Origin of the sequence: Paraburkholderia sediminicola (genome assembly GCF_046027355.1) — a bacterium.
Taxonomy (GTDB): Bacteria; Pseudomonadota; Gammaproteobacteria; order Burkholderiales; family Burkholderiaceae; genus Paraburkholderia; species Paraburkholderia sediminicola_B.
This window is the reverse complement of the sequence record NZ_JAQQEK010000005.1, coordinates 57,672-171,620: the sequence shown is the minus strand read 5'-3', so window position 1 is coordinate 171,620 and position 113,949 is coordinate 57,672. Positions and strand designations below refer to the sequence as shown.

At 63.0% G+C, this 113,949-nt stretch carries 105 protein-coding genes, 3 tRNA genes and 1 pseudogene (2 of these 109 running past the window's edge); 58 read left to right on the top strand and 51 right to left on the bottom strand.

The window, feature by feature from the left end; genetic code table 11:
• The 5 genes from PQR42_RS10985 to PQR42_RS10965 all read right to left on the bottom strand — a co-directional run.
• Positions 1-333: the 5' portion of a phage protein NinX family protein gene (locus PQR42_RS10985; protein WP_408385981.1), read on the bottom strand. It extends 174 nt beyond the left edge of the window; the window shows 333 of its 507 coding nt (coding positions 1-333); it begins with the start codon at positions 331-333; the stop codon falls past the left edge of the window.
• Positions 334-441: 108 nt separating this feature from the next.
• Positions 442-2,799 (bottom strand): RelA/SpoT family protein, encoded by a 2,358-nt coding sequence (locus PQR42_RS10980; RefSeq protein WP_408216238.1) that lies wholly within the window; start codon positions 2,797-2,799, stop codon positions 442-444.
• 145 nt (positions 2,800-2,944) lie between these two features.
• The gene (rpoZ, locus tag PQR42_RS10975; RefSeq protein WP_006025620.1) at positions 2,945-3,148 is read right to left on the bottom strand and encodes a DNA-directed RNA polymerase subunit omega; all 204 of its coding nucleotides are present in this window, start codon (positions 3,146-3,148) and stop codon (positions 2,945-2,947) included.
• Positions 3,149-3,208: 60 nt separating this feature from the next.
• The gene (gene gmk / locus PQR42_RS10970) at positions 3,209-3,889 is read right to left on the bottom strand and encodes a guanylate kinase (RefSeq protein WP_408182429.1); all 681 of its coding nucleotides are present in this window, start codon (positions 3,887-3,889) and stop codon (positions 3,209-3,211) included.
• An 18-nt stretch (positions 3,890-3,907) separates the two neighbouring features.
• Positions 3,908-4,831, bottom strand: coding sequence for a YicC/YloC family endoribonuclease (locus PQR42_RS10965; protein WP_408216242.1), 924 nt, complete (start codon positions 4,829-4,831; stop codon positions 3,908-3,910).
• Positions 4,832-5,041: 210 nt separating this feature from the next.
• Here PQR42_RS10965 and rph point away from each other — a divergent pair, with 210 nt between their 5' ends.
• The 4 genes from rph to PQR42_RS10945 all read left to right on the top strand — a co-directional run bounded on the left by rph (position 5,042) and on the right by PQR42_RS10945 (position 7,793).
• Complete coding sequence (gene rph, locus PQR42_RS10960) at positions 5,042-5,782, top strand: ribonuclease PH (RefSeq protein ID WP_408385664.1); 741 nt, start codon at positions 5,042-5,044, stop codon at positions 5,780-5,782.
• Positions 5,775-6,422 carry an RdgB/HAM1 family non-canonical purine NTP pyrophosphatase gene (rdgB, locus tag PQR42_RS10955; protein ID WP_408385662.1) on the top strand — a complete coding sequence of 216 codons (648 nt, stop codon included), beginning with the start codon at positions 5,775-5,777 and terminating at the stop codon, positions 6,420-6,422. The genes rph and rdgB overlap by 8 nt, the downstream gene beginning before the upstream one ends.
• Positions 6,419-7,648 (top strand): radical SAM family heme chaperone HemW, encoded by a 1,230-nt coding sequence (gene hemW / locus PQR42_RS10950; RefSeq protein WP_408385660.1) that lies wholly within the window; start codon positions 6,419-6,421, stop codon positions 7,646-7,648. Before rdgB ends, hemW begins: the two co-directional genes overlap by 4 nt.
• A 55-nt stretch (positions 7,649-7,703) precedes the next feature.
• Positions 7,704-7,793, top strand: a tRNA-Ser gene (locus PQR42_RS10945).
• A gap of 91 nt (positions 7,794-7,884) precedes the next feature.
• Here PQR42_RS10945 and PQR42_RS10940 read toward each other — a convergent pair.
• A complete protein-coding gene (locus PQR42_RS10940) occupies positions 7,885-8,031 on the bottom strand; it encodes a hypothetical protein (protein ID WP_408214052.1) in 147 nt (48 codons plus the stop codon).
• 334 nt (positions 8,032-8,365) lie between these two features.
• On the opposite strand from PQR42_RS10940, the gene PQR42_RS45840 reads away from it, so the two are divergent.
• Both PQR42_RS45840 and PQR42_RS45835 read left to right on the top strand, forming a co-directional pair.
• Entirely contained in the window at positions 8,366-8,575 is a 210-nt protein-coding gene (locus tag PQR42_RS45840; RefSeq protein ID WP_494478183.1) for a hypothetical protein, read from the top strand.
• 165 nt (positions 8,576-8,740) lie between these two features.
• The gene (locus PQR42_RS45835) at positions 8,741-8,881 is read left to right on the top strand and encodes a FapB/FapC family functional amyloid domain-containing protein (protein WP_494478184.1); all 141 of its coding nucleotides are present in this window, start codon (positions 8,741-8,743) and stop codon (positions 8,879-8,881) included.
• 85 nt (positions 8,882-8,966) lie between these two features.
• Here the strand turns inward: PQR42_RS45835 and PQR42_RS10930 are convergent, their stop codons facing one another.
• The 3 genes from PQR42_RS10930 to PQR42_RS10920 form a co-directional block, all read right to left on the bottom strand.
• Positions 8,967-9,371, bottom strand: a complete 405-nt coding sequence (locus PQR42_RS10930) for a RidA family protein (RefSeq protein ID WP_408385656.1) — start codon at positions 9,369-9,371, stop codon at positions 8,967-8,969.
• Between the two features lie 182 nt (positions 9,372-9,553).
• Complete coding sequence (locus PQR42_RS10925) at positions 9,554-9,784, bottom strand: hypothetical protein (protein ID WP_408214044.1); 231 nt, start codon at positions 9,782-9,784, stop codon at positions 9,554-9,556.
• A gap of 120 nt (positions 9,785-9,904) precedes the next feature.
• Positions 9,905-11,125 carry a Bcr/CflA family multidrug efflux MFS transporter gene (locus tag PQR42_RS10920; RefSeq protein ID WP_408385654.1) on the bottom strand — a complete coding sequence of 407 codons (1,221 nt, stop codon included), beginning with the start codon at positions 11,123-11,125 and terminating at the stop codon, positions 9,905-9,907.
• A gap of 270 nt (positions 11,126-11,395) precedes the next feature.
• Between PQR42_RS10920 and PQR42_RS10915 the strand changes: the two are divergent.
• From PQR42_RS10915 to PQR42_RS10880, 8 genes and pseudogenes are all read left to right on the top strand, one after another.
• A pseudogene (locus tag PQR42_RS10915) lies at positions 11,396-11,905 on the top strand (hypothetical protein); the annotation flags it as partial.
• A 319-nt stretch (positions 11,906-12,224) separates the two neighbouring features.
• Complete coding sequence (gene hemL, locus PQR42_RS10910; protein ID WP_408214036.1) at positions 12,225-13,508, top strand: glutamate-1-semialdehyde 2,1-aminomutase; 1,284 nt, start codon at positions 12,225-12,227, stop codon at positions 13,506-13,508.
• Positions 13,509-13,577: 69 nt separating this feature from the next.
• Entirely contained in the window at positions 13,578-14,747 is a 1,170-nt protein-coding gene (gene ribD / locus PQR42_RS10905; protein ID WP_408214033.1) for a bifunctional diaminohydroxyphosphoribosylaminopyrimidine deaminase/5-amino-6-(5-phosphoribosylamino)uracil reductase RibD, read from the top strand.
• Between the two features lie 15 nt (positions 14,748-14,762).
• Entirely contained in the window at positions 14,763-15,377 is a 615-nt protein-coding gene (locus tag PQR42_RS10900) for a riboflavin synthase (RefSeq protein WP_408385652.1), read from the top strand.
• Between the two features lie 200 nt (positions 15,378-15,577).
• Positions 15,578-16,714, top strand: a complete 1,137-nt coding sequence (ribBA, locus tag PQR42_RS10895) for a bifunctional 3,4-dihydroxy-2-butanone-4-phosphate synthase/GTP cyclohydrolase II (protein ID WP_408214027.1) — start codon at positions 15,578-15,580, stop codon at positions 16,712-16,714.
• 49 nt (positions 16,715-16,763) lie between these two features.
• Positions 16,764-17,270 carry a 6,7-dimethyl-8-ribityllumazine synthase gene (gene ribH / locus PQR42_RS10890; protein WP_006050161.1) on the top strand — a complete coding sequence of 169 codons (507 nt, stop codon included), beginning with the start codon at positions 16,764-16,766 and terminating at the stop codon, positions 17,268-17,270.
• A complete protein-coding gene (nusB, locus tag PQR42_RS10885; RefSeq protein WP_012434069.1) occupies positions 17,267-17,701 on the top strand; it encodes a transcription antitermination factor NusB in 435 nt (144 codons plus the stop codon). The genes ribH and nusB overlap by 4 nt, the downstream gene beginning before the upstream one ends.
• 150 nt (positions 17,702-17,851) lie before the next feature.
• Positions 17,852-19,048, top strand: a complete 1,197-nt coding sequence (locus PQR42_RS10880; RefSeq protein ID WP_408385650.1) for a pyridoxal phosphate-dependent aminotransferase — start codon at positions 17,852-17,854, stop codon at positions 19,046-19,048.
• Positions 19,049-19,160: 112 nt separating this feature from the next.
• On the opposite strand, the gene PQR42_RS10875 is transcribed toward PQR42_RS10880, so the two are convergent.
• Positions 19,161-20,357 (bottom strand): transglycosylase SLT domain-containing protein, encoded by a 1,197-nt coding sequence (locus PQR42_RS10875; RefSeq protein ID WP_408385648.1) that lies wholly within the window; start codon positions 20,355-20,357, stop codon positions 19,161-19,163.
• Positions 20,358-20,963: 606 nt separating this feature from the next.
• Between PQR42_RS10875 and PQR42_RS10870 the strand changes: the two genes are divergently transcribed.
• Both PQR42_RS10870 and PQR42_RS10865 read left to right on the top strand, forming a co-directional pair.
• A complete protein-coding gene (locus PQR42_RS10870) occupies positions 20,964-22,532 on the top strand; it encodes a UbiD family decarboxylase (RefSeq protein ID WP_408385646.1) in 1,569 nt (522 codons plus the stop codon).
• A gap of 52 nt (positions 22,533-22,584) precedes the next feature.
• On the top strand, positions 22,585-23,262 hold the full coding sequence (locus PQR42_RS10865) for a LysE family translocator (RefSeq protein WP_408214012.1): 678 nt from the start codon (positions 22,585-22,587) through the stop codon (positions 23,260-23,262).
• A gap of 79 nt (positions 23,263-23,341) precedes the next feature.
• Here the strand turns inward: PQR42_RS10865 and PQR42_RS10860 are convergent, their stop codons facing one another.
• The 3 genes from PQR42_RS10860 to PQR42_RS10850 all read right to left on the bottom strand — a co-directional run bounded on the left by PQR42_RS10860 (position 23,342) and on the right by PQR42_RS10850 (position 25,388).
• Positions 23,342-24,307, bottom strand: a complete 966-nt coding sequence (locus tag PQR42_RS10860) for a threo-3-hydroxy-L-aspartate ammonia-lyase (protein ID WP_408214009.1) — start codon at positions 24,305-24,307, stop codon at positions 23,342-23,344.
• A 254-nt stretch (positions 24,308-24,561) separates the two neighbouring features.
• A complete protein-coding gene (locus tag PQR42_RS10855; protein WP_106283375.1) occupies positions 24,562-24,855 on the bottom strand; it encodes a hypothetical protein in 294 nt (97 codons plus the stop codon).
• Between the two features lie 371 nt (positions 24,856-25,226).
• Entirely contained in the window at positions 25,227-25,388 is a 162-nt protein-coding gene (locus PQR42_RS10850; RefSeq protein WP_007180743.1) for a hypothetical protein, read from the bottom strand.
• A gap of 237 nt (positions 25,389-25,625) precedes the next feature.
• Here PQR42_RS10850 and PQR42_RS10845 point away from each other — a divergent pair, with 237 nt between their 5' ends.
• From PQR42_RS10845 to PQR42_RS10835, 3 genes are all read left to right on the top strand, one after another.
• Positions 25,626-26,564, top strand: a complete 939-nt coding sequence (locus PQR42_RS10845; protein ID WP_408385644.1) for a Rossmann-like and DUF2520 domain-containing protein — start codon at positions 25,626-25,628, stop codon at positions 26,562-26,564.
• Between the two features lie 77 nt (positions 26,565-26,641).
• Positions 26,642-26,962 (top strand): EthD family reductase, encoded by a 321-nt coding sequence (locus PQR42_RS10840; protein ID WP_408213999.1) that lies wholly within the window; start codon positions 26,642-26,644, stop codon positions 26,960-26,962.
• 227 nt (positions 26,963-27,189) lie between these two features.
• Positions 27,190-27,753 carry a YggT family protein gene (locus PQR42_RS10835; RefSeq protein WP_106313896.1) on the top strand — a complete coding sequence of 188 codons (564 nt, stop codon included), beginning with the start codon at positions 27,190-27,192 and terminating at the stop codon, positions 27,751-27,753.
• Positions 27,754-27,835: 82 nt separating this feature from the next.
• Here the strand turns inward: PQR42_RS10835 and PQR42_RS10830 are convergent, their stop codons facing one another.
• Positions 27,836-28,705, bottom strand: coding sequence for a hypothetical protein (locus tag PQR42_RS10830; protein WP_408385642.1), 870 nt, complete (start codon positions 28,703-28,705; stop codon positions 27,836-27,838).
• 684 nt (positions 28,706-29,389) lie between these two features.
• Here PQR42_RS10830 and PQR42_RS10825 point away from each other — a divergent pair.
• Positions 29,390-29,463 (top strand) — tRNA-Gly (locus PQR42_RS10825).
• A 658-nt stretch (positions 29,464-30,121) separates the two neighbouring features.
• Positions 30,122-30,904, top strand: a complete 783-nt coding sequence (gene trmB / locus PQR42_RS10820; protein WP_408385640.1) for a tRNA (guanosine(46)-N7)-methyltransferase TrmB — start codon at positions 30,122-30,124, stop codon at positions 30,902-30,904.
• A gap of 83 nt (positions 30,905-30,987) precedes the next feature.
• On the opposite strand, the gene PQR42_RS10815 is transcribed toward trmB, so the two are convergent.
• The 3 genes from PQR42_RS10815 to PQR42_RS10805 form a co-directional block, all read right to left on the bottom strand.
• Positions 30,988-31,824: an undecaprenyl-diphosphate phosphatase gene (locus tag PQR42_RS10815; RefSeq protein WP_408213992.1), complete on the bottom strand. Its 837-nt coding sequence runs from the start codon at positions 31,822-31,824 to the stop codon at positions 30,988-30,990.
• 81 nt (positions 31,825-31,905) lie between these two features.
• Positions 31,906-32,499 (bottom strand): DUF1439 domain-containing protein, encoded by a 594-nt coding sequence (locus tag PQR42_RS10810; RefSeq protein ID WP_408213990.1) that lies wholly within the window; start codon positions 32,497-32,499, stop codon positions 31,906-31,908.
• Between the two features lie 100 nt (positions 32,500-32,599).
• Positions 32,600-32,935, bottom strand: a complete 336-nt coding sequence (locus PQR42_RS10805; RefSeq protein WP_408385639.1) for a YkgJ family cysteine cluster protein — start codon at positions 32,933-32,935, stop codon at positions 32,600-32,602.
• A gap of 222 nt (positions 32,936-33,157) precedes the next feature.
• Here PQR42_RS10805 and hemN point away from each other — a divergent pair, with 222 nt between their 5' ends.
• Positions 33,158-34,543 (top strand): oxygen-independent coproporphyrinogen III oxidase, encoded by a 1,386-nt coding sequence (gene hemN, locus PQR42_RS10800; protein ID WP_408385637.1) that lies wholly within the window; start codon positions 33,158-33,160, stop codon positions 34,541-34,543.
• Positions 34,544-34,649: 106 nt separating this feature from the next.
• Positions 34,650-34,734: transfer RNA gene (locus PQR42_RS10795), tRNA-Leu, on the top strand.
• A 151-nt stretch (positions 34,735-34,885) separates the two neighbouring features.
• On the opposite strand, the gene PQR42_RS10790 is transcribed toward PQR42_RS10795, so the two are convergent.
• A complete protein-coding gene (locus PQR42_RS10790) occupies positions 34,886-36,271 on the bottom strand; it encodes an amino acid permease (protein ID WP_408389623.1) in 1,386 nt (461 codons plus the stop codon).
• Positions 36,272-36,485: 214 nt separating this feature from the next.
• Between PQR42_RS10790 and PQR42_RS10785 the strand changes: the two genes are divergently transcribed.
• Positions 36,486-37,415, top strand: coding sequence for an alpha/beta fold hydrolase (locus PQR42_RS10785; protein WP_408389559.1), 930 nt, complete (start codon positions 36,486-36,488; stop codon positions 37,413-37,415).
• Between the two features lie 72 nt (positions 37,416-37,487).
• On the opposite strand, the gene poxB is transcribed toward PQR42_RS10785, so the two are convergent.
• The 10 genes from poxB to PQR42_RS10735 all read right to left on the bottom strand — a co-directional run bounded on the left by poxB (position 37,488) and on the right by PQR42_RS10735 (position 50,193).
• Positions 37,488-39,212 (bottom strand): ubiquinone-dependent pyruvate dehydrogenase, encoded by a 1,725-nt coding sequence (gene poxB, locus PQR42_RS10780; RefSeq protein ID WP_408389561.1) that lies wholly within the window; start codon positions 39,210-39,212, stop codon positions 37,488-37,490.
• 137 nt (positions 39,213-39,349) lie between these two features.
• Positions 39,350-40,183, bottom strand: coding sequence for a M55 family metallopeptidase (locus PQR42_RS10775; RefSeq protein ID WP_408389563.1), 834 nt, complete (start codon positions 40,181-40,183; stop codon positions 39,350-39,352).
• The gene (locus tag PQR42_RS10770) at positions 40,183-41,247 is read right to left on the bottom strand and encodes a DmpA family aminopeptidase (protein ID WP_408389565.1); all 1,065 of its coding nucleotides are present in this window, start codon (positions 41,245-41,247) and stop codon (positions 40,183-40,185) included. Before PQR42_RS10770 ends, PQR42_RS10775 begins: the two co-directional genes overlap by 1 nt.
• Positions 41,244-42,149 (bottom strand): glutathione ABC transporter permease GsiD, encoded by a 906-nt coding sequence (gene gsiD, locus PQR42_RS10765; protein ID WP_408179777.1) that lies wholly within the window; start codon positions 42,147-42,149, stop codon positions 41,244-41,246. Before gsiD ends, PQR42_RS10770 begins: the two co-directional genes overlap by 4 nt.
• A 7-nt stretch (positions 42,150-42,156) precedes the next feature.
• A complete protein-coding gene (gene gsiC / locus PQR42_RS10760; protein WP_132373411.1) occupies positions 42,157-43,077 on the bottom strand; it encodes a glutathione ABC transporter permease GsiC in 921 nt (306 codons plus the stop codon).
• Between the two features lie 111 nt (positions 43,078-43,188).
• Positions 43,189-44,751, bottom strand: coding sequence for a glutathione ABC transporter substrate-binding protein GsiB (gene gsiB / locus PQR42_RS10755; RefSeq protein WP_408389567.1), 1,563 nt, complete (start codon positions 44,749-44,751; stop codon positions 43,189-43,191).
• Between the two features lie 71 nt (positions 44,752-44,822).
• Positions 44,823-46,745 carry a dipeptide ABC transporter ATP-binding protein gene (locus PQR42_RS10750; RefSeq protein ID WP_408213966.1) on the bottom strand — a complete coding sequence of 641 codons (1,923 nt, stop codon included), beginning with the start codon at positions 46,743-46,745 and terminating at the stop codon, positions 44,823-44,825.
• A 61-nt stretch (positions 46,746-46,806) separates the two neighbouring features.
• Positions 46,807-47,799, bottom strand: coding sequence for an isoaspartyl peptidase/L-asparaginase family protein (locus tag PQR42_RS10745; RefSeq protein WP_408213963.1), 993 nt, complete (start codon positions 47,797-47,799; stop codon positions 46,807-46,809).
• Complete coding sequence (locus PQR42_RS10740; RefSeq protein WP_132373407.1) at positions 47,796-48,779, bottom strand: MurR/RpiR family transcriptional regulator; 984 nt, start codon at positions 48,777-48,779, stop codon at positions 47,796-47,798. Before PQR42_RS10740 ends, PQR42_RS10745 begins: the two co-directional genes overlap by 4 nt.
• A gap of 160 nt (positions 48,780-48,939) precedes the next feature.
• The gene (locus PQR42_RS10735) at positions 48,940-50,193 is read right to left on the bottom strand and encodes an MFS transporter (RefSeq protein ID WP_408389569.1); all 1,254 of its coding nucleotides are present in this window, start codon (positions 50,191-50,193) and stop codon (positions 48,940-48,942) included.
• A gap of 96 nt (positions 50,194-50,289) precedes the next feature.
• Between PQR42_RS10735 and PQR42_RS10730 the strand changes: the two genes are divergently transcribed.
• Positions 50,290-51,000, top strand: a complete 711-nt coding sequence (locus tag PQR42_RS10730) for a pseudouridine synthase (RefSeq protein WP_408389571.1) — start codon at positions 50,290-50,292, stop codon at positions 50,998-51,000.
• A 167-nt stretch (positions 51,001-51,167) separates the two neighbouring features.
• Positions 51,168-51,356: a hypothetical protein gene (locus tag PQR42_RS10725; RefSeq protein WP_408213952.1), complete on the top strand. Its 189-nt coding sequence runs from the start codon at positions 51,168-51,170 to the stop codon at positions 51,354-51,356.
• Between the two features lie 161 nt (positions 51,357-51,517).
• On the opposite strand, the gene PQR42_RS10720 is transcribed toward PQR42_RS10725, so the two are convergent.
• A complete protein-coding gene (locus PQR42_RS10720) occupies positions 51,518-52,543 on the bottom strand; it encodes a Rossmann-fold NAD(P)-binding domain-containing protein (protein ID WP_408389573.1) in 1,026 nt (341 codons plus the stop codon).
• Positions 52,544-52,652: 109 nt separating this feature from the next.
• Here PQR42_RS10720 and PQR42_RS10715 point away from each other — a divergent pair, with 109 nt between their 5' ends.
• A complete protein-coding gene (locus tag PQR42_RS10715; protein WP_408389575.1) occupies positions 52,653-53,684 on the top strand; it encodes a CDP-6-deoxy-delta-3,4-glucoseen reductase in 1,032 nt (343 codons plus the stop codon).
• Positions 53,685-53,743: 59 nt separating this feature from the next.
• Here PQR42_RS10715 and PQR42_RS10710 read toward each other — a convergent pair whose 3' ends face one another.
• The gene (locus PQR42_RS10710; protein ID WP_408389577.1) at positions 53,744-54,046 is read right to left on the bottom strand and encodes a hypothetical protein; all 303 of its coding nucleotides are present in this window, start codon (positions 54,044-54,046) and stop codon (positions 53,744-53,746) included.
• A 203-nt stretch (positions 54,047-54,249) separates the two neighbouring features.
• Positions 54,250-54,537, bottom strand: coding sequence for a hypothetical protein (locus tag PQR42_RS10705; RefSeq protein WP_408213943.1), 288 nt, complete (start codon positions 54,535-54,537; stop codon positions 54,250-54,252).
• Between the two features lie 43 nt (positions 54,538-54,580).
• On the opposite strand from PQR42_RS10705, the gene PQR42_RS10700 reads away from it, so the two are divergent.
• Positions 54,581-55,765 carry an acetylornithine transaminase gene (locus tag PQR42_RS10700; RefSeq protein WP_408389579.1) on the top strand — a complete coding sequence of 395 codons (1,185 nt, stop codon included), beginning with the start codon at positions 54,581-54,583 and terminating at the stop codon, positions 55,763-55,765.
• An 18-nt stretch (positions 55,766-55,783) separates the two neighbouring features.
• Positions 55,784-56,254 (top strand): GNAT family acetyltransferase, encoded by a 471-nt coding sequence (locus tag PQR42_RS10695; RefSeq protein WP_408389581.1) that lies wholly within the window; start codon positions 55,784-55,786, stop codon positions 56,252-56,254.
• A gap of 79 nt (positions 56,255-56,333) precedes the next feature.
• Here PQR42_RS10695 and PQR42_RS10690 read toward each other — a convergent pair whose 3' ends face one another.
• The 7 genes from PQR42_RS10690 to PQR42_RS10660 all read right to left on the bottom strand — a co-directional run bounded on the left by PQR42_RS10690 (position 56,334) and on the right by PQR42_RS10660 (position 63,368).
• On the bottom strand, positions 56,334-57,050 hold the full coding sequence (locus PQR42_RS10690; RefSeq protein ID WP_408227842.1) for an ABC transporter ATP-binding protein: 717 nt from the start codon (positions 57,048-57,050) through the stop codon (positions 56,334-56,336).
• Positions 57,050-57,823: an ABC transporter ATP-binding protein gene (locus PQR42_RS10685; RefSeq protein ID WP_408213932.1), complete on the bottom strand. Its 774-nt coding sequence runs from the start codon at positions 57,821-57,823 to the stop codon at positions 57,050-57,052. The genes PQR42_RS10690 and PQR42_RS10685 overlap by 1 nt, the downstream gene beginning before the upstream one ends.
• Positions 57,824-57,841: 18 nt before the next feature.
• A complete protein-coding gene (locus tag PQR42_RS10680) occupies positions 57,842-59,011 on the bottom strand; it encodes a branched-chain amino acid ABC transporter permease (RefSeq protein ID WP_408213929.1) in 1,170 nt (389 codons plus the stop codon).
• A gap of 18 nt (positions 59,012-59,029) precedes the next feature.
• A complete protein-coding gene (locus tag PQR42_RS10675; RefSeq protein WP_408213927.1) occupies positions 59,030-59,980 on the bottom strand; it encodes a branched-chain amino acid ABC transporter permease in 951 nt (316 codons plus the stop codon).
• 230 nt (positions 59,981-60,210) lie between these two features.
• Positions 60,211-61,410 (bottom strand): branched-chain amino acid ABC transporter substrate-binding protein, encoded by a 1,200-nt coding sequence (locus tag PQR42_RS10670; protein ID WP_408213924.1) that lies wholly within the window; start codon positions 61,408-61,410, stop codon positions 60,211-60,213.
• Between the two features lie 540 nt (positions 61,411-61,950).
• Complete coding sequence (gene ispH / locus PQR42_RS10665) at positions 61,951-62,910, bottom strand: 4-hydroxy-3-methylbut-2-enyl diphosphate reductase (protein ID WP_408213921.1); 960 nt, start codon at positions 62,908-62,910, stop codon at positions 61,951-61,953.
• Between the two features lie 2 nt (positions 62,911-62,912).
• Complete coding sequence (locus tag PQR42_RS10660; protein WP_075302429.1) at positions 62,913-63,368, bottom strand: FKBP-type peptidyl-prolyl cis-trans isomerase; 456 nt, start codon at positions 63,366-63,368, stop codon at positions 62,913-62,915.
• A gap of 167 nt (positions 63,369-63,535) precedes the next feature.
• Here PQR42_RS10660 and radC point away from each other — a divergent pair, with 167 nt between their 5' ends.
• From radC to nadB, 4 genes are all read left to right on the top strand, one after another.
• Positions 63,536-64,315, top strand: a complete 780-nt coding sequence (gene radC, locus PQR42_RS10655; RefSeq protein WP_408213917.1) for a RadC family protein — start codon at positions 63,536-63,538, stop codon at positions 64,313-64,315.
• Between the two features lie 241 nt (positions 64,316-64,556).
• Complete coding sequence (gene rpmB, locus PQR42_RS10650) at positions 64,557-64,790, top strand: 50S ribosomal protein L28 (protein WP_007180631.1); 234 nt, start codon at positions 64,557-64,559, stop codon at positions 64,788-64,790.
• Positions 64,791-64,800: 10 nt separating this feature from the next.
• Positions 64,801-64,968: a 50S ribosomal protein L33 gene (rpmG, locus tag PQR42_RS10645; protein WP_007180630.1), complete on the top strand. Its 168-nt coding sequence runs from the start codon at positions 64,801-64,803 to the stop codon at positions 64,966-64,968.
• A gap of 248 nt (positions 64,969-65,216) precedes the next feature.
• Positions 65,217-66,815, top strand: coding sequence for an L-aspartate oxidase (nadB, locus tag PQR42_RS10640; RefSeq protein ID WP_408213914.1), 1,599 nt, complete (start codon positions 65,217-65,219; stop codon positions 66,813-66,815).
• Between the two features lie 90 nt (positions 66,816-66,905).
• Here nadB and nadC read toward each other — a convergent pair whose 3' ends face one another.
• From nadC to purN, 6 genes are all read right to left on the bottom strand, one after another.
• Positions 66,906-67,805: a carboxylating nicotinate-nucleotide diphosphorylase gene (nadC, locus tag PQR42_RS10635; protein ID WP_408389583.1), complete on the bottom strand. Its 900-nt coding sequence runs from the start codon at positions 67,803-67,805 to the stop codon at positions 66,906-66,908.
• A complete protein-coding gene (nadA, locus tag PQR42_RS10630) occupies positions 67,805-68,944 on the bottom strand; it encodes a quinolinate synthase NadA (protein ID WP_408389585.1) in 1,140 nt (379 codons plus the stop codon). The genes nadC and nadA overlap by 1 nt, the downstream gene beginning before the upstream one ends.
• A 130-nt stretch (positions 68,945-69,074) precedes the next feature.
• Complete coding sequence (locus PQR42_RS10625) at positions 69,075-70,271, bottom strand: DesA family fatty acid desaturase (protein ID WP_408213906.1); 1,197 nt, start codon at positions 70,269-70,271, stop codon at positions 69,075-69,077.
• 202 nt (positions 70,272-70,473) lie between these two features.
• Complete coding sequence (locus tag PQR42_RS10620; RefSeq protein ID WP_408389587.1) at positions 70,474-71,829, bottom strand: mechanosensitive ion channel family protein; 1,356 nt, start codon at positions 71,827-71,829, stop codon at positions 70,474-70,476.
• A gap of 74 nt (positions 71,830-71,903) precedes the next feature.
• Positions 71,904-73,163, bottom strand: coding sequence for an RsmB/NOP family class I SAM-dependent RNA methyltransferase (locus tag PQR42_RS10615; protein WP_408213901.1), 1,260 nt, complete (start codon positions 73,161-73,163; stop codon positions 71,904-71,906).
• Entirely contained in the window at positions 73,160-73,813 is a 654-nt protein-coding gene (gene purN / locus PQR42_RS10610; protein WP_408389589.1) for a phosphoribosylglycinamide formyltransferase, read from the bottom strand. The genes PQR42_RS10615 and purN overlap by 4 nt, the downstream gene beginning before the upstream one ends.
• Positions 73,814-73,930: 117 nt before the next feature.
• On the opposite strand from purN, the gene PQR42_RS10605 reads away from it, so the two are divergent.
• The 7 genes from PQR42_RS10605 (at position 73,931) to PQR42_RS10575 (ending at position 84,252) form a co-directional block, all read left to right on the top strand.
• Positions 73,931-74,926 carry a bifunctional riboflavin kinase/FAD synthetase gene (locus PQR42_RS10605; protein WP_408213895.1) on the top strand — a complete coding sequence of 332 codons (996 nt, stop codon included), beginning with the start codon at positions 73,931-73,933 and terminating at the stop codon, positions 74,924-74,926.
• 171 nt (positions 74,927-75,097) lie between these two features.
• On the top strand, positions 75,098-77,935 hold the full coding sequence (gene ileS / locus PQR42_RS10600) for an isoleucine--tRNA ligase (RefSeq protein ID WP_408389591.1): 2,838 nt from the start codon (positions 75,098-75,100) through the stop codon (positions 77,933-77,935).
• An 11-nt stretch (positions 77,936-77,946) separates the two neighbouring features.
• Complete coding sequence (gene lspA / locus PQR42_RS10595) at positions 77,947-78,456, top strand: signal peptidase II (protein WP_408389593.1); 510 nt, start codon at positions 77,947-77,949, stop codon at positions 78,454-78,456.
• Between the two features lie 113 nt (positions 78,457-78,569).
• Positions 78,570-79,784, top strand: a complete 1,215-nt coding sequence (gene coaBC / locus PQR42_RS10590) for a bifunctional phosphopantothenoylcysteine decarboxylase/phosphopantothenate--cysteine ligase CoaBC (protein ID WP_408389595.1) — start codon at positions 78,570-78,572, stop codon at positions 79,782-79,784.
• A gap of 75 nt (positions 79,785-79,859) precedes the next feature.
• Positions 79,860-80,879, top strand: a complete 1,020-nt coding sequence (locus tag PQR42_RS10585; RefSeq protein WP_408389597.1) for an LLM class flavin-dependent oxidoreductase — start codon at positions 79,860-79,862, stop codon at positions 80,877-80,879.
• A 13-nt stretch (positions 80,880-80,892) separates the two neighbouring features.
• Positions 80,893-81,339: a dUTP diphosphatase gene (dut, locus tag PQR42_RS10580; RefSeq protein ID WP_408213881.1), complete on the top strand. Its 447-nt coding sequence runs from the start codon at positions 80,893-80,895 to the stop codon at positions 81,337-81,339.
• A 402-nt stretch (positions 81,340-81,741) separates the two neighbouring features.
• Positions 81,742-84,252: a hypothetical protein gene (locus tag PQR42_RS10575; RefSeq protein WP_408493630.1), complete on the top strand. Its 2,511-nt coding sequence runs from the start codon at positions 81,742-81,744 to the stop codon at positions 84,250-84,252.
• Between the two features lie 66 nt (positions 84,253-84,318).
• Here the strand turns inward: PQR42_RS10575 and clpA are convergent, their stop codons facing one another.
• Positions 84,319-86,616: an ATP-dependent Clp protease ATP-binding subunit ClpA gene (gene clpA / locus PQR42_RS10570; RefSeq protein WP_012434129.1), complete on the bottom strand. Its 2,298-nt coding sequence runs from the start codon at positions 86,614-86,616 to the stop codon at positions 84,319-84,321.
• On the bottom strand, positions 86,613-86,927 hold the full coding sequence (gene clpS / locus PQR42_RS10565) for an ATP-dependent Clp protease adapter ClpS (RefSeq protein WP_006050100.1): 315 nt from the start codon (positions 86,925-86,927) through the stop codon (positions 86,613-86,615). Before clpS ends, clpA begins: the two co-directional genes overlap by 4 nt.
• A gap of 551 nt (positions 86,928-87,478) precedes the next feature.
• On the opposite strand from clpS, the gene PQR42_RS10560 reads away from it, so the two are divergent.
• Positions 87,479-87,685: a cold-shock protein gene (locus PQR42_RS10560; RefSeq protein ID WP_007180614.1), complete on the top strand. Its 207-nt coding sequence runs from the start codon at positions 87,479-87,481 to the stop codon at positions 87,683-87,685.
• 350 nt (positions 87,686-88,035) lie between these two features.
• On the opposite strand, the gene icd is transcribed toward PQR42_RS10560, so the two are convergent.
• The gene (gene icd / locus PQR42_RS10555; protein ID WP_408389599.1) at positions 88,036-89,292 is read right to left on the bottom strand and encodes an NADP-dependent isocitrate dehydrogenase; all 1,257 of its coding nucleotides are present in this window, start codon (positions 89,290-89,292) and stop codon (positions 88,036-88,038) included.
• Positions 89,293-89,624: 332 nt separating this feature from the next.
• Here icd and PQR42_RS10550 point away from each other — a divergent pair, with 332 nt between their 5' ends.
• The 12 genes from PQR42_RS10550 to PQR42_RS10495 all read left to right on the top strand — a co-directional run bounded on the left by PQR42_RS10550 (position 89,625) and on the right by PQR42_RS10495 (position 103,739).
• Positions 89,625-90,194, top strand: coding sequence for a pseudouridine synthase (locus PQR42_RS10550; RefSeq protein WP_408389601.1), 570 nt, complete (start codon positions 89,625-89,627; stop codon positions 90,192-90,194).
• 457 nt (positions 90,195-90,651) lie between these two features.
• Entirely contained in the window at positions 90,652-90,846 is a 195-nt protein-coding gene (locus PQR42_RS10545; protein WP_011489640.1) for a hypothetical protein, read from the top strand.
• Positions 90,847-90,991: 145 nt separating this feature from the next.
• A complete protein-coding gene (locus PQR42_RS10540; RefSeq protein WP_408389603.1) occupies positions 90,992-91,498 on the top strand; it encodes a DUF192 domain-containing protein in 507 nt (168 codons plus the stop codon).
• Between the two features lie 326 nt (positions 91,499-91,824).
• Complete coding sequence (gene fusA, locus PQR42_RS10535; protein WP_408213867.1) at positions 91,825-93,930, top strand: elongation factor G; 2,106 nt, start codon at positions 91,825-91,827, stop codon at positions 93,928-93,930.
• Between the two features lie 188 nt (positions 93,931-94,118).
• Complete coding sequence (locus PQR42_RS10530; protein WP_408213865.1) at positions 94,119-94,634, top strand: cupin domain-containing protein; 516 nt, start codon at positions 94,119-94,121, stop codon at positions 94,632-94,634.
• Between the two features lie 18 nt (positions 94,635-94,652).
• Entirely contained in the window at positions 94,653-95,672 is a 1,020-nt protein-coding gene (locus PQR42_RS10525) for a HoxN/HupN/NixA family nickel/cobalt transporter (RefSeq protein WP_408389605.1), read from the top strand.
• Positions 95,673-95,988: 316 nt separating this feature from the next.
• Positions 95,989-97,656, top strand: coding sequence for an ABC transporter substrate-binding protein (locus PQR42_RS10520; protein ID WP_408389607.1), 1,668 nt, complete (start codon positions 95,989-95,991; stop codon positions 97,654-97,656).
• A gap of 46 nt (positions 97,657-97,702) precedes the next feature.
• Positions 97,703-98,713: an ABC transporter permease gene (locus PQR42_RS10515; protein WP_408389609.1), complete on the top strand. Its 1,011-nt coding sequence runs from the start codon at positions 97,703-97,705 to the stop codon at positions 98,711-98,713.
• Positions 98,710-99,576 carry an ABC transporter permease gene (locus PQR42_RS10510; protein WP_408389611.1) on the top strand — a complete coding sequence of 289 codons (867 nt, stop codon included), beginning with the start codon at positions 98,710-98,712 and terminating at the stop codon, positions 99,574-99,576. Before PQR42_RS10515 ends, PQR42_RS10510 begins: the two co-directional genes overlap by 4 nt.
• Positions 99,573-101,756, top strand: coding sequence for an ABC transporter ATP-binding protein (locus PQR42_RS10505; RefSeq protein WP_408389613.1), 2,184 nt, complete (start codon positions 99,573-99,575; stop codon positions 101,754-101,756). The genes PQR42_RS10510 and PQR42_RS10505 overlap by 4 nt, the downstream gene beginning before the upstream one ends.
• Positions 101,757-102,139: 383 nt before the next feature.
• A complete protein-coding gene (locus PQR42_RS10500; RefSeq protein WP_408493629.1) occupies positions 102,140-102,925 on the top strand; it encodes a hypothetical protein in 786 nt (261 codons plus the stop codon).
• A gap of 334 nt (positions 102,926-103,259) precedes the next feature.
• Positions 103,260-103,739, top strand: coding sequence for a hypothetical protein (locus tag PQR42_RS10495; protein WP_408213846.1), 480 nt, complete (start codon positions 103,260-103,262; stop codon positions 103,737-103,739).
• 27 nt (positions 103,740-103,766) lie between these two features.
• Here the strand turns inward: PQR42_RS10495 and PQR42_RS10490 are convergent, their stop codons facing one another.
• Positions 103,767-104,612, bottom strand: a complete 846-nt coding sequence (locus tag PQR42_RS10490; RefSeq protein WP_408391452.1) for an aldo/keto reductase — start codon at positions 104,610-104,612, stop codon at positions 103,767-103,769.
• Positions 104,613-104,802: 190 nt separating this feature from the next.
• Here PQR42_RS10490 and PQR42_RS10485 point away from each other — a divergent pair, with 190 nt between their 5' ends.
• Complete coding sequence (locus PQR42_RS10485) at positions 104,803-105,549, top strand: GntR family transcriptional regulator (protein ID WP_012434145.1); 747 nt, start codon at positions 104,803-104,805, stop codon at positions 105,547-105,549.
• 86 nt (positions 105,550-105,635) lie between these two features.
• On the opposite strand, the gene PQR42_RS10480 is transcribed toward PQR42_RS10485, so the two are convergent.
• The gene (locus tag PQR42_RS10480) at positions 105,636-107,027 is read right to left on the bottom strand and encodes a CoA transferase (protein ID WP_408391450.1); all 1,392 of its coding nucleotides are present in this window, start codon (positions 107,025-107,027) and stop codon (positions 105,636-105,638) included.
• Positions 107,028-107,142: 115 nt separating this feature from the next.
• Here PQR42_RS10480 and PQR42_RS10475 point away from each other — a divergent pair, with 115 nt between their 5' ends.
• Positions 107,143-108,384, top strand: a complete 1,242-nt coding sequence (locus PQR42_RS10475) for a citrate/2-methylcitrate synthase (protein ID WP_408391448.1) — start codon at positions 107,143-107,145, stop codon at positions 108,382-108,384.
• Between the two features lie 36 nt (positions 108,385-108,420).
• On the opposite strand, the gene PQR42_RS10470 is transcribed toward PQR42_RS10475, so the two are convergent.
• The gene (locus PQR42_RS10470) at positions 108,421-108,726 is read right to left on the bottom strand and encodes a DUF2917 domain-containing protein (RefSeq protein WP_408213835.1); all 306 of its coding nucleotides are present in this window, start codon (positions 108,724-108,726) and stop codon (positions 108,421-108,423) included.
• A 190-nt stretch (positions 108,727-108,916) separates the two neighbouring features.
• Between PQR42_RS10470 and PQR42_RS10465 the strand changes: the two genes are divergently transcribed.
• From PQR42_RS10465 to PQR42_RS10455, 3 genes are all read left to right on the top strand, one after another.
• Positions 108,917-110,335, top strand: a complete 1,419-nt coding sequence (locus PQR42_RS10465) for an aminotransferase-like domain-containing protein (RefSeq protein WP_408391446.1) — start codon at positions 108,917-108,919, stop codon at positions 110,333-110,335.
• A 154-nt stretch (positions 110,336-110,489) separates the two neighbouring features.
• Positions 110,490-111,947, top strand: coding sequence for a multidrug transporter subunit MdtD (mdtD, locus tag PQR42_RS10460; protein WP_408213830.1), 1,458 nt, complete (start codon positions 110,490-110,492; stop codon positions 111,945-111,947).
• Positions 111,948-112,198: 251 nt separating this feature from the next.
• Positions 112,199-113,473, top strand: coding sequence for an EAL domain-containing protein (locus PQR42_RS10455; protein WP_132373366.1), 1,275 nt, complete (start codon positions 112,199-112,201; stop codon positions 113,471-113,473).
• Here the strand turns inward: PQR42_RS10455 and PQR42_RS10450 are convergent.
• A protein-coding gene (locus tag PQR42_RS10450; protein ID WP_408391443.1) for a sigma-70 family RNA polymerase sigma factor crosses the window boundary here: on the bottom strand, positions 113,429-113,949 show its 3' portion. Its footprint extends 466 nt past the window's final position; only the last 521 of its 987 coding nucleotides appear in the window; its start codon lies off the right edge, out of view; its stop codon occupies positions 113,429-113,431. The two genes, PQR42_RS10455 and PQR42_RS10450, sit on opposite strands and share 45 nt — an antisense overlap.

Below are 113,949 nucleotides of genomic sequence, written 5' to 3'. Positions count from 1 at the left end.
GCTCTCGACGAACGCCCGCAACAGCGCGATCCGCAACGAGTCGCCCCGCCCTTCCACGGTTCGGTGGCCGCCTTCGAATTCCGCGATGCAGTGAGCCGCGCCCTGGTGGCTCCGCTCACGCACTTCGAGCCGCTGCGCGCGCTCCAGCACCGCCGCCGCAGCCTCCCATGACGTAGAAGGCGTAAAACGGCCATCCCAGGGACGTCCGCGGTCGTTGCCGCGAACCGCAACGGTTTCGCCGCTATCGGTAAAGTAGATTTCGCGCACGAAGTCGTGCAGGCCGCGGGCGACCCAGTAATCGAGTGCCAGGCCGCTGAGGTCGGATACGTTCACGAGCATTCTCCCTGAGTTTCAGATGAGACTCGCCCGTAGCCGCTGCGTTCAGATTTGAAGAGGGAAATGAAGCGCCCTAAGCCCAGCCCAAGGCGTCAAAGGAAAAAGTCAGTAATCCGCTCGCTCGCGATCGATTCGCATCCCGCCGTCGTGACGGTGATGGCCTTCCTCGCTTGGCCGTTCGCGCGCAATGCGCATGACGTCCGGGTTCGTGCGCACCCGGCGCATGACGTTGGCCAGATGGACACGGTCGCTCACCTGGATCACGAAGCGCAGCACCGTGGATTCCTGCGACAGGTCTTCGTCCATGGCGATGTGGACGATGTTGGCATCCGCCGAGGTGATATCGGCCGCCACGCGGGCAAACACGCCCTTGGTGTTCTTGACCAGCACCTTCACGGCGACGTCGAACAGACGCCCCGGTTGCGGCGCCCAGGCGACGTCGATCCAGCGACCCGGATCGCGCCGATGGATTCGTTGCGCGACGCGGCAATCCGTGGTGTGGATCGCCATGCCGAGGCCGATGCCGATATAGCCCATGATGTCGTCGCCCGGAATCGGACGGCAACACGCTGACAATTGCACCGACATACCCTCGGTCCCGGTGATGACCACCGGCGGCGCATGCGGCAAATCGGAGTGGGAGCGCGAGCCGTCGTCGTCGGCGTCGCGGCCGCTCATCAGCACTTCGATGCGCTTGGCCATGACCGCCGCGACACGCCGGCCGAGACCGATGTCCGCGAAAATTTCCTGACGGTTCTTGTTGCCCGTCCACTGCACGAGCTTTTCCCACGCTTCGGGCGTCACGTCCGAGAGCGCCAGCCCATAGCCCTTCAGCGCCTGGTCGACCAGACGCTCGCCGAGCTGAACGGACTCGTTCAGACGCATGGTCTTCAGATAATGGCGGATCGCCGAGCGCGCCTTGCCGGTACGCACGAAACCGAGCCATGCCGGGTTCGGCTTCGAATAAGGCGCGGTGATGACTTCGACGATATCGCCGCTCTTCAACTCGGTGCGCAACGGCAGCAGTTCATTGTTGATCTTCACCGCGACGCACTGGTTGCCCAGGTCGCTGTGGATCGAATACGCGAAGTCGAGCGCCGTGGCGCCGCGCGGCAGCGCCATGATCTTCGACTTCGGCGTAAACACGTAGACCGCGTCCGGGAACAGGTCGATCTTGACGTGTTCGAGGAATTCGCTCGAGTCGCCCGCTTCGCTCTGAATATCGAGCAGCGACTTGAGCCATTGGTGCGCGCGCTTCTGCACGTCGTTCAGATCCGCACCGCCGTTCTTGTACAGCCAGTGCGCGGCCACGCCCGCTTCGGCGATCTCGTGCATCTTGCGCGTGCGCACCTGAAACTCGATCGGCGCGCCGAACGGGCCGACCAGCGTGGTGTGCAGCGACTGATAGCCGTTCACCTTGGGGATCGCGATGTAGTCCTTGAACTTGCCCGGCACGGGCTTGTACAGCGCATGCAGCGCGCCGATGCAGGTGTAGCACTCCAGCGCGCTTTCCACCACGACGCGGAAGCCGTACACATCGAGCACTTGCGAGAACGACAACTGCTTGTCGCGCATCTTCTTGTAGATGCTGAAGATGGTTTTCTCGCGGCCGGTGACTTCGGCGTCGAGCTTCGCGTCGGCAATTGCGCGCTGCACCGATTCGAGAATCTTGCCGACCACTTCGCGCCGGTTACCGCGCGCCGCCTTGACGGCTTTTTCGAGCGTGGCGTACCGGTGCGGGTTGAAATTCGCGAAGCTCAGGTCCTGCAGCTCGCGATAAGTATTGTTCAAGCCGAGCCGGTGAGCGATCGGCGCATAGATATCCAGCGTCTCGCGCGCCACGCGGCGGCGCTTTTCGGGCGGCACCGCGCCCAGCGTGCGCATGTTGTGCAGCCGGTCGGCGAGCTTGACCAGAATCACGCGGACGTCGCGCGCCATCGCGAGCAGCATCTTGCGGAAGTTTTCCGCCTGCGCTTCCTCGCGATTGCGAAACTCCATCTTGTCCAACTTCGACAAGCCGTCGACCAGTTCAGCAACCTTCGCGCCGAAACGCTCGGCGAGTTCGGCCTTGGTCACGCCTTGGTCTTCCATCACGTCATGCAGCAGCGCCGCCATGAGCGCCTGGGCGTCGAGGTTCCAGCCGGCGCAGATTTCCGCGACGGCGACCGGATGCGTGATGTACGGCTCGCCGCTCTGGCGGTATTGGCCGAGGTGGGCTTCGTCGCTGAAATGGAAGGCCGACTTGATGTCCTTGATCTCTTCCGGCTGCAAATAGCCGGACAAGGCGGACGTCAGTTTGGCGATGGAGACGACGTCATGCCGGCGCGGTTGCTCCGGCGTGGCGGTCGGCCCGAACAGATGGCGAAACGACTGTTCGAGGACGGCGTCGATGTACTTCCGTGCAGACGAGGGCGAGTCAGCGTCGTGTTCCACTTCCGTGGCGGTGGGCGGGGTAGCACTCATGTTCGCCTCCGTAGCGGTTAGGGTTGGACGCCGGTCTGCACGTTGATGCACTTACGTGCGGCAAAAGGTGTTGCAAACGCGGTATTGCAAACGCGTGCGGCAAACAGGTTTGGCAAACGCGTAATCGAAAACGGAACAGTGCGCCTTAAACAGGCACCTTCTTCAGCATTTCGACGCCAACCTGGCCGGCTGCGATTTCGCGCAGTGCGACGACGGTGGGCTTGTCGCGGCTTTCGATCTTCGGCGTGTGGCCTTGAGCGAGCTGACGCGCGCGATAGGTTGCGGCAAGCGCGAGTTCGAAACGGTTCGGGATCTGTTTGAGGCAGTCTTCGACGGTAATGCGGGCCATGTTGGGTTCCTTCTCAGTATGTTGCTTATTCTACCTTATGTGCTCGGTACACCGCCGCGCTTACGCGTGTGGCAGGTGAATGCCGAGCTGCACGAAAAGCTGCGTGTGGCGCGCGTATTGCGAGGCGAAGCGCGAACGCGTCGCGGCCACGAGGCACTGCAGTTCGCTGAGCGCGCGCTCGAACTTCTCGTTGATCACCACATACTCCGCTTCCGCCGCGTGAGCCATCTCGCTGCCGGCTGCCAGCAAACGGCGCGTGATCACGTTCGGCTCGTCCTGGCCGCGTTTCTTCAGACGCTCTTCGAGCGCCTCGAGCGACGGCGGCAAGATGAAGATTTCGACCGCGTTGTGAAACTGCTTTTTCACCTGCTGCGCACCCTGCCAGTCGATTTCGAGCAGCACGTCATGGCCGCTTTTCATCTGGTCCTCGATCCACACACGCGAGGTGCCGTAGTAGTTGCCGTGCACTTCCGCGCTTTCCAGAAACTCGCCGGCATCGTGACGCTTCATGAAATCGTCGACGGTCGTGAAGTGATAGTGCTCGCCGTCCTGCTCCTTCGGACGCGGCGGGCGCGTCGTGTACGAGATCGACAGACGGATCGCGTCGTCGCCGGCGAGCAGCGCGTTCACGAGCGTCGACTTGCCCGCGCCCGACGGCGCGACAACCATGAACAGGTTGCCGGGGTAAGCACCGGCGTACGGATTGCGCGGCGTTTCGCGTGTGTGGTGATGGTCGGTCATGTCGGTGGTGCTCCAGCCTTATTCCAGATTCTGTACTTGCTCGCGCATCTGTTCGATGAGCAGCTTCAGGGTCATCGACGAATCCGCCAGCTCCTTCGCCGCCGCCTTCGAACCGAGCGTATTCGCTTCGCGGTTGAGTTCCTGCATCATGAAGTCGAGGCGCTTGCCGACCTTGCCGCCCTTCTGGATCACGTGACGCGTTTCGTTCAGGTGAGCCGTGAGGCGCGACAGTTCTTCGGCGATGTCGATACGGATGCCGTACATCGTCACTTCCTGGCGAATCCGCTCGTTGATCTCTTCACGCGAGACGATCGTCGCGGCCGTATCCGGCGCGGCGATGCCGAGCGCTTCCTGCAAGCGTTCGACAATCTTCTGCTGATGCTTGGCGATCAGTTCCGGCACGAGCGGCGTGATCTTCGTGACGATCGCTTCCATTTCGGTGACGTTGGCGATCAGCATCGTCGCCAGTTGCGCGCCTTCGCGGGCACGCACGTCGATCAGGTCCGTGATGGCCTGCTTGCCGCAGGCGAGCACGGCGTCGCGCAGCACTTCGGGTGCCACGCCGCTTTCAGCGAGAATGCCAGGCCAGCGCAGAATTTCGCCGGTGCGCAGGCGTTCCGCTTCCGGAAACGTCGAGAGCACTGTGCGTTCGAGCAGCGCGAGTTGCGTGAGCGCGTCGTGGTTGATCGAACCTGCGTTGGCGGACTGTTCGCTGCGTTGCAGGTTGATGCGGATATCGACCTTGCCGCGCGACAACTTGTTCATCAGCATTTCGCGCAGCGTGGGTTCGCACACGCGCACGTCTTCCGGCATGCGGAAGTTCAGATCGAGAAAGCGCGAGTTCACGGTGCGCAATTCGACCGATACGCTCACGCCACCTGTGCCCGAGGCCGCGACGAGTTCGCGCGTGGCGCTCGCATAGCCAGTCATGCTGTAGATCATCGTATTTCTCGCGATTGTGGCCATGCGTTCGACGATGGCCGGAGAGTCGAATCGCCCGGCGTGTACGAGACGCGGGGCGGGGAAACGGCATTATCCCATCTTTGGCGATGAGACCCCTTGGAGAGGCAAGGTGGATGCGGACAGCCGCCTCGCCCGATCGGCTGTAAAATCGCGCTTTCCTTCCTGCTTTTCTTCCTGACCGATCCCAACATGACCAACAACACCCAACGCCCCAGCGGCCGCCAGGCCAATCAGCTGCGCGACGTGCGCATCACGCGCCACTACACGAAGCACGCGGAGGGCTCGGTGCTGGTCGAATTCGGCGATACGAAAGTGATCTGCACCGCGAGCATCGCCGAAAGCGTGCCGTCGTTTCTGCGTGATCGCGGCCAAGGCTGGCTCACCGCCGAATACGGCATGCTACCGCGCGCCACGCATACGCGCAGCGACCGCGAGGCCGCACGCGGCAAACAGACCGGCCGCACCCAGGAAATCCAGCGACTGATCGGCCGCGCGCTGCGCTCGGTGTTCGATCTGGAGAAGCTCGGCGCACGCACGCTGCATATCGATTGCGACGTGATTCAAGCCGACGGCGGCACGCGCACGGCCAGCATCACCGGCGCGTTCGTGGCGGCGCACGACGCGGTGGCGAAGCTGCTGGCCACGGGTCGCATCGAAAGCTCGCCGATCACGGATTATGTTGCCGCGATTTCGGTGGGCGTGTACGACGGTCTGCCAGTGCTGGATCTCGACTACGACGAAGACTCGCAATGTGACACCGACATGAACGTCGTGATGACGGGCGCGGGCGGCTTCGTGGAAATTCAGGGCACTGCTGAAGGCGTGCCTTTCTCGCGCGACGAAATGAACGCGCTGCTGGATCTGGCCAGCGACGGCATCAATACGCTGGTCGCGAAGCAGAAGGCGGCGTTGGAGCAAAAGAGTGAATGAAGTAAGTCAAAACAATGGCGCGGCCGCACCCGGTTCGCCGTTGAAAAAAGTCGTGCTGGCGTCGAACAACGCGGGCAAGCTGCGCGAGTTCGCGGCGTTGCTCGGCGCGGCCGGCATCGAACTGATTCCGCAAGGCGAGCTGAATGTGCCGGAAGCCGAGGAACCGCATCCGACCTTCGTCGAAAACGCGCTGACCAAGGCACGCCACGCGTCGAAGCTGACCGGCCTGCCCGCGCTCGCCGACGACTCGGGTCTTTGTGTGCGCGCGCTGCGCGGCGCGCCGGGCGTCTATTCGGCGCGCTACGCCCAACTTGCAGGCGGCGAAAAGAGCGACGCGGCGAATAACGCGCGCCTCGTCTCAGCGTTGCAAGGCGAGACCGATCGCCGCGCATACTACTTCTGCGTGCTGGCTTTGGTCCGTCACGCGGACGATCCGGAGCCGCTGATCGCCGAAGGCCGCTGGCATGGCGAAATGCTGGACGCGCCGCGCGGCGCGCATGGATTCGGCTACGACCCGTACTTCTTCTTGCCGTCGCTGAATGCGAGCGCCGCCGAACTCGAACCGGCGGTGAAGAACGCCAGCAGCCATCGCGCGATTGCATTGCGGCAACTGCTCGCGCGTCTGACGGAGGAAGCGTGATTCCGATCAAACCGGCGCCCGCCGATATCGGCAACGGCGTCATCAAGGCCTTCACGTCGCCGGGCAGCATCCGGCTGACGTCGCTGCCGCCGCTGGCGTTGTACGTGCATTTTCCGTGGTGCGTGCGCAAGTGCCCGTATTGCGATTTCAACTCGCACGAATGGAAAGGCGACACGTTCCCGGAGAACGAGTATCTCGACGCCTTGCGCGCCGATCTCGAGATGGCGCTGCCGCTGGTCTGGGGGCGGCAAGTGCACACGGTGTTCATTGGCGGTGGCACGCCGAGCCTGCTTTCGGCGGCCGGGCTCGATCGCATGCTGTCCGACGTGCGCGCGCTTCTGCCGCTCGACGCCGACGCGGAAATCACGCTCGAAGCCAACCCCGGCACCTTCGAAGCCGCCAAATTCGCGCAGTTTCGCGCGAGCGGCGTGAACCGGCTCTCGGTGGGCATCCAGAGTTTCAACGAAGCGCATCTGAAGGCGCTCGGCCGCATTCACGACTCGGCGCAAGCGCACCATGCCGTCGATGTGGCTGCGACCACGTTTGACAACTTCAATCTCGACCTGATGTTCGCGCTGCCGGGGCAGACGCTCGCCGAATGCCAGGCCGATGTCGATACGGCGTTGTCGTTCGCGCCGCCGCATTTGTCGCTGTATCACCTGACGCTCGAACCGAACACGTTGTTTGCGAAGTTTCCGCCCGCCCTGCCCGACGACGATGCATCCGCCGACATGCAGGACTGGATTCATGAGCGCACCTCCGCTGCCGGTTACGAGCGCTACGAGGTGTCGGCGTATGCGCAGCCGCATCGGCAGAGCAAACACAATCTGAACTATTGGCGCTTCGGTGACTATCTTGGCATCGGTGCAGGCGCGCATACGAAGCTGTCGTTTCCGAATCGCGTGCTGCGGCAGGCGCGCTACAAGCATCCGACTACCTTCATCGAGCAGGCGAAGGCCGGCACGGCGGTGCAGGAAGAGCACGAAGTCGGGCCGCGCGATCTGCCGTTCGAGTTCATGCTGAACGCGCTGCGGCTGGTGGAAGGGTTTCCGGTGCATCGGTTCATCGAGCGCACGGGGATGTCGATGACGTCGATTGAGCCGGCTTTGCAGGAAGCCGAACGACGCAAGCTGATCACGCGCGATCACGAAAAGATCGCGCCGACGCCGCTCGGCCAGGCGTTTCTCAACGATCTGCAAGAGCTGTTTCTGAAAGATCCGCAGTGATTGCAGATCGACTGCGCGCCGCAGCGAGGTTTTTTCAGGTTACAATTTAGGGCTTGGAGGTGTGGCCGAGTGGTTTAAGGCACCGGTCTTGAAAACCGGCGAAGGAGCAATCTTTCCGTGAGTTCGAATCTCACCGCCTCCGCCAGAACATCAATGAATACGGGCCTCTCGGCCCGTTTTTCGTTTCTACCCGCCAAATAACCCGCCAACCGTGCAAATGTCCTTGGATGGGTACATTAGGACTTGTGGCGCACCAAATCCCGCAGATGATGTTCCCGGAACCAGCGGGATAGTCGCTCCTCGTTCTCGGAAACGGCCCAGATCCCTACGCCAAACACAACCACGATCGTCCCTATCAAAATCGCCAACATTGAGTCGCTCATGGCAGCCTCCATCAAAGTCATGGCCACGCTTAAATTTTAGGCGACAGCTTGCACCAATGCCCACCTTGGGTGTTGCCTTTGGTGTAATCATCCGTGTGCACTTGCCAAGCACGTGCCAAGCACTTCTAGATGCATCCTTGCCGGATGCTCCAAGCATTCCTTCAAGCATCCTCGTTGCATCGCGTTGGGCTGCGTTGCATGCCCTGCAAGACAGTCCCGGATTTGGGACAGCTCCGTTTTTGGTACCGTTGGCGTCCTATCGTGGGCCTAGTCTCGATTCGGGACGCCCTGAGGACCGGATATTGCTGTCCAATTCATGAAGGGGGAAAAGATCATGATCAGACTATTCGGCATATTGGCTTTAGCGGCCGGTCTCGCGGGCTGTGTGGTGGCCGCGCCATACCAAGATGGCTACGGTTATGGGCCAGTGCCTGCGTACGACTATGGCCCCGGCTATTACGCGCCGCGCACTAATATTGGCGTCGGCGTTGGTGGTGGCAGCGGTGGCGGCGGCGTTGGTGTTGGAGTAGGCGTCGGTTTCTGAGCCAGCGCGAAACTCGGCGCATCGGCTGCGTCGATCGGTGCGGACGCGCTGCGCGGCGCAAGCGGCAACATCGGCGTCAACCTCGCCGCTGGTGCGCTGAACGCGTAGGCCAATCAGATCGCGTTGATCACCACGCCGCGAGCGGACATCACCTCGCAACAGAATGTGCATGCAGTCGCGCAATTGACCGGCAGCGCTACTGCCGAACTCGGCGCGGGCGCGATGACGAACATGAGCGGCAATGTCGGCGTGAATATCGCGGCCGGTGTGAGCAATGCCCAGTTCAATGGACTCGTGGTTCATTGAGCCAAGGCATTCACGCGGTTCGTTGAACGCCTTTAGTCCACTGCGCCGAACGCGTGCCAAAAACTCAAGACGTCAACGCCACCAGCTAAACCAGCGCGGTCGCCTCGACCTCGATCTTGAAACCATAATGCAATTGCGGAACCGGCACGACGGCTCGCGCCGGCCGTGCTTCACCGGCCCAACGCGCGTAGATCTGATTGAAGCTCATCCAGTTCTCGACATCGACGATGTAGACGCGCACCTGCACCAGTTGCGCGACGCTGCTGCCGGCGCTTTCCAGCGCGGCCTGCACATTGGCCAACACCTGTTCGGCCTGAACCTCGAACGAGGCCTCGGATAGCTTGTCGCCTTGCGCGGTGATCGGCAATTGTCCCGAGACGAACACGAAACCATTTGCTACCGCGACGTGACTGTAATGACCGCCCGGCTGCGAAAGCGTAGCGGGATTGTCTGTATGCGGCAGATGCGGGTCGTGCTGGCTACCAGCCATGAATATCACTCCAAATGTGCCGACGGCACATGACACTGCGTGCGGCTCATCCGCGGGACGGCATCCCGTTTCGCAAAAGCGATGAAGCGATCACGCGAGGAATCATGCAACGCACTAGCGTTGCCCACTCCGGGCAACGCGCCTCACATGGTCAACACGTTTCTACAAATAAGCCGCACGCATCACACGCTAATCAACTCCAGCTTCTCGCGCGCATCCGCACAGCGGCGGTTCAGGTCGCGATGCATCAACTGACTGTCGAGCAGCGCCGATACGTCAGACAAACCGTAATCAAAGCGCAAGACGTATTCGATGTCTGTGTAATCGTGATAGGCGCCGCTGTCTGCCAGCTTCTGCGCTTCAGCGAAAGCAGCATGTTGCCGTTCGCCGTTCATCAAATCTCTGATCGCCATGATTGCCGCTCCGAGGAACAGTGGCTCCCATCATAGCAATGCAAATTCAAACGCACGGTCGCGCGCACGCAACACCTGGTGTTTTCCGTAGACGCCGCGCGCCTTGCGCCTCGTCAGTTTTCAAACGGCAGCGACAGGCGCTTTGATCCCGTGCCACCTGACAACCAGAATCCGGCCGACATAGCAAAGCAAGCCCGCCACGCCTACCGTCACGCCCATGCCCTTGGGCGAGCCGTCCTGCCAGAGTCCGACCGCGAGGCTCGACAACGCGCCGAGCGCCAACTGCACGGCGCCGAACACAGCGGCCGCGGCGCCGGCATTCAGCGGATAGCGATGCATCAGATCGGTCGTGCAGTTGGCGGACAGAAGTCCGACGACGCCGACCACGAAGAACAACCCGAACACGATCGACCACAGACCGCCCCACCCGGTCAACGACACGACACAAACAAACAGCGAGGCAATGCAGCTCACGGTTGCAGCAAAGGAAATGATCGGCAGCGAGCCGAGCCGGCCGACGAGCCGAGTATTCATGAAATTGCCAAACATGATGCCGACGATGTTCAGCGCGAACAGGAAGCCGTAATGCTGCGCCGACACATGGAAATACTCGATGTAGACGAACGGCGTCGCGGTGATGTACGCAAACATCGACGCGAAGGCCATGCCGCCGCACAGCATGTGCCCCCACGCAACCGGATCGCGCAGCAACTTGCCGTACGCGCCGAACGATTTCAGCAACGCCGAATGCGCACGCTTCTCGCGCGGCCACGTTTCCGGCACCTTGAGAAACGCGGTCACCGCGCACACCGTGCCGAACAGCGTCAGCACGATAAAGACGACACGCCAGCCGCCGAGCAGCAGCAACTGTCCGCCGAGCAGCGGCGCGAGCAACGGCCCGATCGATGTGACGATGGCGAGCATCGACAGCACGCGAGCGGCATCGGTCGGGCCGTGGGCGTCGCGTGCAATGGCGCGCGCCAGCACCGAAGCCGCGCCCGCGCCCAGCGCCTGCACGAAACGGAACGTCACCAGCGAGCCGATCGAGAACGACATCGCACAGGCGACGCTGGCGAGCGCATACATGACGATACCGCCGAGCAACACCGGCCGCCGACCATAGGTATCGGACAGCGGACCATACAGCAGCATGCCGATCGAAAAGCCGAACATGAAGCTGGTGAGCGTCGTCTGCGCGGCGCCCGTGCTGATGGCGAATGCCTGCGCGATGGTCGGCAGGCTTGGCAGATACATGTCGATGGAAATCGGCCCGCATGCGGCAAGCGCACCGAGCAACAGAATCAGCCGGCCATCGGGCCGGCTTCTGGTGACGTGAGACATGGGAATCCAGATGAAGCGCCGCGCCGTCATCGGCAGCGGAACAGGTGAAACGGGGGAAAGCAGCAACTTGACGGCCTCAATTGTACGCGACGGTTAACACGACAGCCGGGCTTCGGACATGATGGCGGCGATGATCGCGAAGACGCCAGTGAGGCATCGATGACTGGCGGCAAGCACGCCGCCAATCGGTTAAGCTGCCGCCTGAACACTTCGGGCGACGCGCGAAGCTGTGCCCAGCGCCCTTCCCCACCATCCTGTACCGACCATGCGATGACCGCATTCCTGTTGATCTGGAGCCCCAAGAAATGGCCGTGGCCCGAATTGCCCGACGTGGCCAAACGCGTGGCCGCGGGTGTCGCGGTGGCCGACGTATGGGGCTGCGGATTCGCGCGCAGCATCCTGCCGGGTGACCGCGTTTTCCTGCATCGGGTCGCGCAGGAACCCAAGGGCATCTTCGGCTCCGGTTATGTGACGCGCGCGCCGTACGGAGTCCCTGATCCGGCGACGAAGCGAGGCTACCGCTTATGCATCGACTTCGTGTACGACTGGGTCGTCGATGCACACGAAGGCGTGGTGATTCCGCGCGAGACGTTGCGCACGCATCCTTTCTCCGTGCAGACGTGGGACGCGCAAAGTTCGGGCACCGTGATCAAGCCGATGGCCGAAGGCGCATTGGAAAAGCGATGGGCGGAACTGACCGGCAAGCGTAAGCCACCGAAGTTCGATATGCCGGCGGGCCCCACGCGCTCGAGCAGGGTCACGGCTCACGCGGCGGCGCAAAAGCGCGTGGCGGACGGTCGCACCATCACGAAGGCGAAGGTGGCGGCTAAACCGGTCACTACGCAGGTGGCGAACCCGCCACCCCAATCAGTTGCCACGCAGGACAGCAAGCCGATCGCGAAACCGGCGACCCGGCCGGTAACAAAGACGACAGCGGCGAAGCGCGCGCCCAAAAACTGAGCGAGCGGCCCGTTGCGTAGGCGCATCCGCAAAACCTGTTCACGCTGACTCCGGTACAATTTCCCCACCTATCCCAGCGCCGCGCGACTCGCCGACAGGCAAGCTGCGCCGCTGCGCAACCCCAATTCCAGCCATCGCCATGTCCAAAAACGAAACCCTTTTCGAACGCGCGCAACGCACCATTCCCGGCGGCGTGAACTCGCCTGTGCGCGCCTTCCGCTCGGTCGGCGGCACGCCGCGCTTCATCGAACGCGCGCAAGGGCCCTACTTCTGGGATGCGGACGGTCAGCGTTATATCGACTACATCGGTTCATGGGGCCCGATGATCCTCGGCCATGTTCATCCGGAAGTCCTCGAAGCCGTGCAGCGCGTGCTGGGCAACGGCTTCTCGTTCGGTGCGCCGACCGAATCGGAAGTGGAAATCGCTGAAGAAATCTGCAAGCTGGTGCCCTCCATCGAGCAGGTCCGCATGGTGTCGAGCGGCACCGAGGCGACCATGAGCGCGCTGCGTCTCGCGCGCGGCTTCACGAACCGCAGCCGCATCGTCAAGTTTGAAGGCTGCTATCACGGCCACGCGGACAGCCTGCTGGTCAAGGCCGGCTCGGGCCTGCTGACGTTCGGCAATCCGACCTCGGCGGGCGTGCCGGTGGATATCGCCAAGCACACCACCGTGCTCGAGTACAACAACGTCGCTGAACTCGAAGAAGCGTTCAAGGCATTCGGCAACGAGATCGCCTCGGTGATCGTCGAGCCGGTGGCCGGCAACATGAACCTCGTGCGCGCCACGCCCGAATTCCTGCAAGCGTTGCGGCGCCTGTGCACGGAGTACGGCTCGGTGCTGATTTTCGACGAAGTGATGTGTGGCTTCCGCGTCGCCCTGGGTGGCGCGCAAGAGGTCTACGGCATCACGCCGGATCTGACGTGCCTCGGCAAGGTGATCGGCGGCGGCATGCCGGCGGCGGCTTTCGGCGGCCGGCGCGACATCATGGCTCACCTCGCACCGCTCGGCGGCGTCTACCAGGCGGGCACGCTGTCGGGTAATCCGATCGCGGTCGCGGCCGGCCTGAAAACGCTGCAACTGATCCAGGCGCCCGGCTTTTACGACACACTCACGGCGCGCACCACACGCCTCGTGCAAGGTCTCGCGAATGTCGCGCGTGAAGCCAAAGTGCCGTTCGCGGCCGATTCGCTCGGTGGCATGTTCGGCCTCTACTTCACCGACTCGATCCCGACCAGCTTCGCCGAAGTCACGAAGAGCGACGTGCCGCGTTTCAACGCTTTCTTTCACAAGATGCTCGACGCCGGCGTGTACTTTGCGCCGTCGGCGTATGAAGCGGGCTTCGTTTCGATCGTTCACGACGACGCAATTGTCGACGCCACGATCGACGCCGCGCGCGGCGCGTTCGCCTCGCTCGCGGCCTGAAGCCGGCGAGACAACATCGTTAAAACCGAAACCCATTACAGCCTAGCCACCGTACCCGACCGGACACCGATGTTTTCGCAAACCGATTTCGTCCATATGGAACGCGCGCTCGCGTTGGCCAAGCGCGGCATGTACACCACCGACCCGAATCCTCGGGTCGGCTGCGTGCTCGTCAAGAACGGCGAGGTGATCGGCGAAGGTTTCACGCAACCGGCCGGTCAGGATCATGCCGAGATCCGCGCGTTGAAAGACGCGCGCTCGCGCGGCCATGACCTGCGCGGCGCCACGGCCTACGTGACGCTGGAGCCGTGCAGCCACTTCGGCCGCACGCCGCCGTGCGCGAACGCGCTCATCGAAGCCCAGGTCGCGCGCGTGGTCGCGGCAATGGAAGACCCCAATCCGCAGGTATCCGGACGCGGTCTCGCCATGCTGCGCGACGCCGGCATCGAAGTACGCTGCGGACTGCTCGCCCTCGAAGCGCACGAACTCAATATCGGCTTCGTCTCGCGCATGACGCGCGGCCGCCCGTGGGTACGCATGAAAGTGGCGGCCTCGCTGGATGGCCGCACCGGCTTGCCTTCAGGCGACAGCCAATGGATCACCGGCGAAGCGGCACGCGCGGACGGCCACGCCTGGCGCGCTCGTGCGTCGGCAATCCTGACCGGCATCGGCACGGTCAGGGAAGACGATCCGCGCATGACGGTGCGCGCGGTCGACACGCCGCGCCAGCCGCAACGCGTGCTGATCGACAGCCAGCTCGACGTGCCGCCGGAAGCACAGATTCTGGCCGGCGCGCCCACGCTGATCTTCTGCGGCAATCTCGATCAGCGCCATACCGATCGCGCCAATGCCCTGCGCGATCGCGGCGCCGAGATCGTCCAGCTGGCGAACCCGGCCGGCAAGGTCGATCTGCCTGGGGTGCTGAAAGTGCTCGGCGAGCGCAACGTGAACGAACTGCATGTCGAGGCGGGCTACAAACTGAACGGCTCGCTGCTGCGCGAAGGCTGTGTCGACGAATTGCTCGTGTATCTCGCGCCGAGCCTGCTCGGCATGGATTCGATGAGCATGTTCAATCTGAGCGCGCCCGAAACGCTCGAAGGCCGCGTCAAACTGAACTTCCACGCGATCGACCGGATCGGCGAGGATCTGCGGATTCTCGCGCGCTTCGTACCCCAACACGCGCCCGAGGCCACGCCCGGACCCGGCGGCGATCCCGCGTCCCAACCCGTTTCGAAATGATCAAGGATTAGTACGATGTTCACAGGAATCGTCGCGGCCGTCGGCCGCATTGAATCAGTCAAGCCGCTCGGCACGGACGGCGACGCGGGCGTACGCCTGAACGTCGAAGCCGGTGGCCTCGATCTCGGCGACGTCCAGCTCGGCGACAGCATTACGATCCAGGGCGCCTGCATGACCGTGGTCGCGAAGACCGCCCACTCGTTCGAAGTCGACGTCTCGCGCGAAAGCCTGAACTGCACGGCGGGCCTCGGTGAGACCGGCGAAGTCAATCTCGAGAAAGCGCTGCGCGCGCACGACCGGCTTGGCGGCCATATCGTCTCCGGCCATGTGGACGGCCTCGGCACGGTCACGCACTTCGCGCCGGTCGGCGAATCGCACGAACTGCGCGTGCTGGCGCCGCGCGAGATCGGCCGCTATCTGGCGTACAAAGGCTCTATCACTGTCAACGGCGTGAGCTTGACCGTCAACTCGGTTAAAGATCGCGACGATGGCTGCGAATTCTCGATCAACCTGATTCCGCACACCGTCGACGTGACGGCGCTCAAGCGTCTGCGTGAAGGCACACAGGTGAATCTGGAGATCGATCTGATCGCGCGCTACGTCGAGCGCATGCTGAACGCGCCGAAATAAACTGCCGCAAGCCCGGCCACGCATGGCCCGGCGGCGGCGCTCCGCCGCTTTCAGCCGGTTCATGCGTCCATCGTTTCGACGAGCATAGCAACGGCGGACGGCTCATCGCCAGTCGGCCAAACGGCCTATGCCGTTCGGCGGAGGCGACTTGGGCCCGCGCGTGGCGTAAAATACGCGCTTTCTTCGAAACTCTCGCCAACATGACGCTCGCCTCCACTCTAGAGATCATTGCCGAACTGAAAGCAGGCCGGATGGTGATCCTCGTCGACGAAGAAGACCGCGAAAACGAGGGCGACCTCGTGATCGCCGCCGAATTCGTCACGCCGGAAGCGATCAACTTCATGGCCCGTTACGGCCGTGGCCTGATCTGCCTGACGCTCACGCAGGAACGCTGCAAGCTGCTGAACCTGCCGCTCATGACCTACCGCAACGGCACGCAGTACGGAACGGCGTTCACGGTCAGTATCGAAGCGGCCGAAGGCGTCACCACCGGCATTTCGGCGGCCGACCGCGCCCGCACGATTGCCACCGCGGTCGCGCCGGACGCCAAGGCCGAGCACATCGTGCAGCCGGGCCACGTGTTCCCCATCATGGCCCAGCCCGGCGGCGTGCTGGTGCGCGCCGGCCACACCGAGGCGGGCTGCGACTTCACCGCGCTGGCAGGCCTCACGCCGGCTGCGGTGATCTGCGAAGTCATCAAGGACGACGGCACGATGGCGCGCCTGCCGGACCTGATGGAATTCGCCAAAGAACACGGCCTGAAAATCGGCACGATCGCCGACCTGATCCACTATCGCAGCCGCACTGAGTCGATCGTCGAGCGAATCTGCGAACGCACCATGCAAACGGCGCACGGCGCGTTCCGCGCGGTCATGTATCTCGACCAGCCGAGCGGCCAGCCGCATATCGCGCTGGTGCGCGGCACGCCGTGCACGGATCAGGACACGCTGGTGCGCGTGCATGAACCGCTGTCGGTGCTGGATCTGCTCGAAGTCGGCGAATCCACCCACTCATGGACGCTGGACGCGGCCATGAAAGAGATCGCCGCACGCGACTGCGGCGTGATCGTGCTGCTGAATTGCGGCGACTCGAAGGACCATCTGATCGACGTTTTCAAGGCGTTCGACTCGAAGGAAAAAGCCGACGCGCTCAAACGCCGCCCGGTCGACTTCAAGACGTACGGCATCGGCGCGCAGATTCTGCGTGAGCTCGGTGTCGGCAAGATGCAGGTGCTGTCGAACCCGCGCAAGCTGGGCAGCATGTCGGGCTACGGTCTTGAAGTCACGGGCTTCGTACCGATGCCGGGCGGCAAGGCACAAGCTCCGCAACAAGGCTGATCCGACCATTCACGCGCTTAGCGCCCACTCAAAACACTACGGAATTCACATGGAAATCGGACAATACCAACCGAATCTCGACGGCGACGGACTGCGTATCGGCATCGTCCAGGCGCGCTTTAACGAACCCGTCTGCAATGGCCTCGCGGACTCCTGCATCGAAGAACTCGAACGCCTCGGCGTGACCGGCGAAGACGTGCTGCTCGTCACCGTGCCGGGCGCGCTGGAAATTCCGCTGGCGCTGCAAAAACTCGCCGAAAGCGCGCAATTCGACGCCTTGATCGCGCTCGGCGCGGTGATTCGTGGCGAAACGTACCACTTCGAACTGGTTTCGAACGAAAGCGGCGCGGGCATCACGCGTATCGGCCTCGACTTCGGCATTCCGGTCGCGAACGCGGTGCTGACCACCGAAAACGACGAACAGGCCGTCGCGCGCATGACCGAAAAGGGTCGTGACGCAGCGCGCGTGGCCGTCGAAATGGCGAATCTCGCCGTCGCGCTCGAACAACTCGGCGGCGACGACGAGGAAGAAGATGAAGAAGAGGAAGAGGCATGAAGAGCGCACGCCGACGCTCCCGCGAACTGGCCACGCAGGGGCTTTACCAGTGGCTGCTGTCGGGTTCGCCCGGCGGTGAAATCGACGCGCAACTGCGCGGCGCGCAAGGCTTCGACAAGGCCGACCACGAACATCTGGACGCCATTCTGCACGGCGTGATCCGCGATTCGGAAGCACTGTCCGCGGCAATCGCTCCGTGTCTCGACCGTCCGATCGAGCAGCTCTCGCCGGTCGAACGCGCCGTGTTGCTGGTGGCCGCGTTTGAACTGAAGAATCACGTCGATATTCCGTATCGCGTGGTCATCAACGAAGCGGTCGAACTCGCCAAGACGTTCGGCGGCGCGGACGGCTACAAGTACGTGAATGGCGTGCTGGACAAGCTGTCGGCACAACTGCGCGTGGATGAAACGCAGGCGGCTCGCAAGCGTTGAGTGCAAGGCGCATGAGCGGCGGCATGATCGTCGTCATGCGCCTCGCTGAACGCGACGGCGCAACCGAACCGTTTGCAAGGGCGCCGTTTCGCGCGTGAACACATGCGCCAAACGCCGTCCCGCTTTTGCTTTTGAACTGGATTTGATCGTATGAACTCCGTGACCGAACCCTTGGTGCGGCTTGCTGCACGTGTGGACGCCATCCAGCCTTTCTATGTGATGGAGCTGGCCAAGGAGGCCGCGCTTCTCGAGCGCGACGGACGCGACATCATTCACATGGGAATCGGCGAACCCGATTTCACCGCACCCGAGCCGGTCATCGAGGCGGCCGCGAGCGCGCTGCGCCGTGGCGTCACGCAATACACCAGCGCGCTCGGCCTGCACGCGCTGCGCGAGGCGATTTCGGCGCATTACGCCGACTTCTACGGAGTCAGCGTGGATCCGGCGCGGATCGTCGTCACCGCAGGCGCATCGGCCGCATTGCTGCTGGCGTGCGCGGCGCTGGTCGATCGCGACGACGAAGTGCTGATGCCCGACCCGTGCTACCCGTGCAACCGTCATTTCGTGATCGCCGCCGAAGGCAAGCCGGTGATGGTGCCCAGCGGCCCAGCCGAACGTTTCCAACTCACCGCCGCCGACGCCGAGCGGCTCTGGAACGAGCGCACCCGTGGCGTGCTGCTGGCCTCGCCGTCGAATCCGACCGGCACGTCGATCGAACCGGCTGAACTGGAGCGCATCGTCAAGGCTGTGCGGGCGCGTGGCGGCTTTACGATCGTCGACGAGATCTACCAGGGCCTGAGCTACGACGCAAAGCCCGTGTCGGCGCTCTCGTTCGGCGACGACGTGATCACCGTCAACAGCTTCTCGAAGTACTTCAACATGACGGGCTGGCGTCTGGGCTGGCTGGTGGTGCCGCCCGGCATGGTCAGCGCGTTCGAAAAACTCGCGCAAAACCTGTTCATCTGCGCCTCCGCGCTCGCCCAGCACGCGGCGCTCGCCTGCTTCGAGCCGGAAACGATCGCAATCTATGAAGCGCGGCGCCTGGAATTCAAGCGTCGCCGCGACTTCATCGCGCCGGCGCTGGAATCGCTCGGTTTCTCGGTGCCGGTGATGCCCGACGGCGCGTTCTACGTGTACGCCGATTGCCGCACGGTCGCGCATGCCGCGGCCGGCGACAGCGCGGCGCTCACCAAGGCCATGCTGCACGATGCCGGAGTGGTGCTGGTGCCGGGCATGGATTTCGGCACGCACGCGCCGCGGGAGTACATCCGGCTGTCGTACGCCACGGCCTATCCGAAGCTGCAAGAAGCGGTCGATCGGCTGGCGAAGTTCTTCGGCAAGGGTTGAGCGAAGCAGCGCGCTCTCAATCGCCAGACGAAAAAAAGGACACTCCTGATGGGTGTCCTTTTTTTGTTGCAGCTTGCTTCAACATCGAGCCGTCAGCTTTACGCTTTCGACCTCAAGCGCCCAACTCCGAAGCCGATGCCACGTGCTTGGTTGCGTTGGCGCTCGCGTCGTCCTGCTCGGAGGAAACCGGCGTCTTCACCGATGTCGCCGCGCTCAACTGATGACTACCTTCGAGCGTCACCTGCACGCGCTTGCCGTTGCTGGCAGGCGCAGCCGTAGCCGTATTGGTCGACGCAGTCAGAACCGGTGCCTGCGGAGCGTTGATCGGCACCTTGCGGCCACGCGCCACGTCGCGCAGACGGCCGCGCTCGGCCATCACCTTGGCGCCGTAGCCGCCGTCGTCCGGCGAGGTCGAGCCGACGTACAGACGCAAGCCGCCCGGCAGCGAGCCGCCGCGTGCGATGCAATCCTTCAGCACCAGCGCGCCCACCTTGATGTTCGCGACCGGTTCGAGCGCCGCGCTCTGGCCGCCGAAATACTGGAATTTGTCCGAGTGCACCTTGGACATCACCTGCATCAGGCCTTGCGCGCCCACGCCGCTCTCGGCGTATGGGTTGAAGCCCGATTCGATCGCCATCACGGACAGCAGCAGCAGCGGATCGAGACCGACTTCGCGGCCAGTGTCGAACGCGGCCTTCACGAGCTCGCTGACGGGCTCCTGAGCGACGCGATAGCGCCGTGCCAGATAGGATGCAACCAGATCCTGCTCGCGGGTCGAGATCAGCACGCGGTCGTCGCGCGCGTCGGCGGAGACACGTTGCGACGGGATCAGCCGCGCCAGCGCGGTGACACTTTGCATGGTGCGCGGGTCGAGGCCGTTCAGCGCCGCGACGCCCATGCCGGTTGAGCCCGTGGCGTCAAACGCGCCGTCAAAGCTGGTGTTGCTCGAGATGACGCCAGTGTTGCCGTTGCTACCGTTGTTCGTGCCGCTCACGGCGTCGGAGCCGTTCGAGTTGGCGGACAGCGAGTCGTCAGAGGACGCGCGTGCGGGCGGTCCGAAAGCCGGCAGCGGGTTGCCCTGCAGCAGACGGGCGGGACCGGCTTGCACGGCGGCGGAGATGACCGGCATCAACTTGGCGGCTAGCGTGCCGCGCAGGGCCGGCATCAGCCACAGTGCGACTGTCAGCACAACGGCGATACCGCCGACGATGCTGAACAGGTGATGACTCATTCGCGTCCCGCGACGCAGCACACCACGCACAACTTGCGCGATACGCTCATCGGGACGCCACGATAACCAGGCGTTCATTCAGATCTCCCATGTTGCATGATCCGCGAACCCCGCCGGATGAAGAGGCGGTGAGGCACGTTCGCAGAATCAAGACATCGCGTGCTCTGTCTGGTTAGGGCAGCAGCGACGTCGGGAAAACGGCAAATACCGTTTGTGGGGAGCCATCCTGAAAGAGGACCGCGGCATGTCAAAAAAGCATGCGGGCGGTGGCTCCCACGCGAAAAACCAGCGACAGTTGGCGCTGGCGAGGACATCAATAAGGCCGTTTGATACCGTGCAGGGGTCGGTAAGCGGTGACGCGTTGCGTCTGATGGGACCGGGGGCAGTGGTAAAAAGGTTCACGCCCTGCAACCAATGTGGACGGATTCTATGCAGGGTTTTATAGATCGTCAACACTATAGATAGGCAAATGTATAACTAATTGTAATAATGAACAGTGTTCAGACCGTCCAAAACCGCGCGGTACGCGCGTTTTGAGCTATCTCGATTCGTCCGTCTCGCTTAGGCCGTTTGGCTGATCTACGTGCGCTTGCCAACACAGGTAAAATCGACAATCGTTCTGGCGCCGTTAAACCCCGCTGCGCCTCCCTTTTCCGCCGCTTGTGCGGCACTGAACAGCACCAGATGAAATACAAAGACCTGCGCGATTTCGTCGGCCGTCTCGAGACGATCGGCGAACTGCGCCGCATCTCACAAAACGTTTCGCCTGTCCTGGAAATGACCGAGCTGTGCGACCGCGTGCTGCGCGCCGGCGGTCCGGCTCTGCTGTTCGAGAGCAAGGCACAGCATGCGTTCCCGGTGCTCGGCAACCTGTTCGGCACGCCTCGGCGGGTCGCGCTCGGCATGGGTGTCGACGCGCAAGCTGGCGAGGGCGACGGCGCCGCGCTCGAATCGCTGCGCGACGTGGGCCGGCTGCTCTCCGCGTTGAAGGAACCGGAGCCGCCGAAGGGGCTCAAGGACGCCGGCAAACTGTTCACGCTCGCGAAGGCGGTGTGGGACATGGCGCCCAAGACGGTGAGCGCGCCGCCCTGCCAGGAAATCGTCTGGGAAGGCAACGACGTGGACCTCGCAAGGCTGCCGATTCAGACCTGCTGGCCCGGCGATGCCGGCCCGCTGATCACATGGGGCCTGACCGTCACAAAAGGCCCAAATAAGAGCCGACAAAATTTAGGCATATATCGCCAGCAATTGATCGGACGTAACAAACTGATCATGCGATGGCTCGCGCATCGCGGCGGCGCGCTGGATTTTCGCGAGTTCGCGCTACAGAACCCGGGCAAACCGTATCCGGTGGCCGTCGTGCTGGGCGCCGATCCGGCCACGATCCTCGGCGCGGTCACGCCGGTGCCCGACACGCTGTCCGAATATCAGTTCGCCGGCCTGCTGCGCGGCGGCCGCACCGAACTGGCGAAGTGCATCACGCCGGGCGTCGACGGCTTGCAGGTCCCCGCACGCGCCGAAATCGTGCTCGAAGGCTTCATCTATCCGCAGGAAGGCGCGCCCTCACCTGCTCCCGCGGGTGCTCCGCCGCGTCCCGTGAAGGGCGCGTCGGCGGCCTATGAACATGCGCTGGAAGGCCCGTATGGCGACCACACCGGCTACTACAACGAGCAGGAGTGGTTCCCCGTCTTTACCGTCGAGCGCATCACCATGCGGCGCGACGCGATCTATCACTCCACCTACACCGGCAAACCGCCCGACGAGCCTGCCGTACTCGGCGTCGCGCTCAACGAAGTGTTCGTGCCTTTGTTGCAAAAGCAGTTCAGCGAGATCACCGACTTCTATCTGCCGCCCGAAGGCTGCAGCTACCGCATGGCCATCGTGCAGATGAAGAAGAGCTACCCCGGCCATGCCAAACGCGTGATGTTCGGCGTGTGGAGCTTCCTGCGGCAGTTCATGTATACGAAGTTCATCGTCGTGGTCGATGAGGACGTGAATATCCGTGACTGGAAGGAAGTGATCTGGGCGATCACCACGCGCATCGATCCGGCGCGCGACACGGTGCTGGTGGATCGCACACCGATCGACTATCTGGATTTCGCCTCGCCCGTGGCCGGCCTCGGATCGAAGATGGGTCTCGATGCGACCAATAAGTGGCCCGGCGAAACCGATCGCGAATGGGGCCGCCCCATCGTGATGGACGACGCGGTCAAACAGCGCATCGACACCTTGTGGAACGAGTTGGGCCTGTGAGGCAAGCCGTACAACAAGACTGAATAACAAAGCGATCGGAGCCGTTGCGCGGATGCATGCTTTCTCAATGATGTCGGATGGATTTTTTCTGTCGCTGTCGCTGTGCCTGGATATCGGTCTCGTGAACGTCGCCATGATTTCCCTGACGCTCACGCATGGCTTCAAACCAGGCTTCTGGCTCGGCCTCGGTTCGTGCATCGGCGATCTGATTTACGCGGCGCTCGCGCTCGCGGGCATGGCCGCCTTGCTGCAGTTCGAGTCGGTGCGCTGGGTGGTATGGATCGGCGGCGCGGCGATCCTGCTTTTCCTGACCTGGAAGATGGCGCGTGAAGCGATGTTCCCTGCGACGGCACCGGCCGTGGCCGGCGAGGCGGACGCGAATGCGCCGCATCTGTCCGCGTGGCGTGGTTTTTTGCGCGGCGTCTTGCTGGCGGTGTCGTCGCCTTCGGCGATTCTGTGGTTCGCCGCGGTGGGCGGCGCGCTGATCGCGAAAGCGGGCGCCACGAGCGTGACGACCGCGCCGGTATTTCTCGGCGGATTTTTTCTCGGCGGTCTGTGCTGGACGATCTTTATCTGCGGACTCGGCAGCCACGGACGCAAACGCGCCGGCACCGGTTTGCTGCGCGCGTGTCACGTGCTGTCCGCGCTGCTGTTTGCGTATTTCTCGTATAGCGTGATCGTCGACGGGTATCGCGATCTGATCGTGCAAACCGCGCACGTGGCAAGCTGACGTGAAAACGGCTCGCGCTGGCGAGCCGTTTTCGATTGAGCACCAAGGCAAGCGCAACAGCGCCTGCTCACGCGATGGATCAGGCGAGATACTGCGCGAGTTTTTCCAGATCGACGTTGCCGCCGCTCACCACCACGCCGACACGCTTGCCCTTCACCGGCACGATGCCGTTGAGGACCGCGGCCGCGGCGAGGCAGCCCGTCGGCTCGACCACGATCTTCATGCGCTGCGCGAAAAAGCGCATCGTCTCGATCAACTGCGCGTCGCTGACCGTTTCGATCTGCGCGACCAGTTTCCGGATGATCGCGAACGTGTAGTCGCCCAGATGCGTGGAGGCGGCACCATCGGCGATCGTGCGCGGTGTGTCGATATGCACGATCTCGCCGCGCGCCAGCGACTGCTGGCCGTCGTTACCCGCTTCCGGCTCGATGCCGATCACCGTGCACGCCGGGCTCAATGCCGCCGCGGACAACGCGCTGCCGCTGATCAGCCCACCACCGCCGAGGCACACGAACAGCATGTCGAGCGGGCCGGTTTCCTCGATCAACTCTTTCACCGCGGTACCCTGCCCGGCGATCACATGCGGATGGTCATACGGTGGAATCAGCGTCATGCCGCGCTCTTCGGCGAGGCGCCGGCCGATCTCTTCGCGATTCTCCGTATAGCGGTCGTAGGTGATCACTTCACCGCCGTAGCCCTTGGTTGCCGCGACTTTGGCCGCGGGTGCGTCCTGCGGCATGACGATCGTCGCGTGGATGCCGGCCAGCCGGGCCGACAAGGCGATCGCCTGAGCATGGTTACCCGACGAATACGTCAGCACGCCGGCTTTGCGCTGCTCCGCGTCGAAATGCGAGATCGCGTTATAGGCGCCGCGAAATTTGAAGGCGCCCATGCGCTGAAAATTTTCGCACTTGAAGAACACCGACGCCCCGGTGCGCTCGTTGAACGTGCTCGAGGTTAGAACGGGGGTGCGATGGGCGACGCCGTCGAGACGGGCAGCGGCGTCGAGTACGTCGTCAAAAGTGGGAGCGGGAAGCGCTTGCATCGGCGAAACTCTCCAGAGCGGTGGCGAAATAGCCATTCTCCCAGCTTCGACCGAGGTTTGGAACTTCAGGCGTGAAGTGAGCGTGTGAACTTCTATGGCCACTTTTCGCCCTGACCCGCGGGCGCGAATTCAAACGTCATTCCGACAATAAGCTCCGAATTGACTGCATGAAAAGCCGCCGACAAATACAAACGGCGTAACCCGGCGATCAAGCCGGCGTTACGCCGTCAATAAACTAGCGCTGCGTGCCGCGATCAACGGCGATAGTAGCCGTGACCGTAATAACCGCGGTAATAGCCGTGGTGATAGTAAGGACGCCCATAGCCACCGTAATAGCCGCCCACCACGACTGGCGGCGGTGCATAAACGACCGGCGGCGCATAAACCGGCTGCGGCGCGTAGTAAACCGGCGGCGGCGCGGCATAAACCGGGTAAGCCGGCGCAATCGGAACCCCAATACCGATACCGACGGAAACATGCGCCTGAGCGGCACCGGCGAGTCCCAAGCCGAGTGCTGCGGCAACGACAAACGGAACGATCTTTTTCACTTTTATTCTCCTAGCGCGGCCCACCAAGGTCGCCGACTTCGCATGCCCTGCATGCTATGAAATCAATGTATCGAAAAAGACCGCGCCTATCTGTTCGCATTTGTTGCAAATTGCAATTGGCGGCAAAACCTCGCAATTCCCGCAGACGCCACAAGCGACCAATGGGCTTCGTAATGCGCTGAAAACTCAGGGATTGCGCCTGCCAAGACGCCAGTAACGCGCCGCAATGCCCGCATCACTGCTTGAACCATTCGTCTCACAGTAATCTTTGATTACAAATTAGCTTCAATCCTGACGGCATCAATTGAGCCCCAAAACGAAAAATGCCCGGCCGACAGACCGGGCATTTCTTACCTGCGAAGGCCGCTAAGTCAGCCGACCTTCACATACGCGAACTCGCGGGACACGCTGGGCGGGACATAGGCGCCGCTGATCCGCACGCGCGGCGTCAGGCGCTTTTTCTGGTCCCACCAGCGACGGCGCTGTGCATGCGTCAGGAACCGCAAGTGCTTTCGGTAAGAAAAAATATTCATCGTGAACCTCCCGAATCTGACTGCGAGACGAAATACCCAGAACAGCAACTGCCAAACCGGCTCTGAAGAATTGTGAGCAGTTTTCAAACCCGCGGGGCGCACGGCACCGGATGATCGGCCGGGCGCGCCATATCGCGCGCGCACTGATCAAGGGTAAGTCGGCGCCAAGCCGCGCCGCAGGCGCGGCGGATGCGCGATACTTCTGCTTTCCCAATGTTCCGTGTGGAGCAGGCAACCATGTCCCAGTCCTCTCTGCCGCGCCTCGGCTTTATCGGTGCGGGCCGGCTCGCGCGTTGTCTCGCGCTGAGCTTTTCACGCGCCGGCTATCCGGTCACGGCGGTAGCAAGCCGTTCGGCGGCCTCCGCCGGCCGGCTTGCCAGTCAAATCGAGCATTGCGCGGCATTCGAGAACCCACAACAGGTGGTCGACGCCGCCGATATCGTCTTTTTAGCTGTTCCCGATGACAGCATCGGTACGTCAGCACACACACTCCGGTTCGGCCCGGACGGCGCCGCCGGCGCGCACGGCAAGGCGCTCGTGCATTGCAGCGGCGCCTCGCCGGTCGAATTGCTCGCCCCGGCACGCGACCAGGGCGCCTCGATCGGCGGTTTTCATCCACTGTACCTCTTTAGCGGCGAACTCGCCGATCTCGAGCGCATCGCCGGCTGCTCAGTGACGATCGAGGCCGACGGCGCACTGAAAGACACGCTGACGGCGCTCGCCGTCGCGCTGCGCTGCCATCCGCTGTCGATTCCGGCGGGCGGCCGCATGCTCTATCACGCCGCCGCGCACTACGCCGCCAGCTTCGCGCTGTGCAGCCTCGCGGAATGCGTCGCACTGTGGCGCACGCTGGGTTTTGCCGAAGACGACGCGCTGCGCGCCCTGCTGCCGATGCTGTCCGGCACCATCGAAACCGCTCGCGACAAGGGTTTGCCCAACGCGCTCGCGGGCCCCGTATCGCGCGGCGACACGGGCGTCGTGCAGAAACAGCTGGCGCTGCTGGAAGGCCTCGGCGGCGACCATGCCGCGCTGTACGGGCTGATGTCGCGGCGCGCGGTCGGGCTGGCCGAACGCCGCGCCACGCCGCCCGCTGCGATCGACGTCATCTCCGAGGTCGTGGAAGAATCGCTCAACCGGTCGCTGAATCAGGCCGCGGCAGGTGCAAGCGTCAAGTAAGGCGTGATAATGTGACGTCCGGCGCCGCGCGCAATCCGCCAGCGCCGCGCATCGGGACCAACAGACGAGAACGCACAATGATCAAGGTCAGCATCCTCTATCCGTATCGGGAAAACGGCCACTTCGACGTGGACTATTACTGCGTCACGCATATGCCGCTCGCGGCGAAGCTGTTCGGGCCGTCGCTGAAGGGCTGGTCGGTCGACGTCGGCATCAATGCCGGGCCGCCTGGAACGCCGCCGCCATATGTCGCCGCAGGCCACTTCCTGTTCGACAGCGCGGACGACTTCTACAAAGTCTTCAAGCCGGCCTCCGAGCAATTGATGGTCGACATCCCCAACTACACGGATGGCGGCAACGGCACGATTCTGATCAGCGAGATCAAGATTTCCGTGTGATGCCCCGCGGAAGCGGGACGAATCGCGGCCTTTAATACAGTGAGCCGTTGAGGGCGACCTGCAAACCGTGGCATCGCAACATCACGCGGCCGCTTCAAACGACGCGTAACGCGCCCCAGTGCGGGAAAGGCGCGGGAAATTCAAATGAAACCGCCGGCGCACCATTCGGAGAGCGCCGGCACCCTGCGGCCGGTCGGCGGCCGTCATCCGAAGGATAAGGACACGAGATGTTTGGCGATATCGCCCGTTTTCTGCTCAATACCGTCTTCACGCTGTTCGGCGCGGCGCTGTTGCTGCGCGCATGGCTGCAGGTCGTGCGCATGCCGCCCTACAACCCCGTCACGAACGCGGTGCTGCAAGTCACCAACTGGATCGTGCTGCCGCTGCGGCATATCCTGCCGAGCACGCGCAAGATCGATTGGGCGAGCCTTGTCGCCGCCCTGCTGGCGGCCATCGTGTATGTGGTGCTGATGGTGGTGCTGACCGGCGCCGATCCGCTCACGCTGTTGCCGACGCTGCTGATCGTCGCGGTACTGACGCTGATCAAGTGGGCGCTGAATCTGATCATCTGGTTGACGATCCTGATGGCGCTGCTGTCGTGGCTCAATCCACGCTCGCCGGCCATGCCGATCCTGTACCAGCTCACGGCGCCGTTTCTGAATCCGCTGCGCCGCGTGGTGCCGCAACTCGGCGGCATCGATCTCTCACCGATCCTGCTGTTCGTGATCGTGCAGGTGCTGCTGATGGTGGTCACCCGCGCGGCCGTTCAACTGACTTACTTCGTGATCTGAAGACACTTGGAGTGAGCATTCAGAAGCCGCCGCCCTTCAAAAAGGCGGCGGCTTTGTTTCACGCGTCGCTTATTGCTTCCGCTTATTGCTTCGTTAACTGACCGTAGGCGACCGTCGTGTTGGTCGCCGTCTTGATCATGAAGAAAATCGTGCGGACGTACAGGTTGCTGCCCGTGATCGGCAGGAACGTAATCGCGGCATTGCCCGAATACGTCGCGCCCGATTTCAACGTGCAGGATGCGGTCGTGCCGGTCACGTTCAGCGTGTAGAAGTTCTTGCTGGATGACGGCGTGGCGAGCAGCAACGTGCCGGAGACCGGGCAGTTGCTCAATGTCCCGCTAAGCGTGCCGTCGCTTGCAATCGTCAGCGACGAGCCGGTTTCCGCCCACGTGCCCGCGACGCTCGACTGCGTGACAGCCAGCGCATTCGCCGCGTCGTAGTTCCACGACAGGTTCACCGTGGTGCCGTTCTCGACATAGCTGCCCGTGAACGTCTGGTTATTGACGAACGAGCCCGAGCCGGAGGTCGTCGGAAAGTAGACGTTGCCGATGAATGCCGCACCCGAGGTGAGCGTCCAGTTCGGCGCGGTGGCCGCGATGACGCCGAAGAATTCCGACAAGCCGATGCCGCTTACCGTATTCAGGTAAGCGATGTTGCCCTGCGGATCGACGAGCGCCGTGGTCTTGTCGGCGCCGAACTGGGTGGTCCAGATCCCTTCTACGCCGTTGCCCGCAGCCGCAGCCGAACCGCTCTGCGGACTGGACAGACTCGGCAGTTGCTCGCCACTGAGGGCGGGCGAAGAAGCCGGAGCCGGCACGCTTGCGGGACCGGGAGCGCTTGCCACTGCCGGCGCCGAATTGCCCCCGTCGCCACCGCCGCCGCCACCACACGCTGCCAGAGCGAGCGAAGCGAGCAGGGATAACGTCAATTTAGCCTTGATTTTCATATCCATTTTTGTTTTTTGGGCGAGTGCGCAGCCAATCAGATTGCGCTGTGTTACGCCGTTAGTAGTTTTGATCTCGATGTTTGCCGCCAGCGCCAATTCGTTGAATCATTCCAAAAATCCACTGGACAGAATCAAATCACCTGAACTCTTGTAACAATTGGAAAGGACGCTAGAGGAGTAAACGGCGCGATTTCGACAAGCTTTAATATTTATTTGAAGTTTTTGATAGCGTCATCAGTTGATGTCGATGAAATCTCATGCATAACGAATTAAAATCGCAGCAGGTTGCGCGTATCTATTTGATTGGTCTTGTATTTATACGGCCTTCCATCTGCATTCAGTTTCCGCGATCTGATTGGCAGTCGAAGCGTTAAATCGGCGCGTTCCGTTGTGCGCGCGGTAGCGGCGGAGCTGGCCTCGATCTACCCAGCCGCGGCGCCTTGACAACAACGAAGTCACTTCAGGATCCCGTCACAGGTAAAGCTTGCAAGAGAGATAGCCGACCGAATGGTCGACAGCGCGCAAGGAATCGTTGAATACGGGGCTGGCTTAGTGCGGTGGATCGGTGCGCCGTGGCGCTGAAAGCCGCACGCGCCCGTCAGCGATCCCGCAGCGAGCACCCCGTTCAGACGAGCCGCTGACGTCCGCGTTTGCCAAATCGCGTCAAACCCGCGTAGAATGGCGTGCTCTGCGGGCGTCGTATAATGGTAATACCCTAGCTTCCCAAGCTAGAGCCGTGGGTTCGATTCCCATCGCCCGCTCCAGATACTTTCCAGTCAGCCCGTGAATAAGCGGGCTGCTTCGCGAAAAGGTCTGTCTCAACCGCTCTCTTCGTCCGTCACCTCCTGAAGCCTTTTCTCGATCGACAAATTCGACAATCGGTTCGCTTGCGCAAACCGGCCGAGAAAAATGTCGAGTAAGCGACGCCGCCTCGATTGGCATTCCATAACGAATTGCGTGCCACGGGTAGCTGGAAACGGCAGAAAGACCGGCGGCGAAGATGCGAACGCTTGCCGATGATCGTTTCTCATCGAGATAATCGCCCCAGGCAAATACCTTACATAACGATTAAATCAATTCGACATGCGTCTTCGTTATTTAAATGTAATATTCCCACTCGTGTCCATACTCCCTGTGGTCCCCAGTCCGTCTGGACGCGCCCTTTTCGGTTGTGCTACCTTACGCGCAGTTGCAACGCCCGCTCCACTTTCCTGCTGATGCCTGCAGCAGAATCCCGCACGAGCCGCCTCCACGAAGGCGGCTTTTTTGTCATAGCGGCAGCCCGGCGCAGCGCCCCGTAACCCTTGCGCTCACAGGCCGTGCCAATCGGTGCTCGTGCCTCATACCGCGCGAGCGCCGACGGGCACCGCGCAGCACGCGAGGCTTGCCGCGAAAGCCCTCACCCTTGTAGCAGCATCGAAGATGATCCACGATCCAAACGACGCCGGCCTGCCGGACGAACTCCCGACGCCCTCCAGCGAAGCCGAACACCAGCCCACCGGCGACGACGCGCCGCAAGAAGAAACCCTGCACCGGCGCCGCATCCGCAGCTTTGTCACGCGCGCGGGCCGCGTTTCGACGGGCCAGCGCCGTGCCATGGACGAACTCGGCCCGCGCTTCGTGGTGCCTTTTGCCCCGCAGCAACCCGACTGGAACAGCGTATTCGGCCGCGAGGCGCCACGCGTGCTGGAAATCGGCTTCGGCATGGGAGCGACCACGGCGGAAATCGCCTCGCACCGTCCCGGCGACGATTTCCTCGGCGTCGAGGTGCATGAGCCGGGCGTCGGCGCGCTGCTGAAACTGATGGGCGAACAGAACGTGGCGAACATCCGCATCATTCAGCATGACGCGGTTGAAGTGCTCGAACAGATGATTGCGCCAGACAGTCTCGACGGCGTGCATATCTTCTTTCCGGACCCGTGGCACAAGGCGCGCCACCACAAGCGCCGGCTGATCCAGCCGAAGTTTGTCGCGCTGCTGGTATCGCGCCTGAAACCCGGCGCGTACCTGCATTGCGCGACCGACTGGCAGAACTACGCCGAGCAGATGCTCGAAGTGCTGGGCGCCGATCCGTCGCTGGAAAATACCGCCGACGGCTATGCGCCGCGTCCGGAGTACCGTCCGGTGACGAAGTTCGAGCGCCGCGGGCTGCGGCTCGGACACGGCGTGTGGGATCTGGTCTTCCGCAAGCGCGACGCTGCGTAGACGCACGGCGAGATTGAGGCGCAGATAAGAAAAAGGTCCGCACATGCGGACCTTTTCTCATGGATCGTGCGAAACGGAAGCGCTCACTCCGTCCAGCTCAACGCGCCGCTATAGCCGACCAGCAGGATCAGCAGTCCGAAGCCGATCCGATACCAAGCAAACGCGGTGAAATCGTGCGCGGCGATATAGCGCAACAACCAGCGCACGCAGGCAAAAGCACTGACGAAGGCCGCCACGAAACCGACCGCGAAGGTGCCGAGCGCGTCAACGGAAAGCACATGCCAGTCTTTGTACAACTCGTAAGCGGTCGCGCCGAAAATGATCGGAATCGCGAGGAAAAACGAAAACTCCGTGGCGACACGCCGGTCGAGACCGAACAGCATCCCGCCGATGATCGTCGAGCCCGAGCGCGACATGCCCGGAATCAGCGCGAAACATTGCGCGAGGCCGACTTTCAGCGCGTCGAGCGCGCTCAGGTCGTCCACGCTCTGCACACGCGCCGCCGGCTCGCCGCGCGCGCGCTGACGCGCTTCCGCCCACAGGATCACGACACCGCCCGCCACCAGCGCGAACGCGACCGGCACCGGCGAGAACAACGCCGCCTTGATGGATTTTTCGAACAGCAGGCCGAGCACGATCGCCGGAATCGTGGCGATGATCACGTTCAGCGTGAAACGGCGCGCATCCGGCCGGCTCGGCAAGCCGGACACCACGCTGCCGATGCGGCGGCGAAATTCCCAGCACACGGCGAGAATCGCGCCGAGCTGGATCACGACATCGAAGGTTTTCGCGTGCTCATCGGTAAAGTTCAGCAGACTGCCCGCGACGATCAAATGCCCAGTGCTCGACACGGGCAAAAATTCCGTCAACCCTTCGACGACGCCCAGAATCAGCGCCTTGCAAGCCAATAGCCAGTCCATCCGTGCCCCTCATCGCTGTAGATAGTCGGAACGAACAGGGCCGGCACGGAAAGCGCGCGGCCCTGCCGGCCGCGCGCCGCGTCATTTTTCGACGATTTGCACGCGTATGCCGTTTGTAAGGATGGTGATTGTACCGGGTTCGTAATTCACTCCGGCAAATTGCAGTTGTTCGGGCTTGAATGTGTAAATCGGATAGTTGGTCAGCAACTGCGTGGCGAGCACCGCCGCCGCGGCGTTGATCTGCTGCGTGTAGGCCTGCGCCTGCCCGCTCACACTGACGTTGTCGACGTTCGGCGACTTGAGCACGACCGATTTGCTGGCGGCATCGTAGGCCAGTTCGCTCGACAGCGTGAACACGCCGTCGACCGGCTGCGGCATGAAGGGACTCACGAGGCGTGCATCGAGCTTCACCGAGACGCGGTTCGCGTCCGGCAGCAAACCAACCACCGGGTGGGTCAGCGCGACATCGAACACTTGTGAGACCGTGCGCTGATACGGGAATTTACGCTGCACCGCGTCCTGCACCTGCTGCTGCGAGAACGTGTAGTGCGAAGGGATGAACGGAAAAGTCGACGTCGCGCAGGCCGCGAGCGAAACGGTAATGCCGAGCGCGCTACAGCCTGTCAGCGCGGCAAGCAGGAAGCGGCGCCGGGCCGGCGCAGCGGGTCGAGTCATGCGAAATCTCCTGTGGAAACCTGTTCGGGCATGCGATTGCGTTGTTCGTTTTCGGCTTGTGGTTTGCTGTTTGCTGTTTGCGGCGATTCGCTTGCGCGCGTTAACAGCGAGCCACCGGTTGCGCGTGCGGTTCGGTTTGCGTTTCAAGCTGCGTGAGCCACGCGAGCGCCTCGACGCGATTCGTGCCGCACATTTCCATCTGCGGTTGCAGACCGGAACAGCACGCCGGCCGCTCCGGCTGGCCGAAGATCGCGCAGCGCAGATCATCGCCGAGTTGCGCGCACCGCACGCCCGCCGGCTTGCCGTTCGGCATGCCCGGAATCGGACTCGAAATCGACGGCGCGATACAGCACGCGCCGCAATCGGGGCGGCACGCGTGACCGGCCACGTGGAACGGAGACTCGCGCTTCACGGCGCTGTTCGACACATCATTCACGACATTTTTCCTGAATCCGAAAACGGGCAACGCACTATCAGACCCGCATTGTGCCACCGCATTCCGTGCGACCTTTTTACGCAATCGGGCGAATCGCCGCTCACGTAAACTCGAAAGATCCGAAAGGCCATGCTGAAGAGGCGTCCGCGCGGTTCGACCCGGTCGTGCGAACCGAGCCGGTTCCCGCCTCTTCCTCGATGGCCGCCAGCCCTCGAGTCCCTCATGTCCATCGCCAGCACGCTGTTCCGCCCCGACCTGCTCGCCAAATACAGCGCGAACGGCCCACGGTATACGTCCTATCCGACCGCCCTGCAGTTCCGCGACGACTTCGATCCCGCCGACTATTTACGCGCCGCCGCCGACCCGGGCGCATCGGCCACGGATCTCTCGTTGTACTTCCACATTCCGTTTTGCGACACCGTGTGCTTCTACTGCGGTTGCAATAAGGTCGCCACGAAAAATCGCGCCCATGCGCGTCCGTACCTCGAACGGTTGAAACGCGAAATGGCTTTGCAAGCGGCCTGTTTCAACACGCGGCGTCCGGTGTCGCAATTGCATTGGGGCGGCGGCACGCCGACCTTTCTGTCGCACGACGAAACGGCCGAGCTGATGGCCGCCACACGTGAACACTTCGCGCTGCTGCCCGATGCCGAAGCCGAATATTCGATCGAAGTCGATCCGCGCGAAGCATCGCCTGAGACCATCGCGCATCTGCGCAAGCTGGGTTTCAACCGGCTGAGTCTCGGCGTGCAGGACTTCGATCCGGTCGTGCAGCAGGCGATCAACCGCATTCAGCCGCTCGAAATGACCGCCTCGGTGATGCAGGCCGCGCGCGACACCGGCTTTCACTCGATCGGTGTCGATCTGATTTACGGGCTGCCGCATCAAACGGTCGAGAGCTTCAGCCGTACGCTCGACACGATGCTCGCGCTCGCGCCCGATCGTCTCTCTGTGTTTGCCTATGCCCACATGCCTCAGCTCTTCAAGATGCAAAGTCAGATGGACCCTGCCACGCTGCCTTCGTCCGAAGTGCGACTCGCGATCCTGCAACGCGTGGTCGAACGGCTGACGGGCGCGGGCTATGTGTACATCGGCATGGATCACTTCGCGCTGCCCACTGACGGACTCGCGCGCGCGCAAGCGCAACGAACCTTGCACCGCAATTTCCAGGGCTACAGCACGCGGGCGGAATGCGATCTGATCGGCTTCGGCGCGTCGTCGATCGGCAAGGTCGGCGATGTGTACGCGCAGAACGTCAAGGATTTGCCGGGCTATGCTGCGGCGATCGACGCGGGCAAGCTCGCCATCGCACGCGGCGTGCGCCTTACCGCCGACGACCGTCTACGCCGCGACGTGATCACGCAACTGATGTGCAACCTGGAATTGCGTTTCGATGAATTCGAAGCGGCTTATGGCATCCGCTTCGCCGAGACGTTCGAACCGGAGCTGGAGCGTTTGCGTGGCTTCGAGCAGGACGGCCTGGTGTCGCTCGAAGCGGGCAAGCTCGAAGTGCTGATGGCCGGACGCATGCTCGTGCGCAACATCGCGATGGTGTTTGACCGCTATCTCGGCCAGCAGACAGTCGAACGATTTTCACGCACGGTTTGAAGGCCTTGAGGCGGATGAAAGCAACCGGCTTGCCCGTCGTCCGATTTTCGGCCATAATCTGCGTCTTCGCCGCGCGCCAGCTTCTGACGCGTGCGCTGCAAGACCTGCCCAGGTGGTGAAATTGGTAGACGCAGGGGACTCAAAATCCCCCGCCGCAAGGCGTGCCGGTTCGATTCCGGCCCTGGGCACCAAAGAATTCGAAAAACCGCCGTTTCAGCATTTCCTCGAACCCCGCCAGCGCATGTTGCTCGCGGGGTTTGTCGTTTCTGGTCTACCTGAAGAACCTCAACCGACTCAAACGGCGTGAGCGCGAACCTCGCCCCTCACGCCATTCGAAACATCCTACCGCCCCACCACCCGCACCCCACCCTGCACGGCAGCGCGCCGGCGCTTGAACACATACCCGCCCCACATCACCACCAGCCACGCCGGCACCAGCCACACCGACACCGACAACCCAGGCGTCATCGCCAGAATCACGAGGATCAGCGCCATGAACGCAAGGCAGATCCAGTTGCTGACCGGAAACCAGAACGACTTGAACACGAGCGTCTCGCCTGCCGCGACCATCGCCTTGCGCGACTTGAGATGCGTCAGGCTGATCAGCGCCCAGTTCAGCACCAGCGCCGCCACCACCAGCGCCATCAGCAAGCCAAGCGCTTCGGCCGGAATCAGGTAGTTGACGATCACACACGTGAACGTGGCGAGCGCCGACAAGCCGATCGCCATATACGGCACGCCGCGACGGTCGACCTTCATCAGCGCGCGCGGCGCATTGCCCTGCTCCGCGAGGCCGTACAGCATGCGGCTATTCGCATAGACACCGCTGTTGTACACCGACAGCGCCGCGGTCAACACCACCACGTTAAGGACGTTCGCGGTCAGCGTCGAACCGATCTGCGAGAAGATCATCACGAACGGACTGCCGCCGGCCGCCACTTCATTCCACGGGTACAACGACAGCAGCACCGCCAGCGAACAGATGTAGAAAATCAGAATCCGGTAGATCACCCGATTCACGGCCTTCGGAATGCTCTTCCGCGGCTCGTCGGCTTCCGCCGCCGTAATGCCGATCAACTCCAGCCCGCCGAACGAGAACATGATGACCGCGAGCATCATGAACAGGCCATGAAACCCGTGCGGGAAAAAGCCGCCATAGGCCCAAAGATTCGAGATCGAAGCTTGCGGGCCGCCGTGGCCGCTGATCAGCAGATAGCCGCCGAACACGATCATGCCGATCACCGCCACGACCTTGATGATCGCGAACCAGAACTCGGTTTCGCCGTAGGCTTTGACGTTGGCGAGATTGATCGCGTTGATCAAAGCGAAGCACACCAGCGCCGACACCCACGCCGGCACGCCGGGCCACCAGTAATGGACATAGGTGCCGACAGCGGTCAGCTCGGCCATACTCACGAGCACGTACAGCACCCAGTAGTTCCAGCCGGACAGAAAGCCAGGAAAGTCGCCCCAATACTTGTACGCGAAGTGGCTGAACGAACCCGCCACCGGCTCCTGCGCCACCATTTCGCCCAACTGCCGCATGATCATGAAGGCGATGATGCCGCCGATCGCGTAGCCGAGAATCATCGACGGCCCGGCTGCCTGCAACACGCTGGCGGAGCCGAGAAACAGGCCGGTGCCGATCGCGCCGCCCAGCGCGATCAGCTGGATATGGCGATTCTTGAGCCCGCGCTTCAGGCCGTCTTGCTGCTGTGCACTATTCAACATTGCGCCCCAGTGTATGGATATCGATCACCCGATCGGACTTGTGGTCCGGTCCGGCAGAACCTGAAATTTTACCGTGGCCGATAAAGCCTAAATACTGGGAGCAACCCGCGCTTGGTTCTGCGCCGCACTTAACGGCGAGGATAGTGATTGTCACTGGCGCAGGGCTTCTGTATGTTGCCCTAGTCGAGCTTTCAGCCTTCGGAGATTCAACATGTCGCCCAAACGTTTGCTTTGCGCCGCTGCTTTGTGTCTCTGCTTCACGGGAGCCGCCGCGCTCGCCCAAACCACTGCGCCCGCGCCCACCATGGCGCCGAGCATGGCACCCGCCGACGAGCCGGGCACGGAGGCGAGCGCGCCCGAAGCGCCGGCTCCAGCGCCCGTGGCGCCCGCCGCACCGCCCGCCAAGGCCGCCGCCGCGCCGCCTCCCGCCGCGCCCATGACCGGACCGGTGCGCAACGTCGTACTGGTGCACGGCGCGTTCCTCGACGGCTCGAGCTGGAACGGCGTGGTCGCCAAATTGCAGCAGAAGGGCTATCACGTGAGCTCGGTGCAGAATCCGCTCACCTCCCTCGCCGACGATGTCGCCGCGACCCGTCGCGTCCTCGCGCGTCAGAATGGCCCGACCATACTGGTGGGGCACTCGTGGGGCGGCGTCGTGATCACCGAGGCGGGTGCGAACGCGCCGAACGTCGCCGGCCTCGTCTATATCGCCGCGATCGCGCCGGACCTGCACGAGTCGACCATGGATCTGATGAAGCGCGCCGCGCCGGCGCCCGCGGGAGCCGGAATCACGAAGGATTCAAGCGGCTTCCTCTGGCTCGACCGCACGAAATACCATGCGGACTTCGCTGCGGACGTCCCTGAGAACCTGACGCGCGTGCTCGCCACCGCGCAGGTGCCGATCGCCGCGAGCGCCTTCAATGAAACGGTCAGCCAGGTCGCGTGGAAGGAAAAACCATCGTGGTACGTGCTCACGACGCGCGACCGGGCCGTGTCGCCGGAAGTGGAAAAATTCATGGCCGACCGGATGGGCGCCAAGATCGTACCGATGGCGTCGAGCCATCTGGCGCCCGTGTCGCACGCGGGCGCAGTCGCCGACGTGATCGATCGCGCGGCGCGCGAATTGAGCCGGCAGCAGTAGTCCTCGTCAGGGCTATGCGCGAATGCCATCGCACATAGCCCTGAGCAGCCCGCCTGTTCACTTCAATCCAACTCAGCGCAGATTCGTGGTCGCCAGTTCGACGACCTCGTCACCGCGGCCGTTCAGCACGGCCCGCAGCATATACAGGCTGAAGCCCTTGGCCTGCGCCCACTGGATCTTCGGCGGCATCGCGAGTTCGTGCTTCGCCGTCACCACGTCGATCACCGCCGGACCCGGATGCGCGAATGCCTCGCGCAATGCCGGCTCGATGTTCTCGGACAGCTCGATTCGGACACCGTAGATTCCCGCGCCCCGCGCAATCGCTGAGAAGTCGGTCGTAGCCAGATCGGTGCCGGCCTCGAGATAACCGCCCGCCTTCATCTCCATCGCGACGAAGCCGAGCGTGCTGTTGTTGAACACCACGACCTTGATCGGCAGATTGAGCTGACGCGCGGTGAGCAGATCGCCGAGCAGCATCGACAGGCCGCCATCGCCCGATAGCGAAATCACCTGGCGGCCCGGCTCGGCCGCCTGCGCGCCCAGGGCCTGCGGCATCGCGTTCGCCATCGAACCGTGATTGAACGAGCCGTGCAGCGTGCGCTTGCCGTTCATGGTCAGATAGCGCGCGGCCCAGAGCGTCGGCGTGCCGACGTCGACGGAGAACACCGCATCTTCGTTCGCAACTTTGTCGACGATGCTGGTGAGGTATTGCGGATGAATGGCGCGCCCCGGATCGGACGGTCGCGCGAGGTCGTCGAGATCCTTGCGCGTGTTCGCGTAGTGCTTGCGCGCGTTCTCGAGGAAACGCCGGTCGCTCTTGCGCTTGAGCCTCGGCATCAGTGCCTGCAAGGTCGCCTTCACGTCGCCGACCAGGCCGAGCTTCAACGGCGCGCGCTTGCCCAACGCGGAGCCGCGCCGGTCGATCTGCACCACATTGCCGTGCGACGGATAGAAGTTGCGATACGGGAAATCGGTGCCGAGCATCACGAGCGTGTCGCACGACATCATCGCGTGATAGCCGGAGCTGAAGCCGATCAGCCCGGTCATGCCGACATCGAACGGGTTGTCCCACTCCACGTATTGCTTGCCGCGCAGCGCATGCACGGTCGGCGCGGCGAGTTGATCGGCGAAGGCGACGACTTCATCGTGCGCGCCGGCGCAGCCGCTGCCGCACAGCAGCGTCACGGCGCCCGCCTGGTTGAGCAGATCGGCGAGCCGGTCGAGATCCGCCTCGGACGGGACCACCGTCGAGCGTTCCAGCGTGCCGGCCCACGCCGGCGTTTCCTCGGGCGCATCGCCCAACGCAACATCGCCCGGCAGCACGATCACGGCAACGCCGCGTTCTTCGATCGCGGTACGCATGGCGCGCGCCAGCACGCGCGGAAACTGCGACGGGTTCGTCACCAACTCGACGTAGTGGCTGCACTCCTTGAACAGCTCTTGCGGATGGGTTTCCTGAAAGTAGCCGAGGCCGATTTCCGACGACGGAATGTGCGCGGCAATCGCGAGCACAGGCTGATGGTTGCGATGACAGTCGTACAGGCCGTTGATCAGGTGCAGATTGCCGGGACCGCAACTGCCCGCGCAGACGGCAAGCTTGCCGGTCGCGGCGGCATCGGCACCGGCCGCGAAGGCGGCCACTTCTTCGTGGCGCGTGTGCATCCAGCGAATCGAACCGAGGCGTTGCAAGCTATCCGACAGGCCGTTCAGGCTGTCGCCCGTCACGCCCCAGATTCGCTCGACGTCCGCCGCCGCCAGTGTTTTGGCCAGATAATCCGCGATAGTCTGCTTACCCATGCTGTACTCCGCTCAGTGAGAAAGACGCTGCCTCCGGAATGCAGGAGAGTAACGCTTCCTCACGAAACGTGCCGTCACGGTGCCGCTGCAAGCATGGTGAAATGGCCGCGCCTGGAGGACGGCCAGTTGTCGCGCGATCAGCGCAGCATGAACGACATCGCCGACAGGCAATTCAGCATGCGCACCGCATGTTCCGTCGACGCCGCGCTAAAGCGCAGTGTGACCGCATCGACGCGCGTGAGCGTCGGCCATTGGCAGAACAGATCGGCGAGCGCGCTGGTTTGCACGCGCAGTTCGCATTCCACCGGCTTCGCTTCGGCGCGTGTGGATTCGCGCGCGTGTCCCTTGGCGAGATGCTGCTGAACCACTTCACGCGCGGCGGCTTCGATAACGGCGCGCGCGCTTGCCGGCGATTGCGTGACGCCGCTCGCATGCCCCGTCGCGCTCTTGGTGACGACAAAACGCGCGCCAGGAAAACGCGGCGTGGTTTCTTCGGCGAAGACGTCGTCGCCGGACAAAAGCGCGACCTGTGCACCATATTCTTCCGCCAGCGCGCCATACAGGGCCGCCTCGCCGACCTCGACGCCGTCCAGCGAGACGCGTGCGAAGGCAAAGCTGTTGATGGTATGCGCGAGGATACCGCGCGTTTGCGACATGGCGTGATAGCCGATCATGAAGACCAGTGCCGCGCCGTATTCGAGCCCGGCCATCATGCCGAGCGTGCGCGGCTTGCCGAGCACCACCTGGGCGCGCGCGTCGAGCAGGTCGGGCAGCAGATTGCGAAAGCCGCCGTGAGAGTCGTTGACCCACACCTGCGTCGCGCCACCGGCGAATGCGCCTTCGATAGCGGCGTTGGCTTCGAGCGTCATCCAGCGGCGCGCGGCTTCGTATTCGCCGTTGCCCGCGCGTGTTTGTTCGGGATGAAATACACCGGCAATGCCTTCGATGTCGGTGGAAATGAGGACTTTCATCAGGGAGTGGGCTTGAGTAGTTGGGCGAGATCGGGGACGCTGTCACGCAGCGATAGACGTCGATGGCCGTCGCGTCCGGTCACGGACGCAGCGCTCCACAACGCGTCGAGAATCGCCTGCTCGACGCTGTCCGAGCACGCGCGAAAGAGCGGGTCCAGACGCTCGTCGGCGACGAGCGGCGGGAGCGTGATGAAGTCGGCGCCGTGCGGCACGGTATAGGCCGTTGAAAATGCCAGCGCGATGTCGCCGCTGCCGTGGCCGTACACCGAGCCGGTGCGCGCGAGACCCGCTGCCGCACGCAATGAGAGACGCTTGAGCTGGCGCGCGTCGAGCGGCGCGTCGGTGGCGACGATCATGATGATCGAGCCTTGTTCGGGTTTCGTCGCCTCTTGGTTCGCACGTTCAGCCAGCACGCGGCCGAGCGGCGTGCCGTCGATGGTCAGCATCGGCAGCCGACCGAAGTTCGCCAGCACCAAAACGCCGACGGTATAGCTACGCTCCGCTGCGTTCACCACGCGTGACGCGTTGCCAATCCCGCCCTTCAGATCGAAGCACGACATGCCCCGGCCCGCGCCGACCGATCCACTTGCGACATCCGCGCTGGCGGCTGCATACGCCTCGTCGAAATGCTGTGCGGTGACGGCCAGTGCCTGGATATCGTTCAGATGCCCGTCATTGCATTCGAACACCAGCGGATTGACCGTCGACCACTCGCGCCCAATCCGCGGATTCGCGCGGATTGCAGCGCGAATCTGCGCCTGCGCGACGGCGGCAACGCCGAACGTGTTGGTCAACGCGATCGGCGTTTCCAGCGTACCGAGTTCTTCGACTTGTACGAGCCCGATGCTTTTCCCGAAACCATTGATCACCGACGCCGCCGCCGGCACCTTCGCGAGAAACGGATCGCCGTCATGCGGACGAATCACGGTCACGCCGGTTTGCACGACACCCTGATCGAGCGTGCAATGTCCAACCGTCACGCCCTGCACATCGGCAATCGTGCCGAGCGGACCTGCCGGTAACGTGCCGATATGCGGTGCGCCTCGAAGTTCAGTCGAATTCATGGCCGGTCGAGCTTCGGATCGAGCGCATCGCGCAAACCGTCGCCGAGCAGGTTGAACGCCAGCACGGTCAGGAAAATCGCCAAGCTCGGAAACAGCGCGATATGCGGCGCCGTGACCATGTCGGCGCGCGCTTCGTTGAGCATCGCGCCCCACTCCGGCGTCGGCGGTTGCGCGCCGAGTCCGAGAAAGGACAGACTCGCCGCGGTGATGATCGAGGTGCCGATACGCATCGTGAAGTACACCACCACCGAGGAAATCGTCCCCGGCAGAATGTGCCGCACGATGATCGTCCAATCCGACGCGCCGATGCTGCGCGCCGCCTCGATATACGTGAGCTGCTTGAGCATCAGCGTATTGCCGCGTACGAGCCGCGCGAATGCCGGAATGCTGAAGATCGCGACCGCACAGATCACGTTGATCATGCCGTTGCCGAGAATCGCCACCACGCCGATGGCCAGCAAAATGCCCGGAAAGGCGAACAGCACGTCGGCGACGCGCATCGTGATGCGATCCCACCAGCCTTCGTAATAGCCGGCCAGCAAGCCGAAGAACGTGCCGATCACCGCGCCGATCGCAACGGACAGAAAGCCCGCTTCGAGCGAAATACGCGAGCCCGCCAGAATGCGGCTGAAAATATCGCGGCCCAGCGAATCCACGCCGAACCAGTGCGCCGCGGACGGCCCCGCATTCAACGCGTCGTAATCGAAGAAATTCTCCGGATCGTACGGCACGATATGCGGCGCAATGATCGCGACAGCAATCAACAGCAGCACGAAGATGCCGGCGCCGAGCGCCACGTGCTGCTTACGGAATTTGCGCCAGAACTCGCTCCACGGCGTGCGGATCGCGCGTTCTGCTTTGGCGGCTTGCGCCGCGGTCGGCTCGGTGGCGGTCGTGCTCATGCGGGCCTCACTTGAAACGGATGGTCGGGTTGATCACGGCGTACAGCACGTCCACGACCAGATTGATGATGATGAATTCCAGCGAGAACAACAGCACTTCAGCCTGAATCACCGGATAGTCGCGCATCGACACCGCGTCAACCAGCAGACGCCCGAGGCCCGGCCAGTTGAACACCACTTCGACCACGATCGAGCCACCCAGCAGAAAGCCGAATTGCAGCCCCATCATCGTGATGACGGGAATCATCGCGTTGCGCAGGCAGTGTTTGACGATCACGAGGCGTTCGGGCACGCCCTTGGCGCGCGCGGTCCGCACGAAGTCTTCGTTCATCACCTCGACGAACGACGCCCGGGTGAAGCGCGCCATCACCGCCGCGACGGCCGCGCCGAGCGTGAGCGACGGCAGCACGTAGCTCTGCCACGAACCGTCGCCGACGATAGGCAGCCAGCCGAGCTTCACCGAAAAAATCTCCATCAGCAGCATGCCGAGCGCGAATGCGGGAAACGAAATACCCGACACCGCGAGTGTCATGCCGAGCCGGTCGGGCCAGCGGTTGCGCCACACGGCCGAGACGATGCCGATACCCATGCCCAGCACGACCGCCCACACCATGCTGGCGAGCGTGAGCAACAGCGTCGGCATGAAGCGCTCACCGATTTCCTGGCTGACCGGCCGCTTGCTGCGCGTCGAGATGCCGAAGTCGCCGTGCGCGATCTTCACGAAGAAGCTGGCGAACTGCTGTGGCATCGGCTTGTTCAAGCCGAGGTCGGCGCGCACCAGCGCGACCGTCGCCTCGTCCGCATCGGGACCGGCGGCGAGCCGTGCCGGATCGCCCGGCAACAGATGCACGAACAGGAACACCAGCACGGCGACGATGAAGAGCGTCGGCAGCAGGCCAAAGAGACGTTTGACGAGGAAGTTCAGCATGACATCCAATCCGGCAATGATGCGGGCAACGAAAGATCTTGTGCGGTGGCAAGGCGACCGTGCAGCGCGGCGTGCTAATGAAACGGCACGCCCCCGCTCACGGTCAGCTCATCACTTGATCGCGATCTCGTCGAAATTGAACGAACCGTCCGGCGCGACATAAGCACCCGACAGACGCTTGCTGCGCGCGTACACGACCTTCTCCTTGACGAGGAAGATCCACGGTGCGTCGGCCCAGATGCGCTTTTGCGCGTCGGTGTAGAACTCGGCCTTCTTCGTGCGGTCGGTGGTTTCGAGCGCCTGCTTCAGATCGCTGTCGACGGTGTCGTTCTTGTAGTACGCGGTATTGACCATCTTCGGCGGGAACGAGACCGATGCGAGCAGCGGCGTGATCGCCCAATCCGCTTCACCCGTGGACGACGACCAGCCCGCGTAGTACATACGAACCGGCGCCGTCGCGGAGTCCTGCGCGCTTTCCACCTTGGCGACGCGTTGACCCGCCTCGAGCGCTTCGACCTGCGCCTTGATGCCCACTTGCGCGAGCTGCTGCTGCACGAACTGAATCACCTTCTGCGCGGTCGAGTAGTTATACGCGGACCACAGTGTGGTTTCGAAACCGTTCGGATAGCCCGCCTCCTTCAGCAACGCGCGCGCCTTGGCCGGATCGTACGGCCACGGACCCTGCTTCACCGCGTAGTCGACGCCTTGCGGCACCACGCCGTCGGCCGGCGTCGCATAGCCGGCGAATACGACCTTGGTGAGCGCGTCCTTGTTGACCGCATAGTTCAGCGCTTCACGCACCTTCGGATTGTCGAACGGCTTCTGGTTCACGTTCAGGCTGATATAGCGCTGAATGATCGACGGCGACGCGATCAGATCGACCTTCGGGCTCGACTGCAATTGCGCGGCCTGCTCGAACGGCACCTGGAACGCGAAATCCGCTTCGCCGGTCCGCATCAACGCGGCGCGCGTGTTGTTGTCGACCACCGGCTTCCAGTCGATCGCATCGACCTTCGGGTAGCCCTTCTTCCAGTAGCCGCCAAACTTCTTCACCGTCAGATCGCCTGCCGGATCCCACTTCACCAGTTCGAACGGACCCGTGCCGACCGGATGGAACGCGATGTCCTTGCCGTACTTCTTCAGCGCGTCCGGCGAAATCATCACCGCCGACGGATGCGCCAGCACGTTGACGAACGCAGAGAACGGCGCCTTCAGCGTGATCTTCACCGTGTACGGATCGACCACTTCGGTCTTCTCGATGCGGTTGAACATGTTGTAGCGCTTGAGCTTGTTCGCCGGATCGGTGACACGGTCGAAGTTCGCTTTCACCGCGGCGGCGTTGAAGTCGGTGCCGTCCTGGAACTTCACGCCGTGGCGCAGCTTGAACGTGTAGACCTTCGCGTCCGGGCTGGCTTCGTAGCTATCGGCCAGCACGTTGACCAGTTTCATGTCCTTGTCGAAGCCGAACAGCCCCTGATAGAACGACTTGGCGACGGCTTGCGAGAGCGTGTCGTTGGCATCGTACGGATCGAGTGTCGTGAAGGTCGAGGCGACGGCCATCACGGCCGTAGTGTCGGCGTGCGCCGCATTGCCCGCGAGCATCGCGAACACCACCGCGCCGCCGCTGATCAGCGCGCGCAAACGAAACGGAGAAGACGGGACCAGCAGGTTCATGAGGTTGGCTCCAGGCTGCGAAATGAAAACAGGTTGTGATGCTGCGAGAAGAAGCGTGCTGCTTTAGGTTTTTAGTACGCACCGCCCACACGATGCTGGGCGACGAAATGATCCGGTCCGACTGCAATGAGCGGCGCCACGATCGGTTCATCATTGAGCGCACGGATCGGGCTCGGAATCTCGTCGGCGGCGAGCATGCGTTTCGCGTGACGGCGCGCCGGATCGGCGACCGGCACCGCGCCCATCAACTTGCGCGTGTAGGGATGCTGCGGCGCTTCGAACACCGCGCGACGCGGACCGATTTCGACGATCTGCCCGAGATACATCACCGCGACGCGATGACTGACGCGTTCGACCACGGCCATGTCGTGCGAAATGAACAGATACGCGACGCCGAGTTCACGCTGCAGATCGAGCATCAGGTTGACGATCTGCGCTTGTACCGAGACGTCGAGTGCGGACACGGATTCGTCGGCGATCACGACTTTGGGGTTCAAGGCCAGTGCCCGCGCAATCGCGATGCGTTGCCGTTGACCGCCGGAGAATTCGTGCGGATAGCGCCGCGCGGCTTCGGGCGGCAGGCCGACTTTTTCGAGCAACCACGCCACGCGCGCCTGCGCTTCGGCACCCTGCGCAACGCCGTGCACGAGCAGCGGCTCCATGATCGAGAAGCCGACGGTCAAACGCGGATTCAGCGAGGCGAACGGGTCCTGGAAAATGAACTGGATATCGCGGCGCAGCGCCTGCAACGCGGGGCCCGTCAGCGAGCTGATTTCCTTGCCGTTGAATTCGATCGACCCGCTTTGACTTTCGACGAGACGCAGCAGCGAGCGGCCCGTGGTCGATTTGCCGCAACCCGATTCACCGACCAGCGCGAGCGTTTCGCCGGGCCGCAAATCGAAGCTGACTTTTTCCACCGCGTGCACGCGGCCCGTCAAGCGGCCGAACAATCCGCTCTTGACTGGAAAGCGCGTGACCAGATCGCGAACCCGCAGAATCGGCGGCGTGGTTTCTTGCACCAGCGGCTGCGTTTCTTCGGCGACGGCGGCAGCGGGACGCACGGCCTGGTCGGTGCCGCTAAGGCTCGCCTGCTCGACGGTCAGGATCGGAAACTTGGCCGGCTGATCCGTGCCTTGCATCGCGCCGAGACGCGGCACCGCAGCGAGCAGCGCCTTCGTATAAGGATGCGACGGCGCGGCGAACAGCGCGTCGGACGCGCCCTCTTCCACCTTCTCGCCGCGATACATCACCAGCACGCGGTCCGCCACTTCGGCGACCACACCCATGTCGTGCGTGATGAAGATCACGCCCATGTTCATCTCGTCCTGCAAGCCGCGAATCAATTGCAGGATCTGCGCCTGGATCGTCACGTCGAGCGCGGTGGTCGGCTCGTCGGCGATCAGCAAGGCGGGTTTGCACGACAGCGCCATCGCGATCATCACGCGCTGGCGCATGCCGCCCGACAGTTGATGCGGGAAACGCGCCGCCACGCGGCGCGCTTCCGGAATGCGCACGAGTTCGAGCAGGCGCAGCGTCTCGGCGTGCGCGGCGGAGCGGCTCTTGCCCTGATGCAAGGCGATCGCCTCGCTGATCTGATCGCCCACCGTGAAGACCGGATTGAGCGAGGTCATCGGTTCCTGAAAGATCATCGCGATGTCGGCGCCGCGAATCGAACGCATCGTGCCGGACGACGCTTTCGCGAGGTCGAGCACGCTGCCGTCGCGGCGCCGGAAAGCGATGCTGCCGCCGGCAAGGCGCCCACCGCCATGCTCGATCAGCCGCATCAACGCGAGCGAGGTTACCGATTTGCCCGAACCCGATTCGCCGACGATCGCCAGCGTCTCGCCACGCTCGACCGTCAGCGACAGATTGCGCACCGCGTTGAAGGTGGTGTCGCCGCTGCGGAATGCGACCGACAGATCGTCGACCGCGAGCACGCGTTGTGGCGGCAAGGTTTCGATAAGCGGACGGGCGGTGTGCGATGAAGTCGGCACGATGGTTCCTTTGAATTCGAACGCGGCTAACGGGGGTTCATGCTGTGAGCGGCCAGACTGACTAGCGGTAAATCGCCGTCACCGGCGTTTCTCCGAGCCGCGCAAAACCGCGATACATGCCTTCGGTATTGAACGGCAGCGTGACGTTGCCGCGCGCATCGACGGCGATCAGGCCGCCGCGTCCGTCGATCTTCGGCAGGCGGTTCATCACCACGTCGTCGGCCGCTTCCTGCAGCGACACGTTGCGGTAGGCCATTTGCGCGGCGACGTCGTAGGCGGCGACCATGCGCATGAACATTTCGCCCGAGCCGGTGGTCGAGACCGCGCACGTCGCGTCGTCCGCATAGCAGCCCGCGCCGATCAGCGGCGTATCGCCGACCCGGCCGGCCTGCTTGTTGGTGACGCCGCCCGTCGATGTCGCTGCAGCCACGTGCCCATGCTGATCGAGCGCGACCGCGCCGACGGTGCCGAACTTGCGGTTCGGATCGATCGGTTCGTGCGGCGTGGGATCGTCGTCACCCGGAGACGGCGCGGCGGCGAGCGTGGCGCCGTCGTGATCGAGCATGGCGCGCTGTTGCCCACGCGCGATCAGCCATTGACGATGGCGCGCTTCGGTATGGAAATACTCCGGCTCGGCGAATTCGAGGCCTTGCGCGGCGGCGAACGCTTCCGCGCCTTCGCCGGTGAACAGCACATGCTCGCTGCGTTCGAGCACGCGGCGCGCCGCCAGAATCGGATTGCGCACGCGCTTCACGCAGCAGATCGCGCCGGCTTCGAGCGTGCTGCCGTCCATGATCGCCGCGTCGAGTTCGTGCGTGCCGGCCGCCGTGTAGACCGCGCCACGGCCCGCGTTGAAGAGCGGACAATCTTCGAGCAGTCGTACGGCTTCGCTGACGGCGTCGAGCGCGCTGCCGCCGTCGGCGAGCACGCGCTGGCCGGCGCTCAGCACCGCGTGCAAGGCGGCGTGGTATTCGGCTTCGGCGCTGGCCGACATCGACGAGCGCAGGATCGTGCCTGCCCCGCCATGAATGGCAATGACTGCGTTGGAGTTCATCGTTTGGCTTTCGTAGTGCGAGGAGTGCGGGAAGTTCGGGTGGTTCGGGTCGCGCCGCGCGCGGGCCGCGCGCTCGTGCCGGCGGCCTCGGCTTGCGGGTCGACGAGCCACGGCAGCAGGAATTCGCTGACTTCGGCGGCGGCCTTCACCGAGCGTTTGGCCCGATACGCCACCGCGTCGCACAGCGCTTCGATCACGGCGAGCACGGCCGAATCGGCATTCGCCGCGAGCCGCCGGTCGGCGCGGACGTAGAGCGAGATGTCGGCAAACTGCGCGAGCGGCGAACGCGGACTGTCGGTCAGCGCGAGCACGCGAGCGCCACGGCCTGCCGCGCGATGCGCGAGTTCGATCGTGTCTTCGACGTAACGCGGGAAAGCGATGCCGATGACGAGATCGCCCTCGTTGGAAGCAAACAGACGCCGCGCGGCGTGCGACGGTCCGCCCATCAACGCGAGCGACTGCACGTTGTCGTGATACGGCATCAGGCCGTGTTCCATCAGACCCGCGAGAAACGCGCTGGCGCCGAAGCCGAGCACGAACACGCGGCGCGCGGCGATGATCGCTTCGACGGCGGCTTCGGCTGCGGCGCTATCGATTGCCGTGCGGGTGGCGTGCAGATTGTTGGCGGCCTGTTCGAGCGAGGCGTCGACCACATCGTCGCCGGCTGCGAGCGATTCCTGCGCACTGCGCAAGCGCTCGACCGGTGCGAGCGTCGCCTCGAAGCCGCGCACCAGCGCCTCACGAAACTGCGGATAGCCGTCGAAACCGAGCGCGCGGGCGAAGCGATTCGCCGTCGCCACCGACGCACCGACCACGCTGGCCAGTTCGTCGATCCGCATGGTCGCCGCGCGAAACAGATTGGCCAGTACGTAGTCACCCATGCGTCGATGGATCGGCGTGAGGGTCGGCATGGCCGCGGCGATACGCGCGGCGATGGCCTGCTCGGCGGAATCGGAAGCAACGGACGGTTGATGAATCATGCGAGCGAGGGCGCGGTGCAATGAAAATGAATGAAAGTATATTTACATAGAAATTTCACCGAAAAAAATTCATTTTCATTTTCAAGGGTTTTCACGGACGAGCCGCGCACAAACGACGTATCTCAAGCGCACACCGACGCGGCTTCGTGAAAATCAGTTTTCAGCAAACCGCTGCGCTTTGCTCGGGAATGCGATCAAGCCGCGCTGCCGGCGACATGACGATGATCAGCGCCTGCACGAGGAAGGCGGCCGCCGCAGCAACGAGACACGCGTCCATGCCCCACCGCGCGCTGATCGCGGCACCGAGCAACGCGCCGAGCGGGCGCGCGCCGTAGGTGGCGGTGCTATTGAGAGCGGAGACGCGGCCCATCATCCGTTCGGGCGTGATGGCCTGGCGCAGCGTGGTCGAGCCGACCACCCACAGAATCGGTCCGGCGCCGAGCAAAAAGAAGCTCAGCATCGCCAGCCAGAACGACGGCGCAACGAGTGTCGCCACCATGACGAGCGACGCGAGCAATCCGCACGAAGGCCCGATGATCAGCACGCGGCCGAATGCGAGGCGTCGCGCGATGGCGGGCGCGGCGAGTGCGCCGCACACCATGCCGACACCGTAGGCGCCGAGCGTCACGCCGACCGCCGACGCGCTCAAACTCAACCGATGCACCGCGTACGGCACATACACCGCTTGCAGCACGAAGAAGCCGAGGTTGAAAAACACCGCAGTCGCGAGCATCGGACGCAGCAGCGCATCGCGCAGCACGAAACGCGTACCATCGCGCAGTTCCAGCATGAAGTGACGTTGCGGCGCTGCAGTGCGCGGCGGTTCGCGCAAGCCCGCCAACAACGTGACAGCAAGCGCCGACAGCGCGGCCGCGCAGCCATACGCCCAACCCGCGCCGATCCAGCCGACCAGCAGTCCGCCGAGCGCCGGCCCCGCCGAATACGCCACGCTGCGCGCAAGTTCCAGCCGGCCGTTCGCGCTGGCGTACGCTTCACGCGGCACGAGCGCGGGCACCAACGAAGGCGCCGCGACGTTGTAGGCCACCGTGCCGGTCGCGGCGATGAAGCCGAGCGCGGCGAGCAGCGGCAGGCTCAATGCATGGGTCATGACGAGCAGCAGCACGCACAGCATGGCAATCACGCGCACGCTTTCGGCGAGTGTCATCAACGTGCGGCGCGAGCGACGGTCGGCCCACACGCCCAGCGGTATCGACAGCAACAGGAACGGCAGCGTCTGCGCGGTTTGCAACAGACCCGTGTCGCGCGCGTCGGCGCCGAGTGCAAAGACCGCGACGAGCGGCGCGGCGGCGAGGCTGATCTGTTCGGCGGATTGCGCGACCAGGTTCGACCACGCGAGCCGCTGAAAGGCGGCCGGCAGTCGGAGCGCGGTCGATGTAGAGGATGTAGCGTGCATCAATGAACTCCTGCGACGGGGATATGAAGGAGTTCATCGTGGTCCGACTCGCGCCGCGGGGCGCTCCGCTTCTTGCGGTGTTATTCTTCGCTCGCCATGAATCTCGAAAGCATTCTCTTTACTCAGGGTTTCGGCTCGCGCCGCCAATGCCGCGCGCTGATCGCCGACGCGCGCGTGAGCATCGGCGGCGCTGTCTGCACCGATGCCGACGCCGATTTCCTCATCGACGACACCAGCTTTTCCTTCAGCGTGGACGGCGTCATCTGGCCATATCGCGAGCAGGCCTATCTGCTCCTGAACAAGCCGGCGGGCTACGAGTGCTCGCGCGATCCGCAGCATCATCTGAGCGTGTTCAGCCTGTTGCCGCCGCAGTTCGCCGAGCGCGGCGTGCAATGCGTGGGCCGGCTCGATCAGGACACGACCGGCCTCCTGCTGCTCTCCGACGACGGCAAGTTCGTGCACCTGTTCACGTCGCCGAAACGCAAGGTGCCGAAGGTGTATATCGCGACCACGCGTCATCCGATCGACGACGCGCAATTGAGCACGCTGCGCGACGGCGTGCTGCTGCACGGCGAATCCAAACCGATTGCGGCAGTCGACGCCCAAGCACGCGGCAATCACGCGCTCGCGCTCACCGTGATGGAAGGCAAGTATCACCAGGTCAAGCGGATGATCGCCGCGGCCGGCAACCGTTGCGAGGCGCTGCATCGGGAGCGGATCGGCGGACTTGCTTTGCCCGAAACGCTTGCGCCAGGCGCTTGGCAATGGCTCGACGAAACCGACCTCGGATCTTTACGGAACGGGTAAACCGGTAGCACCCCTTTAAGCTCTTGATGCAGCAGGAAAACGCACGCGCGGCTGCGCACATAGCGCGCGCGGCGCCTGCTCGCGCGCTGCGTCGCAGCATGATCTTCCTTACACCTCGCCCTATACTCGTTTAAACAAAGACTACAAAGGGTTCAAGGAGGGGCGCCATGGTCATCCACGACAGTTTCCAGATTTCGTCCGTGATGATTGCTTTTGTGTGCGTCGGACTGGTCCTGATCGGCGGCTTGCTGGTCGTGATGCGGCTGCGGCACAAATATCATCCGAACCTGATCGGCGCATTGATCGGCGCGATGCTGTGTTTCCTGCTGTTGGAAGCATTGCCCGCGCTGACGTAGGCCTGGCGAGGCCGCGCCGCGCTGATGCAGTGGAGCGCGGCGCGGCGCGGGATTTTCCGGGCGGGGCCGGGAGAGATGGCTTTTTGCCGCGCTTTTTAGTGAGTTATTGCAGTGCGTGGGAAAGGTTGAAGCGACGCTTCTCAACCTATCCCTTCACGCCTTCACGCCTTCACGCCTTCACGCAGAAAATCTTCGACGCTCGGATACCGCAAGCGCACGCGCAATTCCTCTTTGAGACGCCGGTTCACGAGCCGCCTCGATTCACGCATGAAAGACAGCAAGGTCGGCTCGATCTGCGACTCCGCTTCGGCTCGCGTAATGCGCGGCGCACGCGCGAGGCCGAACGCGTCGGCGACCTCATCGAAGTACTCGCCCATTTTCAGCGACGTGTCGTCGGACGCGTGGACCACGCGCCCCGGCCGCCCGTGTGTGGCGAGGCGCACGAGGATGGCGGCCAGATCGTCGGCGTGAATGTGGTTGGTGTAGACGTCGTCGGCATCGATCAAGGCCGGCGTGCGCTTTTCGAGCCGCGCGAGCGGCAGGCGGTTGCCCGCATAGATGCCCGGAATCCGCGCGATGCTCGCCGCGACGCTGCCGCGCGCGGTCGCGCGCCGCAGTTGCCGTTCGGCCGAGACACGGCGCTTGGCGCGCGCATTGGCTGCTTGCGTCACGCGCGTCTCGTCGATCCACGCGCCGCCGCAGTCGCCGTAGACGCCCGTCGTGCTCGCGTACACGAGGCGTACGGGTGTGCGCGAGCCGGCGGTCCGGCGCACCCCGTCGGGTACAATATCGGCTGTTCCAGATTCCGCCCACGAGGCACGAAGGTGGCGCAACCGCCCTATCGGCGGAACCGTAGGCGCCACGGCGGCTCGCGCTGAATCGCGGCGCGCACCCAGCGTAGCGAGCAAGGCGCGAGTACGGCGGTCGTCGTCGCCGGTTTTTTGCGGCGGGGCGAGATGCAGCACCGTCGGCGCGAGGCCCGCAAGCCGTTTCAGGCTGCGGCGCACATCCAGATCGCCGACCAGCGGCGTGACGCCAGCGGCGCGCAATTCGGCGCAGCGCCCGGCGTGGCTGGTCAGCGCAAAGACATGCGCGCGCGGCCGCAGCAAGGGCGCGCAGCGCATGCCGACATCGCCGCAACCTACGATTAACACGCGCGGCCGGCGGAAGTTTCGTGTCGCTTTCATGGTGGACGCATTGTAGCCGTCATGCGCGGCACGCACCGCGCAGTTGACACGGCGGGTCCGATAACGCGGGTCCGATAACGATTACCGACTTTTCGATTTCGAACACTTTATGGCATTTAACGTCACGCTCCGGCAAAGCGGCCGGCAGTTTCAGGTAGAACAGGACGAACCGGTGCTGAGCGCCGCCTTGCGCCAGGGCATCGGCCTGCCGTACGGCTGCAAGAACGGCGCTTGCGGTTCGTGCAAGGGCACCGTGGTCAGCGGGGAAATCGAGCAGCGTCCGCATTCGTCGTCGGCTTTGTCGAACGACGAAAAGACGCGCGGCATGGCGCTCTTTTGCTGCGCGACCGCTTGCACCGACCTCGAAGTGGACATTCGCGAAGTAGCGGGCGTCGGCGACGTGCAGGTCAAGAAGCTGCCGTGCCGCGTGAACGCGATCGAGCGCAAGGCCGACGACGTCGTCGTGCTGAAGCTGCAATTGCCCGCCAACGAGCGTCTGCAATATCTCGCCGGCCAGTACCTCGAATTTATTCTGAAAGACGGCAAGCGCCGCAGCTATTCGATGGCGAACGCGCCGCACACGGAAGGCCCGATCGAATTGCACATCCGCCACATGCCCGGCGGCGCCTTCACCGATCACGTGTTCAACACCATGAAGGAGCGCGACATCCTGCGCTTCGAAGCGCCGCTCGGCACGTTCTTCCTGCGCGAAGATTCGGACAAGCCGATCGTGCTGCTTGCCTCGGGTACGGGCTTCGCGCCGCTGAAGGCGATCGTCGAACACGCGGCGTTCAAAAACCTGAACCGTCCGATGACGCTCTACTGGGGCGCGCGTCGTAAGAAGGATCTGTATCTGCTCGAGTTGGCCGAGCAATGGGCGCGCGAGATTCCGAACTTCAAGTTCGTGCCGGTGCTGTCGGAGCCGGACGCGAGCGACGCATGGACGGGCCGCGTCGGCTTCGTGCATCGCGCGGTGATCGAGGACTTGCCGGATCTGTCGGCGTACCAGGTGTATGCGTGCGGTGCGCCGGTGATGGTCGAGTCGGCGCAGCGCGATTTCACGCAACATCACGGTCTGCCGGAAGACGAGTTCTACGCAGATTCGTTCACCAGCGCAGCGGATCTGGCGAACGCGGTTTGATGGGAGAGGCATCGGCGTAGGTGCGTCGATGCTCGCTATGCGCATTTCTGGAAGCGCGGCTATGCAAATGGCCGCGCTTCGCGCATTGATGGCTCCTCGTCCTTCCAGGCGAAGGGCGCTGGTGGACGACGCAACCAGCCGTCTACGCCGAAGTGATCGCTCAGCCTGTCGCACACCGCATTGCGCAGCGCTATTTCGACGACCGCCGTGACGCTCATCAACGCCCCGGCGAGTTGCAGCATCTGTTGATGAAGCGCAACGGCCGCGCGCGTCGTGCCCGCCATCGCGTGAAAAATACTCAGGCGTTCTCCGGAAAGCAGCGCTGCAACCGCTGAAATTTCCTGGTCTGTCAGGTGGTCCATTGACGCGCGTCTCCTCGGCTTTTAGAATTGTTAGTGATAAGTCGGGATCAGCGTCGGCAGCTATCTTCGGATGGGCGGACCCCCGGCTTCCTGATTCAGAATGGGCGCTCAGTCGAGCGCCCATTTGCTTTTCCAGCGGCCGTTCTTCGTGACCTGCCCCGCCCGCCGGCCAAGCGGTTTAAACGACCGCCGTCACATTTTAGTCAGCCGGACATCTCATAATCGGCAAGCAGCATGAACTCGTGCAGCGGACAAAAATATCCCTCCGACGCAAATTCATGGTTTACACCAGCGCTTTCCTTGTCGTATTCTTTCGCGCATGAACCGCATCCAGTCCGAACTTCGACGTCGCCGCTCGCCGCTCCCCTAGGGACGCCGCTGGCTTCGTCACGGATTCGCGCCACACAAAGGCGCAAGCTGTTCGAATCATGAAAGCCACGGCATGCCGTGGCTTTTCTGTTTTTCCGGCCCTTGATTTCGTAGTTGGCCAATCTTCATCCACCCTTCACCCCCCGCTGTCTGGAGCCTGCCGTCATGAATTTCAATGAATATCCGATCGAGTCGCTGATGTACATCACGAACCGGCCCGAAATCGTTTTCACGCACGGCAAAGGCTCGTGGCTCTATGACAATAACGGCAAGCGATATCTGGACTTCATCCAGGGCTGGGCGGTCAACAGCCTCGGTCATTGCAACGACGGCATGATCGAAGCGCTGAACAAGCAGGCGCAATTGCTGATCAATCCGTCACCGGCTTTCTACAACCAGCCGATGGCGCAACTCGCCGGCCTGCTCACGCAACATAGCTGCTTCGACAAAGTGTTCTTCGCCAACAGCGGCGCCGAAGCCAACGAAGGCGCGATCAAGCTCGCGCGCAAGTGGGGCAAGAAATTCAAGGACGGCGCGTTCGAGATCATCACGTTCGATCACAGCTTCCACGGCCGCACGCTGGCCACCATGTCGGCGAGCGGCAAGCCGGGCTGGGACACGATCTACGCACCGCAAGTGCCGGGCTTCCCGAAGGCGGATCTGAACGATATCGCGTCGGTGGAGAAGCTCATCAACGGGAAAACCGTTGCCGTGATGCTCGAACCGATTCAGGGCGAAGGCGGCGTGATTCCCGCGACGCGCGAGTTCATGCAGCAACTGCGCGAGCTGACCAAAAAGCACAACCTGCTGCTGATCGTCGACGAAGTGCAAAGCGGTTGCGGCCGTGCCGGCACGCTGTTCGCGTATGAGCTGTCGGGCATCGAGCCGGACATCATGACGCTCGGCAAAGGCATCGGCGGCGGCGTGCCGCTCGCGGCGCTGCTCGCGAAAGCGGAGATCGCCGTGTTCGAAGCGGGCGATCAGGGCGGCACCTATAACGGCAATCCGCTGATGACCGCGGTCGGCTACTCGGTGATCTCGCAACTCACGGCGCCGGGTTTCCTCGAAGGCGTGCGGGCGCGCGGCGAGTATCTGCGCTCGAAGCTGCTGGAGTTGTCGGAAGAACGCGGCTTCTTGGGCGAACGCGGTGAAGGCCTGCTGCGCGCGCTGCTGCTCGGCAAGGACATCGGCAACCAGATCGTCGAAAAGGCGCGCGACATGCAGCCCGACGGCCTGCTGCTGAACGCGGCGCGTCCGAACCTGCTGCGCTTCATGCCGGCGCTGAACGTGACGAACGAGGAAATCGACCAGATGATGGCGATGCTGCGTTCGATTCTCGACACGCTGTAATCGAACAGGACCGCGCGTATGACGTCGAGCGCAACGTTGTCGATCCGCCGCTTCGAAGCGAGCGACACCGATGCCGTGGTCGCACTGTGGCAGGAGGCCTTCCCAGAGTATCGGGACGTCACGAGGCCGCAGCGCAATCCGCATCTGTCGATCGCCAACAAGCTGGCGACGCAACCGGAACTGTTCTTTGTCGCGGTGCTCGGCGAGCGGATCGTCGGCACGGTGATGGGCGGCTACGACGGCCACCGCGGCTGGCTGTATTCGCTCGCGGTGGATGAGTCGCTGCGTCGTCATGGGATCGGCACGCGCCTCGTCGCGCATGTCGAAAACGCACTGACGGAGCGTGGCTGTCCGAAGCTGAATCTGCAGGTGTTGTCCGCCAAGGCCGATGTGCGCGCGTTTTACGAGGCGCTCGGTTATCGCGCCGATGCGGTGGTCAGTCTCGGCAAGCGTCTGGGTGAGTTGGCAGATCCTGTGCCCGCTGTTTAAAGCCGCGCCGAATAGAAAAAGGCCGCATGCGTGTTCTGCGCATGCGGCCTTTTTCTTAGGCAGAGCAAACTAACCGGGCTTATTCACCCAAATAAGCCGCCCGCACCTTCGGATCATCCAGCATCTGCTTCGCGTCACCCGACATCGTGACCAGACCCGAGTCCATCACGTAGCCGCGATTCGCCGCCTGCAGCGCCAGACGCGCGTTCTGCTCGACCAGCAGCACGGTCATGCCTTCGGCCGAAATCGCCCGCACCACTTCGAAGATCTTCTCGACCATGATCGGCGACAGACCCATCGACGGTTCGTCCAGCAGCAACAGCTTGGGACGCGAGATGATCGCGCGCGCCATCGCCAGCATCTGCTGTTCGCCGCCCGAGAGCGTGCCCGCGTATTGCGTCGCGCGCTCCTTCAGACGCGGGAAGAAGCCGAACATGCGATCCACGTCCGCCTTGATGCCGTCCGTATCGGTACGCAGATAAGCGCCCATCTGCATGTTCTCGACGATCGACATGCGCGCGAAGATGCCACGGCCTTCCGGCACCATCGCCAGACCACGCTTGAGCAACAGGTGCGGCGGCACGCCCTTGATCGACTCGCCCATGTACTCGATGTCGCCGATCGTGTACGGCTTCAGACCCGTGATCGCCTTCATCGTCGTGGTCTTGCCCGCGCCGTTCGCGCCGATCAGCGTGACCAGCTCGCCCTGCGCGACCTCGAGGTCGATCCCCTTGACTGCCTGGATGCCGCCGTAATTGACCTGCAGGCCCTTGATTTTCAACATTGCCGTTGCCATTAGTGGACCCCCGCACCCAGATAAGCTTCGATCACCTTCGGATCCTTCTGCACGTCGTGCGGCAGACCTTGCGCAATCACCTTGCCGTAGTCGAGCACCGTCATCTGGTTGCACAGACCCATCACGAGTTTCACGTCGTGTTCGATCAGCAGGATCGTCTTGCCGTCCGCGCGGATCTTGTCGAGCAGCTTGGTCAGCTCGACCTTCTCCGTCGCGTTCATGCCGGCGGCCGGTTCGTCCAGCGCGAGCAGCTTCGGATCGGTCGCCAGTGCGCGGGCAATCTCCAGCCGGCGCTGGTGGCCGTACGACAGGTTGCGCGACGTGTAGTCCGCGTACTGCGCAATGCCGACGTACTCCAGCAGTTCGATCGCGCGTTCCTTGATCTCGCGCTCTTCCTTGCGCTCGGCCGGCGTCTGGAACACTGCGCCGAGCAGGCCGTGTTTCGTACGGACGTGGCGCCCGACCATCACGTTTTCCAGCGCGGTCATGCCGCCGAACAGACGGATGTTCTGGAACGTGCGCGCGATGCCGGCTTTCGCCACCTGATACACCGCGGTCGGTGTGTAGTTCTCGCCGTCGAGCTTGAACTCGCCCGAATCCGGCGTATACAGGCCCGTGATCACGTTGAAGAAGGTCGTCTTGCCGGCGCCGTTCGGGCCGATCAGACCGTAAATCTGGCCGGACTTGATCTCAAGCCCGACGTCGGACAGCGCCTGCAAACCGCCGAAGCGTTTGTTCACGCCCTTCACGGACAGTCGAATGTTATCGCTCATAGTTATTCACCTCGTCCGTTAGGCCCGTACCGGCTTCTTGCCGCTACGCTTCGACAGTTTAGCGATCTTGTCTTCATGCTTGGGCGACGGCCACAAGCCTTCCGAGCGGTACAGCATGATCAGCACCATCGCGAGTGCGTAGACCAGCTGACGGATCACTTCCGTATCGACGATTTCGTGGCCGAAGACCATGTTCTGCAGCGGACCCATTGTCGAGCGCAGGAATTCCGGCAGCACCGCGAGCAGCACCGCGCCGAGAATCACGCCCGGAATGTGGCCCATGCCGCCCAGCACCACGCATGCCAGCACGACGATCGACTCCGGCAGCGTGAACGATTCCGGCGACACGAAGCCCTGGAACGAGCCGAACATCGCGCCCGACAGGCCGCCGAACGACGCGCCCATCGCGAACGCCAGCAGCTTCACGTTACGGGTGTTGATGCCCATCGCCTTGGCGGCGATTTCGTCTTCACGGATCGCGGCCCACGCACGACCGATACGCGAGTGCTGCAGGCGCGTACACACCCAGATCACCAACAGCGCGGCCAGCACGAACAGGTAGTAGTACGAGTACACCGACGGGAACTGGAAGCCGAACAGCGAGTGCGTCTGCGCGAGGCTGAAGTCGCCGACGTGCACCGGGTCGATCGCCGTGATCCCCTTCGGGCCGTTGGTGATGTTCACCGGGCGGTCGAGGTTGTTCAGGAAGATCCGCACGATTTCCCCGAAGCCCAACGTCACGATGGCGAGGTAGTCGCCCCGCAGACGTAGCGTCGGTGCGCCGAGAATCACGCCGAAGAACGCGGCGACGCCCATCGCGCAGGGCACGATGATCAGGAACGGCACGTGCATGCCATTCGGCGCGAGATGCGCGATCCACTCGAACTGCGACGCCAGGTGCGGTGAGCTCAGCAACGCGGCCGTGTAGGCGCCGACCGCGTAGAACGCGATGTAGCCCAAGTCCAGCAGGCCGGCGAAGCCGACCACCACGTTGAGGCCGAGCGCGAGCATCACGTACAGCATCGCGAAGTCGAGCACGCGGACCCAGTAGTTGCCGCCGGCCGTGCCGATGATCATCGGCGCGGCGATCACGAAGATCGCGGTGATGATGCCGACGGTCAGCGTCTTCGTCAGGTTCTTTTCAGGGATGAGCGTCGTGGACGGCTCGATCGGTTGAATTGAGGTCATGTTTGCTTTCTCCCAGGATCAGGCGCGATCCGCAACGCGTTCGCCGAGCAGGCCCGACGGACGGAACACCAGCACGATGATCAGCACGATGAATGCGAACACGTCCTGATAGTTACTACCGAACACACCGCCGGTGAGGTTGCCGATATATCCGGCGCCCAGCTGTTCGATCAGGCCGAGAATCACGCCGCCGACCATCGCCCCGCCGAGGTTGCCGATCCCGCCCAGCACCGCCGCGGTAAAGGCCTTCAGGCCGGGAATGAAGCCCATATAGAAGTGCGCGTTGCCGTATTCCGACGCGATCATCACGCCGGCCAGTGCGGCGAGCGCCGAGCCGATCATGAAGGTGGCCGAGATCACGAAGTTCGGGTTCACGCCCATCAGCGAGGCATTGCCCGGGTTCTCGGCGATCGCCCGCATGGCGCGACCGAGCTTGGTCTTGTGCACCAGCAGCAGCAGGCCGCCCATCACGAGGAACGCCACCACGATGATCACGATTTCAGTCATCGAGATCACGGCGCCAGGCGTCGTGTCGGTGGCCTTGATCACGTTCAGCGGGTCGGTAGGCAACAGCTGCGGGAACGGCAGCGGGTTGCGCGACCAGATCATCATGGCCAGCGTCTGCAGCAGGATCGACACGCCGATGGCGGTGATCAGCGGCGCGAGACGCGGCGCTTTACGCAACGGCCGGTAGGCCACGCGCTCGATCGTGTAGCCGACCGCCGAGCACACAATGGCCGCGATGATCAGCGCGATGATGAGCGTCGGCACATTGCCGAGGCCGGGGAAGTGGTTCTGAAGCACGCCTATGGCTGAGAGCGCAACCATCGCGCCCACCATCAACACATCGCCGTGAGCGAAGTTGATGATGCCCAAGATGCCGTAAACCATCGTATAGCCCAGTGCGATGATGGCGTAAACGCTGCCAAGCACCAGCCCGTTGAGGACCTGCTGGATGAAAATATCCATTTAATGCTCCTTAGCCCGTGCGACTGGATTCGCGTTCTTCATCAGCCGGTGGGCGGTGATGCGGTACGCCAATCTCAACGGCACTGCGGGTACTGATGTAAAAGACCGGTAAGGGTTATCCGCTGCCGGTTCGCCTTGGCGACTGGATGACAGTCGCGGGCTTGCCTTGGGCGGATGCAAAAACGGCACCGTTGGGTGGTTTCGGTGCCGTCAGGCTGAACGTCCCGTCATCACATCTTCACGACGTCGAGAACTGCTTTTTTGCCGTCCTTGAAGTCGTAAAGCGTAATGGCGCCCTCTTTCAAATCACCCTTGTCGTCGAACGCGATGTGACCGATTACCCCGTTGTAATCAGTCGACGGCATCGCAGCCAGCACCTTGGGCGCCTCGATCGAATTAGCGCGCTTCATTGCATCGACAATCACGTACACAGCGTCATACGTGAACGGCGCGTAAATCTGCACCGGTGTGTGGAAGCGTTCCACGTACTTCTTTTCGAAGTCCGCTCCCTTGTCCATTTTCGAAAGCGCGAGTCCTGCCTCCGAACAGACCAGGTTTTGCACGGCGGTTCCCGCCAGCTCACCCACCTTGTCGGTACACACACCGTCGCCGCCAAGGATTTTTGCCCTGATACCGAGCGCCGCCGCCTGTTTGGTGAACGGCCCGCCCGTCGCGTCCATGCCGCCGAACATGATTACGTCCGGCTGAACACGCTTGATCTTTCTAAGGACGGCTTGAAACTCCGTAGCCCTGTCATTCGTGGATTCGCGCGAGACGATCTTTGCCCCGCTCGCCTGTGCCGCCTTCGCAAACTCGTCGGCCAATCCCTTACCGTAGACGCTCGAGTCGTCGACGATCGCGATGCGTTTCGCGTTAAGCACCTTCGTTGCGTAATTGGCAAGCGCCGGCCCCTGCTGGGCATCGGTCGCGACCACGCGATAAGTCGTCTTGAAACCTTGTTGCGTGTACCCCGGGTTCGTCGACGACGGCGAGATTTGCACGATGCCGGCATCGCTATAGATCTTCGACGCAGGAATCGAGACGCCCGAGTTCAAGTGGCCGACCACGGCGACGACATGATCGTCGACGAATCTTTCAGCGACCGCCGTTCCCGTTTTCGGGTCCGCGGCGTCGTCTTGCGCGTCGAGCTCCAACTCGATCTTGTGGCCGTCGATGGTCAAACCCTGCGTGTTGATTTCGTCAACCGCCAAACGCGCGCCGTTTTCATTGTCTTTACCGAGATGAGCAATGGGTCCCGTCAATGGGGCCGCATGACCGATCTTGACGATAGTCGCCTCGCTCGCCGGCGCCGCCGCGGCCGTAGCCGCCGACGCCCCCGCTCCCGCCTCGCCATCCTGTTTCTTGCCGCACGCGGTCAACATCGCAACCGCGGCCGCGATGGACACGGCGTAAGCAAATTTGACTCGCATTAAGTAGGTCTCCTGCGCCTTCCAAAAACTATTGTTCGGGGCCCTAAGGCCTTGAGAACGCGCGCATTGTAACTCCAATTTTGCGACGGGCAATATTGTTGAACCGGCAGGGTTTTCCTGCATTGCAACCTTATTTTGAGAGCGAAATCCGCCAATAGGCGCAACCCGGTTGCGATTGTTTTTCGTGCATCAGTTGCACCACCGCTGCACCCAATAGCATCAAGTGTTGCAGCAAATTCCCCCGACACCCGATTGCACCGTGCTTCGCGTTAAGTATTACGTTTCCATCAATATCGAGACGCACGCACTATCTTAGTGCGTCAAAAAACCGCTCAGCCGCTTTAGGTCTAATAAAACGGGGACGCATCACTTATAAATCTATAAAAAACCGGATCACATTTCAAAGAAATTTGTGCGAGAGGACACCAAAATCGGCACTTTTCTATGATCTGGCACTTTATTTATTGTGAGCTCGCTGAAGTTGAGAGATAAAAAAAGCGCGCCCGAGGGCGCGCTTTTCTTTCAGCAATGAGTGGATCGTCAGGCCGGCAGACCCAGCCCGCGCGGCAACGGAAACGCGATGTTTTCCTCGATGCCATCCAGCGCGCGCACGTTGCGCACGCCGAGCTCACGCAGCCGGGCGATCACCGCCTGCGCCAGCACCTCCGGCGCCGAGGCGCCGGCCGTCACGCCGATGCGGCGTTTGCCCTCGACCCAGACCGGCTCGATCTGATCGGGCGAGTCCACCATATAGGCAGGCACGCCGAGCTTTTCGGCCAGCTCGCGCAGCCGGTTGGAGTTTGAACTATTCGGGCTGCCGACCACGATCACGACGTCGCACTGCGGCGCCATGAACTTCACCGCGTCCTGGCGGTTTTGCGTGGCGTAGCAGATGTCCTGCTTCTTCGGTTCGCGGATGGACGGGTATTTGGCCTTCAACGCGCCGATGATCTCGGCGGCGTCGTCGACCGAGAGCGTGGTTTGCGTGACGAAGGCGATCCGCTCGGGGTCGGCCAGTTGCAACGCCTGCACGTCTTCGATGTCTTCCACCAGATGCATGCCCTCGCCCGCCTGCCCCATTGTGCCTTCGACCTCAGGATGGCCTTTGTGGCCAATCATCACGATGTCGAAGCCGTCCTGGCGCATCTTCGCGACTTCGATATGCACCTTGGTCACGAGCGGACACGTAGCGTCGTACACGCGCAGCCCGCGCGACTCGGCTTCCGAACGCACGGCCTTCGACACACCGTGCGCGCTGAAAATGACCGTGTTGCCGGGCGGCACTTCTTCCAGCCGCTCGATGAAAATCGCCCCCTTCTTGCGCAGATCCTCGACGACGTATGCGTTATGGACGATTTCGTGACGCACATAGATCGGCGAGCCGTGCAGCTTGATAGCCCGCTCGACGATCTCGATCGCCCGGTCGACGCCGGCGCAGAACCCGCGCGGCTGCGCCAGCAGGATCTCGGTTTCAGCAAGAGTCGTATCCGTGGTGCTCATGTTTACAGAATCCCGATGATTTTCACTTCAAACGCCAGCGCCTGGCCGGCAAGCGGGTGGTTGAAATCGAACAGGGCCGACGTTTCGCCGACTTCTTTCAGGACGCCAGCGTAGCGGCCGCCACCTGGCGCGTTGAATTCGACCAGGTCGCCCGGCGAAAAATCCTCGCCGATCATGCTGTTTTCCCGCAGCGTGGCCAGCGACACGCGCTGGATCAATTCCGGATTGCGGGGACCGAACGCCTGCCCCGGCGCTAGCTGAAAGGTCGAATGGTGGCCCACCTTCAAACCTAGCAAAATATCTTCCAGCGGCGGCGCCAGTTGGCCGGCGCCGAGCAGCAGCGTGGCGGGTTTGTCGTTAAACGTATTGATGACTTCGGCGCCATCGGCAAGAGAAAGCCGGTAGTGAAGCGTCACGTGTGAACCGGGTTTCACTTCGGAAATGTCGATGATGCTCATGCAATGCTCGCTCAGTCGAAGCGCGCTGCACGCGTGCGCCGCTGGCGCAGTCGACGCGTGTGGCAAACCGTCGGGATGCCGTGCGCAAAGCGTCTATTGTAAGCCACATAGCGGGCGGCGGCTTGCGTCCGTGGCGCCCCTAACCCGAAGCGGAGGACACTCTATATATGGCAGATCACGCCACCCTGTTTGACGAGGCAGCCCCTGAAGCGGCGGCCGCCGAATCGCCGAGGCCCAATGCAACGGCTTGCTGCGGGCCCGCGTCCCCGCCGCTCCTGCGAGGTAAATGGCTTAAAAACGACATGCCGCGCGAGCGGTTGCTCGAACAGGGGCCCGGCGTGCTATCGGATACCGAGATGATCGTGCTGATACTCGGCACCGGCCTGCCCGGTCACGACGTCTTCAGCGTCGCGCGCGGGTTGCTCGACCGTTTCGGGTCGCTGCGCGCCATGCTCGACGCGACCTACACGGACTTCGACGGCCTGCGCGGCATCGGCCCGGCGAAAAAGGCGCAGCTGCTCGCCATCATGGAAATGGCGCGGCGCTCGCTGGTCGAAAAAATGCGCTCGCGCTCGCTGATGAATTCGCCCGAAGCCGTGGAAAACTACCTGCGCCTGCGGATCGGCGGGCGTCCGCAGGAAGTTTTCGTGTCGCTTTTCCTCGACGCCCGGCATCGGCTGATACGCTGCGAAGAAAGCGCGCAGGGCACCCTCACGCGCATGGCCGTGTATCCGCGCGAGATCGTGCGGCGCGCGCTGAGCCTGAATGCAGCCAGCCTGATCGTCGCGCATAATCACCCCTCCGGCGCCGTCCAGCCGAGCGCAAGCGACTGCCGTCTGACGCACACGCTGCGCGACGCCCTCACACTGATCGACGTGCAACTGGTCGATCACCTGGTGATCGGCGCCGACAGCGTCTACTCCTTCGCCCGCGCCGGCTGGCCGTGAGACGGCATGAACCAGGGTCGCGCAGACGTTGCGCCGTGTCCGGCATCGCAAATAAGGTTTGATTTTGCGGCTTTTTTTCCGCTATAATTCCGGTTTGCCTATTTCCAACCCCCTGTTCCGAAGCCACCAAGGCGTTCCGGAAAGGAAACGTGCCTAGAGTTGTGTCAACAGCTCAGCGCGGCTCTTTTCGGGAAACTTTCACGGCGTTCGAACTCAGAATTAGCGTATTAGGAGTGCTCTCATGGCACGCGTATGCCAAGTAACTGGGAAAGCGCCGATGAGCGGCAACAACGTTTCCCACGCGAACAACAAAACCAAGCGCCGGTTCCTGCCGAACCTGCAAAACCGCCGCATTTGGGTGGAAAGCGAAAACCGTTGGGTGCGTCTGCGCGTTTCGAACGCCGGCCTGCGCCTGATCGACAAGAACGGTATCGACGCTGTGCTCGCAGATCTGCGCGCACGCGGTGAAGCCTAAGGAGTAAATCATGGCGAAAGGCGCACGCGACAAGATCAAGTTGGAATCGACCGCAGGCACGGGTCACTTCTACACGACCACGAAGAACAAACGCAACATGCCGGAAAAGATGCTGATCAAGAAGTTTGATCCGGTCGTCCGTAAGCACGTTGAGTACAAGGAAACCAAGATTAAATAAATCTTGGCTCCTGCCTGACGAAGGCAAAAGACATGCAAAAAAGCCTCGCATTCGTGCGAGGCTTTTTTGTTTTCAGCGCGCCTTTGTTTCTGCTTTTGAGTTTCCGCATCTGCACATTCGCCAACGCGAACAGTCTTATGTCGTTCGGCCAGCTTTCCCTCATCCGTCGCGGCGCGTATCCTTTCTCGTTTCAGCGGCGAGCGAATGGCACGCCGTCATCGCAAAACGAAAAGACGGAGATGTAGGCAATGGAATTCGATGTGGCGATTGTCGGTAGCGGTCTGGCTGGTTTGAGCGTCGCGCTCAATCTGGCGGAGACCCGGCGGGTAGCAGTGGTCGCCAAGCGATCGATGACCGAAGGCGCGAGCGACTGGGCGCAAGGCGGCATCGCCGCGGTTCTGGATTCGGCAGACAGCATCGAAAATCACGTGCGCGATACGCTGATCGCCGGTGGCGGGCTGTGCGACGAAGCGGCGACGCGCTTTATCGTCGAACACGGGCGTGCCGCGATCGAATGGTTGATCGCGCAAGGCGTGCCGTTCACCAAAGACGACGCCGCCGAGCTCGGCTTCCACCTGACGCGCGAAGGCGGTCATAGCCATCGCCGGATCATTCACGCTGCCGATGCGACGGGCCATGCCGTGGTGGCCACGCTCAGCGAGCGGGTGCGCCGTCACCCGAACATCACGCTGCTCGAAGATCACTACGCCATCGACCTCATCACGTCCGACCGCCTCGGCTTGCCGGGACGACGCTGTCACGGCCTGTACGCGCTCGATCTGCAAAGCGGGCGCACCGTGACGATCGAGGCGCCTCACACAGTGCTCGCCACCGGCGGGGCCGGCAAGGTCTATCTCTACACCACGAATCCCGACACTGCTACGGGCGACGGCATTGCAATGGCCTGGCGGGCCGGTTGCCGCGTGTCGAATATGGAGTTCATCCAGTTTCATCCGACCTGCCTGTTCCACCCGTATGCCAAGTCGTTTCTAATTTCCGAAGCCGTGCGCGGCGAAGGCGGCATTCTCAAGCTGCCCGACGGCACGCGCTTCATGCCGAATCACGACGAACGCGCCGAACTCGCACCGCGCGATATCGTCGCGCGTGCGATCGACTTCGAAATCAAGAAGCGCGGCATCGATTGTGTGTATCTCGACATCAGCCATCAGCCGCCTGAATTCCTGCGTGAACACTTCCCGACGATTCTGGCACGCTGCCAGGAATTCGGCATCGACATCACCAAGGAAGCGATTCCGGTCGTGCCGGCCGCACACTACACGTGTGGTGGCGTCGTAACCGATCTGGCGGGCCGCACGGATCTGGCGGGCCTCTACGCGGTGGGCGAGACGTCATGCACGGGCCTGCACGGCGCGAACCGGCTTGCCAGCAATTCCCTGCTCGAGTGCCTCGTGATCGGACGCTCCGCGGCGCAGGCTATCGAAGAAGAAGGATTTAGCGCCGCCGTCCACGCACCGCTGCCCGATTGGGACGAGAGCCGTGTCTCCGATCCGGACGAAGAAGTCGTGGTCGCGCACAACTGGGACGAATTGCGCCGGCTGATGTGGAATTACGTCGGTATCGTCCGGACCGACAAGCGGCTCGCGCGAGCGAAGCACCGGCTCGCCCTGCTGCGCGACGAGATCCACGAGTACTACGCGAACTTCAAGGTGAGCCGCGACCTGCTCGAATTGCGCAATCTGGTTGACGTGGCGTCGTTGATCGTCGAAGGCGCGCGTTCGCGGCGCGAGAGCCGCGGCCTGCACTTCAGCCGTGACTGGCCGGCGACCTTGCCCAAGGCGCTGCCGACGGTGCTCTCGCCGGAGCATGTGCGCAACCGCAACGTGTGATCGAGACGAGTTGGAACGAAAAGGCCATCGCCGGAATGATCCGGCGACGGCCTTTTTTTGCTTGAATGCTGCTGATGGCGAGCTTAAGCGTCAGACGATCCGCATCGAGTAATCCGTTGCGCGCACGTCTTTGGTCAGCGCGCCGATCGACACGCGATCGACACCGGTTTCCGCGATCGTACGCACCGTATCGAAGTTCACGCCGCCCGATACCTCCAGCACCGCCCGCCCCGCTGTGATGCGCACCGCTTCGCGCATGGCATCGAAAGAAAAATTGTCCAGCAGAATGGATTGCGCGCGATGAGCCAGCGCGGTTTCCAACTGCTCGAGCGTCTCGACTTCGACCTGGATCGAGATGCCCGCATTCAACGCCAGCGCCGCGTCCATGGCCGCGCCCACGCCGCCGGCCGCGGCAATGTGATTTTCCTTGATGAGAATGCCGTCGTACAGCGCGAGCCGTTGATTCGCCCCACCACCCACGCGCACCGCGTACTTCTGCGCGAGCCGCAGGCCCGGTAAGGTCTTGCGCGTGTCGAGAATGCGCGTTCGCGTATGCGCGACGGCATCGACATAACGACGCGTCGCGCTCGCCACGCCCGACAGCAATTGCAGGAAGTTCAGCGCGTTGCGTTCGGCGGTCAACAGCGCACGAACTGGCCCGCGCATTTCGCAAACCGTTGTATCGGCCGTCATCCGCTCGCCTTCGCGATAGCGCCACTGGACTTCAATACGCGGGTCAACCTCGCGCATCACTGCTTCAAACCACGGCACACCGCACAGCACAGCATCTTCGCGCACGATGATACGTGCGTCGCGCACGTCGTCTGCGGGAACGAGGCGGCCTGTCTGGTCGCCCGCGCCGACATCTTCGGCTAATGCATCGGATACATTGCGTGCCAATGCGGCGTCGAATGCCGCGCCGTATTGCGCGTGAATTTCAGCGAATAGCGGCGACACCGCTTCGAGCTTGTTGCCTTCTACCGCGCCCATTAAGCCGCCCCCACATTCGAATACAGTTGCGCGTCGCGCGCGAGATCGCCGCTCGCCTGCACGCGCTTCTTGTGACGCGCCGCGAAGTCCAGCATCCGGTCGATCGGCAGACGCGCCCGCTCGCCAATCGCACGATCGACGAAAATTTCGTTGTGGCCGCGCTCGAGCACATCGGCAAGATTCGCGAGGCCGTTCATCGCCATCCATGGACAATGCGCGCAACTCTTGCAGGTCGCGCTGTTGCCGGCCGTCGGCGCGGCAATCAAGATCTTGCCGGGTGCGGCGAGCTGCATCTTGTGCAAAATGCCGAGATCGGTCGCCACGATGAAATGCGTCGCGTCGAGTTTCTGCGCCGCGTCGATCAACTGCGTGGTCGAGCCCACCACGTCCGCTTGCGCAACCACATTAGCCGGCGACTCCGGATGCACCAAAACTTTCGCGCCCGGATATTCGGCGCGCAGCAGATCGAGTTCGATGCCTTTGAACTCGTCGTGCACCAGACATGATCCCTGCCACAACAGCATGTCCGCGCCGGTCTTGTTCTGGATATAGCTGCCGAGGTGGCGATCCGGCGCCCAGATGATCTTTTCGCCACGTGCGTGCAGATCAGCAACGATCTCCAAGCCGATCGACGACGTCACCATCCAGTCCGCGCGCGCCTTCACCGCCGCGCTCGTATTCGCATACACGACCACCGTGCGATCCGGATGCGCGTCGCAGAAAGCCGAGAATTCGTCGACCGGGCAGCCGAGATCGAGCGAACAGGTCGCGTCGAGATCCGGCATCAGAATGCGCTTGTCCGGACTCAGAATTTTCGCCGTCTCGCCCATGAAGCGCACGCCCGCGACGACCAGCGTCTGCGCCGCATGATCGCGCCCGAAGCGCGCCATCTCCAGCGAGTCGGCCACACAGCCGCCAGTCTCGTCGGCCAGCTCCTGCAATTCCGCATCGACATAATAGTGCGCGACAAGCACCGCTTTCTCGCGCTCGAGCAATGCGCGGATACGTGCCTTCAGCGCCACCTTCTCTTCCGCCGACGGCATGTCGGGCACCTTTGCCCACGCCTGCCCGATCCCGCAGGTCGTGCCCTGCGCCTGCGGCCGGTCGTATTCGACGGTTCTGATCGCCTGCTGATCCATGATCTCCTCTGCCTTCGCTCTGCCGCCGCGGACTGTCAATCGCGTGTCGTTGCAGTTTCCACGGCCCAAAAAGCAAAACCCCGCCAACGCGGGGTTTTGTGACGTACTGAGATTTTAATGGATTTCGCTATCAGGCATAACGACGCAGTCGCATCGCAAACTCTTGCAGCGCTTTAATACCGCTCTGCTCAGCGCGATGACACCAGTCCTGCAACTGGATCAGCAACTGATCGCGCGATGCGTTGGAGCGTTCCCACATGGCAGCCAGCTCATTGCGCATGTCGATATAAGTCTTCAGCTTCTGGCTGTTCGCGAAGATTTGCGGCAGCTGGCGTTTCTGCGGCTCGTCGAGACCCGCTTCTTCCTTGTGGAACCAGCTACGCGCGCCGCGCATCACCTGATACTTCTCGCGCGCGCCGACTTCCTTCAAATGCGCCAGTTCCTGACGATAGGCGCGCTTGAGCGCCTTGCCGTAACGCGCCATCACTTCGTACCGGTTGGCCAGCACGGCTTGCAGCGTATCCTGATCGAGCACCATCTTGCCGGTGGTCAGACGCGGCGTAGGCGCGACCTTCTTCACCTTGGCGAGACGGAATGCCGACATGATGCGGATGTACATCCAGCCGATGTCGAACTCATACCACTTGTTCGACAGCTTGGCCGACGTCGCATACGTGTGATGGTTGTTATGCAGTTCTTCACCGCCGATGATGATGCCCCACGGGAAGATGTTGGTGCTGGCATCCGACGAGTTGAAGTTGCGGTAGCCCCAGAAGTGCGCGAGGCCGTTGACCACGCCGGCAGCCCAGAAAGGGATCCACACCATCTGCACGGCCCAGATCGTCAGGCCGACGACGCCAAACAGCGCGACATTCAGCACCATCATCAGGCTCACGCCGAGGATCGGGTACTTGGTGTAGACGTTGCGTTCCATCCAGTCGTTCGGCGTGCCGTGACTGAACTTGCGCATGGTTTCTTCGTTTTTCGCTTCGACGCGATACAGTTCCGCGCCTTCGAGCAGCACCTTCCAGATGCCGCGCGTTTGCGGGCTGTGCGGATCTTCTTCCGTCTCGCATTTGGCGTGGTGCTTACGGTGAATCGCGGCCCACTGGCCGGTCAACATGCCCGTGGTCATCCACAGCCAGAAACGGAAAAAATGACTGACGACCGGATGCAACTCCAGCGCGCGGTGCGCCTGGCAGCGATGCAGATAGACCGTCACGCCGATGATCGTGATGTGCGTCGCGATCGCCGTGTACAGCACAAGTTGCCACCACGAGAAGTGCAGCAGACCGTGGGCAAGGAAATCGAGCAAAGAATTCAACAAGGCAATTTACCTGTAGAACGAGAGACACGAGACACACGCAAAATGCGCGTGTCAAGAAAGTGAAAGCATACAGCGGGATTGGACGACATTCTACTTGAACCGTTCCAAGTGTTTGTAACAAATAGGGTTTTTTTGTGCGGCATCAACAGAAGGAACGCGCCAAGGATCTATTCGAGACCCGCTGGCGTGCTCAAGGTGCCCGTCAGCGGGCGCTGTCGGACGGATTGACTGCCGCAGCGGTCATTGTTACCGGCTGCGGCATTGCGTCACTGATGTTACCGACGATTCGCACTTCGCGTTGCGCGAACGGAATCGTGATGTCGTGCTCGGAAAACAGACGCCAGATATTGCGGTTGACGGCCGAGCGCACGCCCGAGGTTCCGGTAGCCGCGTCCTCGATCCAGAAACCTAGTTCGAGGTTGATGCCGTCTGAGCCGAAACTCGCCAGATAAGCCGTGGGCGCCGGCTCCAGCAACACCCGCGGCACGCCCTGAGCGGCTTGGGCCAGCAGCACCATGGCCTGCTCGACGTCGGACGTGTAGGCGACCTGCACGGCCAGCTTCGCATGGCCGCGCGTCAGGTAAGACGATTGGTTCTGCACCACGTCCGTGATCAGTTTTTCGTTCGGAATCAGCGTTTCGATGCCGTCCAGCCCGCGCACCACGGTGTAGCGCGTGCGGATCTGCGTGACCATGCCCTGCAGGCCGCTCACGTTGATGGTGTCGCCGATACGCAGCGACCGGTCGATCAGGATGATGAAACCCGACACATAGTTGCTGGCGATCTTCTGCAGGCCGAAACCGAGACCGACGCCCAGCGCGCCGCCGAACACGCCCAGCACGGTGATATCGATGCCGACCAGCGACAGGCTGATCAGCACCGCCGCCAGCACGAACGCCGCCCGGCCGACCCGCGCCACCACCACCTTCAGGTTGGCATCGAGCGTCTTCGAGCGCATCAGGCGGTCTTCGAAGGTGGAACCGAGCCACATCGCGACGATCATCGTCACGCATACCCACAGCAGGCCCGAGATCAGCGAGAGCAGCGTCAGATGCGCGTTGGCGACGCTGAAATGCACGCCGGCCATCCACGTGATCACGTCGTCCTGAATGCCCATCACCGTGAGCACCATGCCGATCCAGACCACCGTCGAGACGATCCTCTCGACGAGGAACAGCAACGGGTGAGTCTCGCCGTCGTGGCTGAACACCCGTCGCGCGAAGAAAAACACGATGTAAATCAAGCCGATGCCGAAGAGCGGCACCAAAGCCAGATCGAGCAGCGCGGTGTGCATGAACTGGCCGGTGATCGATCGTGCGAGCCACACGAGGACCGCGCCAATCAGCGGAAAGAACGCGCGGTTCAGGCTTTCCGCGCCAAAGCGCAGCGTCTGGTAACGCGTCTGGCGGCGCAGATCCAGCGCGCGGCGCAACACGCGCGCGAGCAGCCATGCGATCGCGAGTGTCGCGACTAGTACGCCGACCTGCCATAGCATCACGGGCTGGCCGAAGTCGCGCGCGAGGTCGCTGAACATATGAGGAAAAAGACGGTTTTGCATGATGTCGCCGAAATCGCCGGCGCACCGCGGGTTCACGAATCAAACCCGCGCGCGCCGGCAAAAGCCTGTTGCGCTTAGCTCTGGCGTTCCAGCACGGCGGCGAAGAAGCCGTCGGTTGCGTGGCGGTGCGGCCACAGCGAAAGGTAATCGCCCATCTCCAGATCGATGCGCTGCTCGGCCAGCACGTCGCGCGCGGGCACCAGAGCGAAATCCGGATGGTCCGCGAGGAACTTCTGCACCACGGCTTCGTTTTCGGCTTCCAGAATCGAGCAGGTAGCGTAGACGAGGCGGCCGCCCTTCTTCACCAGACGCGCCGCGCTGGCCAGAATCGAGGTCTGCTTCGGCGCCAGTTCGGCGACAGATTCCGGCGACTGGCGCCACTTCAGATCCGGGTTACGGCGCAACGTGCCCAAGCCGCTGCACGGCGCATCGACCAGCACGCGGTCGATCTTGCCCGCGAGTCGCTTGATCTTGGCGTCGTGTTCACTGTCGATCAGCACCGGATTCACGTTCGACAAACCACTGCGCGCGAGGCGCGGCTTGAGCTTGGCGAGACGCCGCTCGGAGATGTCGAAAGCGTAGAGCCGTCCGGTGGAGCGCATCGCGGCGCCCAGCGCCAGCGTCTTGCCGCCCGCGCCCGCGCAGAAGTCGACGATCATCTCGCCGCGTTTGGGCGCGACCAGCGAGCACAGCAACTGGCTGCCTTCGTCCTGCACCTCGACCCAGCCGTGCTGGAACGCGTCGAGCTTGGTGAGCGGCGGCTTGCCGACCACGCGCACGCCGAACGGCGCGAACGGCGTCGCGCCGCCCTCGATGCCGGCCTTCGACAGCGCGTTCAGCACATCGTCACGGCTTGCCTTGATCGGGTTCGCGCGCAGATCCAGCGGCGCCGGGTAGTTCAGCGCCGCGGCCAGTTGCGCCAGTTCGGCGGGTTCGAAACGCTTGGAGAGCGCCTGATAGATCCAGTCGGGCAGGTTCAGGCGAATCCGCAGCGGCAGGCTCTCCGGGTCGATCTTCGACACGTGTTCGAGCCAGCTCAACTCCTGTTCCGACACGAACGGCTTGAGCGCGTTACGCCCCGCCGTCTGCATCAGACCGAGCAGCGCCATGCGGCGAGCCGGGCTGCCGGCGCCGCCTTCGGCCAGATGGGCGAATTCCATCCGGCGGCGCAGCACCGCGAAGACCGCCTCGGCGATCACGCCGCGCTCGCCGTGCCCGAGCTTCGGATGCGCGCGGAAGAAACGGCTCGTGGTGGCGTCGGCCGGGCCGTTGAGTTTCAAGACTTCAGCCAGCAAAGTCTCAGTTTGTCCAATCAGAAAACCATGCAATCTCATGCGCCCTCTCCGGCGGTGTGACCGGCAAAGAGCCATTGCGGCTCCGGCGGCGTAAGCGTGACACGCAGGCCATCGAGAGCAAGACGCCCTTCGACGAACCAGCGCACCGCGCGTGGATAAATGATGTGTTCGGTTGCCAGCACGCGTTCGGCGAGCATGGCGGGGGTGTCGCCCGTCTCGACGGGGACCGCCGACTGCGCGACGATCGGCCCGTGATCCAGTTGCGACGTGACAAAATGCACGGACGCGCCGTGCAGCCGCACGCCCGCGTCGAGCGCCTGCTGATGCGTTTTCAGGCCCGGAAAGCTCGGCAGCAGCGACGGATGCACGTTCAGCATGCGCCCGGCGTAATGATCGACGAAACCGGTTGTCAGCACCCGCATGAATCCAGCGAGCACGACCAGGTCGGGTTCGAAACTATCGATTTCCTTGGCCAGCGCGGCGTCGAAGCTGTCGCGGTCGGGAAACTGGCGGTGGTCGACCACCGCCGTGGCAATGCCGTGCGACGCCGCGAACGCAAGGCCCGCGGCATCAGGACGGTTGGCAATCACGGCGGCGACTTGCGCCGGCCAGGCCTCGTCCGAGCAGGCTCGAACGATGGCTTCCATGTTGCTTCCCCGTCCGGAAATCAGGATGACGAGTTTTTTCATCCGCGGATTTTATCATTCGGGGACACCGAAACCGCGACGCGCCGCCGTCCAGTGCGCCGAACGTTTATAATCGTTTGTTTTGCGGCACCCCGCCCGCTCCACCTCAAACCCGCTATCGTGAGAGTCTTCCGCGGTCTTCCCAATGCTGAAAGCCGTGCGCCCTGTGCACTGACCATCGGCAACTTCGACGGTGTCCACCGCGGCCATCAGGCTTTGCTCGCCCATGTGCGCGCGGCCGCCGATGCGCGCGGCCTGCCTGTCTGCGTGATGACCTTCGAGCCGCACCCGCGCGAGTTCTTCAACCCGGCGGGCGCGCCGCCGCGCATCGCCATGCTGCGCGACAAGCTCGAGGCGCTGCGCACCAACGGCGTCGACCGGGTGGTGGTCGAGCACTTCAATCACACATTCGCGAGCCAGTCGCCGGACACGTTCGTCGAGCGGATCATCGTCAACGGGCTGCACGCACGCTGGGTGATGATCGGCGACGACTTCCGCTACGGCTCGAAGCGCGCGGGCGACTTCGCGTCGCTCAAGGCCGCGGGGCAGCAATACGGTTTCGAAGTCGAGCAGATGGCCACGGTGGCCGATCCGTCGGGCGCGCGCATTTCCAGCTCGGGCGTGCGCGCCGCGCTGGTGGCGGGCGACCTCGACTCGGCGCGCGCCGCGCTGGGCCGCGACTATCTGATCAGCGGCCACGTCGTGCACGGCATGAAGCTCGGCCGAGACCTCGGTTTCCCCACGCTCAATCTGCCGATCGCCCATAAGCGTCCGGCGCTCGCGGGCATTTTCGTGGTGCGCGTGCACGGTGTGGCGGACGAACCGCTGCCGGGCGTCGCGAGCCTCGGCCTGCGTCCCACGGTGGACGATTCCGGTCGCGTGCTGCTCGAAGTCCACCTGCTCGACTGGCACGGCGACGCATATGGCAAACTCGTGCGCGTCGAATTTCTGAAGAAGCTGCGCGACGAGGAGAAGTATGTCGACCTCGAAACGCTGACCGCCGCCATTGCGCGCGACGTCGTCAACGCCCGCGCGTGGTTCGCGGCCGTCGGCGCCGGCACGCCGGGCAGCCGTTCCACGGGCTTCGCCACCTCGGCCACTGACCGAATTAGATAACCGCCGTGGTCCATGCAGGCGCTCAAGCGCCGCGTGTGTGGACCTTCGCCGCGCGCATCGAAGGGCGTCCGTGGATCACGCGACATGCCTGCCGGGCGCGCCCAACGCCCTCGCGCATCGTGCGCATTCCGCGCCCTGCTGCGCATAGAAAGAATTCACCGCGACCTCATCATGAGCAACAAGAAAGCCGATTCGAAACCGCAGTCACGCTACCCGGTCAACCTGCTCGACACGCCGTTCCCGATGCGCGGCGACTTGCCCAAGCGCGAGCCGCAGTGGGTCAAGGAATGGCAGGAACGCAAGGTCTACGAGAAGATCCGCGCCGCCTCCAAGGGCCGCAAGAAGTTCATCCTGCACGACGGCCCGCCGTATGCGAACGGCGACATCCACCTCGGCCACGCGGTGAACAAGATCCTGAAGGACATGATCGTCAAGGCGCGCAATTTGGCAGGCTTCGACGCGGTCTATGTGCCGGGTTGGGATTGTCACGGCATGCCGATCGAAATCCAGATCGAAAAGCAGTTCGGCAAGTCGCTGCCGGCCGCTGAAGTCATGCAGAAGGCGCGCGCCTACGCGACCGAGCAGATCGAGAAGCAGAAGGTTGGCTTCCGGCGTCTGGGCGTGCTCGGCGACTGGGACAATCCGTACAAGACCATGAACTTCACGAACGAAGCCGGCGAAATCCGCGCGCTCGCGAAGATCATGGAAAAAGGCTACGTGTTCCGCGGCCTGAAGCCGGTGAACTGGTGTTTCGACTGCGGCTCGGCACTCGCCGAAGCGGAAGTCGAATACAAGGACAAGACCGATCCGACCATCGACGTGCTGTTCAGCTTCGCCGAGCCGGAAAAGACCGCGCAGGCGTTCGGTCTCGCCGAGCTGCCGCGCAACGAAGGCGGCATCGTGATCTGGACCACCACGCCGTGGACCATCCCCGCCAATCAGGCGCTGAACCTGCATCCGGAAATCGTCTACGCGCTGGTCGACACGCCGCGCGGCCTGCTGATCCTCGCGGAAGAACGCGTTGAAGCGTGCTTGAAGCTGTACGGCCTCGAAGGCACGATCGTCGCCACCACCCCGGGCGCGAAGCTCGTCAACCTGCGCTTCAACCACCCGCTCGCGTCCGCGCATCCGGGCTACAAGCGCACGGCGCCGGTCTATCTCGGCGACTACGTGACGACCGAAACGGGTACGGGTATCGTGCACTCATCGCCGGCATACGGCGTGGAAGACTTCGTGTCGTGCAAGGCGCACGGCATGGCGGACTCGGACATCATCAATCCGGTGATGGGCGATGGCCGTTATATCGAATCGCTCGCGCTGTTCGGCGGCCTGTCGATCTGGGCGGCGAATCCCCAGATCGTCGAAGCGCTGCAAGGCGCCGGCTCGCTGATGCGCACCGAGAAGTACACGCACAGCTACATGCACTGCTGGCGCCACAAGACGCCGATCATCTACCGCGCGACGTCGCAATGGTTCGCCGGCATGGACGTGAAGCCGAACGATACCGATAAGACGCTGCGCGAAACCGCGCTCGAAGGCATCGAAAACACCGCCTTCTATCCGGCGTGGGGCAAGCAGCGCCTGTTCAGCATGATCGCCAACCGCCCGGACTGGACGCTGTCGCGCCAGCGCCAATGGGGCGTGCCGATGGCGTTCTTCGTGCACAAGGAAACCGGCGAACTGCATCCGCGCACGCTGGAATTGCTCGAGGAAGTCGCGCAACGCGTCGAGAAGGCCGGCATTGAAGCGTGGCAAACACTCGACCCGCGCGAGCTGCTCGGCGACGACGCCAACATGTACGAGAAGAACCGCGACACGCTGGACGTGTGGTTCGATTCGGGCACCACGCACTGGCACGTGCTGCGCGGCTCGCACAAGGACGAACTGCAATTCCCGGCCGACCTGTATCTGGAAGGCTCGGACCAGCATCGCGGCTGGTTCCACTCGTCGCTGTTGACCGCCTCGATGCTCGACGGCCGTCCGCCGTACAACGCGCTGCTCACGCACGGTTTCACCGTGGACGGTGAAGGCCGCAAGATGAGCAAGTCGCTCGGCAACGGTATCGATCCGCATGAAGTGGCGAACCGCCTCGGCGCGGAAATCATCCGCCTGTGGATCGCCTCGACCGATTACTCGGGCGAACTGGCGATCTCGGAAGAGATCCTGAAGCGTGTGACGGAAGGCTATCGCCGTATCCGCAACACGCTGCGCTTCCTGCTCGCGAACCTGTCGGACTTCGACTTCGCGCAGCACGCGCGTCCGGTCGAAGACTGGCTCGAAATCGACCGCTATGCGGTGGCGCTGTCGGCGAATCTGCAAAACGACATCCTCTCGCACTACGACAAGTACGAATTCCACCCGGTGGTCGCCAAGCTGCAGACGTTCTGCTCGGAAGACCTCGGCGGCTTCTATCTGGACGTGCTGAAAGACCGTCTGTACACCACCGCTGCGGACTCCGTCGCGCGCCGCTCGGCACAGACCGCGCTGTATCACATCGCGCACGGCCTGCTGCGTCTGATGGCGCCGTTCCTGTCGTTCACCGCGGAAGAAGCGTGGAAGATCTTCCAGCCGAACAGCGAGACGATCTTCACCGAGACGTATCACGCGTTCCCGGCCGTGCCGGAAGCCGGCGCGCTGCTCGACAAATGGACGCTTCTGCGCGCCGCGCGCAGCGACGTGACCAAGGCGCTGGAAGAAGCGCGCGTCGCAAACCTGATCGGCTCGTCCTTGCAGGCGGAAGTTGAAATCCGTGCAAGCGGCGCGCGCTACGACGCGCTCACTAGCCTCGGCGACGACCTGAAGTTCGTGCTGATCACCTCGGCGGCAACGGTAGTGAAGGTCGACGGCGAAGCGGAAGAAGGCGTCGAAGTCATCGCCTCGAAGTATCTGAAGTGCGAACGCTGCTGGCACTACCGCGCGGACGTCGGCGCGAACGCCGAACACCCCACGCTGTGCGGCCGCTGCTTCAGCAATCTGTTCGGCAACGGTGAAATCAGGAGCGCGGCATAATGGCGAGAACCATGTCGAAAACCGCGTCGAAAACATCTGCTGCAAACGGTTCGCTGGCGCCCTGGCTCGGCGTTGCGCTGATCGTCATCCTGTTCGATCAGCTAACGAAAATCGCCGTCCAGAAAGTGTTCGCCTACGGTGTCGCGCATGAGGTCACGTCGTTTTTCAACCTGGTCCTCGTGTACAACCGCGGTGCGGCATTCAGCTTTCTCGCGATGGCGGGCGGCTGGCAACGCTGGGCGTTCACCGCGCTCGGCGTGGTGGCCGCGCTGGTGATCTGCTACCTGCTCAAGCGCCACGGCGGGCAGAAAATGTTCTGCACGGCGCTCGCGCTGATTCTCGGTGGCGCGCTCGGCAACGTGATCGACCGGCTCGCGTACGGACACGTGATCGACTTCCTCGATTTCCACGTGCGCACGTGGCACTGGCCGGCGTTCAATCTCGCCGACAGCGCGATCACGATCGGCGCGGTCCTGCTCGTGCTCGACGAGCTGCGGCGCGTACGCGGCAGCGCGCGCTAAGACGGCAGGCGCCCGCGCTCAGGGTCGCGCATCAACACGGTTTGAAAGGCGCGGCGGCGGGGATGCAACGCCCCGCCTCGCTACCCGCCACCACGCTTTGTCGGAGGCTTTCGTTGGCAACCGCAGAACTCGCAGGAAAACACCTCGTCCTCGGCATGACGGGCGGCATTGCCTGCTACAAGATCGCCGAACTCACGCGTCTGTTGACCAAGGCCGGCGCGACCGTGCAGGTCGTCATGACCGAAGCGGCCACACAATTCATCACCCCCGTCACCATGCAGGCGCTCTCGGGCCGTTCGGTCTACACGAGCCAGTGGGACGGGCGCGTGCCGAACAACATGGCGCACATCGATCTGTCGCGTGAAGCGGATGCGATCGTGATCGCGCCCGCCTCCACCGATTTCCTCGCCAAACTCGCGCACGGCATGGCCGACGATCTGCTGTCGACGCTCTGCGTCGCCCGCGATTGTCCGCTGCTGGTCGTGCCGGCCATGAACCGGCAGATGTGGCAGAACCCGGCGACGCAGCGCAACGTCGCGCAATTGCGCGCGGACGGCATCGAAGTGCTCGGACCCGATTCCGGTCCGCAAGCGTGCGGCGAAGTCGGCGACGGCCGCATGCTCGAAGCCGCGGCCACTTACGAAGCCATCGCCTCGTTCTTCGCGCCGAAAATCCTCGCCGGCAAGCGCGTGCTGCTGACCGCCGGGCCGACGTTCGAACCGCTCGATCCGGTACGCGGCATCACCAACCGCTCCAGCGGCAAGATGGGTTTCGCGCTGGCGCGCGCCGCGCAACAGGCCGGCGCCGAAGTGCATCTGATCGCCGGCCCCGTCGCGCTGGAAACGCCGTGGGGCGTATTCCGCCAGGACGTGCAAACCGCCCAGCAGATGCACGACGCGGTGATGCGCTCGGTCGCGGACGCCGACATTTTCATCGGCGTGGCCGCGGTAGCCGACTGGCGCGTCGATCACGCCAGCGAGCACAAGATCAAGAAGACCGCCGAGCGCGCGCTGCCCACGTTTAGCTTCGTGGAAAATCCGGACATTCTTGCCTCGGTGGCGAAACTGCCGCATCCGCCGTTCGCGGTCGGCTTCGCCGCTGAAAGCGGCGATCTGGAAGTTCACGGCGAAGAAAAGCGTGTGCGCAAAAATGTGCCGCTTCTGATCGGCAATCTCGGGCCGCTGACTTTCGGCCTCGACGACAACGAAGTGATCCTCTTCGAAGCAGGCGGCGCAACGAAGCTGCCACGCGCCGACAAGCAGACGCTCGCGCGCGCGCTGATCGCGGAGATCGCGAAGCGTCTGCCCGACACAAGTCTGATTCGCTGAGGCATTCCGGCGACGGCTTGCATGCGGCCGCCGTGAGTCACGTTAGCGAATGGAATCAACTGGAGCGGTACTGACATGACGCGACTATCCGTACTCGATCAAACGCCCGTGATCGCCGGGCACTCGGTGGCAGATGCGATTGCCGCCACGGTCGAACTCGCGCAGCTCGCCGACGACCTCGGCTACACGCGTTACTGGTGTGCCGAGCATCACGGCCTGCGCGGCGTGTCGAACCCCTGCCCCGAGGTGATGCTGGCGCGCCTCGGCAGCGTGACCCGCCACATTCGACTGGGCTCCGGTGGCGTGATGCTGCCGTACTACAGCCCGTTCAAGGTCGCCGAGCAATTCATGATGCTCGAAGCACTGTTCCCCAATCGCATCGATCTGGGCGTGGGACGCGCGCCGGGCGGCGACATGCGCACGGCGCAAGCGGTCGCTGCCGGCGACTACAATCGCGGCGATATTTTTCCGCAGCAGGTGGCCGATCTGCTCGGCCTGATGCACGGCACCTTGCCCGCCGATCACATTGCGAGCGGCGTGCTGCTGCAGCCGCAAATCGACACGCGTCCGCAACTGTGGATGCTCGGGTCGAGCGAATTCGGCGGTTTGCTGGCGGCGCAACTCGGCATTCCCTTCGCGTTTGCGCATTTCATCAACGCGCATTTCGGGCACCAGGTCGCGCATGCGTATCGTGAGCGCTTCAAGGCCGGCCAGGACATGCAGCAGCCGTATCTGGCGGCCGCCGTGTTCGTCATTTGCGCGGACACCGAACAGGAAGCAGCGGATCTGGAGAAAGCCGTCGATCTGCGCCGCGTGCAAATGGCCTATGGCCTGAACGAACCGATCCCGACGATCGAACAGGGCGTCGCGCAGGAATACGGCGAGCGCGAGCGTCTGGTGATTGATCGCGAGAAGCCACGCAGCATCATCGGTACGCCGGAAACTGTCACTGAGCGGCTGCATGCCTTGCAGGAGCAGTTCGAAGCTGACGAACTGATCGTGCTCACCGTCGCGGGCAGCTATCGCGCCCGCTTGCGCTCCTATGAACTTCTTGCCGACGCGCTCCAGCTCGAACGCCCGGCCTCCACTTCTTAACCTTCGAACCTGCATGAAACTCGACCTGAAGATTCTCGATGCGCGCATGCGCGAGCAGCTCCCGGCTTACGCCACCACCGGCAGCGCGGGCCTCGACCTGCGCGCGTGCCTCGACGAACCGTTGACCCTGAAACCCGGCGAAACCGCCTTGGTGCCGACGGGTCTGGCGATCCACGTCGGCGATCCGGGCTATGCCGCGCTGATTCTGCCGCGCTCGGGCTTGGGGCATAAGCACGGAATCGTGCTGGGCAATCTGGTCGGCCTGATCGATTCGGATTACCAGGGTCAACTGATGATTTCGACTTGGAACCGGGGCGAGAGCACATTCGTGCTGAATCCGATGGAGCGCCTCGCGCAACTGGTGATCGTGCCGGTCGTTCAAGCAGAGTTCAATATCGTCGACGACTTCGAAACCAGCGAGCGCGGCGCTGGTGGGTTCGGCAGCACGGGCAAGCATTAAGCAGATACGCTTGCCTGAAGCCGTGCTGGATTTGCCCAAACCAGCACGGCTCCTCTTCTGCAATTCAAGCATCCCTCGCTCTATTTGCGAGCGGCAAAACAAATTCGGAGTTATCCGATTTGGCCATTAATATCCTCCACCTATAAATCAATCAATAGCACTAACAATCTCACCGGCCTCATCAGCGAATTGATATCGGCCGCCTTACCACTCCAGTTTTCAATCCTTTCAACGCAAGAGCAGGAGGCCAAAGACCGAAAGCCTATTGTCATTTTCAACGATTTAATTAGGCATCCGCATTAATTAGAACAGGTTACCGATGGTTCACCCATCCGGATAGAACTCTTTTCTTGCTCACACGGGCGATCGATGTTCACCGGTCTAACACTGAATGGAGCTAGCATGAAGATCGAATATGATGCAATCGTTGGCCCGGGCGCCAATGAATGGTATGGCACGATCGTCGTCTCCAACTTGCGCTATGAAGACGGTAGCGCGATCACTGTCAACCAGTTCCTCGCGTTCAACTTTCACTCGCCGGCCAATGTCGACGCCACAGCTATCCAGCCAGCGTTCAGCACGTGGGTCATCGGCGACATCACCGCGGACACATCCCAAATCGGTGACGGCACCTTCGACGTTGACGCGTCAATCGCCTATACGACGAGCTACACGATGCAGCCGGCCGACCAGATCACCATCGACGTGAACGGCGATCTATTAACGGACACGGAGACCTGGCTAGACTCGTTCGTGTTTGCCGCCGACCAGGCGCCGGCCGTTGACGGCACGGTGTCGGTCACTTGCGCACCTGCGCCAGATCCGGCGCTTGCCGACATCGCGCCCATTCTCACCCTCACGCAAGGGGACGCGGTCTGCGCGATGTCCCTTTGTTATGGGACTACTAGCAGCATCACGGCCGAACAAGGGACCTACGTGGTGACGGGCGACAGTGTGAGCACAAGCGATGAGACCGTCGTCGCACCGCTTGTCATCGACAGCAGTACGATCGATGTCGTGGCTGGCGCAACGGCCACGATCGGCGTGACATTCGCCCCCGTCGAGCACTACTGTGCGCTTGATATCTCGATCGGATCGCTATCGGGGTTATCAACCGAAACGCTTAACGTCACATTGACCGACAGCGCAACGGGCGAAACTCTGGCCCTATTCGCCACTACGACCAACCAGGTAACGTCCCTGCGCATGCTGCCGCCGTCGGGCACGGCACTCGTGTCGATTCAGAACATCGCCCTCAACAATGTCGACTATTCCTTCAACGTGCCCGCCGTTACGCTGACGAACGCGCTGCAGACGGTATCCGTCGACAATTCCATGGTGGTGACGGAAAACGTCAATACCACGGGATACACCAAGGTCACAATCAGTGTCACCGCTGACCAGTCGGTCGACCAGCAACTCCAGTTGCGTCTGATTGGCGGCAGCATGAACTATCTGCAGACTGTCATCGCAGAATCGCAAAAGACTGCATTCTCGGCCTTGGTTCAGCCGGGCGACTACACGGTGGTAGCAAACGATTTTCTGTCTGCCGGCGTCGTCTATGCGGTCGAGACACCGTCGCAATTGAGCGTTCCGGGCGGCGGGAGCGCTGAACTCGACGTGACGATCGGGGCATCAGCGAACCTCAATGTGCGCGGCTTCCCCGCCTATCTGTGTTTCGGTGGCTGCGCGGATCTGACGCCGAGCAATCAGGCGGACTTCGCCGCGGCACGCGCGACCTCGGTCTTCGACTACGCCGGCACCGACGGCGCCGGCGATTCGACCGTCTATCTGACCGACGACCCGCAAACCCGAGCGACGATCACGCTCGCTCGCAATGTCGAAACGCAGTTGGGCAACGTTCAGCCCGTCTTGCCCGTCATGGTTTCGTACACCTGCAATCTGTCGCTCGGCGACACGCCCACGATCCTCGCCAACGCCGACGCTCACGCGCACAGTTTCGCCAACTACATTCTGGCGCTCAACATCGCGACGGCGGCCGTCGACAGCGACCACCCGGTCCCGGCGGGCTTCATTGTGAATCCTGATTTTCTTGGCGCGTGCCAGCAGGCCAACTTCGGCGCGACCTACTCGATGCCGGTACGCGAACCGCTACAGGAAGCGCTCGATCACTGGTCGATCACCGCCGTCATTCCCAGCGCCATCACCGAGACCATTGCCGGCTACGTCCTCGCGGTGAACTGGCTGACGCGCACGGTCGCGCCTAGCGTGACGTTCGGCTGGCAGATCAATCTCTGGGGCGTCGGCTACTCGGAATGGATCTACCAGGACGACGTCGATCCCGCGCAAATGGCGCAGCAGACCGCGGACTATGTGACCAGCCTCGGCGTCTACAACGCACCGTATGCGCCCGACTTCCTGGCGATCGACCGCTACGAAGCCGATGACTTCACGGAACGCGCCTACGCGAACGGTTACTGCTACGGCCCACGCGCATGGAACCGCTACTTCGATTTCTGCAAGGCAGTGAGCCGCGCGCTCAAATTGCCGGTGATGCCATGGCAGATGCCCGCGAGCCGCATTCCGAACACGACCGATCCGGTCGCGACGAATTTCGACTCCCAACACTGGGGAACGGGCGGCAGTTGCCTGCTGGGCGATCCTGCAATTGGCTCCAACTACGAGAACGTGCATCCCACCATTCTCGCATTGCAGTTTCCGGAGGCGTTCCAGCAATATATGGGCGCCACCGCCGAGGACATGTTCATCCGCTCCGAACCGTTCGACATTTCGAACCCTCTGTACGGCGACTTCCCGTTGCGAGGTATCTTTACAGTACTACTCGGCGGAGGTGCGACGACTGGTATCGTTTCCGCGATCGGTAATCCGGAACCGTGGGCAAGACAGAAGCTGAATGCCTACATGGACAATCCGATCACGTTTGATCAATAACGCCGGCGCAAAAAAAAACGGCGTGGACCTGGTCCACGCCGTTTTTGTTCGTACTACCGCGTACGCTTACTCGATTTCCACCGCTTCCGGATTCGGATTGCGCGGCGCCGGATGCTCGTCGAAGGTCAACTGCACCTTGTCTTCCGCATCCACGTCGACCGAGACGCGGCCGCCGTTCATCAGCTTACCGAACAGCAGTTCGTCGGCCAGCGCACGACGGATCGTGTCCTGGATCAGACGCTGCATCGGCCGCGCACCCATCAACGGATCGAAACCGTGCTTGGCGAGATGCTTGCGCAGCGCGTCGGTAAAGAGCGCATCGACCTTCTTCTCGTGCAACTGATCTTCCAGCTGCATCAGGAACTTGTCGACCACGCGCATGATGATTTCCTCATCGAGCGAACGGAAGCTGATCGTTGCGTCCAGACGGTTACGGAACTCAGGCGTAAACATACGCTTGATGTCGACCATTTCGTCGCCGGTTTCCCGACGATTCGTGAAGCCGATCACCGACTTGCCCATTGCCTCGGCGCCCGCATTCGTCGTCATGATGATGATGACGTTGCGGAAATCCGCCTTGCGGCCGTTGTTGTCCGTCAGCGTGCCGTGGTCCATCACCTGCAGCAGCACGTTGTAGATGTCCGGATGCGCCTTCTCGATTTCGTCGAGCAGCAGCACGCAATGCGGCTTCTTCGTGACAGCCTCGGTCAGCAGACCGCCCTGGTCGAAACCGACATAGCCCGGCGGCGCGCCGATCAAACGGCTGACCGCATGACGCTCCATGTATTCCGACATGTCGAAGCGGATCAGCTCGATCCCCAGCGTGAACGCCAGCTGCTTCGCCACTTCCGTCTTGCCGACGCCCGTGGGGCCGGAGAACAGGAACGCGCCGATCGGCTTGTCCAGCTTGCCGAGACCCGCACGCGCCATCTTGATCGCGGCCGACAGCGCGTCGATCGCCGGGTCTTGCCCGAACACCACGCTCTTCAGATCGCGATCCAGCGTTTGCAGCTTGCTGCGATCGTCTTGCGACACGCTTTGCGGCGGGACGCGGGCGATCTTCGAGATGATTTCCTCGATCTCGTTCTTGCCGATGGTCTTCTTCTGCTTCGACTTCGGCAGAATGCGTTGCGCCGCGCCCGCTTCGTCGATCACGTCGATCGCCTTGTCCGGCAGATGACGATCCGTGATGAAGCGCGCCGACAACTCAGCCGCCGCCGACAGCGCGCCCGACGAATACTTCACGCCGTGGTGTTCTTCGAAACGCGACTTCAGGCCACGCAGGATCGCTACCGTCTGTTCGACGGTCGGCTCGGTCACGTCGACCTTCTGGAAACGACGCGACAATGCCGCGTCTTTTTCGAAGATGCCGCGATATTCCGTGAACGTGGTCGCGCCGATGCACTTGAGCGTGCCCGACGACAACGCCGGCTTCAGCAGGTTCGACGCGTCCAGCGTGCCGCCCGACGCAGCGCCTGCGCCGATCAGTGTATGAATTTCGTCGATGAACAGGATTGCGTGCGGACGTTCCTTCAATTCCTTGAGAACCGTCTTCAGGCGCTGTTCGAAGTCGCCACGATATTTGGTGCCGGCGAGCAGCGCGCCCATGTCGAGCGAATACACCTGCGCATCCGCGAGAATGTCCGGCACTTCGCCGCGCGTAATGCGCCACGCCAGACCTTCGGCGATCGCCGTCTTGCCGACGCCGGCCTCACCGACTAGCAGCGGATTGTTCTTGCGGCGGCGGCACAGCACCTGCACCACACGCTCGACTTCCGACTCGCGTCCGATCAGCGGATCGATGCGGCCGTCTTTCGCCATCTGGTTCAGGTTCTGGGTGAACTGCGCGAGCGGGGTTTCCTTCTGCGCGGCGGCTTCGTCGGACTCGGCATTCGCGTCGCTCGCTTTCGCGGCGTCCGTGCTGCTCGTCTTGGCGATGCCGTGCGAGATGAAATTCACCACGTCCAGACGCGTGACACCCTGCTGTTGCAGGTAGTACACCGCGTGCGAATCCTTCTCGCCGAAGATCGCAACCAGCACATTCGCGCCGGTCACTTCCTTCTTGCCATTCGAGGTGGACTGCACATGCATGATCGCGCGCTGGATCACACGCTGGAAACCCAGCGTGGGCTGCGTGTCGACGTCGTCCGTGCCAGGCACGGTCGGCGTGTTGTCATGAATGAAATTGCGCAGGTTCTGGCGCAGATCCTCGATATTGGCCGCGCATGCACGCAACACCTCCGCCGCTGTCGGATTGTCCAACAGGGCCAGCAAAAGGTGTTCGACCGTTATGAACTCGTGCCGCGCCTGGCGTGCTTCCATGAACGCCATGTGCAGGCTGACTTCCAGTTCCTGGGCAATCATGCTTCCTCCATCACACACTGCAGCGGATGCCCGGCCTGCCGTGCGTGGGTAACGACTTGCTCGACTTTGGTCGACGCGATGTCCCGCGTATAGACCCCACAAACTCCCCTGCCCTCGCGATGCACCTTCAACATAACCTGTGTTGCGGTTTCACGATCTTTATTGAAGTATTCCTGCACGATCATCACGACAAATTCCATTGGCGTGAAGTCGTCATTCAGCAGCACCACCTTGTACATGGATGGCGGCTTGAGCTTTTTCTCCTGCCGCTCCAGTACGGTGCCGTCCTGCTTGTCCGGGATAATCGCCATACACCCATTCTAAACAACTAGGACAGGCCCGCAATCCTGTCAAAACCCGGCCGACCGGCCGGTGAGCCCGTTCGCTACCGCTTGATGGGTGATTACCCCGCCATGCGTGCGTTAAATCGACGAGCCGATTGCGGAGCCGGCCCCTATCCTGTGATGCCTTGCGGTCGTGCTGCACCGCAGTCGGATCGAGTATCGCACAACCTGCCGTAGCTGGCTGACGGCTCGCCCGGCCTCGTTGCCGGCGGTGCGACCCGCAGAACAGCATGTGAGTCGATTATGCGACTTTTCAAGACGGCCCGCTTGCGCAACCGCACATAACGAAAGCGGGAAAAACCCTGGAAAGTGCCTGTTTGCAACGCGACAACTGCGTCTCAAAATTTTCTTGACACCCGAATAAAGAGCCTCAACAATCAAGCTGGCACTTTTTTCACTGCGCCATAATTTCGAAAAAATGCCGATGGTGAGCTTGTGAGGAGGGAGCGGCTGCATCACGCGGTCGTCGAGCTTTTCGAGGGCTCGTGGTAGTGACATGAGTTACAGGGGAAGTTGGAATGGCAACTGGTACGGTCAAATGGTTCAATGACGCAAAAGGTTTCGGATTCATCACGCCTGATGAAGGTGGTGAGGATCTGTTTGCACACTTCTCGGCCATCCAGATGAATGGGTTCAAGACCCTCAAGGAAGGCCAAAAGGTAACCTTCGAGGTCGTGCAAGGCCCGAAAGGCAAACAGGCATCGAACATCCAGGCACCTGCCTGATACTGGTCGATACCCGTCCTTTGAAACCCGGCTTCGTGCCGGGTTTCTTTTTTTGGACGCCGGCTTCTAGTCGTGTTCAGCGCACGTACATCCCACATATCGGGTAGTACTTCGACCCATTGTCCACTTCCGCTTTTGCGATGATGGCCGTCCGGCGGTTTTTTGCGCCGAGCGGGGGCATGCACGGAGCAAAGCATAGGCAGCCGGTATGGCGGATCCCAACAACTCATTCTCTGCAGTATCGCGAACATTTAATCGCGCGACGTTCCACGAGCCTAAAAACAAACAACCCCGGTCGCCTCTCAGCGCCGGGGTTGCAGATATGACCTACGTCAGTTCAGCGCGACCGCTCACATATTCTCGATCAGCACCTGGCCGAAGCCCGAACACGACACCTGCGTCGCGCCTTCCATCAAGCGCGCGAAGTCGTACGTGACGCGTTTTTGCAGAATCGACTTTTCCATCGACTTGATGATCAAATCCGCCGCCTCGGTCCAGCCGAGGTGGCGCAGCATCATTTCCGCCGAGAGAATTTCCGAACCCGGGTTCACGTAGTCCTTGCCGGCGTATTTCGGTGCGGTGCCGTGCGTGGCTTCGAACATCGCGACCGAATCCGACATGTTCGCGCCCGGCGCGATACCGATACCGCCGACCTGCGCCGCCAACGCATCCGACACATAGTCGCCGTTCAGGTTGAGCGTGGCGATCACGTCGTACTCGGCCGGACGCAGCAGGATCTGCTGCAGGAACGCGTCGGCGATCACATCCTTCAGGACGATGTCGCCACCCGTCTTCGGATTCTTGATTTTCATCCACGGGCCGTCGTCGATCAGTTCCGCGGCGAATTCTTTTTGCGCCAGCGCATAACCGTAGTCGCGGAACGCGCCTTCGGTGAACTTCATGATGTTGCCCTTGTGCACCAGCGTGACCGAGCGGCGTTCGTTGTCGATCGCGTACTGGATCGCCTTGCGCACCAGACGCTCCGTGCCTTCACGCGACACCGGCTTGATGCCGATCCCCGACGTATCCGGGAAGCGGATCTTCTTCACGCCCATCTCTTCGCGCAGGAACTTGATGACCTTCTTCGCCTGCTCCGATTCAGCCGGCCATTCGATACCGGCGTAGATGTCTTCCGAGTTCTCGCGGAAGATCACCATGTTGGTCTTCTCCGGCTCACGCACCGGCGAAGGCACGCCCTTGAAATACTGCACCGGACGCAAACACACGTAGAGGTCCAGTTCCTGGCGCAGCGCGACGTTCAGCGAACGGATGCCGCCGCCGACCGGCGTGGTGAGCGGGCCCTTGATCGACACCACGTATTCCTTGAGCACCTGCAGCGTCTCTTCCGGCAGCCACACGTCCGGGCCGTATACCTTGGTCGACTTCTCGCCGGCGTAAATTTCCATCCAGTGGATTTTCTTCTTGCCTGCGTACGCTTTTTCGACCGCCGCATCCACGACCTTGATCATGACCGGCGTGATGTCGAGTCCGGTGCCGTCGCCTTCGATATACGGAATGATCGGCTGATCGGACACGTTGAGCGAGAAATCGGCGTTGACGGTGATCTTGTCACCACCGGTCGGAACCTTGATGTGCTGATACGGCATGATCGGACTCCAGTGAAGGCTGTGCTGAAAGCTGATGGGGAGACTGCGAAATGGGGCGCTCCTCGCTACGCGCAATGCCGGACGACTGCAAGCGGCCTGGCCGCTATTCTAGCCCACACGGCCGCTGCCCCGAGGCGGCAACGGCTCGGGGTTTTCCAACATGGACGAATGCGAGCCAACGAGGCACAAGTCTTATGTCTTATATAAGACATGGAGCATCTAGCTGCGCATTATGCTTTATTATCCCGCCATTTACTATCGGTCCGGCGTCTCCTGGAGCCTGGCCACGCTGGCAGCCCCAACCGGCGCCGCACGACTCTTATCGATTCCCAATGCGCCTTCTCGCTCTGAACAAACCGTTCGGCACCATCTGTCAGTTTTCGCCGCACGAGACGCGCGCGTCTCTGGCCGACTGGGTCAAGGTGCCCAATGTGTATCCGGCGGGCCGGCTCGATTCCGATAGCGAAGGCCTGCTGCTTCTCACCGACGACGGTGCATTGCAAGCGCGCATCGCCGAGCCGCGTCACAAGCTTGTCAAACGTTATTGGGCGCAAGTGGAAGGCGCGGTCGACGCCGCCACGCTGAAGAAGCTCGCACGCGGCGTGGATCTCGGCGATTACGTGACGCGCCCCTGCCGCGCCGAATACGTCGAGCCGACCGACGCACTCTGGACACGCACACCGCCGATTCGCTATCGCGCCGCGATACCGACCACATGGATCGAGCTATCGATCACCGAAGGCAAGAACCGCCAGGTGCGTCGCATGACAGCCGCAGTTGGATTTCCGACGCTGCGATTAGTACGCGTCGGCATCGGCGCGCTCGACATATTTTCGCTGGGACTGCGACCGGGGGAGAGCGTCGAATTGCCACCGAAGGCGCCGTGGGAAGGCATCGCCTGATCATCTGCACGTACACGTCGACTGATGATGGAATCCGCAATACGCTCGCACTTCACGCCCGGAAAAAAATAAGCTAACTCGTTGTATCAGCAAACAAAAGAGCGCGTGAAACTACAGCGAAAAACGCGTGAAACAATTGCATGCGCGCGCACGCCGCAGCCTCTCATTCGCATCAACGCAACCGCATATAAGTTTTCCACGAAATTCACGTCAACCGGTGCGCGAGCTCAGGCGTTATTCGACGCAGATGCCGCCCGAAGCTATCCGGCATTCAGCCTTAAGGGCCTTTGTGCAAGCCGCTCTTGCGGTAAGTGCAGGGAGTCTGAGCGCTAAAGCAGACGTGTCGAAAATTTGTTCGATGCGGCTGTCAACCGAAAGGTGGATGGCACGTTTACCGACATGACTCCATATATAACCGGGTCATTTGGTTAATTAACTAAAGCTGAGGATTCACAAAATGAACAAACTGATCGCCGCTCTGGTCGCTGGTCTCTTCGCAACGGCAGCATTCGCACAAGCTTCGGCACCGGCAGCAGCTTCGGCAGCTCCGGCAGCAGCAGCTTCGTCGGCAAAGAAGACCACGAAGCACGCTCACAAGAAGTCGCACAAGAAGGCAGCAGCAGCAGCTGCAGCTTCGGGCGCTTCGGAGTAAGTTTGTTGTAAAAACGCAGTCAAGAACTAGCTTCATTGCCGTTCTTACGGCGTTGAAAGGCAGATCACCGCAAGGCGATCTGCCTTTTTGTTTTTGACGCGCTCGCGTAACATTCGCGGGTTAATTTCCAGCAAGGAGTCATGCCGTGCGATTTTCCATGCGCTCGTTGATTGCGCGTTTCGCTGTTGCCGTTGCACTGCCGCTCGCCGCGTTATCGTTTGTCGCTACCACTGCCGCTCCTGCGCATGCGCAGCAAATGCCGGCCGGCGCGAAGCAGCCCAGCGAATTTCCCCGCGCGAAGCTGACCGCGGGCATGTTCGTAATCGACGCCGCCGTCGCCGCGAACGATGCGGACCGCGAGCAAGGCCTGATGTATCGCACGAGCCTCGCGCCGAATGAAGGCATGCTGTTCGTCTTCGGCGAAAACGCCGTGCATTGCTTCTGGATGAAGAACACGCTGATCCCGCTGTCGATCGCGTTCATACGCGCCGACGGCACGGTTACCGACATCGACGAGATGCAGGCCGAAACCACCAACAATCACTGCCCGAAGAACAACGGCGTCTATGCGTTGGAGATGAGCAAAGGCTGGTTCACGTCGAAGGGCATCAAACCGGGCATGAAGATCCAGGGCTTGCCGGCAGCGCAATAAAACCGCGCCGGCCGCGCCAAAGCGCCGCCGCTTCGTCCCACCGCTTTCCGAGAGCCGGTGCCTTGTTTCGAGGCACCGGCTTTTTTCATTTCCGCGCCGCGGCATCGGCGGGCGCCATATCGCCTCGCCTCGCACCGCATCGAAGCGCGCGGCGCCGGCAGCCGAAGCCTTGCCAGCAGGCGTTCGCGTCCGGCTGGCAAGATTCCTGCAAAAGACGGGCCGACGCGCTATCCTAGTAATCTTAGTAAAGCAGCACCCAGGCTCCCCGGGCAGCACAGACTGCCGCCCGGCAAGCGTTTCAGGCGCGCCATTCCAAGGAGGTTCACGTGCCCCGCAAGACTCCCATCGAGCGCTACCGGAATATCGGCATCAGCGCTCACATCGATGCCGGCAAAACCACCACCACTGAACGCATCCTGTTCTACACCGGCGTGACCCACAAGATCGGCGAGGTTCACGACGGTGCGGCAACGATGGACTGGATGGAACAGGAGCAGGAGCGCGGCATCACCATCACGTCGGCGGCCACCACCGCTTTCTGGAAGGGCATGGCCGGCAACTATCCGGAACACCGGATCAACATCATCGACACCCCCGGACACGTCGACTTCACTATCGAAGTGGAGCGCTCCATGCGTGTGCTCGACGGCGCGTGCATGGTGTACGACTCGGTCGGCGGCGTACAGCCGCAGTCGGAAACCGTGTGGCGTCAGGCGAACAAGTACAAGGTGCCGCGCATTGCGTTCGTCAACAAGATGGACCGCGTGGGCGCGGACTTCTTCCGCGTGCAGCGGCAAATCGGCGACCGCCTGAAGGGCGTCGCGGTACCGATCCAGATTCCGATCGGCGCGGAAGAACACTTCCAGGGCGTGGTCGATCTCGTCAAGATGAAGGCGATCTTCTGGGACGAAGAGAACCAGGGCATCAAGTTCGAGTACCGCGATATTCCGCCGGAACTCGCGGCGACCGCGAAGGAATGGCACGACAAGATGGTCGAGGCCGCAGCCGAAGCGAATGAGGAACTGCTCGACAAATACCTCGGCGGCGAGACGCTGACCGAAGAGGAAATCAAGCACGGCATTCGCGTGCGCTGCATTGCCAACGAAATCGTGCCGATGCTGTGCGGCAGCGCGTTCAAGAACAAGGGCGTGCAGGCCATGCTCGACGCGGTGATCGACTATCTGCCTTCGCCGCTCGACGTGCCCGCCATTACCGGCCACGATGAACACGACAACGAGATCGAACGTCATCCGAACGATAGCGATCCGTTCTCGGCGCTCGCCTTCAAGATCATGACGGACCCGTTCGTCGGCCAGCTGATTTTCTTCCGCGTCTATTCGGGCGTGGTGAATTCGGGCGACACGGTCTACAACGCGATCAAGGAAAAGAAGGAACGCCTTGGCCGGATCCTGCAGATGCACGCCAACGAGCGCAAGGAAATCAAGGAAGTCTACGCGGGCGACATCGCCGCGGCCGTCGGCCTGAAGGAAGCGACCACCGGCGACACGTTGTGCGATCCGAACCACGTGATCATCCTCGAAAAGATGATCTTCCCGGAGCCGGTGATCTCACAGGCCGTCGAGCCGAAGACCAAGGTCGACCAGGAAAAGATGGGCATCGCACTGAACCGTCTTGCCCAGGAAGATCCGTCGTTCCGCGTGCAGACGGATGAAGAATCCGGCCAGACGATCATCTCCGGCATGGGCGAGTTGCACCTGGAAATTCTGGTCGATCGCATGAAGCGTGAGTTCGGCGTCGAGGCCACCGTCGGCAAGCCACAGGTTGCGTATCGCGAGACGGTGCGCAACAAGGTCGAGGATGTCGAAGGCAAGTTCGTCAAGCAGTCGGGCGGCCGCGGTCAGTACGGCCACGCGGTGCTCACGCTGGAGCCGGCGCCGCAAGGCAAGGGCTACGAATTCGTCGACGCGATCAAGGGCGGCGTGATTCCGCGCGAGTACATTCCGGCGGTCGACAAGGGCATTCAGGAAACGCTGAAGGCCGGCGTTTTGGCGGGCTATCCGGTGGTCGACGTGAAGGTGACGCTGACCTTCGGTTCGTACCACGACGTGGACTCGAACGAAAACGCGTTCCGCATGGCCGGCTCGATGGCCTTCAAGGAAGCGATGCGCAAGGCCAAGCCCGTGCTGCTCGAACCGATGATGGCCGTCGAGGTTGAAACACCGGAAGACTTCATGGGCAACGTGATGGGCGACCTGTCGAGCCGTCGCGGGCTCGTGCAAGGCATGGAAGACATCGCCGGTGGCGGCGGCAAGCTGGTGCGCGCCGAAGTGCCGCTCGCGGAGATGTTCGGCTACTCGACGTCGCTGCGCTCCGCGACCCAGGGCCGTGCGACCTACACGATGGAGTTCAAGCACTACGCGGAAACGCCGAACAACGTCGCTGAAGCCGTGATCAACGCGAAACACAAGTAAGCGCAATTCACCATCAAGCCGAAGGCAGCACATGCCAACGGCTCGAAGCCCGTCCCCTGTGGACGGGCTTTTTTTTTCGTCCGCTGCGCCGCACCCAGGGCTTCTTCACACGCACGTTTTTGAACGTGCAAAAATGCCAGACGGCGCCGTGCCGAACGCCGGGACTCACGCTCTCGAGGAGACACATCATGAGCCAGGATCACGAACACCCGCATTACAAAGACGTGCCGCCGGCCGGACCGGTCGATTGGCGCGAGCACGGCGTGAAGGTCATCAAAGGCGATCAGCTCGATACCAATACCGCGCAGACGCCGGGCATGAATCGCGCGGCCGCGATCAACGCCGCACGCGTCGGCGCGCAGAAGATCTGGGCCGGCACCGTGACGATCCATCCGAATGCGAAGACCGGCGCGCATCATCATGGCGCGCTCGAAAGCGTGATCTACGTGGTACGCGGCCACGCGCGCATGCGCTGGGGCGAGCATCTGGAGTTCACCGCCGAAGCCGGCCCCGGCGATTTCATCTTCGTGCCGCCGTATGTGCCGCATCAGGAGATCAATGCAAGCACCGACGACCCGCTCGAATGCGTGCTGGTGCGCAGCGACAACGAAGCGGTGGTGGTCAATCTGAACATCGACGCGGTGGAACAGCCCGAGACGGTGTTCTGGGTCGATCCGATCCACAAGCATCCGCACGATCATTAACTCTTGCCCACGCGACTCATGACGCCGACTGCTTCCCTGCGCCCTCGCCTCTTCACGCTGTACGCCGTGCTGATCGCCGCCAATCTCGGCGCGTGGGCGTGGGCGCTGGTCGCGTTTCGCCACTACCCACTCTTGCTCGGCACCGCGCTGCTCGCGTATGGTTTCGGCCTGCGTCATGCGGTCGACGCGGATCACATCGCGGCGATCGATGCCGTCACGCGCAAGCTCATGCAAACCGGCAAGCGTCCGCTCGGCGTCGGGCTATCATTTTCGCTGGGGCATTCCACGATCGTGATACTGGCGACGATCGGCATCGCGTGGACCGCGCATTCGCTGCACGGCCGTTTCGAGACCTTCAAGGCGGTGGGCGGCACGATCGGCACACTCGTCTCCGCGAGCTTCCTGCTGGTGCTGGCCGCCGTCAACCTCGTGATTCTGCGCGACGTGTGGCGCCGTTACCGGCACGTCCAACGCAGCGGCGAATTGCCCGCTCAAACGCCGGACTCGATTGCGCCGGCCGGTCTGCTGTCGCGCGCGCTGCGACCGCTCTTCAGGCTCGTGACGAAAAGCTGGCACATGTACCCTGTCGGCGTGCTGTTCGGGCTCGGCTTCGACACCGCGACCGAGATCGGTTTGCTGGCGATTGCCGCGTCCGAAGCCGGCAAAGGCCTGCCGCTCTATTCGATTCTCGTGTTCCCGGCGCTCTTCACCGCCGGCATGACACTGGTCGATTCGACCGACAACGTGCTGATGGTCCACGCCTACGGCTGGGCCATGGACGACCCGAAACGCAAGCTCTACTACAACGCGAGCATCACGTTCGTCTCGGCGGTGGTCGCGATTGTGATCGGCGGCGTCGAGGCGCTGGGTCTGCTGTCGGACAAGCTCGGTCTGAACGGCGGCGTGTGGGATGCGGTGGCCAGCGTGAACGAGCGCTTCGGCGTGCTGGGTTACGGCATCGTCGCGGCTTTCATGGCGTGCTGGATCGGCTCGGTGCTGTTCCATCGCTGGCGGCGTCCCGACGCGGTCGCGCGGTAAATCCAACGCCTGTCGCGCGATGCGATCGGTAAGGTTTCCATTCGCGGCATTGGCCGTTGCGCTGCCGCAGCCGCGGGCGTTTCAGGCATGCCTCTCGCCACGGCCGCGTCGAACGTTGTGGTGACGATACACACCCGCCCTTTTATCCGCCAATCGCGAACCCGCCGGCGCCGCAAGCGCTCCGAATCCATGAGCAATCGCTTACACTGAACCCGCTTCGCCTCGACGCTTTCGTCATTGCAATACCGTCGCCCTGTCGCGCGCATCCGGCGCGGCCCGTCAGAACCGGCAACAGAACGGACTGGACACTCCATCGATGAAGACTCCCGCGGACCGATTTCTCGCACTCGACGCAGCCCGCCTCACCGCCGACGCCTACGGCAACCACGCCATCGACGAATTCCTCGCCGGCCGCATCACGCGCCGCGATCTGCTGCGCTATGCCAGCGTGATCGGTTTGTCGCTGGTGGGCGGCGGCGTGCTGAACGCGCCGCAAGCCCGCGCGCAAGGCACCACCGCTGGCGCGTCGAATCAGACGATCCGCGTGGCTCACCTGACGCCTGCTGGCGCGGTCGATCCGCTCACGGTGACGGACGCCGCCAGTCTCGCGCTGCTGAATCAGACCGGCGAATTCCTGATCGACGACGACGGCGAAAAGCTCGTGCTGAAGCCGGCGCTCGCCTTGTCGTGGAAACCGAACGACAAGGGCGACGTATGGACCTTCAAGCTGCGTCCGAACGTCAAGTTCCACGACGGCCAGCCGTTCAGCGCCAAAGACGTGGTCGCCACATTCGACCGCCTCGCCGACCCGGCCAGCGGCTCGGCGGCGCTGTCCGTACTCAAGGGCGTGCTGTCGAAAGGCGGCGCGAAAGTGGTCGACGACCACACGGTCGCGTTTCATCTGGATGCGCCGAACGGCAACTTCCCCTATTACGTTTCCTCGGACAATTACAACGCCGTGATCCTGCCCGCGAACTATGCGGGCGGTTATGAAAAGAGCTTCATCGGTACGGGTCCGTTCAAGTTCGAAAAGTATCAGGCGAAGGTGGGCGCATCGTTCGTGCGCAATCCCGATTACTGGGGCGAGAAAGCGTTACCGCAACGCGTACAGTTCTCCTTCTACGCCGATGAGCAGGCGCAACTGCTCGCGCTGCAGGGCCATCAGGCCGATGTGATGGGCACCTTCACCGTGCAGGGCGGCGCCGGCATTCTGAACAATCCGGATTACAAGGCTGTGGGCGTGAAGTCGAGCGCGCATCGGCAGATTCACATGCGCAACGACAATCCGTTGTTCAAGGACAAGCGTGTGCGCCAGGCGCTGGCGTTGTCGCTCGATCGCGACGTGCTGGTGCGTGGTCTGTTCAAAGGGCGCGCGCAACTCGGCAACGACAGTCCGTTCGCTCCCGTGTTTCCCTCCTCGGATGCGGGCATTCCGCAACGCAAGATCGACGTCGCGAAGGCCAAGCAATTGCTTGCGCAAGCGGGCGTGCCGAACGGCTTCGACGTGACGCTGACCACCGAGAAATACATGGAGATTCCCGATCTCGCGGTGGTCGTGCAGAACGCGGCGAAGGCGATCGGCGTGCGCATCAATTTGAAGGTGGAGAGCCAGTCGTTGTATTACGGCGCGGGCACGCCGGGCAAGTCGGATTGGCTGGACTCGCCGCTCGGCATTACCGACTACGGTCATCGCGGCGTGCCGAATGTGTTCCTGAATGCACCGCTCACCAGCACCGGCACGTGGAACGCCGCGCATTTCAAGAATCCGCAATACGATCAACTGGTCGCGCAATTCGTCGCCGCTATCGATCTCGGCTCGCAGAAAAAAATCTCCGGGCAGATCCAGACGCTGCTGCTCGACGAAACGCCCATCATCATTCCGTTCTTCTACGATCAACTGATCGCCATGCGCAAGGGTGTGAACGGCGTGCGCTTCACCGCGCTCGCGCAACTCTATTTCGACCGCGCGGTGTTGAGCGCGTGATGTTGTTGAGCGCTTAAGCGGCCACGCGTTTTCGCAGGAGAGCACGATGTCGACCACGGTGACCCCTTCCGCTTCCCCGGTATCGAGCGGCAACGCGGGCCGCGTCGTGCGTTTTCTGGCGACGCGCGTCGGCTTGTCGCTGATCACGCTGTGGCTGTTGTCGGTGATCGTGTTCGCGGGCGGACAACTTCTGCCCGGCGATATCGGCCGCGCAGTGCTCGGCCCGCTCGCCGATGCGCGCGCGGTCGCCGCTCTCAATCATCAACTCGGCGCGGACCGGCCGCTCATGACGCAATACGCCGAGTGGATTTCGCATTTCGTGCGCGGCGATATGGGGCTCTCCTATGCGTATCGCGAGCCGGTCGGGCCGTTTATCGCCGAGGCGCTCGCGCATTCCGCCAAGCTCGGCTTGCTGGCGTTCATCGTGGTCGTGCCGCTCGGCATTGCGGGCGGCGTGTGGTCGGCCATGCACGCGGGACGCTGGCTCGATCGCACGATCAGCATTGCCGGATTATCGGCGACAGTTGTGCCGGAATTCGTTTCGTCGATCGTGCTGATTCTCGTGTTCGGCGTGTGGCTGCGCTGGCTGCCGATCGAAGCGTCGTATCCGCCCGAAGCGAGCGCACTCGAACAGCTGCGTCATCTGGTGCTGCCGGTGCTGCCGCTCGTGCTGGTGTTCTTCGGCTACATCGCGAGAATGGCGCGCGCCGGCACCGTCGAAGCACTCGATGCGGACTACACGCGCACCGCGATTCTCAAAGGCCTGCCGCGCCATATCGTGATCTGGCGGCACGTGTTGCGCAATGCGCTGCTGCCCACCATCACGGTCGCCGCCACGCAACTCGGCTATATGATCGGCGGCCTCGTGGTGGTCGAGACGCTGTTCCACTATCAGGGCATCGGCTCGCTAATCTACAACGCCGCCAAGGCCAAGGACTTTCCGATGCTCGAAGCAGGCGTGCTGACCATCGGCGTGGTCTACACCGTCGCCAATCTCGTCGCCGATGCGCTCCATGTGCTGCTGAATCCGCGGCTGCGGGTGAGGAGCGCCGAATGAGCACGATCGTTCCGCCGACTCCACGCGCCGCTGCCGAGCCGCGCTTCGACCAGTTGCGCGTGCTGCTGCGCTCACCCACCTTCGTGGTGGGCGTGGTGATCGTTGCGTGGTGGATCGTCTGCGCCATCGCCGGGCAGTGGATCGTGCGCATCGATCCGTACGCATCCGATCCGCTCAATTCGCTAACGCCGCCCGACAGCACGCACTGGTTCGGCACCGATCAACTCGGGCGCGACGTGTTCTCGCGCGTGATCGTCGGTGCGCGCGACATTCTCACCATCGCGCCGCTCGCGACCTTGCTCGGCACGATAGCGGGTACAGCACTCGGGTTGATCGTCGGCTACTTCGAAGGCTGGGTCGACAACGTGGTCGGACGCGCGATCGACGCCGTGCTCGCGCTGCCGCTCGTGATCGTCGCGCTGCTCGCGCTCGCCGCGGTTGGCGCGTCGAACTTCACCGTGATCCTCGTGATCGGCATCACCTTTACGCCCATCACCGCGCGCACCGTGCGCGCCGCCGTGTTCGCTGAACGGCATCTCGACTACGTCGCCGCGGCGCAACTGCGCGGCGAACGCGCGCCCTACATCATGTTCGCCGAGATTCTGCCGAATGTGCTGCCGCCCATCATCGTCGAAGCGACGGTGCGGCTCGGTTACGCGATCTTCGCGGTCGCCACGCTATCGTTTCTCGGCTTCGGCATTCAGCCGCCGTCGGCTGACTGGGGTCTCGCGCTGTCCGAGTCGTACACGCTGATGGCGGGCGGCGCGTGGTGGACCGTGGTGTTCGCGGCCGGCGCGATCGCCAGCCTGGTGGTCGGCGTGAATCTGATCGCCGACAGCGTGCAAGGCGTGCTCGACCGATGAACGGCCCGCCGCCCTCCTCGTTCCCCGCCTTCGACGTCTCGAAGAGCGATCGCACGGACGCGCTGACCGTCGTCGGGCTGACGGTCACGTACCGCATGCGCGGACGCGATCGCGAAGTGCTGCAGGACATTTCGTTTCGCGTGCGGCGTGGCGAGGCGTACGGTCTGGTCGGCGAGTCCGGTTGCGGCAAGTCGACGGTGGCGATGGCGGCGCTGCGCTATCTGCCGCGCAACGGCAAAGTGAAGGCGGGCAAGATCATCATCGCCGGCGAGGACGTGCAGAAGCTCAACGCCGACGCTTTGCGCAACATGCGCGCGAATGCGATTTCGATGGTCTATCAGGATCCGGGACGCGCGTTGAATCCGTCGCTCACGATCGCGCGCCAGGTCTCCGAAGCGTTTGAAGCCACCGGCGTCGCACGCGACGAAGCATTGCGGCGCACGCACGAGATGCTACAGCGCGTACGCATCGCATCGCCCGAGCGGGTGATGGAGAGTTATCCGCATCAACTGTCGGGCGGCATGCAACAGCGCGTGGTGATCGCCATGGCGCTCGCCTCTAACCCCGCGCTGCTGATTCTCGACGAACCGACCACCGGCCTCGACGCGACCGTCGAAGCGGAAGTGCTCGACCTCGTCGCGCAGTTGCGCAAGGAACTCGGCACAGCGGTGCTCTTCATCAGCCACAACCTCGCGGTGATCGGGCGGATGTGCGAACGCGTCGGCGTGCTTTACGCGGGCAAACTGGTCGAGGAAGGCGCGACGCAAGATGTTTTCACGCGTCCGCGCCATCCCTATACGGTCGGACTGTTACGCTGCTTGCCCACGGCCGGGCGCAGCAAGGACAGCGAGCGGCTCGACACGATCGCCGGTAGTCTGCCCTCGCCGGGTTCGGTCACGCAGGGCTGCATTTACGCGGACCGCTGCCGCCTCGCCGACGACCGCTGCCGCCGTGAAGCGCCGCCGCCGTATCGCGTGAGCGCCGCGCGCGGCGATCAGATGTCGCGTTGCCATTATCACGAACGCGCGATCGAATTGCCCCGTGCGAGCGCGGAAGCCTTGCCCGCGCGCAATGGTGCGTCGATCGACGGCAAGCCTCCTGCTCTTGTGCTGCGTGCAGAAAAACTCTCGAAGACATTTCACGTGTCCGGCGCCCCGCTGCGCGCAGTCGACAATGTTTCAATCGATCTCGCTAGCGGCGAAACGCTGGGCCTCGTAGGCGAATCGGGCAGTGGCAAGACGACGCTCGCCAAGCTGATGCTCGGCCTGCTCACGCCGGACGCGGGCAGCGTGCTCGAACTGGACGGCGCGCCGCTCGCCGCGCGCGTCACGCGGCGCAACAACGATCAGGTCAAGTCGCTGCAGATCGTGTTTCAGAATCCGGACTCCGCGCTCAATCGGGCGCATTCGGTGAAACGGCTGATCGGCCGCGCGCTGTCGCGGCTCACCGCGCTGCGTGGGCCGGCCATCGATGAACGGCTCGCCACGTTGACGGCCGCCGTGCGCTTGCCGGAGCGCTATCTCGGCTCGCGCACGCGGCAACTGTCCGGCGGGCTCAAACAGCGGGTGGCGATTGCCCGCGCGTTTGCCGGCGAGCCGCGCGTGGTGGTCTGCGACGAACCGACTTCCGCGCTCGACGTCTCCGTGCAGGCCGCAATCCTGAACCTGCTCGCCGATCTGCAACGCGAGCGGGGCGTCAGTTACGTTTTCATCTCGCATGACCTGCATGTGGTTCGCTATCTGTCGGATCGCATCGCGGTGCTGTATCTGGGCAGGCTGCTGGAAATCGGACCGGCTGCGGCTGTGTTCGAGGGACCGCATCATCCTTATACGGAAGCGTTGCTGTCCTCGGTGCCGACACTCGACGGTCGCGGTGGCGCGACCCGCATCCGCTTGTCCGGCGATTTGCCGAGCGCGGCATCGCCGCCGTCCGGCTGCGTGTTTCACACGCGCTGCCCGCGCAAACTCGGCGCGATCTGCGAACAGCAGGACCCGCCGTTCGTCGATGCCGGCGAAGGCAAGGCCACAACGCCGTCCGCGCATCGAATCCGCTGCCACATCCCCGTCGACGAATTGCGCGCGCTGCAAACCGCTTCGCGCGACGATGCGGGAAAAGTCGCGGGCAAGGTCCCTGACAACGGTTCGGAAAACGCGCCCGAGAACGCCGGGCGTAACGAATAACACGGCATGGCGCGGCATCGAGGCCGCGCGTTTCATCGCCGAAACGTTTTCCTGTGTTTTTTCAGCGTGCGCATCGCACATCCCTATCCCACACCTGTTGGCGCAAGGCTTTCCGGCCAATGGCATGGATATCGCTAAGTACTGACCAGACGTCGCGATGCAATGCTTGGCAACGGAGGGTAAAGCCGTGATCGGGCAAGCGTGCGGAAACGCTAGCCCACACACCGGCTACGCAGCCGGGAAGATAACGATGAGTGGTTGACCGACATCGGCAAGACAACCTCGGGGGACGACGAGGCCCGCTTACAGACAGGCCCGCCGCGGCAGACTCAGCGTGAGAGATGGCGGCAACGAGGTGTCGTCGTTCCCTCGGGAGAGACGCGATGAAAACCATAAGATTCAATCAGTACTACTGCGGGGTTATTCGAAGTGCGGCGATCGTAGCGGGTGTCGTTGCTCTGACGACTCAGGTCGCGTATCCGGCCTCGACGGATATGATCCCCAAATGGATGGTGCTCGCCGACGCGCCGCTGCCCGCCAGCGCCCTGCAGGGCACAGCGCAACTCGCGCAGAACGACGGCGTGGCGCCGGGTGGTTCGGCGACCGGCGCAGCAACCGGCGAGCCGACCGCCGCCGACGACGCCGCCCTGGTGTTTCAACCGCATGACTGCAGCGGCGCCAACGTTAGTGGATGCGCGCCTCACGGCGGCGGCAGCGGCAGTAACGGCGCGGCGAGTTCGGGCAACGGTGGCGCCGGTTCGAATAGCGGCGCGAGCGGTTCGGGCAGCGGCAACTCCGGTGCAAGTGCAAGCGGCAAAGGGGGTGGCGGCAGGAGTGGTAATGGGGGCAGCGGTGGTGGTAGCAGCGGCGGTGGAAGCAGTGGCGGTGGAAGCGGCGGTGGTAGCAGCGGTGGTAGCAGCGGTGGTAGCAGCGGCGGCCGCAGCGGCGGCTGCGGTTGCGGAGGCTCCAGCGGCGGCGGCGGCGGCGGCGCAGGTGGCGGTAAAGGTGGTGGCTTTGGCGGTGGTTTCGGCGGTGGTAAAGGTGGTGGTTTTGGCGGCGGCTTCGGTGGCGGTTTCGGCGGAGGCTTTGGCGGAGGCTTCGGCGGCGGTCACGGGGGCAAGGGTGGCGGCGGTAACGGTGGTGGCAATGGTGGAGGGAACGGGCACTAGCAATCGCCCGGTCTCTGGTTGGGGTGCCCCCGCGCCTTAACCTCACCCGTGTCACGTTCCGGTTTATCGTTCGCTGTCCGCCGGCATCGGCGGTGATGTCTCGATCCCCCGGTCGAGCGTCACCGCCCGAGGCCGGTCGGTTTGAGCGATCCACGTAAGCGGGGCGATAACCCGTGGCGACGCGGATTCGGACCGCACACTCAAACCGCGCACGCCGAAGCGCTCGCAGGCGGCTATAACTCGAACAATCGGCCGCCCGTGCGCGCGCAACCGGAACCAAACCGAAGCGATCGCCTCATATCAGATTCAACGTTCGATATGAGGGCACCACAACATGCAACGAAACGTCCCCCCCTCCGCGGCACGCGCGGTCACCGGCCTGTTGATGGCCGCCGCGCTCAGCCTCGCATCGCTCGCTCATGCGCAAACGGCAGCGCAAACAGCGCCGGCGGCGCAGCCGCTCTCGCCGACTTTGTCACAAGCCGCACCGCCGGTCGATCCCACCTTCTCCGCCTATTCGCTCGCGCAAACCTGCAAGCAGAAGAACGACAACGTCGCGCAAGGCCAATGCGTCGGCGCGATTCGCGGCATCATCCACGGCTATCAGTACGGCGTGCTATTCCTCAGTCAGCGCACCGCCTTGCCGGCCAATGAAACGCAGCGCGTGTCGCTGTGCCTGCGCAATACGCAGGTGTCGTCGATCGTCGACGAATTCGTCACGGACGCCGCCCAGGTCAACGAGGATTCGCTCAAGCACACGCCCGCGGAAGTCGCGGTGCTCGGCTCCGTGCACATGCACCACGGCTGCAATTGACGAGGCGCGCGCGGCGCCTCGCCGCGCTTACAGCATTTCGAGCGGACGCTTGCCGCGCGGCGGCTTGAAATAGGCGTCGATAGCGGCCAATTCGTCGGCGCCGAGTTGCAGTTGCGACGCGCGATGATTGTCACGTACGTGCTCGACGCGCCCCGCCTTCGGAATCGCGAACACGCCGGGCTGGCGCAGCACCCATGCGAGCGCGATCTGGAACACCGAGACGCCGCACGCGTCGGCGATATCGTCGAGCGGCGAGCGCTTCGGCAGTCGCGCGTGATCGACCGGGCTGTACGCCATGGCCGGCATCTTGCGCGCGGCAAGCCACGGCAGCAGATCGAACTCCGGCCCGCGACGTGCCACGTTATAGAGAATCTGATTGGTCGCGCAAGCATCGCCGCCCGGCGTGGCGACGAGTTCTTCCATGTCCTCGGTGTCGAAGTTGCTGACGCCCCAATGGCGGATCTTACCGGCCCGGCGCAACGCCTCGAAGCCCTCGACCGTTTCCGCGAGCGGCACCGAGCCGCGCCAGTGCAGCAGATACAGATCGAGTTGCTCCGTCTTCAAGCGCTTGAGGCTCTGCTCGCAAGCCGCGATCACGCCGCGCCGGCTGGCGTTGTGCGGATACACCTTGCTGACCAGAAACACCTTGTCGCGCAAGCCGGCCAGCGCAACGCCCAGCAGCGATTCAGTCGCGCCGTCGCCGTACATTTCCGCCGTATCGATCAACGTCATGCCGAGTTCGATGCCGCAACGCAACGCGTCGATTTCAGCGGCACGGCGCGCCGGCATTTCACCCATCTCCCAGGTGCCCTGCCCCAGTTTCGGAATGCGCTCGCCGTCGCGCAGGCTTACGCTTGCGATGTCGCTCGTCATGCTGACTCCTCGAAGTGGCTCAATGGTCGGCAATGCCGCTGCGCAGACGAATGCGCGGCGCATGCCACGAAAATCATAGCGACGAGTTTAGCGGTTCAATGGGCATTCGATTGGCCACCAGGCAAAAGCCCGCTATAACACAGCGCGCCGATGTCATAGAATTGCCGCTTGCCCTTCTTGCGTGAGCTCCATGACCTCTGCCTCGGAAGACCGCTGGCGCGACCTGCGCCCGGACCCGGAAAACGACACGCCGCTATATCTGCAACTGGCTCGCAAACTCGGCGCCGCCATCCACGAGAACCGCTGGAACGCGGGTGAGGCGCTGCCCTCGGAGCGCGTGCTGTCCGAGGCGCTGGGCGTATCGCGGATCACTTCGCGCAAGGCGATTGCGTTGCTGGTCGAGCAGGGGTTGATTCGACGCACTCAGGGCGCGGGCAGTTTCATCACACCACGCTACGAAGATCCGCTATCGCGTCTATCGAGCTTTAGCGAAATGCTGCGGAGACGAGGCTTTACGCCGAGTTCGAAGTGGCTGTCGCGAGAAATTTTGCCGGCCAATCGCGACGAGGTGATTCAGCTCGGTTTGTCGCCGGCAGCGGCGGTGACGCGGTTGCGGCGCTTGCGGATGGCCGACGGCATTGTGATGGCCGTCGAGAACTCCACATTTCCGGCCGCGGTGATTCCCGATCCTCAGGCGATCGGCGATTCGCTGTATACGTATCTGGAGAATCGTGGACTGACGATTGTCCGCGCCTTGCAGCATTTCCGCGCGGTGAACGCGAGCGAGGAAATCGCGCAGCAGATGAGCATCGCGCCGAACGAAGCACTGCTGTTGATCACGCGTGTGGGCTACACCGCCGATCAGCGGGCGATCGAATTGACCGATACGTACTGCCGCAATGATTACTACGACTTTGTCGCGGAGTTGAGGAAGTAGATGTTCTTTTGCGCTGTGTGCGGGGCATGCCGTGGTTGTGTGTCGGCACACGCCGCGCCGCAGGCAGCTTACTTAAATTAAAGCCCTTACTCCCACTTAGCCTCATGCGCGCCTACTCGGGTCGGCGGCAGCGCGAAGTACGCGGGCGTCTCGTCCAAAGCCTCGGCCGGTTGCACGCCTAGCACGCGTCCAAACTCCGAATCCATGGTCGTAAGGCAATCGCGCATATCCTCGAGCGTGACGTCGGGCGCTTTCCAGCCCTCGGGAATCTGCCCGAACGACTGCAGCCACCGGCCCGTTTGCGCGAGCGAGACGCGCACATGCCAGCTGCCGCCTTCGGTGGCCCGCCGCGCCAACGCGGCCATCGCGCCGAAAGCCGCCAGATAACCGGTCGCATGATCCAGCGCCTGACACGGCAAATGCTTGGGCTCGTTCCACCCCGCCGCCTGCCGCTCAGTAAAGGCAATCCCACTCGCCGACTGCACCAGGCTATCGAACCCGCGTCGTTGAGCCCACGGCCCCTCGTGCCCATACGCGGACACCGAAACATAGACGATCCCTGGCCGCACACGTGCCAGCTCCTCGGGACCGAAACCGCGCGCGGCCAGCGCTCCCGGGCGATATGCCTGCAGAAATACATCGGCGTCGGCGACGAGGCCGCGCAAAACCTCGCGTCCCGCCGCGTCGCGCAAATCGGCGAGAGCCGAACGCTTGCCGCGCCCGTTGTCAATCACTAGCGGTGCGATATTCGGCAGATGCGGCCCGTTGATCATCAACACGTCCGCGCCATGCTGCGCGAGCGCCCGCCCGGCCACCGGCCCGGCAATGATGCGCGACAGATCCAGCACCCGCACGCCCGCCAGCGGCCGATTCGCGCTGCCCTCACGCGGCGGCTCGGCCGGCGCGTCGCCGATGCGCTCGATCTCGAAGAGCGGCAAGCCCGCAATTGCTTTCGCCTGATCGAGCGCGGCCCACTCGTCGGGCGTGCGAATCAACGCTGCGCAGAGGCCGGCGTCAGCGAGCGTCTGGTCGAGCGCCGCGCCGTCCCACTTGCGAATCGCGCCGGCCACAGCAGCAGGATCGTTCTCGCAACCGAGCACCTGCAAGACACCCCAAAGGTGATGCGCGAAATTCGTGTGCAGTTGAATCCAGCGGCCGTCGCGCGTCTCGTAGAAACCCGTCACCGGATCGCGCAAGGCGGGCGGCGGCCCGTCATCGACACGCAAGTAGCGCTCGCTGCGAAACGACGCCAGCGCGCGCCGCATTTCCACCGTCACGTGCTGCCTGCGTCCGGTGCGCAACCGCTGGTATTCGGCCGCCGCAAGGCCGGTCGCGGCGATGCTCGCCGAGGCCAGGCTGCCGACCCGGTAGACCGACGGCAAGCCCGGATCGGCGCCGGTCAGCGTGACGGAGTGCAGCGCGGTCGGATCGCAACCGGCGAGTGTCCAGATATGTTTGAGAGCGAGTTCGGGTGTCATGTCGTCCGTAGCAAAGCAGGAAGAAGTGAACCGAGTCTAGAATTCCGCCTCGTCGCAATCAATCTTGATTATGATAATCAATATATATTGATTTCTTCGGTTTCCGCGCCTTTCCATGCCGACCTCGAATTCCCTGACCGCCGCTGAAGCCGCCGCGACACTCGGCATCAGCTTGCCCACGCTCTACGCGTATGTGAGCCGCGGCATGCTGAGTTCGTCGCCGGATGCGCAGGGCAAGCATCGTCTGTACGACGCCGGCGAAGTGCGACGCCTCGCGCGCCGCAAGGAAGACGGCAAGCGCGCGGGCAAGGTCGCGCAGAAGGTGCTGGACTGGGGCGTGCCAGTGCTCGAATCGTCCATCACACTGGTCGCCGATGGGCGTCTGCTGTATCGCGGACACGATGCGATGGAACTGGCGCAAAGCGCGTCGCTCGAGGACGTCGCGGCGCTACTGTGGGAATGCAGCGCAAGGCGCATTGCCGATGCGCCGGCCGTGCCGTTCGCCACCGCTCAATGGGCCGCGTGGCTCAAGCTCTGGGGCGACAGCACGCCGCTCGATCGCGCGCTCGTGCTGTTGCCGGCCGCCGCGGCGCAAATGCCGCGAGTGTGGGCACTCGGCCGCGATGCGCAACTCGATACGGCCTGCGCCGTCATGCGCCTGCTGGCCGCCGCGATGATCTCGGCAGCGCCGTCGAACGAACCGCTGCATCGGCAATTGGCTTTGGCGTGGCATGTACGTAACCGCCAGCAGGCCGGCTTGCTGCGCGCGGCGCTGGTGGCCTGCGCGGATCATGAGTTGAATGCGTCGACCTTCACGGTGCGCTGCATCACGTCGACGGGGACGCACTTGTTCGGCGCGGTGGCGGGCGGTCTCGCCGCTTTGTCGGGCCCGCGGCACGGCGGCGAAACGGTGCGCATCGCCGCGCTGCTCGAAGAAGCGTCGCGCGCGCCCGATCTCGACCGTTATCTGGCGAATCGTCTCGCCCGCGTCGAACACGGCGCGCACGGACCGGTGCTGTCGGGCTTCGGTCATCCGCTTTATCCTGACGGCGACCCGCGGGCGCGGCTGTTGTTGGCCATGCTCGCCGACTGCGCGCCGGCGCGTTCGCCGTTGCCTGAAGTGCTGGGACTGGTGCGCACGGTGCGCGATACGACCGGCGCGGAGCCGACTGTGGACTTCGCGCTCGCCGCCATCGAGCGAGTGCTGGCGTTGCCGGCCGGCGCCGCCTTCACGCTGTTCGCGGTCGGCCGGGTGGTCGGCTGGATTGCGCACGCCATGGAGCAGACACGCGACGGCCGCTTGATCCGGCCGCGCGCGCGTTACATCGGGGAATATGAAGCTGCCGGGCCGGACTGAGGCGCCGCGAACCCGGCTGATTCGCTCGACGAATCGTCAGGCCGCGCCGAGCCAGCGTGGCAGCCAGTTCAAGACCGGCGAGCCCAGCATCGGCTTCGTTGCAGCGCGTTCGGAGCCGCTCGCCAGCGCAAAGCGCGCGCCGGCCTGCCCCGCGCTGATCCACGCCACCGCCCGGCGCGGCAGTTCGATCGACTCGCCGGTAGCGAGCCAGTGATCCTCGCTGTCGCCTTCGATAGTCAGCCAGATCTCGCCCGAGATCACCTTGAAGATCGACGGACGCGCGACACGCCAGGCCGCCGCGGGCTCGCCATGTTCCAATTCGAAAATCCGGACTTCACGCATCGCTCTCTCCTTCAAAGAACTTTTCTGTTGTACCGATTATTGACGTGTGATGATCGGATACCCATGCACAGTTCCGAACACTTCCATCGGAACTGTTCAGTCGAAAAACCGGACAGTTAGCGCGGGCGGCGGGTTTTTTAGCGCAGAGTTTGGGCGCATCCGGTCCGCGGTTCGGTAAAGGAGGATCCTCATGAAACTCGAAATCCAGCTCGATCGGGACAACGGCGTGCCGCTGACCGAGCAGATCGTCACCGGCGTCACGACGTGGATCCGCTCGCGCATCGCTCATCCCGGTTCGAAGCTACCGTCGATTCGCCAGTTCGCCGCCGACTACGGCGTGAGCCGCTTTCCGGTGATCGAGGCTTACGACCGGCTGGTGTCGCTCGGCTACGTCGACTCGCGCCACGGCTCCGGCTTCTATGTCGCCGACCGCCAGCCGGCGGGCACGCAGTCCCAGGGCACCTCGGACCCTCGCCGCGCCGAGGACGAGTCGGACCATCTCCTGCAGCAGTTCAACCATCCGGGCGAAACGCTCAAGCTCGGCAGCGGCTTCATCCCTGAAGCGTGGCGCGACACGGACAGCATCGCGCAGGCAATCCGTCACGTGTCGCGCACCGATCCCGCCAGCATGGTCGATTACGCTACCCCGCTCGGCAACCTGACTTTGCGCGAGCATCTGCAAAGCCGCATCGGCCAGTTGGGGATTCAGGCTGACACGTCGCAGATCCTCATCACCAATGGCGCCAGCCAGGCATTCGATCTGCTGTTGCGCTACATGCTCAAGGCAGGCGACACGATCTTTGTCGAAGACCCCGGTTACTACAACCTCTACGGTCTGCTGAAGCTGCACGGCGTGAAACTGATCGGCATTCCGCGCACGCGCAACGGTCCCGATCTGGAAGTGATGCAGGAGCAGTTGAAGACACACCGGCCCAAGTTGCTGTTCATCAACACGGTGTTCCACAATCCGACGGGCACCACCGTGGCACCGCCGGTGGCTTTCCGGCTATTGCAGCTGGCGCGCGAGCACGGATTCTCGATCATCGAGGACGACATCTACGCCGATTTTCAGACCGACATTACCGATCGCCTCGCCACCCTCGACCAGCTCGAACACGTGATCTATGTGGGCGGGCTGTCGAAGACGCTGTCGTCGTCGCTGAGGATCGGCTGTGTGGTCGCGAGCCACGCGATCATCAAGGATCTGGTCGACATCAAGATGCTGACTAGCATCGGCGGCTCGCGTTTTGCCGAGGCGGTCGCCGTGGCGATGCTGGAGCGCGGCGCGTATCGCAAGTATCTGGAGCGTCTGCGCCGGCGTATGCGCGATGCACTCGGCTCGACCATTCAGACTCTCGAGGACGCCGGCTGGGAAATTTTCGACAAGCCCGTGGGCGGGAAATTCGTTTGGGCTCGCGTGCCGCATGTCGCCAATGCGGAACGGCTGGTGGAGTGCGGCGTGCCGTTGGGCGTGACCGTCGCGCCGGGCAACTACTTCCGGCCGAATATGGAAGTGAGTCCGTGGACGAGGATTCACATCGCATTCGGTAACGACCCGCGTGCGCAGGCGTTCTTTCGCGCGGCGGCGGCGTTGCCGGCGTCGGAGTGAGTGCGGGCTGGTTGCGGTTGGCGGTTGGGTTGCGTTGGCTATGTGAGGCGCATGGTTGAGTGGCCCGCCTGACCATGGCGCCCGCTGCGCCGACCCGCGCTTTTCCCTAGAATAGCGAGTCCCACCCCGTCCCCTGCGCGCCTAGCCGCCCTCCATGTCCACGCCGACTCCGCCCGCCATCACGCCCAGTACGTCCAGTACACCTTCGCCCCGCTCGCTCACCGTGATGCTGTGGGTCGTCGCCACCGGCTTCTTCATGCAGACGCTCGACTCGACCATCGTCAACACCGCGCTCCCCGCGATGGCGACGAGCCTCGGCGAGTTGCCGCTGCGCATGCAATCGGTGGTGATCGCCTATTCGCTGACGATGGCCGTGATGATCCCGGTGTCCGGCTGGCTCGCCGACAAGCTCGGCACGCGCCGCGTGTTCTTCAGCGCGATCCTCGTGTTCGCGGTCGCCTCGTTGCTGTGCGCGAACGCGCACACGCTGAATCAACTCGTGGCCTTCCGCATCATGCAGGGCGTGGGCGGCGCGATGCTGCTGCCGGTCGGACGGCTCGCGGTGCTGCGCACCTTTCCGGCGGAACGCTATTTGCCGGCGCTCTCGTTCGTGGCGATCCCGGGTCTCATCGGACCGCTGATCGGCCCCACGCTCGGTGGCTGGCTCGTGAAGATCGCCTCGTGGCACTGGATCTTTCTGATCAACGTGCCGGTGGGGATCGTCGGTTGCATCGCCACGTTCATCTACATGCCGGATAGCCGGAATGAACATGTCGGCAAGTTCGACATGAAAGGCTACCTGCTGCTGATCGTCGGCATGGTGGCGATTTCGTTCGCGCTCGACGGCCGTACTGAGTTCGGCATTCAGCACGCCACAGTGCTCGTGTTGCTGATCCTGAGCCTCGCCTGCTTTGTCGCCTACGGCTTGCACGCCGTGCGCGAGCCCACGCCGATTTTCTCGCTCGACCTCTTCAAGATCCACACCTTCAGCGTCGGCCTGCTCGGCAATCTGTTCGCGCGGATCGGCAGCGGCGCGATGCCCTATCTGATCCCACTGCTATTGCAGGTGAGCCTCGGCTATAGCGCGTTTGAAGCCGGCATGATGATGCTGCCGGTGGCGGCTGCGGGCATGGCGTCCAAACGCCTGGTGACGAGCTTGATCATCAAGCACAGCTATCGACGCGTGCTGATCATCAACACGGTGCTGGTCGGCTTGACCATGGCAAGCTTCGCGCTCACCACCGCGAACCAACCGCTGTGGCTGCGACTCGTGCAACTGGCGTTCTTCGGCGGCGTCAACTCGATCCAGTTCACCGCGATGAACACCTTGACGCTCAAGGACCTGGGCACCGGCGGCGCGAGCAGCGGCAACAGCCTGTTTTCGCTGGTCCAGATGCTGTCGATGAGCCTCGGCGTGACAGTGGCCGGCGCCCTGCTCGCGACCTTCACCGGCCTGCTGCCGCGTGTGACCGCCGCCAATTCGCTGCCCGCGTTTCATGCGACGTTCCTGTGTGTCGGCATCATCACGGCAGGCTCGTCGTGGATCTTTGCGCAACTGTCGCCGGACATCCGCACGCCCGCGAAAAAGACCGATCCTTCCGAACGGACCTGATGTGCGTCTACGCGGCCGCGCGCCCCGCCGCCGACCCGCAACGGGGCGCGGGCCGCACCAGCGAAGTGCGAACCGTCGCGTTCGCACCCGTGCTGGCGCACAATCGTCTTATCTGAGTGTGACAACCGGGCATCCGTGCTGTATTTCCGCATGCGCATAGTTCTTGCTCGCTATCCTGTAAACTCACATTTTGCGCGTGCGATCTTGTGTCGAGCATGCAGGCGCGCAGCCACCTCCACACGACTGACATGATGAGCATGATCGAACTCGATCCTCCCGGCTTCCAGCCACCGCGCCCGATGGCTGGCGACGAAGGCTCCCGGCGCACCGTTCTATACGGCGGCTACACTGTTTTCAGCGTGTTCCAGCCGGTTTTCTCCGTGTCGCACCGGCGCGCAATCGGTTATCACGCATCGCTGCGCGCCCACGACGAACACGCGTTGCAAGTGCCGTCCCACGAGGTTTTCACGCAAGCCGCGCGACGCGGCGACCTGCTCGAACTCGGGCGGCTCGCCGAATCGCTGCATCTGGGCAACTTCAACGCGTTCGACAGTCACGACGAATGGCTCTTCCTGAGCCTGCACCCCGCCGCGCTGATGGACACCAGTTACGGCGACGCGCTGCTCGCCGGCCTCAAGGCACTCGGCCTGCCGCCGCAGCGCGTGGTGCTCGAAGTGTCCGAACAGGCGGGCGGCGAAACCACGCGCTTTGCCGAAATCGTCGACGCACTGCGTAAATCCGGCTTCCTGATCGCGCTCGACGGCTTCGGCGCGAAGCATTCGAATATTGATCGCGTGTGGAATCTGCGGCCGGATATCGTCACGCTCGACCGCTGCATTCTCGCGCAGGCCAGCGAACATTCGCACATTGAGCGCGTGCTGCCGGGCCTCGTCTCGCTGCTGCACGAGTCCGGTCAACTGGTGCTGATGGGCGGCCTGAGCACCGAACGCGACGCGCTGATCGCGCTCGAATGCAACGTGGACTTCGTGCAAGGCGCGTTCTTCGCGGGCCCAAGCGTCGAACCGGTCAAGCCGCAAGCGGCTGCCGGTTTGATGGACTCGCTTTCCGCGGCGCTGCGCGAACGGGTCACCGCTCGTGAACACGCACAATCGGCACGGCTCGCACCGTATGTCACGGCGCTGGAGACGGCCGCCGCGCAACTGGTGGCCGGCGAGTCGGTCGCGCAAGCCACTGCGCCGCTTCTGATGCTCGGCGAGACGGCACGCTGCTTCGTGCTCGATGGGTCGGGCCGGCAGATCGGCGACAACGTGCTCCCGCCGGGGCGCGCCTCGCAACGCGCCAAGCGTTTCCGCCCGCTGCTGCATTCGGAAGGCGCAAGCTGGGAGCGCCGTCCGTACTTTATCCAGGCGATGCGCACACCCGGCCATGTACATCTCACCCCGCCATATCTGTCCATCAACGAAGCGCATCTGTGCGTGACCGCCTCGATCGCCGCGCACACGCCGACGGGCACGCAGGTGCTATGCGTGGACATCAACTGGGAAGTCGCAGCCCACCGCAACTGAGCTCATGGCGCTCTGCTGGATCCGTGCGAGCAGTTGCGTGACTGCCGTGCGGCCCAGCATGCGGTTGGTGGCCCGCAGGCGCGCCGCGCTGGTCACCACGCGCATGGCGACGATCTTCGTGGAACCATTCGCCAGGCTGCTCGTGGACACGTCGAGTACGCCGACGACGTCGCCCTCGAAGAGCAAGGCGATACACAATGTGCCCGCCACCGACACCGTCTCGGCGTTGCTCGCGTGCTCGACGAGCGACGTTACCGTATCCATCCACCCTGCCACCGCCGGTTCAGACGTGCTCACCGGTGCGCACACAGGCGCGTCGCTGACCACTTCCGGCGCATCACTAAAGAGCCGCAATAAGCCGACTCGATCCTGTGCCTCCAACGCCGTGCGCAAGCGCTCCACGATCCGCGCATGCGTTGCGGGATCGACGGGCTCCACCGGCGCACCCGCGCGTTGCAGCCGCGCCTTGGCCCGAT

Bases quoted from the DNA above. Each gene is read 5' to 3' on its own strand.
- PQR42_RS10980 (WP_408216238.1), bottom strand. From the start codon at position 2,799: ATGAGTGCTACCCCGCCCACCGCCACGGAAGTGGAACACGACGCTGAC.
- rpoZ (WP_006025620.1), bottom strand. From the start codon at position 3,148: ATGGCCCGCATTACCGTCGAAGACTGCCTCAAACAGATCCCGAACCGT.
- gmk (WP_408182429.1), bottom strand. From the start codon at position 3,889: ATGACCGACCATCACCACACACGCGAAACGCCGCGCAATCCGTACGCC.
- PQR42_RS10965 (WP_408216242.1), bottom strand. From the start codon at position 4,831: ATGATCTACAGCATGACTGGCTATGCGAGCGCCACGCGCGAACTCGTC.
- rph (WP_408385664.1), top strand. From the start codon at position 5,042: ATGACCAACAACACCCAACGCCCCAGCGGCCGCCAGGCCAATCAGCTG.
- PQR42_RS10940 (WP_408214052.1), bottom strand. From the start codon at position 8,031: ATGAGCGACTCAATGTTGGCGATTTTGATAGGGACGATCGTGGTTGTG.
- PQR42_RS45840 (WP_494478183.1), top strand. From the start codon at position 8,366: ATGATCAGACTATTCGGCATATTGGCTTTAGCGGCCGGTCTCGCGGGC.
- PQR42_RS10930 (WP_408385656.1), bottom strand. From the start codon at position 9,371: ATGGCTGGTAGCCAGCACGACCCGCATCTGCCGCATACAGACAATCCC.
- PQR42_RS10925 (WP_408214044.1), bottom strand. From the start codon at position 9,784: ATGGCGATCAGAGATTTGATGAACGGCGAACGGCAACATGCTGCTTTC.
- PQR42_RS10920 (WP_408385654.1), bottom strand. From the start codon at position 11,125: ATGTCTCACGTCACCAGAAGCCGGCCCGATGGCCGGCTGATTCTGTTG.
- hemL (WP_408214036.1), top strand. From the start codon at position 12,225: ATGTCCAAAAACGAAACCCTTTTCGAACGCGCGCAACGCACCATTCCC.
- ribD (WP_408214033.1), top strand. From the start codon at position 13,578: ATGTTTTCGCAAACCGATTTCGTCCATATGGAACGCGCGCTCGCGTTG.
- PQR42_RS10900 (WP_408385652.1), top strand. From the start codon at position 14,763: ATGTTCACAGGAATCGTCGCGGCCGTCGGCCGCATTGAATCAGTCAAG.
- ribBA (WP_408214027.1), top strand. From the start codon at position 15,578: ATGACGCTCGCCTCCACTCTAGAGATCATTGCCGAACTGAAAGCAGGC.
- ribH (WP_006050161.1), top strand. From the start codon at position 16,764: ATGGAAATCGGACAATACCAACCGAATCTCGACGGCGACGGACTGCGT.
- nusB (WP_012434069.1), top strand. From the start codon at position 17,267: ATGAAGAGCGCACGCCGACGCTCCCGCGAACTGGCCACGCAGGGGCTT.
- PQR42_RS10880 (WP_408385650.1), top strand. From the start codon at position 17,852: ATGAACTCCGTGACCGAACCCTTGGTGCGGCTTGCTGCACGTGTGGAC.
- PQR42_RS10875 (WP_408385648.1), bottom strand. From the start codon at position 20,357: ATGAACGCCTGGTTATCGTGGCGTCCCGATGAGCGTATCGCGCAAGTT.
- PQR42_RS10870 (WP_408385646.1), top strand. From the start codon at position 20,964: ATGAAATACAAAGACCTGCGCGATTTCGTCGGCCGTCTCGAGACGATC.
- PQR42_RS10865 (WP_408214012.1), top strand. From the start codon at position 22,585: ATGCATGCTTTCTCAATGATGTCGGATGGATTTTTTCTGTCGCTGTCG.
- PQR42_RS10860 (WP_408214009.1), bottom strand. From the start codon at position 24,307: ATGCAAGCGCTTCCCGCTCCCACTTTTGACGACGTACTCGACGCCGCT.
- PQR42_RS10850 (WP_007180743.1), bottom strand. From the start codon at position 25,388: ATGAATATTTTTTCTTACCGAAAGCACTTGCGGTTCCTGACGCATGCA.
- PQR42_RS10845 (WP_408385644.1), top strand. From the start codon at position 25,626: ATGTCCCAGTCCTCTCTGCCGCGCCTCGGCTTTATCGGTGCGGGCCGG.
- PQR42_RS10840 (WP_408213999.1), top strand. From the start codon at position 26,642: ATGATCAAGGTCAGCATCCTCTATCCGTATCGGGAAAACGGCCACTTC.
- PQR42_RS10835 (WP_106313896.1), top strand. From the start codon at position 27,190: ATGTTTGGCGATATCGCCCGTTTTCTGCTCAATACCGTCTTCACGCTG.
- PQR42_RS10830 (WP_408385642.1), bottom strand. From the start codon at position 28,705: ATGGATATGAAAATCAAGGCTAAATTGACGTTATCCCTGCTCGCTTCG.
- trmB (WP_408385640.1), top strand. From the start codon at position 30,122: ATGATCCACGATCCAAACGACGCCGGCCTGCCGGACGAACTCCCGACG.
- PQR42_RS10815 (WP_408213992.1), bottom strand. From the start codon at position 31,824: ATGGACTGGCTATTGGCTTGCAAGGCGCTGATTCTGGGCGTCGTCGAA.
- PQR42_RS10810 (WP_408213990.1), bottom strand. From the start codon at position 32,499: ATGACTCGACCCGCTGCGCCGGCCCGGCGCCGCTTCCTGCTTGCCGCG.
- hemN (WP_408385637.1), top strand. From the start codon at position 33,158: ATGTCCATCGCCAGCACGCTGTTCCGCCCCGACCTGCTCGCCAAATAC.
- PQR42_RS10785 (WP_408389559.1), top strand. From the start codon at position 36,486: ATGTCGCCCAAACGTTTGCTTTGCGCCGCTGCTTTGTGTCTCTGCTTC.
- poxB (WP_408389561.1), bottom strand. From the start codon at position 39,212: ATGGGTAAGCAGACTATCGCGGATTATCTGGCCAAAACACTGGCGGCG.
- PQR42_RS10775 (WP_408389563.1), bottom strand. From the start codon at position 40,183: ATGAAAGTCCTCATTTCCACCGACATCGAAGGCATTGCCGGTGTATTT.
- PQR42_RS10770 (WP_408389565.1), bottom strand. From the start codon at position 41,247: ATGAATTCGACTGAACTTCGAGGCGCACCGCATATCGGCACGTTACCG.
- gsiD (WP_408179777.1), bottom strand. From the start codon at position 42,149: ATGAGCACGACCGCCACCGAGCCGACCGCGGCGCAAGCCGCCAAAGCA.
- gsiC (WP_132373411.1), bottom strand. From the start codon at position 43,077: ATGCTGAACTTCCTCGTCAAACGTCTCTTTGGCCTGCTGCCGACGCTC.
- gsiB (WP_408389567.1), bottom strand. From the start codon at position 44,751: ATGAACCTGCTGGTCCCGTCTTCTCCGTTTCGTTTGCGCGCGCTGATC.
- PQR42_RS10745 (WP_408213963.1), bottom strand. From the start codon at position 47,799: ATGAACTCCAACGCAGTCATTGCCATTCATGGCGGGGCAGGCACGATC.
- PQR42_RS10740 (WP_132373407.1), bottom strand. From the start codon at position 48,779: ATGATTCATCAACCGTCCGTTGCTTCCGATTCCGCCGAGCAGGCCATC.
- PQR42_RS10735 (WP_408389569.1), bottom strand. From the start codon at position 50,193: ATGCACGCTACATCCTCTACATCGACCGCGCTCCGACTGCCGGCCGCC.
- PQR42_RS10730 (WP_408389571.1), top strand. From the start codon at position 50,290: ATGAATCTCGAAAGCATTCTCTTTACTCAGGGTTTCGGCTCGCGCCGC.
- PQR42_RS10725 (WP_408213952.1), top strand. From the start codon at position 51,168: ATGGTCATCCACGACAGTTTCCAGATTTCGTCCGTGATGATTGCTTTT.
- PQR42_RS10720 (WP_408389573.1), bottom strand. From the start codon at position 52,543: ATGAAAGCGACACGAAACTTCCGCCGGCCGCGCGTGTTAATCGTAGGT.
- PQR42_RS10715 (WP_408389575.1), top strand. From the start codon at position 52,653: ATGGCATTTAACGTCACGCTCCGGCAAAGCGGCCGGCAGTTTCAGGTA.
- PQR42_RS10710 (WP_408389577.1), bottom strand. From the start codon at position 54,046: ATGGACCACCTGACAGACCAGGAAATTTCAGCGGTTGCAGCGCTGCTT.
- PQR42_RS10700 (WP_408389579.1), top strand. From the start codon at position 54,581: ATGAATTTCAATGAATATCCGATCGAGTCGCTGATGTACATCACGAAC.
- PQR42_RS10695 (WP_408389581.1), top strand. From the start codon at position 55,784: ATGACGTCGAGCGCAACGTTGTCGATCCGCCGCTTCGAAGCGAGCGAC.
- PQR42_RS10690 (WP_408227842.1), bottom strand. From the start codon at position 57,050: ATGGCAACGGCAATGTTGAAAATCAAGGGCCTGCAGGTCAATTACGGC.
- PQR42_RS10685 (WP_408213932.1), bottom strand. From the start codon at position 57,823: ATGAGCGATAACATTCGACTGTCCGTGAAGGGCGTGAACAAACGCTTC.
- PQR42_RS10680 (WP_408213929.1), bottom strand. From the start codon at position 59,011: ATGACCTCAATTCAACCGATCGAGCCGTCCACGACGCTCATCCCTGAA.
- PQR42_RS10675 (WP_408213927.1), bottom strand. From the start codon at position 59,980: ATGGATATTTTCATCCAGCAGGTCCTCAACGGGCTGGTGCTTGGCAGC.
- PQR42_RS10670 (WP_408213924.1), bottom strand. From the start codon at position 61,410: ATGCGAGTCAAATTTGCTTACGCCGTGTCCATCGCGGCCGCGGTTGCG.
- ispH (WP_408213921.1), bottom strand. From the start codon at position 62,910: ATGAGCACCACGGATACGACTCTTGCTGAAACCGAGATCCTGCTGGCG.
- PQR42_RS10660 (WP_075302429.1), bottom strand. From the start codon at position 63,368: ATGAGCATCATCGACATTTCCGAAGTGAAACCCGGTTCACACGTGACG.
- radC (WP_408213917.1), top strand. From the start codon at position 63,536: ATGGCAGATCACGCCACCCTGTTTGACGAGGCAGCCCCTGAAGCGGCG.
- rpmB (WP_007180631.1), top strand. From the start codon at position 64,557: ATGGCACGCGTATGCCAAGTAACTGGGAAAGCGCCGATGAGCGGCAAC.
- rpmG (WP_007180630.1), top strand. From the start codon at position 64,801: ATGGCGAAAGGCGCACGCGACAAGATCAAGTTGGAATCGACCGCAGGC.
- nadB (WP_408213914.1), top strand. From the start codon at position 65,217: ATGGAATTCGATGTGGCGATTGTCGGTAGCGGTCTGGCTGGTTTGAGC.
- nadC (WP_408389583.1), bottom strand. From the start codon at position 67,805: ATGGGCGCGGTAGAAGGCAACAAGCTCGAAGCGGTGTCGCCGCTATTC.
- nadA (WP_408389585.1), bottom strand. From the start codon at position 68,944: ATGGATCAGCAGGCGATCAGAACCGTCGAATACGACCGGCCGCAGGCG.
- PQR42_RS10620 (WP_408389587.1), bottom strand. From the start codon at position 71,829: ATGCAAAACCGTCTTTTTCCTCATATGTTCAGCGACCTCGCGCGCGAC.
- PQR42_RS10615 (WP_408213901.1), bottom strand. From the start codon at position 73,163: ATGAGATTGCATGGTTTTCTGATTGGACAAACTGAGACTTTGCTGGCT.
- purN (WP_408389589.1), bottom strand. From the start codon at position 73,813: ATGAAAAAACTCGTCATCCTGATTTCCGGACGGGGAAGCAACATGGAA.
- ileS (WP_408389591.1), top strand. From the start codon at position 75,098: ATGAGCAACAAGAAAGCCGATTCGAAACCGCAGTCACGCTACCCGGTC.
- lspA (WP_408389593.1), top strand. From the start codon at position 77,947: ATGTCGAAAACCGCGTCGAAAACATCTGCTGCAAACGGTTCGCTGGCG.
- PQR42_RS10585 (WP_408389597.1), top strand. From the start codon at position 79,860: ATGACGCGACTATCCGTACTCGATCAAACGCCCGTGATCGCCGGGCAC.
- dut (WP_408213881.1), top strand. From the start codon at position 80,893: ATGAAACTCGACCTGAAGATTCTCGATGCGCGCATGCGCGAGCAGCTC.
- PQR42_RS10575 (WP_408493630.1), top strand. From the start codon at position 81,742: ATGAAGATCGAATATGATGCAATCGTTGGCCCGGGCGCCAATGAATGG.
- clpA (WP_012434129.1), bottom strand. From the start codon at position 86,616: ATGATTGCCCAGGAACTGGAAGTCAGCCTGCACATGGCGTTCATGGAA.
- clpS (WP_006050100.1), bottom strand. From the start codon at position 86,927: ATGGCGATTATCCCGGACAAGCAGGACGGCACCGTACTGGAGCGGCAG.
- PQR42_RS10560 (WP_007180614.1), top strand. From the start codon at position 87,479: ATGGCAACTGGTACGGTCAAATGGTTCAATGACGCAAAAGGTTTCGGA.
- icd (WP_408389599.1), bottom strand. From the start codon at position 89,292: ATGCCGTATCAGCACATCAAGGTTCCGACCGGTGGTGACAAGATCACC.
- PQR42_RS10550 (WP_408389601.1), top strand. From the start codon at position 89,625: ATGCGCCTTCTCGCTCTGAACAAACCGTTCGGCACCATCTGTCAGTTT.
- PQR42_RS10545 (WP_011489640.1), top strand. From the start codon at position 90,652: ATGAACAAACTGATCGCCGCTCTGGTCGCTGGTCTCTTCGCAACGGCA.
- PQR42_RS10530 (WP_408213865.1), top strand. From the start codon at position 94,119: ATGAGCCAGGATCACGAACACCCGCATTACAAAGACGTGCCGCCGGCC.
- PQR42_RS10525 (WP_408389605.1), top strand. From the start codon at position 94,653: ATGACGCCGACTGCTTCCCTGCGCCCTCGCCTCTTCACGCTGTACGCC.
- PQR42_RS10520 (WP_408389607.1), top strand. From the start codon at position 95,989: ATGAAGACTCCCGCGGACCGATTTCTCGCACTCGACGCAGCCCGCCTC.
- PQR42_RS10515 (WP_408389609.1), top strand. From the start codon at position 97,703: ATGTCGACCACGGTGACCCCTTCCGCTTCCCCGGTATCGAGCGGCAAC.
- PQR42_RS10510 (WP_408389611.1), top strand. From the start codon at position 98,710: ATGAGCACGATCGTTCCGCCGACTCCACGCGCCGCTGCCGAGCCGCGC.
- PQR42_RS10505 (WP_408389613.1), top strand. From the start codon at position 99,573: ATGAACGGCCCGCCGCCCTCCTCGTTCCCCGCCTTCGACGTCTCGAAG.
- PQR42_RS10500 (WP_408493629.1), top strand. From the start codon at position 102,140: ATGAAAACCATAAGATTCAATCAGTACTACTGCGGGGTTATTCGAAGT.
- PQR42_RS10495 (WP_408213846.1), top strand. From the start codon at position 103,260: ATGCAACGAAACGTCCCCCCCTCCGCGGCACGCGCGGTCACCGGCCTG.
- PQR42_RS10490 (WP_408391452.1), bottom strand. From the start codon at position 104,612: ATGACGAGCGACATCGCAAGCGTAAGCCTGCGCGACGGCGAGCGCATT.
- PQR42_RS10485 (WP_012434145.1), top strand. From the start codon at position 104,803: ATGACCTCTGCCTCGGAAGACCGCTGGCGCGACCTGCGCCCGGACCCG.
- PQR42_RS10480 (WP_408391450.1), bottom strand. From the start codon at position 107,027: ATGACACCCGAACTCGCTCTCAAACATATCTGGACACTCGCCGGTTGC.
- PQR42_RS10475 (WP_408391448.1), top strand. From the start codon at position 107,143: ATGCCGACCTCGAATTCCCTGACCGCCGCTGAAGCCGCCGCGACACTC.
- PQR42_RS10470 (WP_408213835.1), bottom strand. From the start codon at position 108,726: ATGCGTGAAGTCCGGATTTTCGAATTGGAACATGGCGAGCCCGCGGCG.
- PQR42_RS10465 (WP_408391446.1), top strand. From the start codon at position 108,917: ATGAAACTCGAAATCCAGCTCGATCGGGACAACGGCGTGCCGCTGACC.
- mdtD (WP_408213830.1), top strand. From the start codon at position 110,490: ATGTCCACGCCGACTCCGCCCGCCATCACGCCCAGTACGTCCAGTACA.
- PQR42_RS10455 (WP_132373366.1), top strand. From the start codon at position 112,199: ATGAGCATGATCGAACTCGATCCTCCCGGCTTCCAGCCACCGCGCCCG.